Annotated in this window: 105 protein-coding genes, 4 pseudogenes and 1 other annotated feature (1 of these 110 running past the window's edge); of the genes and pseudogenes, 38 read left to right on the top strand and 71 right to left on the bottom strand. The window is 66.4% G+C overall.

Translation table 11 applies throughout. The annotated features are described in order from the left end of the window. The 4 genes from CFB41_RS35145 to CFB41_RS35130 all read right to left on the bottom strand — a co-directional run. Window positions 1-212, bottom strand: partial view of a hypothetical protein gene (locus tag CFB41_RS35145; RefSeq protein ID WP_089443851.1) — the 5' portion only. 46 nt of this gene lie to the left of the window's left edge; 212 of the gene's 258 nt are visible here — the first part of the coding sequence; its start codon is at window positions 210-212; the stop codon falls past the left edge of the window. A 25-nt stretch (window positions 213-237) separates the two neighbouring features. Next, on the bottom strand, window positions 238-549 hold the full coding sequence (locus tag CFB41_RS35140) for a hypothetical protein (protein ID WP_089459856.1): 312 nt from the start codon (window positions 547-549) through the stop codon (window positions 238-240). Further along, window positions 546-773, bottom strand: a complete 228-nt coding sequence (locus tag CFB41_RS35135; RefSeq protein ID WP_089459855.1) for a hypothetical protein — start codon at window positions 771-773, stop codon at window positions 546-548. Before CFB41_RS35135 ends, CFB41_RS35140 begins: the two co-directional genes overlap by 4 nt. A gap of 184 nt (window positions 774-957) precedes the next feature. After that, entirely contained in the window at window positions 958-1,263 is a 306-nt protein-coding gene (locus CFB41_RS35130) for a hypothetical protein (protein WP_089459854.1), read from the bottom strand. A 189-nt stretch (window positions 1,264-1,452) separates the two neighbouring features. On the opposite strand from CFB41_RS35130, the gene CFB41_RS35125 reads away from it, so the two are divergent. The 3 genes from CFB41_RS35125 (at window position 1,453) to CFB41_RS35115 (ending at window position 2,792) form a co-directional block, all read left to right on the top strand. Continuing rightward, entirely contained in the window at window positions 1,453-1,707 is a 255-nt protein-coding gene (locus tag CFB41_RS35125) for a hypothetical protein (RefSeq protein ID WP_089443847.1), read from the top strand. Window positions 1,708-1,786: 79 nt separating this feature from the next. Further along, on the top strand, window positions 1,787-2,218 hold the full coding sequence (locus tag CFB41_RS35120) for a CBS domain-containing protein (RefSeq protein WP_089459853.1): 432 nt from the start codon (window positions 1,787-1,789) through the stop codon (window positions 2,216-2,218). Between the two features lie 91 nt (window positions 2,219-2,309). After that, the gene (locus CFB41_RS35115; RefSeq protein ID WP_089443845.1) at window positions 2,310-2,792 is read left to right on the top strand and encodes a PRC-barrel domain-containing protein; all 483 of its coding nucleotides are present in this window, start codon (window positions 2,310-2,312) and stop codon (window positions 2,790-2,792) included. Between the two features lie 131 nt (window positions 2,793-2,923). Here the strand turns inward: CFB41_RS35115 and CFB41_RS35110 are convergent, their stop codons facing one another. Then, window positions 2,924-3,817 carry a LysR family transcriptional regulator gene (locus tag CFB41_RS35110; RefSeq protein ID WP_089459852.1) on the bottom strand — a complete coding sequence of 298 codons (894 nt, stop codon included), beginning with the start codon at window positions 3,815-3,817 and terminating at the stop codon, window positions 2,924-2,926. A 194-nt stretch (window positions 3,818-4,011) separates the two neighbouring features. Between CFB41_RS35110 and CFB41_RS35105 the strand changes: the two genes are divergently transcribed. After that, the gene (locus CFB41_RS35105) at window positions 4,012-4,281 is read left to right on the top strand and encodes a DUF4148 domain-containing protein (RefSeq protein WP_089459851.1); all 270 of its coding nucleotides are present in this window, start codon (window positions 4,012-4,014) and stop codon (window positions 4,279-4,281) included. A gap of 38 nt (window positions 4,282-4,319) precedes the next feature. After that, on the top strand, window positions 4,320-5,531 hold the full coding sequence (locus CFB41_RS35100; RefSeq protein WP_089459850.1) for an MFS transporter: 1,212 nt from the start codon (window positions 4,320-4,322) through the stop codon (window positions 5,529-5,531). A 30-nt stretch (window positions 5,532-5,561) separates the two neighbouring features. On the opposite strand, the gene CFB41_RS35095 is transcribed toward CFB41_RS35100, so the two are convergent. Continuing rightward, window positions 5,562-6,038, bottom strand: coding sequence for a response regulator (locus CFB41_RS35095; RefSeq protein WP_089459849.1), 477 nt, complete (start codon window positions 6,036-6,038; stop codon window positions 5,562-5,564). A gap of 195 nt (window positions 6,039-6,233) precedes the next feature. On the opposite strand from CFB41_RS35095, the gene CFB41_RS35090 reads away from it, so the two are divergent. Both CFB41_RS35090 and CFB41_RS35085 read left to right on the top strand, forming a co-directional pair. Further along, a complete protein-coding gene (locus tag CFB41_RS35090; protein WP_089459848.1) occupies window positions 6,234-6,908 on the top strand; it encodes a UdgX family uracil-DNA binding protein in 675 nt (224 codons plus the stop codon). Next, the gene (locus CFB41_RS35085) at window positions 6,905-8,185 is read left to right on the top strand and encodes an NRAMP family divalent metal transporter (protein WP_089459847.1); all 1,281 of its coding nucleotides are present in this window, start codon (window positions 6,905-6,907) and stop codon (window positions 8,183-8,185) included. Before CFB41_RS35090 ends, CFB41_RS35085 begins: the two co-directional genes overlap by 4 nt. Window positions 8,186-8,271: 86 nt before the next feature. Here the strand turns inward: CFB41_RS35085 and CFB41_RS35080 are convergent, their stop codons facing one another. The 7 genes from CFB41_RS35080 to CFB41_RS35050 form a co-directional block, all read right to left on the bottom strand. Continuing rightward, complete coding sequence (locus CFB41_RS35080) at window positions 8,272-8,880, bottom strand: DUF892 family protein (RefSeq protein WP_089459846.1); 609 nt, start codon at window positions 8,878-8,880, stop codon at window positions 8,272-8,274. Between the two features lie 57 nt (window positions 8,881-8,937). Further along, on the bottom strand, window positions 8,938-9,543 hold the full coding sequence (locus CFB41_RS35075; RefSeq protein ID WP_089459845.1) for a DUF4142 domain-containing protein: 606 nt from the start codon (window positions 9,541-9,543) through the stop codon (window positions 8,938-8,940). Window positions 9,544-9,577: 34 nt separating this feature from the next. Next, a complete protein-coding gene (locus CFB41_RS35070) occupies window positions 9,578-10,435 on the bottom strand; it encodes an SDR family oxidoreductase (RefSeq protein WP_089459844.1) in 858 nt (285 codons plus the stop codon). A gap of 105 nt (window positions 10,436-10,540) precedes the next feature. Then, a complete protein-coding gene (locus CFB41_RS35065; RefSeq protein WP_089459843.1) occupies window positions 10,541-11,110 on the bottom strand; it encodes a hypothetical protein in 570 nt (189 codons plus the stop codon). A gap of 29 nt (window positions 11,111-11,139) precedes the next feature. After that, window positions 11,140-11,439, bottom strand: a complete 300-nt coding sequence (locus tag CFB41_RS35060; RefSeq protein WP_089459842.1) for a DUF2795 domain-containing protein — start codon at window positions 11,437-11,439, stop codon at window positions 11,140-11,142. A 26-nt stretch (window positions 11,440-11,465) separates the two neighbouring features. Then, window positions 11,466-12,494 carry an SDR family oxidoreductase gene (locus CFB41_RS35055; protein WP_089459841.1) on the bottom strand — a complete coding sequence of 343 codons (1,029 nt, stop codon included), beginning with the start codon at window positions 12,492-12,494 and terminating at the stop codon, window positions 11,466-11,468. Between the two features lie 30 nt (window positions 12,495-12,524). Continuing rightward, complete coding sequence (locus CFB41_RS35050; protein WP_089459840.1) at window positions 12,525-12,935, bottom strand: BON domain-containing protein; 411 nt, start codon at window positions 12,933-12,935, stop codon at window positions 12,525-12,527. Window positions 12,936-13,188: 253 nt separating this feature from the next. Between CFB41_RS35050 and CFB41_RS35045 the strand changes: the two genes are divergently transcribed. Together CFB41_RS35045 and CFB41_RS35040 are read left to right on the top strand one after the other, a co-directional pair. Continuing rightward, window positions 13,189-14,508: a glycosyltransferase family 1 protein gene (locus CFB41_RS35045; protein WP_089459839.1), complete on the top strand. Its 1,320-nt coding sequence runs from the start codon at window positions 13,189-13,191 to the stop codon at window positions 14,506-14,508. Further along, entirely contained in the window at window positions 14,508-15,554 is a 1,047-nt protein-coding gene (locus tag CFB41_RS35040; RefSeq protein WP_089460123.1) for a UDP-glucuronic acid decarboxylase family protein, read from the top strand. The genes CFB41_RS35045 and CFB41_RS35040 overlap by 1 nt, the downstream gene beginning before the upstream one ends. A 31-nt stretch (window positions 15,555-15,585) precedes the next feature. Here CFB41_RS35040 and CFB41_RS35035 read toward each other — a convergent pair whose 3' ends face one another. After that, complete coding sequence (locus CFB41_RS35035; protein ID WP_089459838.1) at window positions 15,586-17,907, bottom strand: ATP-binding protein; 2,322 nt, start codon at window positions 17,905-17,907, stop codon at window positions 15,586-15,588. 101 nt (window positions 17,908-18,008) lie between these two features. On the opposite strand from CFB41_RS35035, the gene CFB41_RS35030 reads away from it, so the two are divergent. Both CFB41_RS35030 and CFB41_RS35025 read left to right on the top strand, forming a co-directional pair. Beyond that, window positions 18,009-18,719, top strand: coding sequence for a PIG-L family deacetylase (locus CFB41_RS35030; protein WP_089459837.1), 711 nt, complete (start codon window positions 18,009-18,011; stop codon window positions 18,717-18,719). After that, window positions 18,698-19,621: a glycosyltransferase family 2 protein gene (locus CFB41_RS35025; RefSeq protein WP_089459836.1), complete on the top strand. Its 924-nt coding sequence runs from the start codon at window positions 18,698-18,700 to the stop codon at window positions 19,619-19,621. Before CFB41_RS35030 ends, CFB41_RS35025 begins: the two co-directional genes overlap by 22 nt. Before the next feature lie 14 nt (window positions 19,622-19,635). On the opposite strand, the gene CFB41_RS35020 is transcribed toward CFB41_RS35025, so the two are convergent. Continuing rightward, window positions 19,636-21,003, bottom strand: coding sequence for a sigma-54 dependent transcriptional regulator (locus CFB41_RS35020; RefSeq protein ID WP_089459835.1), 1,368 nt, complete (start codon window positions 21,001-21,003; stop codon window positions 19,636-19,638). 344 nt (window positions 21,004-21,347) lie between these two features. On the opposite strand from CFB41_RS35020, the gene CFB41_RS35015 reads away from it, so the two are divergent. Next, window positions 21,348-22,370, top strand: a complete 1,023-nt coding sequence (locus tag CFB41_RS35015) for a sigma-54-dependent Fis family transcriptional regulator (RefSeq protein WP_256941412.1) — start codon at window positions 21,348-21,350, stop codon at window positions 22,368-22,370. Between the two features lie 22 nt (window positions 22,371-22,392). Here the strand turns inward: CFB41_RS35015 and CFB41_RS35010 are convergent, their stop codons facing one another. From CFB41_RS35010 to CFB41_RS34965, 11 genes and pseudogenes are all read right to left on the bottom strand, one after another. Further along, complete coding sequence (locus CFB41_RS35010; protein WP_089459834.1) at window positions 22,393-23,343, bottom strand: glycosyltransferase; 951 nt, start codon at window positions 23,341-23,343, stop codon at window positions 22,393-22,395. After that, window positions 23,333-24,418, bottom strand: a complete 1,086-nt coding sequence (locus tag CFB41_RS35005) for a glycosyltransferase family 9 protein (protein ID WP_089459833.1) — start codon at window positions 24,416-24,418, stop codon at window positions 23,333-23,335. Before CFB41_RS35005 ends, CFB41_RS35010 begins: the two co-directional genes overlap by 11 nt. Beyond that, window positions 24,415-25,416 carry a glycosyltransferase family 2 protein gene (locus CFB41_RS35000; protein ID WP_089459832.1) on the bottom strand — a complete coding sequence of 334 codons (1,002 nt, stop codon included), beginning with the start codon at window positions 25,414-25,416 and terminating at the stop codon, window positions 24,415-24,417. Before CFB41_RS35000 ends, CFB41_RS35005 begins: the two co-directional genes overlap by 4 nt. After that, the gene (locus tag CFB41_RS34995) at window positions 25,413-27,149 is read right to left on the bottom strand and encodes a carbamoyltransferase C-terminal domain-containing protein (protein WP_089459831.1); all 1,737 of its coding nucleotides are present in this window, start codon (window positions 27,147-27,149) and stop codon (window positions 25,413-25,415) included. Before CFB41_RS34995 ends, CFB41_RS35000 begins: the two co-directional genes overlap by 4 nt. A 120-nt stretch (window positions 27,150-27,269) precedes the next feature. Beyond that, window positions 27,270-28,309: pseudogene (locus tag CFB41_RS34990) on the bottom strand (glycosyltransferase family 9 protein); the annotation flags it as partial. After that, on the bottom strand, window positions 28,306-28,917 hold the full coding sequence (locus CFB41_RS34985; RefSeq protein ID WP_089459830.1) for an HAD-IIIA family hydrolase: 612 nt from the start codon (window positions 28,915-28,917) through the stop codon (window positions 28,306-28,308). The gene CFB41_RS34985 and the pseudogene CFB41_RS34990, both read right to left, overlap by 4 nt. Further along, window positions 28,908-29,690 (bottom strand): SDR family oxidoreductase, encoded by a 783-nt coding sequence (locus tag CFB41_RS34980; protein ID WP_242808778.1) that lies wholly within the window; start codon window positions 29,688-29,690, stop codon window positions 28,908-28,910. Before CFB41_RS34980 ends, CFB41_RS34985 begins: the two co-directional genes overlap by 10 nt. Window positions 29,691-29,847: 157 nt before the next feature. Beyond that, entirely contained in the window at window positions 29,848-30,363 is a 516-nt protein-coding gene (locus CFB41_RS34975) for a hypothetical protein (RefSeq protein WP_089459829.1), read from the bottom strand. Beyond that, window positions 30,317-30,568, bottom strand: a pseudogene (locus CFB41_RS37955) (response regulator); the annotation flags it as partial. The pseudogene CFB41_RS37955 and the gene CFB41_RS34975, both read right to left, overlap by 47 nt. A gap of 191 nt (window positions 30,569-30,759) precedes the next feature. Then, window positions 30,760-31,638 carry a BON domain-containing protein gene (locus CFB41_RS34970; protein WP_089459828.1) on the bottom strand — a complete coding sequence of 293 codons (879 nt, stop codon included), beginning with the start codon at window positions 31,636-31,638 and terminating at the stop codon, window positions 30,760-30,762. A 185-nt stretch (window positions 31,639-31,823) separates the two neighbouring features. Continuing rightward, the gene (locus CFB41_RS34965; protein WP_089460122.1) at window positions 31,824-32,192 is read right to left on the bottom strand and encodes a chemotaxis protein; all 369 of its coding nucleotides are present in this window, start codon (window positions 32,190-32,192) and stop codon (window positions 31,824-31,826) included. 292 nt (window positions 32,193-32,484) lie between these two features. Between CFB41_RS34965 and CFB41_RS34960 the strand changes: the two genes are divergently transcribed. Beyond that, complete coding sequence (locus CFB41_RS34960) at window positions 32,485-34,077, top strand: ATP-binding protein (protein ID WP_089459827.1); 1,593 nt, start codon at window positions 32,485-32,487, stop codon at window positions 34,075-34,077. Between the two features lie 9 nt (window positions 34,078-34,086). Here the strand turns inward: CFB41_RS34960 and CFB41_RS34955 are convergent, their stop codons facing one another. Next, window positions 34,087-34,437, bottom strand: a complete 351-nt coding sequence (locus CFB41_RS34955; protein ID WP_089444021.1) for a four-helix bundle copper-binding protein — start codon at window positions 34,435-34,437, stop codon at window positions 34,087-34,089. Between the two features lie 2 nt (window positions 34,438-34,439). After that, complete coding sequence (locus CFB41_RS34950; RefSeq protein WP_089459826.1) at window positions 34,440-35,645, bottom strand: zinc-dependent alcohol dehydrogenase; 1,206 nt, start codon at window positions 35,643-35,645, stop codon at window positions 34,440-34,442. Window positions 35,646-35,836: 191 nt separating this feature from the next. Here CFB41_RS34950 and CFB41_RS37950 point away from each other — a divergent pair, with 191 nt between their 5' ends. Further along, on the top strand, window positions 35,837-36,031 hold the full coding sequence (locus CFB41_RS37950) for a hypothetical protein (RefSeq protein WP_144029995.1): 195 nt from the start codon (window positions 35,837-35,839) through the stop codon (window positions 36,029-36,031). Window positions 36,032-36,034: 3 nt separating this feature from the next. Here the strand turns inward: CFB41_RS37950 and CFB41_RS34945 are convergent, their stop codons facing one another. Continuing rightward, a complete protein-coding gene (locus CFB41_RS34945; protein ID WP_089459825.1) occupies window positions 36,035-36,442 on the bottom strand; it encodes a RidA family protein in 408 nt (135 codons plus the stop codon). An 87-nt stretch (window positions 36,443-36,529) separates the two neighbouring features. Beyond that, window positions 36,530-37,399, bottom strand: coding sequence for a LysR family transcriptional regulator (locus CFB41_RS34940; protein ID WP_089459824.1), 870 nt, complete (start codon window positions 37,397-37,399; stop codon window positions 36,530-36,532). Window positions 37,400-37,536: 137 nt separating this feature from the next. Here CFB41_RS34940 and CFB41_RS34935 point away from each other — a divergent pair, with 137 nt between their 5' ends. Then, complete coding sequence (locus tag CFB41_RS34935; protein WP_089459823.1) at window positions 37,537-38,283, top strand: glucose 1-dehydrogenase; 747 nt, start codon at window positions 37,537-37,539, stop codon at window positions 38,281-38,283. A gap of 103 nt (window positions 38,284-38,386) precedes the next feature. Then, window positions 38,387-39,217, top strand: coding sequence for an oxidoreductase (locus CFB41_RS34930; RefSeq protein WP_089459822.1), 831 nt, complete (start codon window positions 38,387-38,389; stop codon window positions 39,215-39,217). 88 nt (window positions 39,218-39,305) lie between these two features. Here CFB41_RS34930 and CFB41_RS34925 read toward each other — a convergent pair whose 3' ends face one another. The 5 genes from CFB41_RS34925 to CFB41_RS38400 form a co-directional block, all read right to left on the bottom strand. After that, complete coding sequence (locus CFB41_RS34925) at window positions 39,306-39,920, bottom strand: hypothetical protein (protein ID WP_089459821.1); 615 nt, start codon at window positions 39,918-39,920, stop codon at window positions 39,306-39,308. Window positions 39,921-39,983: 63 nt separating this feature from the next. Further along, window positions 39,984-40,775 (bottom strand): molybdopterin-dependent oxidoreductase, encoded by a 792-nt coding sequence (locus tag CFB41_RS34920; protein WP_089459820.1) that lies wholly within the window; start codon window positions 40,773-40,775, stop codon window positions 39,984-39,986. A 2-nt stretch (window positions 40,776-40,777) separates the two neighbouring features. Next, entirely contained in the window at window positions 40,778-41,371 is a 594-nt protein-coding gene (locus CFB41_RS34915; RefSeq protein WP_256941375.1) for a cytochrome b/b6 domain-containing protein, read from the bottom strand. A gap of 369 nt (window positions 41,372-41,740) precedes the next feature. Next, a complete protein-coding gene (locus tag CFB41_RS34910; RefSeq protein ID WP_089459818.1) occupies window positions 41,741-42,286 on the bottom strand; it encodes a thioesterase family protein in 546 nt (181 codons plus the stop codon). Window positions 42,287-42,493: 207 nt separating this feature from the next. Continuing rightward, on the bottom strand, window positions 42,494-43,078 hold the full coding sequence (locus CFB41_RS38400; protein WP_256941374.1) for a chorismate mutase: 585 nt from the start codon (window positions 43,076-43,078) through the stop codon (window positions 42,494-42,496). 824 nt (window positions 43,079-43,902) lie between these two features. On the opposite strand from CFB41_RS38400, the gene CFB41_RS34900 reads away from it, so the two are divergent. The 3 genes and pseudogenes from CFB41_RS34900 to CFB41_RS34890 form a co-directional block, all read left to right on the top strand. Continuing rightward, complete coding sequence (locus CFB41_RS34900) at window positions 43,903-45,084, top strand: AAA family ATPase (protein ID WP_089459816.1); 1,182 nt, start codon at window positions 43,903-43,905, stop codon at window positions 45,082-45,084. 217 nt (window positions 45,085-45,301) lie between these two features. Further along, a protein-coding gene (locus tag CFB41_RS34895) for an IS3 family transposase (protein ID WP_256941373.1) occupies window positions 45,302-46,536 on the top strand; the annotation gives its coding sequence in 2 pieces (ribosomal slippage) (window positions 45,302-45,593 and window positions 45,593-46,536; 1,236 coding nt in all). Next, window positions 45,583-45,699, top strand: a sequence feature (AL1L pseudoknot). Its footprint overlaps the gene before it by 117 nt. After that, a pseudogene (locus tag CFB41_RS34890) lies at window positions 46,517-46,750 on the top strand (transposase); the annotation flags it as partial. The gene CFB41_RS34895 and the pseudogene CFB41_RS34890, both read left to right, overlap by 20 nt. Window positions 46,751-46,772: 22 nt before the next feature. On the opposite strand, the gene CFB41_RS37945 reads toward CFB41_RS34890, so the two are convergent. The 17 genes from CFB41_RS37945 to CFB41_RS34810 form a co-directional block, all read right to left on the bottom strand. Next, window positions 46,773-46,991, bottom strand: coding sequence for a hypothetical protein (locus tag CFB41_RS37945; protein WP_144029994.1), 219 nt, complete (start codon window positions 46,989-46,991; stop codon window positions 46,773-46,775). A gap of 9 nt (window positions 46,992-47,000) precedes the next feature. Beyond that, window positions 47,001-48,269, bottom strand: coding sequence for an NHL repeat-containing protein (locus CFB41_RS34885; protein WP_089459814.1), 1,269 nt, complete (start codon window positions 48,267-48,269; stop codon window positions 47,001-47,003). A gap of 80 nt (window positions 48,270-48,349) precedes the next feature. Further along, on the bottom strand, window positions 48,350-48,712 hold the full coding sequence (locus CFB41_RS34880) for a Fis family transcriptional regulator (protein ID WP_226205926.1): 363 nt from the start codon (window positions 48,710-48,712) through the stop codon (window positions 48,350-48,352). A 183-nt stretch (window positions 48,713-48,895) separates the two neighbouring features. After that, complete coding sequence (locus CFB41_RS34875) at window positions 48,896-50,266, bottom strand: metallopeptidase TldD-related protein (RefSeq protein WP_089459812.1); 1,371 nt, start codon at window positions 50,264-50,266, stop codon at window positions 48,896-48,898. A gap of 90 nt (window positions 50,267-50,356) precedes the next feature. Next, window positions 50,357-52,171: an aminopeptidase P family protein gene (locus tag CFB41_RS34870; protein WP_089459811.1), complete on the bottom strand. Its 1,815-nt coding sequence runs from the start codon at window positions 52,169-52,171 to the stop codon at window positions 50,357-50,359. A gap of 53 nt (window positions 52,172-52,224) precedes the next feature. Further along, entirely contained in the window at window positions 52,225-53,991 is a 1,767-nt protein-coding gene (locus CFB41_RS34865) for an ABC transporter ATP-binding protein/permease (protein WP_089459810.1), read from the bottom strand. A gap of 61 nt (window positions 53,992-54,052) precedes the next feature. Continuing rightward, window positions 54,053-55,519, bottom strand: a complete 1,467-nt coding sequence (gene tldD, locus CFB41_RS34860; RefSeq protein WP_089459809.1) for a metalloprotease TldD — start codon at window positions 55,517-55,519, stop codon at window positions 54,053-54,055. 25 nt (window positions 55,520-55,544) lie between these two features. Beyond that, window positions 55,545-56,855 (bottom strand): co-chaperone YbbN, encoded by a 1,311-nt coding sequence (locus CFB41_RS34855; protein ID WP_089459808.1) that lies wholly within the window; start codon window positions 56,853-56,855, stop codon window positions 55,545-55,547. Between the two features lie 17 nt (window positions 56,856-56,872). Further along, window positions 56,873-57,250 (bottom strand): ExbD/TolR family protein, encoded by a 378-nt coding sequence (locus tag CFB41_RS34850; protein ID WP_373558643.1) that lies wholly within the window; start codon window positions 57,248-57,250, stop codon window positions 56,873-56,875. A 34-nt stretch (window positions 57,251-57,284) separates the two neighbouring features. Next, window positions 57,285-58,010: a MotA/TolQ/ExbB proton channel family protein gene (locus CFB41_RS34845; RefSeq protein WP_089459807.1), complete on the bottom strand. Its 726-nt coding sequence runs from the start codon at window positions 58,008-58,010 to the stop codon at window positions 57,285-57,287. Between the two features lie 30 nt (window positions 58,011-58,040). Next, window positions 58,041-58,706, bottom strand: a complete 666-nt coding sequence (locus tag CFB41_RS34840; protein WP_144029993.1) for an energy transducer TonB — start codon at window positions 58,704-58,706, stop codon at window positions 58,041-58,043. 107 nt (window positions 58,707-58,813) lie between these two features. Beyond that, a complete protein-coding gene (locus CFB41_RS34835) occupies window positions 58,814-61,108 on the bottom strand; it encodes a TonB-dependent receptor (protein ID WP_089459805.1) in 2,295 nt (764 codons plus the stop codon). 464 nt (window positions 61,109-61,572) lie between these two features. Then, window positions 61,573-62,547: a FecR family protein gene (locus tag CFB41_RS34830; RefSeq protein ID WP_089459804.1), complete on the bottom strand. Its 975-nt coding sequence runs from the start codon at window positions 62,545-62,547 to the stop codon at window positions 61,573-61,575. Between the two features lie 42 nt (window positions 62,548-62,589). Beyond that, a complete protein-coding gene (locus tag CFB41_RS34825) occupies window positions 62,590-63,081 on the bottom strand; it encodes an RNA polymerase sigma factor (RefSeq protein WP_089459803.1) in 492 nt (163 codons plus the stop codon). Between the two features lie 635 nt (window positions 63,082-63,716). Continuing rightward, the gene (pepN, locus tag CFB41_RS34820) at window positions 63,717-66,410 is read right to left on the bottom strand and encodes an aminopeptidase N (RefSeq protein ID WP_089459802.1); all 2,694 of its coding nucleotides are present in this window, start codon (window positions 66,408-66,410) and stop codon (window positions 63,717-63,719) included. Window positions 66,411-67,112: 702 nt separating this feature from the next. Beyond that, window positions 67,113-67,595 (bottom strand): TetR/AcrR family transcriptional regulator, encoded by a 483-nt coding sequence (locus CFB41_RS34815; protein ID WP_144029992.1) that lies wholly within the window; start codon window positions 67,593-67,595, stop codon window positions 67,113-67,115. Window positions 67,596-67,604: 9 nt separating this feature from the next. Continuing rightward, window positions 67,605-69,065, bottom strand: a complete 1,461-nt coding sequence (locus tag CFB41_RS34810) for an efflux transporter outer membrane subunit (RefSeq protein ID WP_089459800.1) — start codon at window positions 69,063-69,065, stop codon at window positions 67,605-67,607. Window positions 69,066-69,142: 77 nt separating this feature from the next. Between CFB41_RS34810 and CFB41_RS34805 the strand changes: the two genes are divergently transcribed. From CFB41_RS34805 to CFB41_RS34785, 5 genes are all read left to right on the top strand, one after another. Continuing rightward, window positions 69,143-69,760, top strand: a complete 618-nt coding sequence (locus CFB41_RS34805; RefSeq protein ID WP_089443812.1) for a TetR/AcrR family transcriptional regulator — start codon at window positions 69,143-69,145, stop codon at window positions 69,758-69,760. Window positions 69,761-69,842: 82 nt separating this feature from the next. Next, entirely contained in the window at window positions 69,843-70,961 is a 1,119-nt protein-coding gene (locus CFB41_RS34800; protein WP_089459799.1) for an efflux RND transporter periplasmic adaptor subunit, read from the top strand. Further along, complete coding sequence (locus CFB41_RS34795; protein WP_089459798.1) at window positions 70,958-74,095, top strand: efflux RND transporter permease subunit; 3,138 nt, start codon at window positions 70,958-70,960, stop codon at window positions 74,093-74,095. The genes CFB41_RS34800 and CFB41_RS34795 overlap by 4 nt, the downstream gene beginning before the upstream one ends. A 37-nt stretch (window positions 74,096-74,132) precedes the next feature. Further along, window positions 74,133-74,939 (top strand): oxidoreductase, encoded by an 807-nt coding sequence (locus CFB41_RS34790; protein ID WP_089459797.1) that lies wholly within the window; start codon window positions 74,133-74,135, stop codon window positions 74,937-74,939. Window positions 74,940-75,676: 737 nt separating this feature from the next. Further along, window positions 75,677-76,927 (top strand): IS256 family transposase, encoded by a 1,251-nt coding sequence (locus CFB41_RS34785; RefSeq protein ID WP_089455483.1) that lies wholly within the window; start codon window positions 75,677-75,679, stop codon window positions 76,925-76,927. 68 nt (window positions 76,928-76,995) lie between these two features. On the opposite strand, the pseudogene CFB41_RS34780 reads toward CFB41_RS34785, so the two are convergent. From CFB41_RS34780 to CFB41_RS34765, 4 genes and pseudogenes are all read right to left on the bottom strand, one after another. Beyond that, window positions 76,996-77,181: pseudogene (locus CFB41_RS34780) on the bottom strand (IS5/IS1182 family transposase); the annotation flags it as partial. Between the two features lie 132 nt (window positions 77,182-77,313). Next, complete coding sequence (locus CFB41_RS34775; RefSeq protein WP_089459796.1) at window positions 77,314-77,757, bottom strand: hypothetical protein; 444 nt, start codon at window positions 77,755-77,757, stop codon at window positions 77,314-77,316. A gap of 319 nt (window positions 77,758-78,076) precedes the next feature. Continuing rightward, complete coding sequence (locus CFB41_RS34770) at window positions 78,077-79,033, bottom strand: nucleotidyl transferase AbiEii/AbiGii toxin family protein (protein WP_089459795.1); 957 nt, start codon at window positions 79,031-79,033, stop codon at window positions 78,077-78,079. Then, window positions 79,017-79,838, bottom strand: coding sequence for a type IV toxin-antitoxin system AbiEi family antitoxin domain-containing protein (locus CFB41_RS34765; RefSeq protein WP_089459794.1), 822 nt, complete (start codon window positions 79,836-79,838; stop codon window positions 79,017-79,019). The genes CFB41_RS34770 and CFB41_RS34765 overlap by 17 nt, the downstream gene beginning before the upstream one ends. A gap of 525 nt (window positions 79,839-80,363) precedes the next feature. On the opposite strand from CFB41_RS34765, the gene msrB reads away from it, so the two are divergent. The 4 genes from msrB to CFB41_RS34745 all read left to right on the top strand — a co-directional run bounded on the left by msrB (window position 80,364) and on the right by CFB41_RS34745 (window position 85,001). After that, the gene (gene msrB / locus CFB41_RS34760) at window positions 80,364-80,894 is read left to right on the top strand and encodes a peptide-methionine (R)-S-oxide reductase MsrB (protein WP_046547273.1); all 531 of its coding nucleotides are present in this window, start codon (window positions 80,364-80,366) and stop codon (window positions 80,892-80,894) included. 37 nt (window positions 80,895-80,931) lie between these two features. Next, on the top strand, window positions 80,932-82,818 hold the full coding sequence (locus tag CFB41_RS34755) for a cytochrome c biogenesis protein DipZ (RefSeq protein ID WP_089459793.1): 1,887 nt from the start codon (window positions 80,932-80,934) through the stop codon (window positions 82,816-82,818). Window positions 82,819-82,941: 123 nt separating this feature from the next. Then, window positions 82,942-83,637, top strand: a complete 696-nt coding sequence (gene msrA / locus CFB41_RS34750) for a peptide-methionine (S)-S-oxide reductase MsrA (protein WP_089459792.1) — start codon at window positions 82,942-82,944, stop codon at window positions 83,635-83,637. Between the two features lie 248 nt (window positions 83,638-83,885). Next, entirely contained in the window at window positions 83,886-85,001 is a 1,116-nt protein-coding gene (locus tag CFB41_RS34745; protein WP_089460121.1) for an aromatic ring-hydroxylating dioxygenase subunit alpha, read from the top strand. 34 nt (window positions 85,002-85,035) lie between these two features. On the opposite strand, the gene CFB41_RS34740 is transcribed toward CFB41_RS34745, so the two are convergent. The 8 genes from CFB41_RS34740 to CFB41_RS34705 all read right to left on the bottom strand — a co-directional run bounded on the left by CFB41_RS34740 (window position 85,036) and on the right by CFB41_RS34705 (window position 95,744). Then, a complete protein-coding gene (locus tag CFB41_RS34740) occupies window positions 85,036-85,425 on the bottom strand; it encodes a cytidine deaminase (protein ID WP_089459791.1) in 390 nt (129 codons plus the stop codon). Between the two features lie 114 nt (window positions 85,426-85,539). Then, window positions 85,540-86,856, bottom strand: a complete 1,317-nt coding sequence (gene deoA, locus CFB41_RS34735) for a thymidine phosphorylase (RefSeq protein ID WP_089459790.1) — start codon at window positions 86,854-86,856, stop codon at window positions 85,540-85,542. Window positions 86,857-86,894: 38 nt separating this feature from the next. Next, complete coding sequence (locus CFB41_RS34730; protein ID WP_089443802.1) at window positions 86,895-88,169, bottom strand: NupC/NupG family nucleoside CNT transporter; 1,275 nt, start codon at window positions 88,167-88,169, stop codon at window positions 86,895-86,897. Window positions 88,170-88,508: 339 nt separating this feature from the next. After that, complete coding sequence (gene hydA / locus CFB41_RS34725; protein WP_089459789.1) at window positions 88,509-89,966, bottom strand: dihydropyrimidinase; 1,458 nt, start codon at window positions 89,964-89,966, stop codon at window positions 88,509-88,511. A gap of 34 nt (window positions 89,967-90,000) precedes the next feature. After that, entirely contained in the window at window positions 90,001-91,509 is a 1,509-nt protein-coding gene (locus CFB41_RS34720) for an NCS1 family nucleobase:cation symporter-1 (protein WP_089460120.1), read from the bottom strand. Between the two features lie 100 nt (window positions 91,510-91,609). Continuing rightward, a complete protein-coding gene (gene preA / locus CFB41_RS34715) occupies window positions 91,610-92,926 on the bottom strand; it encodes an NAD-dependent dihydropyrimidine dehydrogenase subunit PreA (protein WP_089459788.1) in 1,317 nt (438 codons plus the stop codon). 64 nt (window positions 92,927-92,990) lie between these two features. After that, window positions 92,991-94,328, bottom strand: a complete 1,338-nt coding sequence (locus CFB41_RS34710; RefSeq protein ID WP_089459787.1) for an NAD(P)-dependent oxidoreductase — start codon at window positions 94,326-94,328, stop codon at window positions 92,991-92,993. A gap of 135 nt (window positions 94,329-94,463) precedes the next feature. Further along, a complete protein-coding gene (locus tag CFB41_RS34705) occupies window positions 94,464-95,744 on the bottom strand; it encodes a Zn-dependent hydrolase (RefSeq protein ID WP_089459786.1) in 1,281 nt (426 codons plus the stop codon). Window positions 95,745-96,099: 355 nt separating this feature from the next. Here CFB41_RS34705 and CFB41_RS34700 point away from each other — a divergent pair, with 355 nt between their 5' ends. Beyond that, on the top strand, window positions 96,100-96,792 hold the full coding sequence (locus CFB41_RS34700; RefSeq protein ID WP_089459785.1) for a TetR/AcrR family transcriptional regulator: 693 nt from the start codon (window positions 96,100-96,102) through the stop codon (window positions 96,790-96,792). A gap of 113 nt (window positions 96,793-96,905) precedes the next feature. On the opposite strand, the gene CFB41_RS34695 is transcribed toward CFB41_RS34700, so the two are convergent. From CFB41_RS34695 to CFB41_RS34685, 3 genes are read right to left on the bottom strand one after another with little or no spacing between them, the layout of a single operon-like run. Next, window positions 96,906-98,096: an acetyl-CoA C-acetyltransferase gene (locus CFB41_RS34695; protein ID WP_089443795.1), complete on the bottom strand. Its 1,191-nt coding sequence runs from the start codon at window positions 98,094-98,096 to the stop codon at window positions 96,906-96,908. Window positions 98,097-98,114: 18 nt separating this feature from the next. Further along, window positions 98,115-98,882, bottom strand: a complete 768-nt coding sequence (locus CFB41_RS34690; protein WP_089459784.1) for a 3-hydroxyacyl-CoA dehydrogenase — start codon at window positions 98,880-98,882, stop codon at window positions 98,115-98,117. Between the two features lie 22 nt (window positions 98,883-98,904). After that, window positions 98,905-100,572, bottom strand: coding sequence for an acyl-CoA synthetase (locus tag CFB41_RS34685; RefSeq protein WP_089459783.1), 1,668 nt, complete (start codon window positions 100,570-100,572; stop codon window positions 98,905-98,907). A gap of 144 nt (window positions 100,573-100,716) precedes the next feature. On the opposite strand from CFB41_RS34685, the gene CFB41_RS34675 reads away from it, so the two are divergent. Next, window positions 100,717-101,736 carry an AraC family transcriptional regulator gene (locus tag CFB41_RS34675; protein ID WP_089459782.1) on the top strand — a complete coding sequence of 340 codons (1,020 nt, stop codon included), beginning with the start codon at window positions 100,717-100,719 and terminating at the stop codon, window positions 101,734-101,736. A gap of 48 nt (window positions 101,737-101,784) precedes the next feature. Here CFB41_RS34675 and CFB41_RS34670 read toward each other — a convergent pair whose 3' ends face one another. The 3 genes from CFB41_RS34670 to CFB41_RS34660 all read right to left on the bottom strand — a co-directional run bounded on the left by CFB41_RS34670 (window position 101,785) and on the right by CFB41_RS34660 (window position 106,432). After that, on the bottom strand, window positions 101,785-103,170 hold the full coding sequence (locus CFB41_RS34670) for a cytosine permease (protein WP_089459781.1): 1,386 nt from the start codon (window positions 103,168-103,170) through the stop codon (window positions 101,785-101,787). Between the two features lie 283 nt (window positions 103,171-103,453). Continuing rightward, complete coding sequence (locus CFB41_RS34665) at window positions 103,454-104,845, bottom strand: aspartate aminotransferase family protein (RefSeq protein WP_089443790.1); 1,392 nt, start codon at window positions 104,843-104,845, stop codon at window positions 103,454-103,456. 81 nt (window positions 104,846-104,926) lie between these two features. Continuing rightward, a complete protein-coding gene (locus CFB41_RS34660) occupies window positions 104,927-106,432 on the bottom strand; it encodes an aldehyde dehydrogenase (RefSeq protein ID WP_089459780.1) in 1,506 nt (501 codons plus the stop codon). Between the two features lie 91 nt (window positions 106,433-106,523). Between CFB41_RS34660 and CFB41_RS37940 the strand changes: the two genes are divergently transcribed. The 4 genes from CFB41_RS37940 to CFB41_RS34645 all read left to right on the top strand — a co-directional run bounded on the left by CFB41_RS37940 (window position 106,524) and on the right by CFB41_RS34645 (window position 108,454). Further along, a complete protein-coding gene (locus CFB41_RS37940) occupies window positions 106,524-106,727 on the top strand; it encodes a hypothetical protein (RefSeq protein WP_143330893.1) in 204 nt (67 codons plus the stop codon). A gap of 88 nt (window positions 106,728-106,815) precedes the next feature. Beyond that, window positions 106,816-107,415, top strand: a complete 600-nt coding sequence (locus CFB41_RS34655; protein WP_089459779.1) for a hypothetical protein — start codon at window positions 106,816-106,818, stop codon at window positions 107,413-107,415. 92 nt (window positions 107,416-107,507) lie between these two features. Next, window positions 107,508-107,879 carry a nuclear transport factor 2 family protein gene (locus tag CFB41_RS34650; protein ID WP_089459778.1) on the top strand — a complete coding sequence of 124 codons (372 nt, stop codon included), beginning with the start codon at window positions 107,508-107,510 and terminating at the stop codon, window positions 107,877-107,879. Between the two features lie 110 nt (window positions 107,880-107,989). Continuing rightward, entirely contained in the window at window positions 107,990-108,454 is a 465-nt protein-coding gene (locus CFB41_RS34645; RefSeq protein ID WP_089459777.1) for a GNAT family N-acetyltransferase, read from the top strand. A gap of 49 nt (window positions 108,455-108,503) precedes the next feature. Here the strand turns inward: CFB41_RS34645 and CFB41_RS34640 are convergent, their stop codons facing one another. Then, window positions 108,504-110,333 carry a methyl-accepting chemotaxis protein gene (locus tag CFB41_RS34640; RefSeq protein ID WP_089459776.1) on the bottom strand — a complete coding sequence of 610 codons (1,830 nt, stop codon included), beginning with the start codon at window positions 110,331-110,333 and terminating at the stop codon, window positions 108,504-108,506. Between the two features lie 536 nt (window positions 110,334-110,869). Here CFB41_RS34640 and CFB41_RS34635 point away from each other — a divergent pair. From CFB41_RS34635 to CFB41_RS34620, 4 genes are all read left to right on the top strand, one after another. Then, window positions 110,870-111,454: an RNA polymerase sigma factor gene (locus CFB41_RS34635; protein WP_089459775.1), complete on the top strand. Its 585-nt coding sequence runs from the start codon at window positions 110,870-110,872 to the stop codon at window positions 111,452-111,454. Between the two features lie 12 nt (window positions 111,455-111,466). After that, window positions 111,467-111,775, top strand: a complete 309-nt coding sequence (locus tag CFB41_RS34630) for a hypothetical protein (protein WP_089443783.1) — start codon at window positions 111,467-111,469, stop codon at window positions 111,773-111,775. A gap of 2 nt (window positions 111,776-111,777) precedes the next feature. Next, entirely contained in the window at window positions 111,778-112,074 is a 297-nt protein-coding gene (locus tag CFB41_RS34625; RefSeq protein WP_089459774.1) for a 4Fe-4S dicluster domain-containing protein, read from the top strand. Window positions 112,075-112,179: 105 nt separating this feature from the next. Beyond that, window positions 112,180-112,896, top strand: a complete 717-nt coding sequence (locus CFB41_RS34620) for an O-methyltransferase (protein ID WP_089460119.1) — start codon at window positions 112,180-112,182, stop codon at window positions 112,894-112,896. Window positions 112,897-113,114: the final 218 nt, after the last annotated feature.

Here is a 113,114-nt window from a genome sequence, read left to right as displayed (position 1 = left end):
TGCGCACCGTTCGAGCCGGTCGACGGCCCGTCGGCCGCTTCGCCACCCGCCGCGCCCTGCGGCATCGTCGTGGTCGACTGTGCGCCACGGCTGTCCGGTGGCGCACCACGGGCGCCGTAAGGGCCATTCGCCGGTTGCGTGCATGCGCCCAGCGCACACACGGCGGCGCACGCAACGACGCCCATGCGTATCGTCTTCTGGATCGGGTTCATCGCAATCCTCCCTGTGCCCGGCGTCTCATAGCCGGTTGAAATGGAAATCGCCGGCGTACGCGGTCGGGGCGCGACGCGCCATCATCGCGTCGAATTCCACCGCCACGCGCGTGAGCGCACGGCGCTGCGCATCGATGCCGGCCTGCTCGAGCGCGGCGAACGCGTCGGCATCGAACGCCACGGTCAGCGACGCCGGATGACCGTCGACGCGAAAACCGATATGCAACGCGCCGAGCGGCTTTTCCTCGATATGGAACGGCATCGCGCGCGCCTCGAAATGGCGGCCGAGCGTTTCGGCGATGTCGCGCAACACGCCGGGTTTCACGCGGACGCTCATGGCGATGCCTCGGTGCGCGTTCGCGATACCCCGCCCATCGGCGGCGTATGCGCGGGCGGCTCGCGCTCCGGCGGGGCATGCCCCGGCGGGTCGCCCTCGGGTTGCCGGTACGGCTCGGGCAGGTCGGGGGGCACGTCGTCGGGATCGGGCAGCTCAGGATCCGGCCCGATGTCGGGTAGCGGCGGTTCGGGCCGCTGCAACCACTGCGCTGTGTCAGGTGTCATCGGCACTCCTTCCTTGCGGGGTCGGCGGGTCGGTCGCAAGTGCGACCTTCGCCTGCCCAGGGTGCGCAAACCGCATGCCGTCTTTCTCGTCATCAGCCACTCCGCCGCGACGCGCACGCGGGTGCCGCGAACGGCCTGCCGTGCCTTCGCTACACCGTCCGCTGCAAATCTTGCAAGGGCGCGGCTACGCGTCGAAAGCGGCCATCACGAGCCACAGCTCGCGGCCGTCATCGCGCACCTGCGCGGCGAGCGCATACGAATCGGACGGCTCGCACGCGCGCTGCAGCGCGAACCGCGCCGGCTCGGTCGAGCCGAACGTCTCGCCGCCGAGCGGCCTCACGTCGGCCTTGCCTTCGAACATCCGGCACTCGGGCCGGTAGATCAGCGGTTCTTGCTTCCATTCGTTGAAATGGCTCTTCAACGAATCGAATCCGCCGCCGCATACGTTGACCTCGTAGCGCACGCCCGGTCGTCGTTTCGGAATCGTCATCGTGCCTCCCGCTCGACGTAGATGTAGACACGGCCGGCACCGGTTGCGCCATCCGCCTGCGTCATCGTCATCGCCCTCGCGGCAAGTCGCGTGCCGCGTGCGTCCGGCGCATCGCGGCGCATCCCGGCGCAGACCGGGCACGGCCGTTGCGGAGGAAACACGCCATCGGCATCGACACGGAGGCTTGCGATGAAGGATTCGACCCGGACCGGCCACGACGCGCCGGCACACGAACGCCAACCTGATCCGTCGCCGCCGCTCAAGCACCGCGACCGCGCGCGGACGGGCCATTCGGAACGTCATATCGACAAGCAGCTCGAGGACACGTTTCCGGCGAGCGACCCGCCCGCGACCGGCGGCGTCACGCGCATCGAGCCGGACACGCCGCCCGGCACGCACGACGCGGGGCCGTGGCAGGACAAGCGCGAACGCGGCGACGCATGAGCGCGCCCGGCACGCGGCTTGCTGATTTTGTGCGGCCCATTTCGATCCATTGCACTACCGAACTCGAGAGGAGAAATTCATGCATCGCGTCAACGAAATCATGTCGCAGGACGTCGTGCACATCGCACCGACCGACTCGATCCGCCATGCCGCGCAACTGATGGAGCGCTACGACATCGGCGCGCTGCCGGTGTGCGACAACAACCGGCTGATCGGGATGGTGACGGACCGGGATCTCGCGGTGCGCGCGATTTCGGCCGGCAAGCCGCCGGAGACGCGCATCCACGAAGTCGCATCGGGCCCGATCGAATGGTGTTTCGACGACGATTCGCTGGACGAGATCCAGCATTACATGGCGGACGCACAACTGCGCCGCCTGCCGGTCGTCGATCACGACAAGCGGCTGGTCGGCATGCTGTCGCTCGCGGACATCGCGACCCGCATGGCCGGCCCCGAGCGGGACGATCTCGCGAACACGCTCGAAGGCGTGTCGCAACCGAAGCAGACGTGACGGAGCGCCCCCCGCCCCGTCCCGACCCACCCGCGCGACCCGCAGGGCCCGCCCCGGGCACCGTCGCGCCCCATGCAGCCTGGAGGAAACCATGCAGACTTCCGATCAAGGTCAAACCCGCATCATCGGCAAGGGCGCCGCGACGGCGGCCGGCCCCGGCCCCGACGTGATGGCGGCCGATACGCTGGAAGGCAACAAGGTCTATACGACCGACGGCGACGACGTCGGCAAGATCAAGGACATCATGCTCGACGTGCGCTCGGGCCGTGTCGCCTACGCGGTACTGTCGAGCGGCGGCATCCTCGGCATCGGCGACAAGCTGCACGCGATCCCGTGGAGCGCGCTCACGCTCGACACCGAGCGCAAATGCTTCCTGTTGTCGGTGTCGTCCGAGCGGATCCGCAACGCACCGGGGTTCGACAAGGACCACTGGCCGGCGATGGCCGATCCGCAATGGGCCGCGCCGCTGCACGAGTTCTACGGCAGCACGCCGTACTGGAGCGCCGGCGACGAACTCGGGCTGACCGACCCGACCGAGGAACTGAACGATCCGCGCTCACGCGACCGTCTCTGATCGCGCCGTCACGCTGCGCCGGTTCAGCGGCGCAGCCGCTTCGAACGCCCCGCCCGCGCGGGGCGTTTTTCTTGCCGGCCGTCGCGACGGCGGCCCGGACATGACAGGCGGCAGGTGACAGGCGAGCCGCGCTACGCGCGATGCCGCAGCGCGTCGATCACGACGGTGAACGCGCGCGACGCCGGGCGGCGGCTCGGATAGTACGCGTGGTAGCCGGGAAAGACCGGGCACCAGTCCGGCATCACGATCCGCAGGTTGCCGTTGCGGACATGCTCGAGCACGATGTCCTCGGTGACGAACGCGATGCCGAAGCCGTCGAGCGCCGCCTGCACCATGTGCGGCTGCGTGTTGCAGGTGATCCGGCCGTTCACGCGCGCCAGCACGTCGTTCCTGCCCTTCTTCAGCTCCCACGCATAGATGCCCTTCGCGGTGGCGAGCCGCAACGTGACGCAATCGTGCTCGAGCAGGTCCTGCGGCTTTTTCGGCGGCTTGCGGCCGTCGAGATAGGCCGGCGACGCGACCATCGCCATCCGGACATCCGGGCTGATCCGCACGGCGATCATGTCCTTCGCCACCTGGTCGCCGTAGCGCACGCCGATGTCGTAGCGCTCCTCGACGATGTTCGACAGCCCGTAATCGACCGACAGCTCGATGCGGATATCCGGGTAGTCGGGCAGGACCTGCCTGAGTTTCGGCCAGATGATCGTATCGATCGGATGCTCGGTGGCGGTGATGCGCACCACGCCGGCCGGCTTGTCCCGGAAATCCGACAGCGCGGCCAGTTGCGCGGTGATCTCGTCGATGCGCGGCGCCACCGCCTGGAACAGCGCCTCGCCCGCGTCGGTCGTCGATACGCTGCGCGTCGTGCGCGTCAGCAGCCGCACGCCGACCCGCGCCTCGAGATCGCGAATGGTATGGCTCAGCGCCGACTGCGACACGCCGAGCCGCGTGGCCGCACGCGTGAAGCTGCGCTCGCGGGCCACCGCGAGAAACACGAGCAGGTCGTTCAGGTTTTCGCGCGCCATGTCGAAACACTCCGGTCGGGACGGACGCCCATCGTAGCACCGCGGGCGGCGATTCATCAGTCTGGCTCATGAGTCCAAGCGCGCCGTGCTACTTAATCGATCCGCGACGAATCACTAGACTGCGAAGCCATCGACCCGATGCATCGCGGCAGCGCCCGGATGCTCGGACTACCCGCATCCCGGAGCCCCACCCCATGACTACCCGCTTTCTCACTGCCGTTACCGCCATCGCCGCGCTGGTCGCGTCCGGCTCGCCGTTCGCGCAATCCGCACCGGGCCTGACGCGCGAGCAGGTCCGCCAGGACATGCAGCGCTACGCGGCCGCCGGCTTCAATCCCGCGCGCATGAACCCGCGCAGCTGGGTCGACGACGCCCAGGCCGCCGCGGCCCGGGTGCAGGCCGGGCGCGCCGACGACGCGCGCACGCAACTCGCCGTGCACGGCGCCACGACGCGTTGCGACTGAGCGCGCGCCCCTTCCTTTTTTCCGATCCGGTTTCCGACATGCCATCCGTCTCCACCCCCGATCGCGGCACCGCACCCGACGGTGCGGCCGCATGGGGCGCCGTCCTCGCGATGTCGCTCGGCGCGTTCGCGCTGGTCGCCTCCGAGTTCATGCCGGTCAGCCTGCTCACGCCGATTGCAGGCGACCTGCACGTCAGCGAAGGCCAGGCCGGCCAGGCCATCTCCGTGTCGGGCGCGTTCGCGCTGGTCACGAGCCTGTTCATCGCGTCGCTCGCCGGCCGGCGCGATCGCAAGCCGCTGCTGCTGGTGCTGACCCTGCTGACGATCGTGTCCGGCACGCTCGTCGCCTTCGCGCCGAACTACGCGGCGTTCATCGCCGGCCGCGCGCTGATCGGCGTGGCGATCGGCGGCTTCTGGTCGATGTCGGCCGCCACCGCGATGCGTCTCGTGCCCGCGCCGCACGTGCCGCGCGCGCTGGCGATCGTGAATGGCGGCAATGCGCTGGCAACCGTCGTCGCGGCCCCGCTCGGCAGCTTTCTGGGCGGAATCGTCGGGTGGCGCTGGGCGTTCTTCTGCGTCGTGCCGGTCGCCGCGATCGCATTCGGCTGGAAGCTCGTCAGCCTGCCGTCGATGCAGTCCGCGCCGCGCGGCGCGTCGGCCAACGCGCTCAGGCTGCTGGCCCGGCCGCCGGTCGCGCTCGGCATGGCGGCGGTCAGCGTGTTCTTCATGGGCCAGTTCACGCTGTTCACCTACCTGCGTCCGTTCCTCGAAACCGTCACGCACGCGGGCACCGTCACGCTGTCGCTGCTCCTGCTCGTGATCGGCGTCGCGGGCTTCATGGGCACGGTCCTGATCGGCGGCGTCCTGGAACGCGGGCTCTACCGGACACTCGTGGCCACGCCGGCACTGATGGCCGCGATTGCGGCGGCGCTGCTGTTGTTCGGCGGCTCCACGGCGGCCACCGCCTGCCTGCTCGGCGCGTGGGGGCTGCTCGGCACCGCGGCGCCGGTCGGCTGGTGGACGTGGCTCGCCCGCACGCTGCCGCACGATGCGGAAGCCGGCGGCGGGCTGATGGTGGCGGTCGTGCAACTCGCGATCGGGCTCGGCGCGACGATCGGCGGGATGCTGTTCGACCTGCACGGCTACCGCGCGACCTTCGCGATGAGCGCGGCACTGCTCGCGTTCGCCGCCGGGCTGGCCGTCGTCGCGGGCCGATCCGCCCGGCGCGCCGCCACGCTCACCGGTGGTTGACGCCTGCGCCACGCCGCCCCGGCGGCTTTTTTACAAGCGCCGTGTAACCGCCCCGTCCGGCGCCGCGCGGCCGCTCGCCGCGTCCAGATAGCCCAGCAGCCGGTGCGGCGTCAGCGGCTTCGCGCAGTGCGCGTCGAACCCGGCTTGCTTCGCCGCCTCGCAATCGCGTCGCGACGCGAGCCCGCTGCACGCGACGAGCAGCATGTCGCCGGTGTGCGGATCGTTGCGCAGCCGCGCCGCCAGCTGCAGCCCGTCGAGGCCCGGCATCGCGATATCGAGCACGACCGCGAACGGCTGCCACTCGCGCGCGATCGCGCAGACGGCGAACGGGTCGACGACAATACGGCATTCGAAGCCGCGCGCCTCGAGCAGCAGGCGCAGCGCATCGGCCGCGTCGCGATAGTCGTCGACGATCAGCACGCGACGCGGGCGCCGCGGCACGCTGTCGGGGGCGCGCCACAGCAGCACGTCGTCCGCGGCCGGATCGTCGCCGGGATCGGGAAGCATCGCGTTTCTCCTGTCGTTGATCCCGCCTCCACGCAAACCACGCGCCCGTCCCGGCGGATGCGGAACGGCGGTTGCTGCATCGGTACGAATCGTCGTACCGGAGCCCCTCATGCGCGTGACGCTGCGCTTTCGTTTCCGTTCCACCCCGCCGGCGTGGGCCACCTGCCGCGCCGCGGGCCGCACGGACATTGCCACATGACGCGCCAGACGCCGCCCGCCGCCGACGATGCCGACGATGCCCCGGCGACACTCGGCGCGTGCCGCCGCTGCGCGCTGTGGGAGCATGCGACCCAGCCGGTGCCCGGGGCCGGCCCCGTGGACGCGACGATCATGCTGGTCGGCGAGCAGCCGGGCGACCAGGAGGACCGCAAGGGATTGCCGTTCGTCGGCGCGGCCGGGCGCATGCTGGACCGCGCGCTCGACGAAGCCGGGATCGAGCGCGCGCACTGCTACCTGACGAACGCGGTCAAGCACTTCAAATGGGAGTCGCGCGGCAAGCGGCGGCTGCATAAAACGCCCGCGCAACGCGAGGTGGCCGCGTGCCGCTACTGGCTCGAACGCGAGCTCGATGCGGTACGGCCGCGCGTCATCGTCGCGCTCGGCGGCACCGCGCTGCGTGCGCTGCTGCAAGACAACGATGCGACGCTGGAGGCCGCGCGCACACCGGTTCGCACGGCGCAAGGCCTGCTCGTCGTCGCCACCTATCACCCGTCGTACGTGCTGCGCACGCGCGGCGCCGATTCGCGCGAGCACGCGTACCGGACGCTCGTCGACGCGTTGCGCACCGCCTCGCGCCTGGCCGGCGCACCCGACCGCGACGGCGACCCCGATCGCGACAGCGGGCACGGCGCACGGGGAGGCACCCGGTGAGCGCGCCCGGCGACGACGTGCAGCCGGCCGCGGGCGCCGCGCGGCGCAACCCGACACCGTGGTACCGGCGGCTCGGCCCCGGCCTGCTCGCGGGGGCGTCCGATGCCGATCCGAGCAACATCGCCGTCTACGCGCAGGCCGGCAGCCAGTTCCGCTTCAACATGCTGTGGATCATCGTCGTCACGCTGCCGATGATGGTGGCCGTGCAGCTCGCGTCCGCGTTCATCGGGCGCCGCAACCGCGCGGGCCTCGTCGCGGGCATTCGCGAGCACTACTCCGACCGGCTCGCCAAGGCGCTGATCGTGATGGTCGCGATCGTCAACGTCGTCAACGTCGGCGCCGATCTCGCGGCGATGGGAGACGCGACCGCGCTCGTGATCGGCGGTCACAGCTACTGGTATGCCCCGGTCTACGGGGTCGCGTCGCTCGCGCTGCAGGTCATGCTGTCGTACGAACGCTATGCGCGCTGGCTGAAATGGATGACGCTCGGGCTGGTCGCCTACGTGCTCGAACTCGGCTTCGTGCAGATCGACTGGCACGCCGTGCTGCACGCGATCGTGTTGCCCCGGATCGAATTCACGCATGCGTATGCCACCACGACGGTGGCCGTGCTCGGCACGACGCTGAGCCCGTACCTGTTCGTGTGGCAGGCCGCGCTCGAAGTCGAGGAAACGGCATCCACGGAGCACGACACGCGCAGCGAGACCGAGCGGCGCGTCACGTTCGACACGTGGTTCGGCATGGTCGTCACGAACGCGGTGTCGTTCTGCATCATGGTGATCGGCGCCGCCGTGTTCTTCGAGCACGGCCGGCACGACATCGGCAGCACCGCGCAAGCCGCCGAAGCGCTGCGACCGATCGCCGGCGAAGCCGCGTTTCTCGTGTTCGCGTTCGGCATCGTCGGCTGCGGGCTGCTCGCGATTCCCGCGTTCGCGGGCAGCGCCGCGTACGGCTGCGCGGAAGCGTGGCAGTTCCGCGAAGGGCTGAACGAGCCGGTGCGGCGGGCCCCCACGTTCTATGCGGTGCTGGCCCTGTGCGTGTTCGTCGGCATCGCGATGTGCGTGAGTCCGATCGACCCGATCAAGGCGCTGTACTGGAGCGCGGTGCTCAACGGCGTCGCGGCGGTACCGATGCTCGTGATGGTGATGCTGCTGTCGCAACGGCGTGAGGCGGCCGGGCAACCCGGCAGCGGCATCGTGTCGAAAACCTTCGGCTGGCTCGCCGTCGTGCTGATGGCGGCGTCGGTCGTGACGATGGTCGTCGACCTGCTGACCTGAGCCGCGCATCGACCGTTCACGGCGCACGCCACTTTCGTCGCGCCAGGCCGGGCTGACCGCCTCCCGCCAGGCCCGGCCCGCCGCACTTACATCATCTTGCCGCGCGACTTTTCGGCACGCGCCGCGTCCGCCGCCGATTCGACCTTCTTCACTTCTTCCGGCGGCGGCAGCACCGCCTTGAAGCCCATCGACTGGATCCACATCTCGCGCGCCCAGCCCCGCGTGTGATACAGGTGATGATCCTCGTCGGCCTCGACCTCGTCGTGCGCGTCCTTCAACGTCTTCGCGGCATCGCCCGACAGCTGGTCGGCCGCATAGCCGATCAGCTCCCAGTTCAGGTGATCCTTGGTCTCGGCGAGCACCACGCACTCGGCCGCGACGACCTGCGCGACCGCCGGGTCGGCCTGCTTCCGCGCCTGCTCGATCGTATGCACGAGCGCCTTGCCGATGGCCGCCACCGCGCTGCGGCCGGGCGTCTGCGCGTCGGGATCCATGCCGAGCGTGTCGAACACCTTGCGCAGCACCTCCTGGTGATGCAGCGTCTCGCGGTGGTACTTCTCCCATTCCTTGTGCAGATCCTCGTCGGTCGCGCATTGCAGCGCGGCTTCGTAGATCTTCGCGCCGCCAAGCTCGGTTTCGTATGCCTGGCAGAGCAATTCGCGGATGCCTTCATGCTTCGGTTGCCGATGGGCCATGACTGACTCTCCAAAAAGACGGGCCGCACGCGCGGCCCGGGGTTGAACGGGCGCGCGTCAGTGCGCGCCCACCTTGCGTTCGAGCGCCTGCGCCATGCTCAGGTGATGCCGCAGCGTAGGCAGCGTGGTGCTCGCGAACTCCCTCAATTGCGGATCCCGCCCGTTGCGCGCTTCGCCTTCGAACAGCGCGACGGCCTTGCGGTGCGCATCCGGGCCGACCGCCGCGACGTACGCAGCGTCGAAATCGCGACCGTGCTTGCCGCGCAGCGCCTCGACGTCGGGGTCCTGGATCTGCTCGACCTGCGGCTTCATACCCTGCCGCGCGGCAATCTCGTTCAGGCGCGCATTCGCCTTGCCGTGATCGGCCACCATGCGCTGCGCGAACGCGCGCACGTCCGGCGACTGCGCCTGCCGCAGCGCGAGCTGGCTCGCCTGCACCTCCGCCTTGCCGGCGATGGCCGCCTTGTCGACGAATTCCGCGTCGCCGCCTTGCGGCGCTTTCGCGATCATCGCGTCGCCCGCGCCCGACGACGGGTTGATCACGCCGCCCGGCACCTGTGAATTCGATGCGGGCGGCTCGCTCGGCATCTGCGCGCGGGCGAGGCCGCCGGCGGCGAGCAGGGCCGCGGCGAACGCCGCGCTCGTCCAGTGGGATCGTTTCATGGGCTTCCTCCTTGCATTTGGCGAGAGACGGCGGTCAGCCGCCGACGATCGAGCCGCCGTTCGGGTGCAGCGTCTGCCCGGTCATGTAGCTCGCGCCTTCCGACGCGAGCAGCACGTAGCAGCCGATCAGTTCGTCCGGCTGCCCCGGCCGCTTGAGCGGCACGTTCGCGCCGAACTTCGCGACCTGCTCGGCCGTGAACGTCGATGGAATCAGCGGCGTCCAGATCGGCCCCGGCGCGACCGCGTTGACGCGGATGTCGCGTTCGGCCAGCTCCGCCGACAGCGACCGCGTGAACGCGACGATCGCGCCCTTGGTCGCCGAGTAGTCGGGCAGCGTCGGATTGCCGTGATACGCGGTCACCGACGCGGTGTTGACGATGCGTCCGCCGTGCTTCATGTGCGGCAGCGCCGCCTGCGTGCAGAAGAACATCCCGTACACGTTCGTGCGGAACGTGCGTTCGAGCTGTTCCTCGGTCACGTCCTCGATACCCGGGCGCGGATGCTGTTCGCCCGCGTTGTTCACGAGCACGTCGAGCCGCCCGAGCCGCTCGACCGTGCGCGCCACTGCATCGTGCGCCTGCCGGCGATCGCCGACGTCGCACATGATTGCCTCGCAACGCCGGCCGGCCTGCTCGATCAACTGCTTCGTCTGCGCGGCGTCGTCGGATTCCTTCAGGTAGACGATCGCGACGTCGGCCCCTTCCTTCGCGAAGCCGATTGCAACCGCGCGGCCGATCCCGCTGTCGCCGCCCGTCACGAGCGCGACCTTGCCGGCAAGCTTGCCGCTGCCGACGTAGTCGGCCGCCGAGTCGCGCGGCTGCGGATGCATGTCGCGCTCGGTGCCCGGCTGGTGGTCCTGCTTCTGAGGCGGCGGAGTCTGTGCGGTAGTCATGGGTGCGTTCCTCCCTGAACGGTGTCGTCAATCGCTCGCAAGCGGCGTGCCGCACCGGGCAACGCCATCGTTGCGCGCGCAACGCTACGAGCGGGCGTAAAAAATTCAGCGTGAATGGTCGCTCGATGCAGGCTCGCCGGGCCGGCGTACCGGATCGAAGTCGCGCCATTCGCCGTCCTGCCAGTCGCCCTCGACACGCTCGATCGACGACGCCCCGGTCGCGCGCAACACGTCTTCCGCGGTATTGGCGGTGTCGGGCGCCACGCGCACCGCGAGGATCACGCCGGCTTCGCTCCGCGCGAGCGTGCCCTTGCCCTCGGCCTGCTCGCCGCGCATGCGGCCCAGCGCGCCGCCGAAGGCGCCGAGATACGCGCCGGCCAGCGCGGCGGCGGCCGGCACGAACCAGTAGCGCACGCCGATCGCATAGACGAGGAGCCCCACGACGATGCCGATCAGCACCCCGCGGATCGCGCCGATCATCGCGCCGCGCCCGCCGGGCTTCGCCGCCGTGTCGGCATAGACGTCACCGCCGATCGGAAAGCGCGCATGCTGTCCGGCGGGATTCAGGAAGAAGATCGATACGTCATCCGAACCGAACGCGCGCTCGTAAAGGTGGCGCGCCCCACCTTCCGCTTCGTCGAACGTCGTGAAGCGGCCTGCGACGATCATCGCCATGGTCGTGTTCCTCGTGACGGGGGTGGCGCTCACATCAGCCGCCCGAGTTCCTTCGACACCGACGCCGGCGTGCCGTATTCGCGATCGGGAATGCGGCGGAGCATGTCGATCACGCCGGGGTCCGCGTGCGAGCGTTCCGCACACTCGACGACGGCCGCCTTGCTGGCCGGATAGTCCATGCCCTTCAACGCCTTCTGCACGTCGATCGGGCTCGGCGCCTTGCCGTGGCCGCCCTGATGGCCGCCCTTGTCATGGTCCTGCTGCGTGCGCTCGCCTTCGTGCGCGCGCGAGTGGCTGTATTCGTGGCCCGTATGCTGTCGGGATGTCATGAATCTCTCCTTGGGGATGAACGAAATCACGTCGACGCGCGGCGCGCACGCGCCAGCGCGGCGACCACCAGCGCCGCCGCACCGAGGGCGAGCGCCCCCGCCACCTTCGGCCGCTGAACCACCGTGTTGTAGGCGCACCCGCGCAGCACGGGCCCGTCCATGCCTGCGCGCTCGTGCAGCGCATGGCGCGGCTCGTACAGCGCGTTGTCGTCGCGCGGGCGGGCCGGGCGATCCGTGCGCTGGCTGCGCCAGAAGAGCCGCGCCGCGACGCGATCGAACAGGCGCGGCGCGTGATACGCGCTCGCCGACGTGAACTTCGCCGCGCCGCCCACGAACAGCGTGCGGCGCGGATGCGCGGCCGCGAACAGGATCGCGTCGGCCACCAGTTCCGGGTCGTAGATCGGCGGCGGCAGCTTCGCCTCGACGTTCATGTAGTTTTTCGCGTGCATCACGAACATCGTGTCGATCGCGGCCGGCTTGATCAACGTCACGGACACCGGCAGGTGGTCCCCCTCCATCTCGAGCCGCAGCGAATCAGTAAAGCCCTTCACCGCATGCTTGGAGGCCACATACGCGCTCTGCAACGGCACCGGCGCGTCGGACGCCTCGCTGCCCATGTTGATGATCGCGCCGCCGTGAAAGTCGTTCTTGCGCCGGAAGTGATCGGCCGCCACGAGCGAGCCGTGCACGACGCCCCAGTAGTTGGTGTCGAACAGCTTGCGCTGGTCGTCGAGCGGCACGGCGGAAGCCGGGCCGAAGATCGATACGCCGGCATTGTTGATCCACGTATCGAAGCCGCCGTAGGTCTCGACCGCCTTGGCGACCGCGCGCTGCAGATCCTCGAGATTGCCTACGTCGCCCGCGACCGCCACCGCGAGATCGCCATGCTGGCGCAGCTCCTCGCACAGCGTATTGAGCGCGGCTTCGTTTCGCGCGAACAGCACCAGCTTCGCGCCGCGGCGCGCGGCCTTGCGCGCGGTGACGAGACCGATGCCGCTCGTCGCGCCGGTGATCACGATCGTCTGCTCGCCGACCGGTTTGAGCATGCAGTTCATGTCTGGACTCCTTGTGCGGCGCGGCCGCGGTCACTTGGCCCGGATCGTCAACTGATCGCGCACGTCTTGCACGCCGTCGACCTGCTTCACGACGCCGACGGCCTGCGTACGCTGCTGCTCGTCGGGCACGCTGCCGGTGAGCGTCACGATGCCGCGCCGCGTCTTCACATGGATGTCGCCGGACGACAGCCCGCTCGTCCCGACCAGTTCGGCCTTCGCCTTGGTCGTGATCGTGGCGTCGCGAATTTTCGTGCCGGTCGTCGTATGCGACGACGACGACGACGTCGACGTGGACGCGGCACTGTCGTCGCCGGCGGCGAACGCATTCGGCGCGATCACCGCGCACGTCGTGGTGGCGGCGATCGCGATCGCCATGCCGGCGCGCATCGCGTTGCGACGACGGATCCTCAAGGAACGGACTTGCAGCGGGAATGCCTTCATCGTGACCTCCTTTCGTCGAGCCGGGATAGCCGGCGGGTGAGCGGGACAGCGCAAGTCGCGTGCCTCGGTGCCGGTGCGGTGCCGGTGCGGCGCCGCCGCGGGTTCGCCCGATCAGACGCCCTTTCATCCAACCCGTTGTAATTTTTTCGGTATCCCGACGGGGGGCTTGGCGGGCAATGCACCGGGTACGCCGCTTGCCGAACCCCCGGCAACGGCGGCCCATCCCCGCGGCCCCGATACCGGGAGCAACACCATGCAAAGAATCGCATTGATCAGTGAGCACGCATCGCCGCTGGGGGTGATCGGCGGCGTCGATGCCGGCGGGCAGAACATCTACGTCGCGAACGTCGCGAAGCAACTGGCCGAGCGCGGCCTCGACGTCGACGTCTATACGCGTTGCGACAATCCGCACCTGCCGGAAGTCGTGCCGATCGGCCCGCACATGCGTGTGATCCACGTACCGGCCGGGCCACCGACCGACGTGCCCAAGGAGCGGCTGCTGCCGTACATGGTCGCGTTTGCGGACAGCATGGTCGCGCGCATGCGACGGGAGCCCGACCCGGTCGACGTGATGCATGCGAACTTCTTCATGTCGGGCGACGCGGCATTGCGCGTGAAGCGGCAGCTCGGCATCCCGCTCGTCACGACCTTCCATGCGCTCGGCCGCGTGCGCCGGCTGCATCAGGGCAACGCCGACGGCTTCCCCGATGCGCGCTTCGCGATCGAGGACACGCTCGCGCGCCGTTCGGACCGCGTGATCGCCGAATGCCCGCAGGACGCGCTCGACCTGACGACGCACTATCGCGCCGACGCCGCGCGCATCGAGATCGTGCCGTGCGGCTTCGACGTGCGGGAACTCAGGCCGACGCCGCGCATCGACGCGCGCGCGCAGCTCGGCTGGCCGCAGGATGCGTTCGTCGTGCTGCAGCTCGGCCGCCTCGTGCCGCGCAAAGGCATCGACACGGTGATCGACGCGCTGGCCCGCATGCCGCGCGACCCGCGCCGGCCGACCCACCTTTATATCGTCGGCGGCAGCCAGGCCACGCCCGACCCGGCCCGCGACCCGGAACTCGCCCGCCTCGCGGGGCTCGCGCACGACCTGGGGATCGCCAACCGCGTGACCTTCGTCGGCCGGCGCGACCGCGACACGCTGCACCTGTACTACAGCGCGGCCGACGTGTTCGTCACGACCCCGTGGTACGAGCCGTTCGGCATCACGCCGGTCGAGGCCATGGCCTGCGCGACGCCGGTGATCGGCAGCCGCGTCGGCGGCATCCGCACGACGGTGGAAGACGGCAAGACCGGCTATCTCGTGCCGCCGCGCGATCCCGCTGCGCTGGCCGCACGCCTCGTCGAGCTGCGCGCGCAACCCGATCTGTGCGCGGCGCTGGGACGCGCCGGCTACCTGCGTGCGCACCGGTTCTATACCTGGCAAGGCGTGGCCGACCGGCTCGTCGACATCTATCGCGACGTCGCCCGAGCGCGCAGCGCCGGCGCGTCGGCCGGCACCGGTCACCGCACGCCCGTGTCGATCACATCGGGCGCGCTCGCCCATCGCAAGGAGAACGCATGATGAAGGGCCATGATCGCAAACGCGTGCTCGTCGCCGGCGGCGCCGGCTTCCTCGGCTCGCACCTGTGCGAACGCCTCGTGACGGACGGCCACGACGTGCTGTGCGTCGACAATTTCTACACCGGCGCGAAGGACAACATCGCGCATCTGCTCGACGCGCCGACCTTCGAGCTGATGCGGCACGACGTGACGTTTCCGCTCTATGTCGAGGTCGACGAGATCTACAACCTCGCGTGCCCCGCGTCGCCCGTCCACTACCAGCGCGACCCCGTCCAGACGACCAAGACGAGCGTGCACGGCGCGATCAACCTGCTCGGCCTCGCGAAGCGCGTGAAGGCGCGCATCCTGCAGGCGTCCACGAGCGAGGTGTATGGCGACCCGGACGTCCACCCGCAGCACGAGCAATACTGCGGGCGCGTGAACCCGGTCGGCCTGCGCGCCTGCTACGACGAAGGCAAGCGCTGCGCGGAAACGCTGTTCATGGACTATCACCGCCAGTACGGCGTCGACGTGCGGATCGCGCGCATCTTCAACACGTATGGCCCGCGCATGCATCCGGCCGACGGCCGCGTCGTGTCGAACTTCATCACGCAGGCGCTCGCCGACGCACCGCTGACCGTCTACGGCGACGGCAAGCAGACGCGCTCGTTCTGTTACGTGGACGACATGGTCGATGCGCTGATCCGGCTGATGAATGAGCCGGGCGACGCGAGCGAGCCGGTCAATCTCGGCAGCGATGCCGAAATCGCGATGCTCGACATCGCGCGCGAAGTCGTGCGGATCGTCGGCGCGACGGTCGCGATCGAGTTCCGGCCGCTGCCGTCCGACGATCCGCGCCAGCGGCGGCCGAACCTCGAAGCCGCGCAGCGGCGCCTCGACTGGCGCGCGACCACGCCGCTCGCCACCGGGCTCGCGCGTACCGTGCGGTACTTCATTCACCGGCAGGCCGCGCATCACCCGCCCGGCGATCTCGTACGCAGCACGCAGATCGCGTCGCACCTGCTTGCGCAGGCCGATATGCCGCGCCGCCCGGCACCGGCGCAGTGACGACGCCGGCGCGCCCGGCGCGCGCCGGCCGTCAGTCGTCGCGCTTCGTCACGAGCATGATCTTCTGCGCCAGTTCGCGCACGTCGACCGGCTTGCACAGATAGCCGTCGAAGCCGGCCTCGAGGGCGCGGCGCTCATCCGCCAGCCCCGCGTGCGCGGTGACGGCGAGCACGCGCAGGTTTCGCGTGTCGCCGTTGCCGTCGCCGTCGACATTGCCGGCCCCGCGCCTCAGCGCGTCGAGCAGCCAGAAGCCGTCTCCGTCCGGCATCGCGAGATCGGACAGCACGACGGTGGGCTGCAGCCCGGCGGCCATCGCAAGCGCTTCGCGGCCCGACGACGCGACCGTGACGGCCGCGCCGAACGTCGTCAGCGCGGCCGTCAGGCTCGCGCGCGTCGTCGCATCGTCGTCGACGATCAGGATCCGCTGCGTGGCGAGCCCGAGCGGCGCCTGACGGTCGGCCGCCTGCGCGAGCCCCCACGCCATCGCGCCGGCCGGCTGCCAGCCGGCCGGCAGCCTCACCGTGAACGTCGCGCCGAGATTGCGGCCCGCGCTTTCGGCCGTCACGGTGCCGCCGTGCAGCTCCGCGATATGCCGCACGATCGACAGCCCCAGGCCGAGCCCGCGCCGCGACGACGCGGGCGAATCGTCCGCGCGACGGAACATGTCGAAGACGTACGGCACGAACTCGGGCGCGACCCCCTGCCCCGTATCGGCCACGGTCAACACCGCCTGCGTGCCGTTGCGCACCAGCCCGACATGCACGCTGCCGCCGCCCGGCGTGAACTTGAGCGCGTTCGACACGAGGTTCGACAGCATCTGCCGCAGCCGTTCGGCGTCGCCGGACACGATGAACGTGCTGGACCCGCAAGCGAATTCGAGCATGACGCCGGCCGACGACGCGGCGGTCTGGAACGTGCCGACCGAGTCGGAGAACAGCCGCGCGAGGTCGACCGGCGCCGCATCGAGCCGCAGCTTGCCGGTCGCGAGCGACGACGCGTCGAGAATGTCGCCGACCATCCGCGTGAGCGAGCGCGCGCTGCGGTCGATCGCATCGATCGCCTGACGCTGCAGCGCGTGGTCGACCGAATTGCGCAATACCTCCACCCAACCGTAGATCACGTTCAGCGGCGTGCGCAGTTCGTGCGACACCGTGGCCAGCAACTCGTCCTTCAAGCGGTTCGACGTATCGGCCTGGTCGCGCGCATCGCGCGCCCCCTGCAACGACCGCGTCGCACGCAAATCATTCCGGCGCCGCGCCCCGGTCTCGTGCAGCGTCAACGACAGCGCGAGGGTCGCGCGCGCATCGCCGTGCAACGGGCGCGCCGACACGGTCGCGCGAAACCGCCGGCCGTCGCGCCGGACGCACAGCAGTTCAATGGGCCCGAGCGCGTCGCTCAGGCCGTCGAACGATTCGGCGAGCGGGCTGCGCCGCAGCCAGCGCATCGCGACCAGGGTATCGAGCAAACGGCCGCGTGCGTCGTCTTCGTCGTAGCCGAAAATCCGCTGCGCGGCCGGGTTCCAGCTGACGATGCGGCCGTCGCCGTCGACGCCGACGATCGCGTCGGGCGATGCGTCGACGACCGCTTGCTGAAGACGCGACGCATCGACTCGCGCGCGGTCCGCGCTGGCGTCGCGCACGATCATCACCGCGCCGTCGATGTTGCCGTGCAGGTCGCCGAGCGGCGACGCCACCTCGACGACCGGTACCGGATCGCCGCCCCCCACCGCCTGCAGCCAGTGCCGGTCGGAGGTCGCATGGGCGCCGCCGAGCGCGCGTTCGAGCGGGGTCGTCGGCACGCGGCGGCCCGCGTGGTCGACGATCCGCAGCACGTCTCGCGCGGGCCGCCCCGTCGCGTCTTCCGGCCGGCAGCCGACGAGCGCGGCCGCGGCCGCGTTGAGGTAGGTCAGCCGCCCGTTCGCATCGGCCGCGATCACACCGTGCGGCAGCGCCTGCAACACGGCTTCGAGCTGCTGCCGCGCGGCCGCCTCGCGCCGGTACGCACGATCGTTCGTGAGCCGCGTGTGGCGCAGCATCGCCGCGAGCGCGCACACCAGCACGCCGACCAGCATGAACGTGCCGAGCTGGACGAGCCGAGCGGGCAGCGGCTGCGTATAGGCCGCGGGATCCGACAGGAACAACGTCCACACGAGCATGCCGCTGGCCACGGTCGACACGACGCCGAACAGGAACGACGTCGCCCATGCGGCGGCCGCGAGCAGCGGGTAGTACAGCACGAACGGCAGGTTCACGCCGCCGAAGCGGATCGCGAGCGCCTGCAGCACGGTCGCGATCGCGACCAGCATCACGGCCATCACGTAATTGCCGGCGCGCGGATGGGTCGTTTCAATCATCGGACGCCTTCCTGTCGCGCGCGTCCGTGCGCCCTCGGGCCAACGACGGCCGGGCACGCTGCCTGCTCGCCCGGCTGGCCATCCACCAGGGAGATCATCTCGTGACGCATGCCCCGACACGCTGGCTCGTTGTCTCGCCGCATCTGGACGACGCCGTCTTCAGTTGCGGGCGACTGCTTGCGGCAGCGCCCGGTTCGATCGTCGTCACCGTGTTCGCCGGCATTCCGCCGCGCGATGCGCCGGCGCCGCCGTGGGATCGCCGCGCAGGCTTCCAGCGCGCCGACGAAGCCGTACGCGCGCGCCGCGACGAAGACCGGCGCGCGCTCGCACGGCTCGACGCGCGGCCGGTCTGGCTCGACTTTCTCGACGATCAATACGGCACGCCCGCCGCATCGGCCGCGATTGCCGCGCGCGTGGCACGGGAGATCGACGCCCACGCCGGGTTCGGCGTCCTCGCGCCGGCCGGCCTGTTCCACCGCGATCATCTGCAAGTGCAGCAGGCCGCGTTGTCGCTGCTGGATCGCGCCCGCGCATCGCACGATGCGGCGCGCGTGTGGCGCTTCTACGAGGACGTACCGTACCGCCGGATCGCGGGGCTGATGGCCCGGCGCGTGAGCGGCTGGCGCGAGCGCGGCTGGATCGCCCATCCGGCAAGCGCCCCGGCCGGCGACCGCACGGACGCCATCGCCGCGAAAGCCGACGCGGTCGCCGCGTATGCGAGCCAGATTGCGTTGTTCGATCCTCATATGCGCGCCGATCTCAAGGAACCCGAAACATACTGGCGGCTCGAATGCGACGTCACGTTCGCGTAACCCCCGCGCGCCACGTTGCGCCGCCGCCCGAAGCGCGCGTGACCGCCGTCGTGCTGACGTTCAGACGACCGGCCGAACTCGCGCACACGCTGGCCCGGCTCACGTCGCTGCCCGACCGGCCCGCCATCGTCGTCGTCGACAATGCGGCGCAACCCGAGACCGCCGCGCTGATCCGCCACCGCTTTCCGCACGTCGTCCTCGTGCAGGCACCCGACAATCTCGGCGCGGCCGGCCGCAATCTCGGCGTGGCCGTCGCCCGCACGCGCCACGTCGCGTTCTGCGACGACGACACCTGGTGGGCGCCCGGTTCGATGGAGCAAGCGGCGGACCTGCTCGACGCGTATCCGCACGTCGCGGCCGTCACCGCGCGCGTGCTCGTCGGCGCTGACCAGCGCGAAGACCCGACCTGCCGCCTGATGGCCGACAGCCCACTCGATGCGCCCGTCACGCTGCCCGGCCGCCCGATCCTCGGCTTGCTGGCCGGCGCGACGGCGTTCCGGCGCGACGCGTTCATGCAGGCAGGCGGCTACCATCCGCGCTACTTTCTCGGCGGCGAGGAAGCGCTGCTCGCGCTCGACCTGTACCGCGCCGGTGGGTGGCTCGTCTATGCGTCGCGCCTCACGGTCCATCATCACCCGTCGACGCAGCGCGACTCGCTCACGCGCAGCCGCGTCACGACCCGCAACGCGGTATGGACCGCGTGGCTCAGGTGGCCGGCCCCGGCCGCGCTGCGGCACACCGTGCGGCTGCTGCCGCGCCTGTGGCGCGAGCGCATGCTCGCGCGCACGTTCGCGGGGCTGGCGTGGACCCTGCGCGAGCGCCGTACGATCCCGCCGCACGTGGAACGCCTGCGCCGCCAGCTCGAGCGCGATGCGCGTCGGGATGCGTGCAACGGAGCATGAGCGCGGCGGCACCATCACGAATCCGGTTTTCCCGCATCGTCATCCAGTTGCGCGAGCCGGTTGTAGATCGTCTTCAGGCTGACATCGAGCACCTCGGCCGCCTGCGCCTTCACGCCCCCGCATTGCGCGATCGTGCCGAGGATCAGCTTGCGGTCGACTTCCTCGAGCGGCGTGCCGAACGGCACGGTGACGCGATCGTCATGCGAATCGACCATGCTCGACAGTTCGTCCATGATCGGCGGCGGCAGCGTATCGATCAGGTCCGTATCGCTGAAGATGCTCGCGCGCTGCACGAAGTTGCGCAGCTCGCGCACGTTGCCGGGCCACGCATAAGTCTTCAGCGCGTCGCGCGCGGCCGGCGCGAAGCGCAGGTTCCGGCCGCTGTCGGCGTTGAACTGCTGCAGGAATGCATCGGCGAGCATCGGGATGTCGTCGCCGCGTTCGCGCAGCGACGGCAGCGGAATCGGGAACACGTTGATCCGGTGGAACAGGTCGGGCCGCAGCTTGCCGTCGGCCATCGCGGCCTCCGGGTCGCGGTTGGTCGCCGCGACGATGCGCACGTCCACGTCGATCTCGCGCGTCGAGCCGAGCCGCGTGAGGCGCCCCGTCTCGAGCACGCGCAGCAGCTTGACCTGCGACTCGAGCGGCATCTCGGTGATCTCGTCGAGAAACAGCGTGCCGCCGTCCGCCCGTTCGAAGAAGCCCTTGTGCTGGCGCTCCGCGCCCGTGAAGCTGCCGCGGTCGTGGCCGAACATCTCGCTTTCGACGAGGTTCGCGGCGATCGCGCCGCAGTTCACCGCGAGGAACGGGCCGCGGCGGCGCAAGCTCAAGTCGTGCACCGTCTGCGCGGCCAGCTCCTTGCCGGTGCCCGATTCGCCCGTCAGCAGCACCGATGCCTCGGTGCGCGCCACGCGGCCGATCGCGTCGTAGACGGCCTGCATCGCGGGCGAGCTGCCGAGCATGCGGCCGAAGCGGCCGAGGCGCTGCAGTTCCGAACGCAGTTCGGCAATCTCTTCATGCAACGCGGTGGTGCGCGGCACGCGCGCGAAGATGCTGTTCAGCCGCTGCATGTTCAGCGGCTTCACCAGGTAGTCGGTTGCGCCGCGCCGCAGTGCGTCGATCGCGGTTTCGAGGCTCGCGTGGCCGGTGGTCAGCACCATTTCGCAATGCGAGCGCTTCGGCAACGCATCGAACAGGTCCATCCCGTTGCCGTCCGGCAGCACGAGATCGCACAGAACGAGATCGGGCGTATGCGTCGACACGAGCGTGCGCGCTTCCTCGAGCGTCGCGGCCGTGTCGCAGGCGAGTTGCTGGGTGCGGGCGAGCGTCGCAAGCATGGTGCGCGTATCGGCATCGTCTTCGACGATCAGAACATAGGGCATCGAGGCTCCTCGTGAAGCGGCCCGACCCTGTATGGCCGGAACCGCGACGGACGCGCAGCGCACCGTCTCCGCCTCGTTTCGCGGCGGCACGCGCCGCGCTGCGCATGACTGGATGGGCGAGCGCTCCTGCCCGGGATGCAACGCTTAGCAGTATAGAAGAATGGTGTCGTGCATTCTCCGCCTATCGAATAAATCTATCCGGCCGCGCGGCACGCATTGCAGATTCAATGTCTCACCGCCGGTATAACAGGTATTCTCGGTATAGGAAAACGGTGACGCATGCCACGTCATTTTTTCACCTGGTCTCGACGCATTCGGTCAAACTTCCCACTCGATATCACACCATGTCGAAATCCGTCGATGACGGCATGCGGCTTTTCGGCCGCTCGCGTACGATCCAGACCCTGTTGCTGAAGGTGTCGCGTGTAGCCGTCACGCGCGTCGGCGTGCTGATCGTCGGCGAAAGCGGCGCGGGCAAGGACATCGTCGCGCGGCTCCTGCACGACATGAGCCCACGCCGCCGCGGGCCGTTCGTTCCCGTCAATTGCGGCGCGATTCCGCACGACATTGCGGAATCGCATCTGTTCGGTCACGAGAAAGGCAGTTTCACCGGCGCCGTCGCGCAGCATGTCGGCATGTTCGAGGCTGCGCGCGGCGGCACGCTGTTTCTCGACGAGATCGCCGAAATGCCGGCCGAGCTGCAGGTCAAGCTGCTGCGCACGCTCGAGTCGAACACGATCGTGCGGGTCGGCGGCCACGAATCGATCCCGCTCGACGTGCGGATCGTCGCCGCCACCCATCACGACCCGGTCGAGGCCGTGCGCAGCGGGCGGCTGCGCGAGGACCTGTTCTACCGGATCGCGACGGTCGCGCTGCACGTGCCCGCGCTCAGGCAGCGCGAGGACGACGTCGACGAGATCGCGCTGCAGATCGTCGAGCGGCTGAATGCGCGGCACCGCACGAGAAAGCGGCTGTCCATGCAGGCGATGAAGGCGTTGCGCACCTATACGTGGCCCGGCAACGTGCGCGAGCTGCGCAATACGCTCGAGCGCGCGTTCATCCTCGCCGACGAGCAGATCGAACTGCAGCTGCCGCGCCGTGCGCCGCCGCGCGACGAATATCGTCACAACGCGATCACGCTGCATATCGGCACGACCCTCGCGCACACGCAGCAGCGCTTCATCGTCGCGTCGCTGCGCCATTTCAACGGCGACAAGCCGCGCACCGCAAAAGCGCTCGGCATCAGCCTGAAGACGCTGTACAACCGGCTCGCGCTCCTGCCCGAACAAGAACGGGAGGCGTTTCGCGGAACCGGCACGTCGAACCTGCCGAACGTGCCGAACCCGCCCGACGCGCCGACGCCCTGAGCCCGCGCGGCGCGCGTGCGGCTCAGGTCGCGACGTCGTGCAACGCCGCATCCCAGTCGCGCACGAACCGCTCGATGCCGAAGCGCTCGCATGCGTCGCGTCGCGCGGCGGCGCCCCACTCGCGTGCGAGATCGGGGTCGCGGATCAGCATGCGCATCGCATCGATCAGCACGGCCGGCCGCGTATCGGCCATGCCGTTGCGGCCGCTCCGGATGAGCAGCGCCATCTCGGTCGTCGCGAGCGCGACGATCGGCATCCCGATCATCATCGCCTCGATCACCGCGAGCCCGAGGCTCGTATAGCGGATCGGATTGAAGAAGAACCGGTAGTGCGACAGGAAGTGCGGCAGTGCCGGGTTCGGCACCTCGCCGATCCCGCCCAGCTCGGCCGAACCCATCCCGACCAGTTCGAGCGGCACGCTGTGACGCGCGGCCTCGAACAGGTCGGCGCCCAGCCGACGCCCGCGGCGCGCGAGGTTGTTCACGACCGTCACGCCTTTCGGCAATGTCCCGTGATACGCGACGTTGTCCGGCATCAGCACGCCATGCTCGATCACGCGTGTCGGGGTCACGCCGTTGTCCCACATCAGCGCGTTGAACGGCGTCACGTGCACCAGCAGGACGTTCGGATCCTGCACCGGATGCAGCGTATCGGTCGGATGCGCGCGCGGCGGATCGTGCTCGACGAACAGGGTCGGCAACGCACGCTGGTCATCGCTCAGCAGCATCAGGCGGTCGTGCTCGTAATGCTTCTGGTGCTGGTACAGCACGCAGTCGAATGCGGTGTCGCGCACGCACTCCGCCGGCACCTCGTGCACGTTGTCGCCCCAAGGCAGGTGCCCGACGCGGCCCGCATAGCCGGGCGGATCGTGCGGCTGCGTCACGAGGAAAAAATCGTGCGGCGCCTGCGACAGGTAATACAGGTAGTTGCCATGCACGTGCCAGGTCAGCACGCGCAGCCGCTTACGTGACATGACGCCTCTCCTCCGCCAGCAGTTCGCCCGCCCGCTCGACCACGTCGCCGACACCGATCGCCATCGCGCATTCGTGCCCATACGGGCACGTGTCGAACATGCACGGCCGGCACGCCGGATAGTTCGCGAGGACGCGATGCCGCGCGCTGTCGAGCGGCGCCCAGCGGGCCGTGTCGCTGCCGCACGCGACGACCACGCTCGGCGTGCCGAGCGCCGCCGCGACGTGCGACACGCCCGTGTCGTTGCACAACACCAGCCGTGCGCGTCCGATCAGCGCGGCAAGCGCGCCGAGCGGCGTGCGGCCGCACAGGTTCACGCAGGGCCGCGCGAGGTGCTCGGCGAACGCACCGGCCAGCGCCAGTTCCGCGCGCGTGCCGGTCAACACGATCTGCCAGCCGTCGTCGGCGAGCTGCCGTGCGGCGAGCGCGAAGCGCTCGACCGGCCAGCGCCGCGACGCCATCCGCGCGCCGGGATGCACGATCACGTAGCGCCCCGGATCGAGCGCATGCTCGTCGCACAGCACGTGCCACAACGCGTAATCCAGCCCGCCGAGCGGGAATTCGAGGTAGTCGCCCCATTCCGCATAGCCGAGCGCGCGCATCAGCGCCAGGTATCGCGTGACTTCCGGCTCGTCGTCCCGCCACACGAGCGTGTGGTCGAGCCGGGTCGCGCCACCGTCGGCCGGCACGAAGCCGGCCGTGCGCGTGGCCCCGAGCGACGCGACGATCGCGTTGGTGTGCGTGCCGCTGCCGTGCAGCTGAATCGCGAGGTCGAAATCCCGTGCGCGGCACTCGGCGATGAACGCTTCACGGGCGGCTGCGTCGGGCACCGGTTGTTCGCCGAGCCCCGGCGCACCGGGAAACGCAATGAAACCGTCGAGGTAGTCCGAGAAGCGCGACGCAAACTCGCGCGCCCACGGCAGCCCGATCAGCGTGATCCGCGCGTCGGGTTCTCCGCGCCGCAGCGCGCGCAACGCGGGCACCGCGCACAGCATGTCGCCGAGCTGCAGCGCACGGAACACCGCGATGCGCGTCGGCCGCCGCACGCGCTCGAAATCGGCAGGTTCGGTCGTCATAGGAACAGGACCCGGAAATGAAGCGCGCCGCGCATGCGCCAGTACAGCGACACGGGCGGAATCGCGATGGACGTGACGATCATCTCGGCCACGTGCGACGGCGTGAGCTGCGTGCCGCGCAGGCGCTTCACGCAGAACGCCGCGGTAATCACGGCCCACACCACCGCGCATGCCGCGCCCGGGGCCGGCCACCCGGCCGCGAAGCACACGATCGCGCCGAGCCCGGCGAGCACCGCCGCGTAGTAATGCCACGGCGGCACCGGCCGGATATGGCGGCGGTAGGTCGCACGGTGCTTCTTGTACAGCAGCGCGTCGAAATAGACCTTCGACTGCTGGCCGATGCTCGCGCCCCAGCGCGCCGGGCGCACCGGATGCACGATGCACGCCGCGTCGGCGTCGACGATCGGCCCCGCATGTTCGCGCAACGCGAACATCAGGTCCGCGTCCTCGCGCCAGGCGCGGGTGAAGCGTTCGTCGAAGCCGCCGACACGCTCGAGCGCCCCGCGCCGCACGAAACAGTTCGCGGTCGCGAATTCCGCATGCGCGAGGCCGGCCGCGTCGCGTTCGTAGTCGGTCGGGTGCGGCCGCAACGGCACGTCGATGCGGCCCGCGGCGGCGGATGCGGACGGTTCGGCCAGCAACGCGGCCGTGCCGTGGCGCAGCCACGCCGGATCGGGAATCGTGTCGTCGTCGGTGAACGCGATCAACGCGCCGCACGCGCTGCGCCAGCCGACGTTGCGCGCGCCGGCCGGCCCCTGCGTGGCGGGCGCGGTCATGTAGCGGATCGCCGGCACGTCGGTCACGCGCGCACGGCACCGCTCGACGACGGGCCGCGCGCTGCCGGCGGCGTCGTCGTCGACCACGATGATCTCGTAGGTCGTCGGGTCGAACACCTGCACGCACAGCGCGTCGAGGCAGCGTTCGAGCAGGTCGGGCCGCCGGTAGGTCGGCACGACGACCGACACGACCGGCGGCCGTTGCGTATCGCGCGCGTTCATCTCGGTTTCTCCAGCAGGAACGAACCGATCACGAGTGCGTCGAGCGGCGACGTCCAGAAGCATTCGAGCGCGTCGCGCGGCGAGCAGACGATCGGCTCGCCCCGTGTATTGAACGACGTGTTGACGAGCACCGGTACGCCGGTGAGCGCGTCGAACTCGGTCAGCAACGCGTGCAGCAGCGGATGCTGGGCCTCGTCGACGGTCTGCACGCGCGCGGTGCCGTCGATATGGCGCACGGCCGGAATCGTCGCTTCGACGCCGGGCGCGACGTCGTACACGAACAGCATGAACGGCGCGCGCAGCGGCGTGCGCCGTCCGCCGCGAAACCAGTGATGCGCCTTGCTTTCGAGCACGACCGGCGCGACCGGCCGAAAGTCCTCGCGATCCTTGATCTGGTTGAGCTTGCGCTGCATGTCCGGGTCGGTCGGCGACGCGAGGATCGAGCGTGCGCCGAGCGCGCGCGGGCCGAACTCCATGCGCCCCTGGAACCAGCCGATCACGCGGTTCGCCGCGAGCAGCGCGGCCGTTTGCGCGGCGACGTCGGCCAGCCGCCGGTACGGCAGCTGGGCGTCCTTCAGGAACGCCTCGATCGCATCGTCGCCATACGACGGCCCGAGATACGCATGATCCATCCGCCATGCGCCGCGCATCCGGAAGTCGGTCCACAACGCCGCGCCGAGCGCGGTGCCGGCGTCACCGGCGGCGGGCTGCACCCACACGTCGTCGAACGGGCCGCGATCGCGGATCTTCGCATTCATCACGCAGTTCAGCGCGACGCCGCCCGCCATCGCGAGCTGCCGCTCGCCGGTGCCGGCGGCCAGCCAGTCGACCGCCTGCAATGCCGTTTCTTCCAGCACGAGCTGCAACGCGTGCGCGATGTCGCAGTGATGCGGCTCGATCGGGCCGCCGCGTTCGCGCGGCGGGCCGAACAGCGCGACGAGATCGCCGTCGACGATGGCGTAGCGTCCGTCGCCGTCGTAGCGCACCAGCTGGCGCATCGCGTCGGCGAACACCGGCTTGCCATACGACGCGAGCGCCATCACCTTGTACTCGTCGGACGAATGCAGGAAGCCGAGGTAGCGCGTCACGCGTTCGTACAGCAACCCGAGCGAATGCGGCAGGTTCACCTGGCCGAGCCGCCGGTACGACCGGCCGTCGAACGCGCCGTAGCTGGTCGTCGCACGCTCGCCGCGCCCGTCCATCGTCATCACCGCGCAGCGCTCGAAAGGCGCCGCGAGAAACGCGCTCGCCTCGTGCGCGAGATGGTGCTCGACGAAATGCCAGCGGAACGGCCCGTCGTGCGTGACCCCGCGAAACCGCCGCTGCAGGTGGTGCGGCGCGCCGCCCGCGAGCTGGCGCGGCGCGTTCACGATCGACGACAGGAACAGCGGATGCCAGGGCGACGCCCCGCCGTTGCGCGGCGCGTGCGCCGACGGCGAAAGCGGCAAGGTCAGCGACGGCCCGGCCGTGTCGCGGTCGAGCTCGAACCACGGGTCGTACGAATACGCGACATGGTCGACGTCCGCGAGCGCGATGCCCGCCTCCGCGAGACAGTAGTCGATCGCATGGTAGGGCAGCTCCCAGGTCGAGAACGGTACCGGGCGCTTCGCGTGCTTCACGTGCGTGAAGCGCTCGTCCTCGGCGGCCGCGATCACGACGCCGTCGCGCACGAGGCACGCGGCACTGTCGTGAAAGGCGGCGTTGATGCCGAGCGTATGGATCGGTTCGGGCATGCGTCAGCTCCTCGAGATGGCGGGCGAGAACGGAATCACGTTCGACGGGCTCGCGTCGACCGGTCCGTCACCCTGCATGGCGGCCCGCACCGCCGCGCGCCGCGCATGGCGCATCCGACCGCGCAGCAGCGCGTGCACGGCGGCGACCGCATCGTCGACGCTCACCTCCCGCAGGCACGGATGGCCGGGTTGATCGCACACGCTGCGGTAGCAGTTGCGGCACGGCACGTCGACGTTCAGCACCCGGTGCGGCACCCGCCACGGCGTGTGCTGCGGATTGGTCAGCGCATAGAGATCGACCACCGGCGTGCCGAGCGCGGCCGCGAGATGCACCGGGCCGGAATTGTTCGACAGCAGCAGGTCGGCCGTCTCGACCAGCGCGCCGAGTTCGCCGAGCGACAGCACGCCCGCCAACGGCACCGCGCGCGGGCCCGCGCGGGCGCATACCGTGTCGACCAGCGCGCGCGCGCTCTCGCTACCCGTCACCGCGATCCCGTCGAACAGCGGCGCGACGCCGCGCTCGCGCCCGGATGCACGACGAGCCAGCGCGCCGATGCCGCGCCCGGCCGGCGCGGGCCGCCGATGCGCTGCAACGTGGCCCGCAACCGCGCACCGACCGCACGCCGCGCCGCGTCGCCGGGCTCGAACGCCATCCGCCAGTTCGACGTCGTGGCGCCGATCGCGCGCACGAGCGCGAGCTGCCGCGCCACCTCGTGCCGCACGTGCGACTCCGGTTCGCTTTCCGGTACGCGATCGGTCAGCAGTTCGTACGGGTTCTCGCGGCAATGCGCGAGCCGCAGCGGAATGCCCGCCAGCCAGCACATCATCGCGGCGGGCAGCGGGTTCTGGCTGTAGACGGTAAAGACCACGGCCGCATCGAAACGGCCGGCCAGCAGCCGATCGATCATGTCGAGATCGGCGACCGGATCGCCGCGCACGTCGGGGTGCTTGACCCACGGCGCATCGTAGGTCCACACGTCGTCGACCATCGGCAGGTGCGTCGCCAGCGCGGCGCCCGTGCGCGACGTCAGCAGCGTGAGCCGGCGCCCCTCGCCGCTTTCCTGCAGCGCGCGCAACGCGGGCGTCGTCATCAGCACGTCGCCGACGCTGTCGAGCCGCACGCACAGGACGCGTCGTGCGCGACGCCACGCGGCGTTCATCGCCGGCCCCAGGTGCCGTGCCGCCGCACGGCTTCGCGCGCGACGATGTCGGCCGCGCGGTCGACGCGATCGACGACGTGGTGCGGCGTACGCGCGGCGCCGGTGCGCCATTCGGTCTCGTGCCCGCAGTCGACGAGGATCGTGCGGCAACGCGCGGCGCGCCCGGCCTCGACGTCGTCGAGGATGTCGCCGATCATCCAGCTCCATTCGGGGACTGCGCCCAGCGTGGCCAGCGCGCGACGCAACATGCCGGGGCGCGGCTTGCGGCAGACGCAGTCAATCGTATAAGCGGGCACGCTGCCGCGCGGGTGATGCGGGCAGTAAAAAAAATCCGCCAGTGTCGCGCCGTTTGCTTCGAACAGTTCGGCGAGACACCGGCGGACCGCGCCAAGCTCGTTTTCGGTAAAGCGGCCGAGCGCGACGCCCGGCTGGTTCGAGACGACCACGATCGGCATGCCGGTCGCGCCGAGCGTGCGCAGCGCGCGCGCCGCGCCCGGTGCGAGGCGCATCCGCGCCGGATCGACGTTGTAGGGCACGTCGTCGAGCAACGTGCCGTCCTTGTCGATCAGCACGGCCCCGGGCAGCCCCCTTTCGCGCGTCAAGGCCATGACGTCTCCTTCATCGGCAGCACCATCACTTCCGGCACCACGGTGCCGGGCGGCTGCATCAGCACGAAACGCACGGCGGCCGCGACGTTCTCGGCCGGCTGCAGCGTGTCCGCGTCGATGTCCGGGAAGCGGTCGAGCAGGAACGGCGTGCGCATCCCGCCCGCGACGATCGCCGACACGCTCACGCCGGCCGGCCGCAATTCGGCATGCAGCGCATGCGACAGGCCGAGCAGCCCCCACTTCGTCGCGTGATAGGCGGACGCATTCGGCCACGCGCGCTTCGATGCGGTCGACGCGATGTTGACGATGTGCCCGGTGCCGCGCGCCTTCATCATCGGCACGGCGGCGTGGCACATCAGGTACGGGCCGAGCAGGTTCGTCATCAGCACCTGCCGCCACGCGTCGACGCTCACGTCGTCGATCGGCGCGGTCACGTCGATCGCCGCGTTGTTGACGATCACGTCGAGATCGCCGAGCGCTTCCCGCGCGTCGTGCACGACCTGCAGCACGGACGCCTCGTCGCGCACGTCGAGCGGCCGGCCGACCGCCTGCCCGCCGTGCCGTTCGAGCCGCTGCGCGACGGCGGCCGCACGGTCGCCGTCGAGATCGGCGACGATCACGTGCGCGCCGTGCCGCGCCAGGTCTTCGCAAATGGCCTCGCCGAGCCCGCGGCCGCCGCCGGTCACCAGCGCGACGCGGCCGGCGAGCGGCGTTTGGGCGGAATCGTGTTTGACGTCGTTCACCTGCACCTCCTTGCGAACGTCCGGACGCATCCGGACTGGCTGGGTGACGCTTGTCGCGACAAACGTCGATGCAGGAGATACAGCGAGAACCGTGCCGACTGGCCGGCGCCCGTGCCGCGCCGCGCGCCGGCACGCCATCGCTGGCTTTTTTATAAGCTGCTGTAAAAACCGCCCCGCACGGCCGCGCTCAGATCGCCAGCGCGTCCGGCGTCGCCTGCGCGCGGCGCTTCGCGAGCGCACGCAGGCAGTGCGCGATGCAGCCGGCGAACGCCTCGTCGAACCACGGCTGCGCGCCCGACACGCCGACCACGATCCCGCCGAGCGCGACGCCGCCCCACAGGTTCGTATCGCCCGCGCGCAGCCGGTATGGCTCGAGCGCCTGCACGACGTGGCCGTCGCGGCCCGTTTCCCACGACAGCCGCGCCTTCGCGCGCGCATACGCCCGGTAGTCGGCGTCCCAGTCCTTCGGGTCGGGCAACGAGAACTCGTACAGGATCGCGTCCTCGAACGGCGCGTCGTGCGGTCCGAGCGCGGGATCCATGATCACGATGTGCAGGCAGCCGCTGTCGCCGACGAAGTCGCTCTGCAGCGCGGCCGACAGGCTCGGCAGCAGCAGTTCGACCGCGGCGACCGCGGTCGGGCGGTCGACGAACGCGCTACCGGCGCGGCGGCCGGTCAGCGCTTCGAGTGGCGGGTGGGGCATGGGTTTCTCCAGAGGAAAATGCGAGGGCGCGCAACGGCGCGATCCGGTCGGCCGTTGCCGCGGGGTGGGTCAGGTGTAAGCGTGGAAACCGGCCTCGAGCGGCGCGCGTGCGGTCGCGGTCGCGCTCGCGCGCGTGGCCGGACAGCGCCCGGCTCTCGGGCAGCGCGCAGCCTTCTCGATCGTGCGCGGTGTCGATCTGGCGAACGACGCGCCGCTGGCAACGCGTCCGCCGGCGCGCAAACACGGCCGTGCATCTCGCATCGATCGCGAACGTGACGAAGCCGCCGCCGTACTTGCCGGTGACGATCACGAGCACTGCCCGCGCGGCATATCGTCGGTTCCCGTCGCCATGCGTGCGCGAGGCGATTCGGAGCGCGCCGGTTCGTGCACGAGGGCTCAGTGGTGCGGTTTGCGCTCGCGGTCGCGCTCGACGGTGCCCGGCTCAGGATCGAGCACGGCAGGCTGCGTCGGCGTCACGGTCCGCTGGTCGGGATGCAGCACCATCCGCGAATCGTGCTCGTCCTCGTCACGACGCACCCGCACGCGATTCTCGACGTCGCGCACGCCCATGCAGCGGTCGGCGAGATCCTCGATGCCATGCTTCATCCATCGCGCCGGCACCGTGCCGTCCAGTTCGACGCGGCCGTCCTGCACCTGCACCGTAACGTCGCTCACGTCGATCTCGAGGGCATGCGCGAGCCGCTCGCACACATCTTCGCGGATCCGCTCGTCCGATCGCGTATAGCCTTTCGGCCCGCGACGATGGCGCAGCGCGTCGCGTTCGGCGTCGCTGCCCAACCGCGACAAGTCCCGGGCGTCGCCGCCGTAGCGCGGATCGTCGCGCGGATCGCCATAGGCACGGTCGCGGTCGTACCCGCCCATCCGGTGATGCCCGCGAAACTCCGGGGGAACGCCGCGATACGGGCTTTCCCGCCAGTCGCGGCCCTGCGCGTGATAGTCGCGTTCGCCGTAGCCGGAATCGGGTTCGCGCGCCGGCCGGCGCGGGAAGTCGCCCTGCCAGCCCGCATCGGCCCCGCCGCGCCGCTGGCCGACCGGCCGCGCCGCGCGTTCGCTCCATTCGCTGCCCCAGTCTTCCGGACCGACGTCCTCGCTCGCGAAGCGGCGGTACGCCGGCTCGTCGCCCGCGTCGGGCCATCGCGACGGATCGTCCGGGCTGCCGCGCTCGCCGGCGCCTCGGGGTGCGCGTTCGTGGCGCTCCTGCCAGTCGGGCGGCCCGCCGCGTCCGCCGTGCCGTCCGGGATATCGTCGTTGCATCGTGCCCCTCCTTGATCGCGCCTGCGCCGCGCACGGCCCCATGCCGTGTCACGGCGCGCGTCGGTCAGGTCGAATGCAAGTCGCGTGCCGAGGTCGTGGCCGATGGGAGACCGACGCGCATCGCAACGGCATTCCGCTGCAGGGCACCTTATCTGCAATGCGATTGCAGTTTTTGCGTGCCGGGGTCACGGCGTGCCGTCATCGTCCGCCTCGTCCCCGTCATCGGCTTGCGTCGTGCCGCCGGGCTCGCTCAGCCGCTCGGTGCGGTCCGGCTTGATGTCCATGCTTTCATCGAGGGTCGAATCGCCGTCCGCCGACGCGCGCTCACCGGTGCCCGCACGGTCCGTATCGCTGTCGAGCGACGCATCGCCGCGTTCGAGCGCGTGATCGTCGAGCGGCGAATCGACGTCGAACGGATGACGCCGCGCGCCGGCCGTGTCGCTGCCGCTGTCTGACGAATCGCTCGGACCCAGCGCGCGGCCGTCGCGGCCGCGGCTGGCATTGTCGTCGTCCGGTTCGGCCGGTTCGTTGTCGGGGTTCAGCGTGCTGTTCATGGCGTTCTCCTTGCAAGGCTCGCGGCCGCGGGCAGCCCCGGCACGGCCGGCGGAATGCACGCGCATGCAATCGGCATGCCGCGCCGCACACCGGAACCGCTCACGTGCGGCCGGAACGGCGATCGGCACGACCGATGCGCACCCATTGATCAGCCGAATTGAGTTCCCTTATGCTTCCGAGGTGCCAATCCCCTAAGCTTTCGGGGTGCCAATCCGATTCGTACCGCCGCCGCCGGCCCGCCCGACGGCGACCGGGCGGCGCTCGCCCGCCCGTCTTCGACAAGCCGCTCCGATGATGAAAGACGACATCAATCCTCGCTCGCCTCCGCCGCCGCTCGGGCAATCCGACGCGCGCGACCTGTTGCACCGCTTCGCCGAGTTCCGGTTCCAGACGGTCGTCGAGTCGATCACCGACTACGCGGTGTTCATGCTCGACCCGTACGGCAACGTCGCGACCTGGAACGCGGGGGCCGCGCGCATCAAGGGCTATCGCGCCGCGGAGATCGTCGGTCACCACTTCTCGCGCTTCTATCCGCCCGACGCGATCGCGGCCGGCCGGCCGTCGCTCGGGCTCGCCGAAGCGGCCGCCAACGGCCACTTCGAGGACGAAGGCTGGCGCGTGCGCAAGGACGGCTCGCAGTTCTGGGCGAGCGTGACGATCACGCCCGTGCACGATCACTCGAACCAGCTCTGCGGCTTCATCAAGATCACGCGCGACATGACCGAGCGCAAGCGCCTCGAGGAGCTCGAAGCGTCGACGCACCGGCTCAGCGTGTTCATCGCGATGCTCGCGCACGAACTGCGCAACCATCTCGCGCCGTTGCGCCACTCGGTCGGCGTGCTGCAGAGCCTGGCCAACCCGGCCCCTGCGCTCGCGCAGTGCCGCGACGCCGTGCATCGTCAGGTCACGCAACTGACACGGCTCGTCGACGACCTGCTCGACGTCGGGCGCATCACCGCCGGCAAGCTCGAGCTGAACGACCGCCCCATTACCGTGCGCGACATCGTGTGCCGCGGCGTCGAAAGCATCCAGCCGAAGCTGGCCGCGCGCGGGCAGCACATCCACGTCGATCTGCCGGCCGATGCCGTGCCGCTGCACGGCGACGACGCGCGGCTCATCCAGGTGCTGCACAACCTGCTCGACAATGCGTCGAAGTTCTCGCCGCTCGGCGGACGCATCGACGTCGGCGCCACGATCGAGGGGCCGGTCGTCGCGATCCGCGTGACCGATCGCGGCGTCGGCATCGCGCGCGACGCGCTCGAAACCATCTTCGACCTGTTCGAGCAGGAAAGCGGGGCGGGCCGGCGGCCGGCCGAAGGGTTCGGGCTGGGGCTCGCCATCTGCCGGACGTTCGTCGAACTGCACGGCGGGCGCATCTCGGCCGAAAGTGCCGGGCCCGGTCACGGTGCGACGTTTACGGTGCGGCTGCCGATCGACCGCATGGCGCGCGCGACCCGCGTCGAGGTGCGCGGGCCGATCACGTCCGTGCAGACGGACACGACGCCGCTCCGCATCGTCATCGTCGACGACAATCGCGATTCGGCCGACACACTCGCCGTGCTGCTGCAGGTGAAAGGGCACGCGCCGCGCGTCGCCTACAACGCGCACGACGCCCTGGCGCTCGCCCGCGACTACGCTCCGCAGTTGATGATCCTCGACCTCACGATGCCCGAGGTCGACGGCTTCACGCTCCTGCACGAGCTGCGCGCGATCGACGCGCTGCGCGACACGACCTGCGTCGCGCTGTCGGGACATGCCAGCGCGGCGGACCTGCAGCGCACCGCACGCGCAGGCTTCGACGAGCATCTGGTGAAGCCCGTCGAAATAGCCGTGCTCGACGCACTGCTGCAGCGCGTCGAGCACCGGGTTCGCCGCACACCGTGACCGCCGGGCTCAAGCCACCGCGCGACACATCGCCGCGCATGCTTCACACGCGAGCGCGCAGCGGCGGCAATGATCGTGGGCATGCCGCAGGCACTCGGCCGCACACAAGTCGCAGGCCTGCGCGCACAGCGCGCAGACGCTGGGCGTGAGCACACTGCGGCGCGCCATCGCGCCCGACGCGAAGCGGCACAGCTGCGCGCATTCGATGTCGAGCGCGATGCAGTCGGCCAGCGCCTGCGCGTCGCGTTCGGTGAGGCACGCGGCCGTACACGCATCGCACGCGTGTGCGCACGCGTCGCAGGCGGCCATGCAGTTGTCGTATGGAGCGTTCATCGCCGTCCTCCCGGTTTCGGTTGACATCGTCATGGCGTCAGCTTCACCTTCATCCAGCCCGGCTCGCGCGTGTCGAACGCGCGGTAGGCATCGATCGCATTCGTCAGCGGCTCGCAACGCGTGAGCACCGACAGCGGGTCGAATGCGCCGCTGCGCACGAGCTCGACGAGCGGCGGCGTCACCGTGCGGTGATTGCAGTTGCCCATCTTGATCGTCAGGTTGCGGTTCATGGCGTCGCCGACCGGAAACACGCGCGCCGCCGGCGGGTACACGCCGATCACCGCCACCGTGCCGGCTTTCGCGACCGCGCGCACCGCCCATTGCAGCACCTGCGACGGCCCGTCGCCCGGCACCCAGTTGCGGCCATCCGGCTTGCGGTGCGGCGCGATCGCATCGACTTCCGCATCGAATGCACGCGCCGCGTCGCGATCGGCCGCGGCCGGCCCGTGCGTCGCGCGCATCGCGTCGACGCCCACCGCGTCGATCACGCGATCGACGCCGATTCCGCCCGTCAGCCGCAGCACCGTCTCAACGGGATCGTCCTCCGCGAAATCGACGATCTCCGCGCCTTGCGCGCACGCCATCTCGAGGCGCGACGCCACGCGGTCGATGGCGATCACGCGTCCGGCGCCCATCAGCTTCGCGCTCGCGATCGCGAACTGGCCGACCGGCCCCGCGCCGAACACGGCGACCGTATCGCCCGCACTCACTTCCGCGAGCTGCGCGCCGAAATAGCCGGTGGGGAAAATGTCCGACATCAGGATCGCGCGATCGTCGTCGATCGCATCCGGCAGCCGAATCAGGCTCGCATGCGCAAGCGGCGTGCGCGCGTATTCGGCCTGCAGCCCGTCGAACGCACCGGTGTCGGCCGGCCCGCCGAAGAACGCGGTACCCGCGCGTGGGCCGCCCGGGTTCGCGACGTCGCATTGCGCGGTGTAGCCCGCGCGGCAGTACGCGCAACTGCCGCATGCGATCGTCGACGGAATCAGCACACGGTCGCCGCGCCGCAGGTTGCGCACGTCGCGCCCGACCGCCTCGACGATGCCGACCCCCTCGTGGCCGAGGATCGTGCCCGGTTTCATCCCGCCGAGGGTGCCGCGCACCATGTGCAGGTCGGTGCCGCAGATCGCGCTGGCCGTCAGGCGCACGACCGCGTCGGTCGCGTCGGTGACTTCGGGATCGGGCACCGTGTCGATGCGAATGTCGCCGATGCCGTGGAATACGACTGCTTTCATGTCAGGCCCTCCTTGTTCGAACGTTCTCGGAACTGCCGAGAAAACAATCGAGCAAGGAATGAGCCCTGATGTGTATCACCTGAAATCCTCTCCGCGATGCGGAGAGCATTCATCGGTCACGAACCACGAATTCGACATCGTCGCGCGGATTCGATGCCGGGATCCGACCGGGACAATTCATCGAGAAGGACATGATCGCCATGCCGCTGGGCGGCGGGCCACGCGAACGCTCGGCGGCCGCGCCCGGTTACATCGAAAGACGCGGCGCGCCCGGCCACCCCGACGAGTTCGTCCGGCACCGCCGTATCGGCTGGCGGCTGTCGCCAGCGCGGGCGCCCTACCGCCGGGAATTCGTGGAAAACGGCCGCCCTTCAGCTATTGGCTGACGCTCACACCGCAGCGTCATCTCGCTTGACCGCCACGCACTTGATCTCGACCAGCAAGCCGGGATGCGCGAGTTCGGTCACGCCGATCGAAGTCCATGCGCACGTGCCGCGTGGGAAAACCCGATTCTTCACGTCGCGAAAGACGGGCATATGCGTGCCCATCTGCACGTGGTATGTCGTCATGTCGACGACATCTTCAAAAGTGCACCCAGCCGCTTCCAGAACCACGCGCAAATTTTCCCAGCATGCCAGGAATTGCGCTTCGGGATCGGCGATGACTTCGAGGTCAACGGTACGCCCGACCTGTCCGGCGCAAAAAACAAGGGACCCAACCTTCACGGCCGGTACATAACCGGCGCGCTCCACGATACGTTGCATCGTCGGCGGGATGATCAATTCAGGAATGGTCATGTGTCTTACCCGTTAAGGATTGAAGCGGTCATTCACCGCGGCGCGGATGATGACCGTATCTGGCCGAGAGCACCCACGAAGTTCAATTCAGCGCGCGGCAATCGGTGATTCGGTCAGCATCGTATCGGCGATATCGAGCATCGCGCGCAAGCGATCCATATGCCGAAGGTCATGGTGGTAACCCACCCAGATGTCTCGGGATGGAGGCGGTTCCGGCGTTTCGATGCGCCGCACTGCCGGTATCGCGTCGCCCAGCGGTCGCGGCAGCACCGCCATGCCCATGCCTGCCGCGCACATCCGGCCCTGAACGGCTCGGCTCGTGCTGGTGAACACGCGGCGCGACCGCGGGAACCTCTCGAGCAGCCACGCGACGTCGGGGAAGTGAGACTGCGCCGTATTCATCACGATCAATCCCACTGAGGCAGGATCGCGCCGCAACGCACGTGCGGTTTCCGCCGTGCCGTAAAGACCGTATGGAACGCTCATCATGCGGCGCTGGACAATGTCCGGTTCGGTGAAAGGAACGATCCGGAAGGCCAGGTCGGCCTCGCGACGCGACAGGCTCAGCAATCGGTAGCTCGCGATCACTTCCGGCACCACGGCCGGATGACGGCGCACCAGTTCCGCGAGAACCGGCGCGAGAACGTAGCCGGCGAACCACTCTGCGCACGATATCCGCAAGATGCCTTCGAGACGGTCGTGATGACCGGCCAGACGCCGCTCCATGGCCAGCGCGGCGTTTTCCATGGCTTCGGCGAGGCTCAGCACGGTATCGCCGGCGTCGGTGAGCACGAGCCCATCCGCAGTCCTGCGGAACAGCGCCTGCCCGGATTCATCCTCCAGCGCCTTGATTCGGCGGCCGATCGTTGGATGGCTCACGCCCAGGCTTCGAGCTGCCGCACCGAAAGATCCGCCCCGCTTGACCGCCAGAAACACCCGGACATCACTCCATTCCATGCGATGAACCTTCGTTCAAAAATGTACATTCAATATACAAGAACGACCATTCACAAACAATTGTGTGGGCCTCACGATGGTGACTTGCATCAATCGAACCGCCCCGCTCGGGGCCAACCTCTGCGGAGTGTGAAGACATGAACAAGTTGAAGGGCAAGGTCGCGATCGTGACGGGGGCATCGAAAGGCATCGGCGCAGGCATCGCGCGCCAGCTTGCGGCCGACGGCGCACAGGTCGTCGTCAGCTACGCATCCAGCGCGAGCGGTGCCGAACAGGTCGTCGGGGACATTCAGGCCGCCGGCGGGAAGGCATTGGCGGTGCGCGCCGACGTGACGAACAAGGCGGAGGTCGACGCACTCGTCAACGCAGCCATCGACCATTTCGGGCGGTTGGACATCGTGGTGAACAACGCCGGCGTCTACCAGTTCGCCAGGATCGAGGAAACGACCGAGGCGCGCTACCGCGAGCAATTCGACATCAACGTTCTCGGTCCGCTGCTGGTCGCCGGCGCCGCCGCGCCGCACCTCGGCAACGGCGGCAGCATCGTCAACATCGGCTCCAATGTCACGCGCGTCCTTCCGGCCGAGAGTGCGATCTATAGCGGCACGAAAGGCGCAATCGACGCCATCACCGGGGTGCTCGCGCGGGAGCTGGGCCCGCGCGGCATCCGGGTCAATGCCGTGAACCCCGGCTTGGTGGAAACCGAGGGCACCCATGCCGCCGGAGTCATCGGTTCGGACTTCGAGACGTGGAACGCGGACCAGACACCGCTCGGCCGCATCGGCCAGGTGCGGGACATCGCGCCGATCGTTTCGTTTCTCGCGTCGGACGACTCGGGATGGATGACGGGCGAAATCATTCTCGCGTCGGGCGGCATGCGCTGACGCGCCATGCTCGCGGGAGCGTGCGCCGATCCCGCATCGGCGCGCATATTGACGTGCTCCGTCGAGCGTATTGAAAAGCAGAATCGAGCGGAAGGAGAAACGCATGAACAAAACCTGGTTGATCACCGGCTGCTCCGGCGGCTTCGGCCTGCATCTCGCACGCGCGGCGGCCGCGCGCGGCGACCACGTGGTGGCAACGGCGCGCGCGCCGGAAACGCTACGCGATCTGGCACGGCGTTATCCGGACACGCTGCGTGTTGCAGCGCTGGACGTGACGAAGCCGGAGACGATACACGCGGCCATTGCGTTGACGATCGAAGCGTTCGGCAGGTTGGACGTGCTGGTCAACAACGCCGGGCATGGATTCATGGGCGCAATCGAAGAAGGCACGCCGGAGGAATACCGGCCGTTATTCGATGTGAACGTCTTCGGGCTCATCGAGACGACGCGTGCGGCGTTGCCGCTGATGCGACGTACCGGCGGTGGCAGGATCGTGAACCTGTCGTCCGGTGCCGGTATCGCCGGCTCCGGAGGCCGCGGCTATTACAACGCGACGAAGTTTGCCGTCGAAGGCCTGTCGGAGGCCCTCGCGCAGGAAGTCGAACCGATGGGCATTCGCGTGGTCATCGTGGAGCCCGGTCCGTTTCGAACCGAATTCCTGGGGCGCTCGATCGCGGTCGCCAAGCAGCAAATCGGCGACTATTCGGCAACCGCCGGCTCCGCGCGCAACTACCGCGACAGCAACGACGGACATCAGGCGGGCGATCCCGCCAAAGCCGCCGCGGTGATCATCCAGGCGATCGACTCGGACGATCCACCGTTGCACCTGCCGATCGGACCGAGCGCCCATGCCATTGCGGAGCGCAAGCTGAAGGCGTTCCGCCGGGACATCGACGCATGGCGCGCGCGCTCCATCGCGACCGACTTCGATTGACGGTCTCGGGCCGACGCAACGGTCGGCCCGAAAGAAAATGCATCGCGGACACGCCGGCGAACGACAAGTCGCCCGCCGCACGGCCGGCTTACATCGGAGGCGCCACCCCATCCTTCTCGACCACGATCTGGCGTCCGTCGTATCCCCCGTCCTTGCCCGGCGTAGCCACGACGAAAATCTTCTTGCCCGCCGACAAATCGGCGCGCGTCGCCTGGATGAGCGTCACGACCGGCGCGTCGGGCGGCACGTTGATCGTGTTGCTGCCGCCCTTGTACGAAAGCTTGAGATCGCGCCCGCTCGTGCCTTGAACGATGGTATCCACGTTCGCGTTCGTCATCGAGCTGTTCGCCGCGAGATCCCACGCATAGTGGCCTTCACCCATGCCGCGCGCGGCTTCGGGGAATACGAGCACTTCCTTCGCGATCAACTTGCCGTTCTCGCCCGGCGTGGCCGCTGCGCCGACATAGGAACCCGGTTTGATATCGGAAAGCTGAATCGCTTTCACCGCGTTCACGTTGGTCGACGCCGCGACATTGATGAGCACGGTATCGCCGCTGCGGCGATGTACCTTCAGGCTGTCTCCGGAAAACGAGACGATGTCGCCACGAATGCGCTCGGGCTTGCCCGCGGCGGATTGCGCGAACGCGGTGCCGGCCAGCGTCGCCGCGACGACGGAGGCGGCGAGTTTGAGTCGAATGGACATGAATGCTCCTTTGATGAGGTTGCGATCGAGAACGTGACCGGCGAGGTGTCCAGGGCCAAGGGCTCAGGAGCCGCCAAACCAGTTGTATCCCTGGTTTTCCCAATAACCGCCCGGGAATGCGTTGGTCACCGTGATGGCGACGATGTGTTTGGGATTCTTGTATCCGAGCTTGGTCGGCATGCGCAGCTTCATCGGGAAGCCGTACTTCGCCGGCAAGACGCGGCCGTCATAGGTGAGCGTCAGCAGCGTTTGCGGATGGAGCGCGGTCGGCATGTCGATGCTCGTCCAGTAGTTGTCGGCGCAATGCAGCGCGACGTACTTCGCGGTGGTGTCGGCGCCGGCGCGCAACAGGAAATCGGAAAATCGCACGCCGCCCCACTTGCCTATCGCGCTCCACCCTTCGATGCAGATATGCCGCGTAACCTGGCTTTCCTGCGGCAGCGCATGGAGCTCGTCGAGCGTCCACGCACGCTTGCCCTTGACCAGCCCGCCGAGCTGGAGCCGATATCTCGCCGCATCCACGTCCGGCACCTGGTCGATGTCGTAGTACGCGTTGAATGGAAAGGGCCGCGCGATCATCGACTCCGGATACGTCGGCGCAAGCCTGCGCGGATCGAAGAGCGACGCCTGCACGTCGTCGTTGAACGACGACACGCGGCGCAGCATCGTGTTGACCGATTGGTCGTCGGTCAGGTCGCAGCCGGAAAGCAGCATCAGGCCGCCGAGCGTGAGGATCCGCTTGCCGAACAGGCGGCGTCGCGTCGACTGGAGTGCGTTGCGCGCATCCTTGACGATCGCATGCGAATCGAGCCGCGAGACGCGGTCGGCCCGCGACGAACGTTTGGGTTCATTCATGATCAGCGCCCTCGAATCATCGTGAGCAACGAGCGCGGAACCAGCGCGACCATTGCGACGTGAACGGCAAGGAAACCGACGAGCACGCTCATCGCGACGAAATGAACGATGCGCGCGTTGTCGAATCCGCCCATCCATGTCCTCAGGAAAGCAAACTGCACCGGTTTCCAGATGGCGAGCCCCGACAGAACGAGCAGCACGATATCGGCGAGCGCGCCGAGATACGCGAACTTCTGCAGGGCGTTGTATTGCGCGGGATCATCGTGGACCAGCGTTCCGCGCAGCGCGGCGGCGAGGTCGGAAAGAAGCGCACGCATGCCGAGGGGCAACAGCTTCCTGCGCAACCGCCCTGTTGCCATGCCGAGCACGAGATAGGCGAACAAGTTGCCGACCAGGATCCACATCGCCGCGAAGTGCCAGAGGAGCGCACCGCCCAGCCAGCCTCCAAGCGTGATGGAAGGCGGAAACGTGACCGCCCTGAAAATCGGCGACGCGTTGTAGACCTGCCAGCCGCTCAGGCACATGGCGATGACTGCGGCGGCATTGATCCAGTGGAGAAGACGGACCCACAGCGGATGAATCGTCGAACGTCTCACAGCGAACTTCCTCGTAATCTTGCGGATGGTGCACGCGTCATGCCGTGGTGACATGGGCGTGACGAGAAGGATCGCAATTGCCGCGACGCAGCGGTATCGGTCGAACGACCGACCCCCGTCGGACGCCTGTCGAGCCGATGGTCAGGCGGCTGGCCGGAACGATGGCGGTCGTCCGCCGCGCGACGCGTCAGCGCGGGCCGGCCAGTCGAAGGATCGCTTCGACGTCGACCACGTCCCGCCCGTCGCGCGCGTTGAAGGGGGCGGATTTATCCCGCCACGCGCCGTCACCGCGCCGGAAAACTTCCGGCGCCGACGAAGGCCACGGCGACCGCTGACGGCCTGTCCGTGAGCGGCTGCCATCGCGGTGCGTCAAGTCTGCGGAACAGATTCCACATGTACCGCCATCCCACCCTCGGCTCGGCTCCATTGCACGACCCATTCGGGCAGCTCGGGCGCTGGCTGCGTCACGCCGATCCACGCCAGCAGTTCGTCGGTCGGCACGGTACCCCCGCCGCGCTTCAGGAACCGGGTTCGCACGACGCCGACCGCGACCTGCGTCCCGCCGCGGCTGAACCCCTGCTCCAGGAACACATGCTTTTCGTCCCAACCGATCACACGCGTCGTGACGTCGTAGCGCTCCCACAGATGCAGCGATCGATGAAATCGTATCGTCTCGAGCGTGACGACGGGATACCACGTTTGCGCATTGACGCGTTGCCAGACGCGCGAACGCAGCAGCAGATCGACCCGCCCCAGGTCGAGAATGCCAAAGTAGCGGCCATTGGTCATGTGGCGCAGCACATCAAGGTCGTTTGGCCACACGCGAAACGGCGTGACACACGTGTCGAGAATGTGCAGTCGCTGACGACGCAGGCTCAGCAGAAACGTCAGACACAAACGCAGCAGTAGATTCATGAATCGCGGGCTTTGACGGTGCCGGCGCGGAGCGCGCGCGTCACGGCATCCATACCGGACGGGAGGCAGGCGACGGCTTGCCGGCCACGCTTTTCGAGTGCAGCGACCACTTCTGCTGCGCGTTCCGCGGACATTTCACAGGCAATGGCGGTGACGACACAAAACGAAACAGATAAGTGATTCGCAGTGCGTTTGTTAGGGACGTTGCTAATCACGCTCGCAAACCCGAGCAAGCGCGCGATCCATAGCGAGTGCATAGAGCGAATTCAGAGCGTGCGTCGCGACGTACTCGCGAGTTGCGCGAGAAATGCGCTCGCCGCAGTCAGTACGGTCCCGAAATTCACCGGATCGTGCGAGTACATGGATGAACCCGCCTTTGAGACGGTCGAGTTCGGGACGTATTTCTTTCTCGAGATCCGCACGCGCATCATCCGGGGCGTGATCAGAGCGCCGCCATTCAGCCAGCAGCGCATACTGGACAAGCTTGTTGGCTTCAATTTGATCCGTGAAGAAATGGACCGCCAACTTGGCCGGTACGCCGTTGGCTCGCGCTTCCGTTACCGCGGCAGCGATCACCGCAGACTCTCTCGAAAGATCCTCCACGGGCTTTCCGGAGTCCCACTTGCTCAGTGCGACCTGCCTCGCAATTCGCAGCCGTGCCGCCGTCAGATCCAACAGCGCGCTTAACGTCGACGCGTTGCCTGGCGGTACCGCTGCCGACGGCGATGTAGACAACATGACAGTGGCGAGCGAACTTATCAAAAGACATGATCTCCAGGATCTGAACTTCATTCTGCGGGCAATTCCATCTGGTACAGGAGTCGAAACGCTCGACCTTCGATTTATATGCCGCCCTTCGTCAGGGCGTGGCTCCCTTGGCGCCCATTCCTGGGTGGCAGTCGCGGCCACGCCGCTTTTCCCTCCCGGCACGCTATCAGTCATCGTGTCTACGCCATCCTCTCGGTCATTGAAGAATCGCAAAACATTTGACCGGTGCACATCGGTCGAATGACCGACCCGACGTGCAAGGGATTTCCGATTCGTGAGGGCCGCCGTTCGATGCCTCCGCGCAGGCAAAAAGATATAACCGTCTTGCTGTAAGTGGCGTCGAGGCAGATTCCTGAATGGTCTGGCGTGCGGCATCGCCCTCGATGCTTACGCCGATTGGATGATTCACTACACCGCGGCACATCGCCTTGCCAAGGGGCTTCCGATTTAGCGCGGATGCAAGCGGTTTCTCGTCAGCACATCAACGATCTATATTTTCTATTTAAACAACCATGCCTATATATAAAATATATAAAAAAGAGACGGTACTCAATCCTTCGCTCGTTCGTCTTTAGTGTCATACGAATCCTTTGTTCCGTATGCGGGTCGGGGAAGCGCTGGCCGTCACCAGCCGTGAAACTTCCCCTCACATCAGCGAAGAGCAACCGACGATCTGCGATAGAGAAATAATTTAGAGACCTCGAGATCGATTTGTTTTGCAAGCGCACCTGTGACCGAAGACGCCTCAACTCGCTCAGGCCTGCACGCGACACGCCGTCAATTTCAAATGCGTTCGAGGCGTCATGCCCCATCCCGCATTCGACCCAAACCGGATACTGCACTCGACCATGCTGGAGACCCTGGCAATCAACAACTACCGCTCGATCAAGGAACTCGTCATCCCGTTGTCGAGGCTCAACTTGATCACTGGAGCGAATGGCAGCGGCAAATCGAATCTTTATCGTGCATTGCGGTTGCTCGCCAGCACAGCGCAGGATGGAATCGTGGCGCCGTTGGCCTCCGAGGGCGGCTTGCAGTCGGTCGTATGGGCAGGGCCGGAGGACCGCTCGGGGGCCATGCGACGTGGTGAGATCCCGCTGCAAAGACCGGCCAAAGGAACGCCCGCGCCGCGCCTGAAGCTGGGCTTCGGCGGCAAGACATTCGGCTACGCGGTGTCCATGGGTCTTGCCCAGGAATCATCCGAATCGCCTTCGGCGTTCAAGCTGGACCCCGAATTCAAGCGCGAAGCGATTTGGAGTGGTGCATTCCTTCGGTCTTCGAACATGCTGATTGATCGGGACGGTAATGTCGTGCGCCGCCGGTCGGACGACGGTTGGGATACCGTAACACACAGCTTGCCCCGTTACGAGAGCCTCTTCTCGCAAATCGGCAACGATCGGAGCAGTCCGGAGGTATTCGAAGTCAGGGAAGTGATGCGCCGCTGGCGCTTCTACGATCATTTTCGAATTGATGTCGATGCGCCGGCACGGCGGTCGCATGTGGAAACCCGTACTCCCGTTCTCCATCATGACGGGCGCGATCTCGCTGCGGCGTGGCAGACGATTCTCGAAGTCGGTGATCATCAGGCGCTCGACGATGCAGTGTCCGATGCCTTTCCCGGTGCGCATGTCGAAATTGAAACGGAGCGGGACGGATTGTTTTCGCTCGTGTTTCGACAGGACGGCCTGTTCCGCCCGCTCAAGGCTGCCGAGCTTTCCGATGGCACGCTGCGATATCTGCTGTTGTGTGCAGCCTTGCTGACTGCGCGGCCGCCCGAGTTGATGGTCCTCAATGAACCCGAGGCGAGCCTTCATCCCGATCTCATTCCCGCGCTGGGCCGACTCATTCGGCAGGCGGCGACGTATTCTCAAATCTGGGTCGTTTCCCATTCGACACGGCTGACGTCAGCGCTTGAAGAGGACACGGAGTTCAGCCAGGTCACCCTGGAAAAGGCATTCTCTGAGACGACGGTTCTCGGGCAGCACAAGCTCGACCGACCCGTATGGCGATGGCCGGATTCGGGCAAGTAACAGACACCCGTCGATGCGCTCGTCGGTCGGATCTGTTGCACCGATTCGGATGTTGGCCAAACTGAACCGCGCCGGTGATCTGCTTTAGAAAACATCACGGGAAGTCCATCGTTTCATGAAACCGGCGCGACTTTCAAGGCGGGCGTGCTGAGCGAAAACCTCCTGTCTGAACCGCCCCGGATTTTGTGGAGGCTCCAACTCTTGAGAGAATGGAGCCATGAACAAGAAGCCAAGTAAGTTTTCCCCGGAAGTCCGAGAGCGCGCGTTGCGCCTGGAACGCGAGCAGCGTAGCGAACATCCGTCGATGTGGGCGGCGATCGGATCGATTGCGCCGATGATCGGCTGCACACCGCAGACGCTGCACGAGTGGGTCAAGCGTGACCAGGTCGACCACGGTGAGCGCGATGGCGTGACCACAGACGAGCTCGAGCGCCTCAAGGCCTTGGAGCGCGAAGTCAAGGAGTTGCGTCGTGCCAACGAGATTCCCAAGGTCGCGAGCGCGTTTTTCGCCCAGGCGGAGCTCGACCGCCGTTTCAAGTCCTGAAGGCATTCATCGATCAGCATCGCGACCCCTTCGGGGTCGAGCCGATCTGCAAGGTCTTGCGGATTGCCCCGTCGGGTTACCGACGCCATGCCGCGCAGCTTCGTGATCCGTCGCGGCGCTCTGTTCGCGCAATCCGCAATGAACGTCTGCGGCCGGATATCAAGCGTGTGTGGCAGGCCAACATGCAGGTCTACGGTGCGGATAAAGTCTGGAAGCAGATGAACCGGGAGCGTATCGCGGTGGCGCGCTGCACGGTCGAACGGTTGATGAAGCAACTGGGTTTGCGCGGCGTGATGCGAGGCAAGCGTGTTCGCACGACTGTTCCTGATGCCATAGCCCTGCGCCCGCTGGATCGGGTCAATCGCCAGTTCAAGGCGGCACGGCCGAACCCGCTCTGTGTTTCGGCTTTCACCTACGTTTCGACGTGGCAGGGCTGGCTGTATATGGCTTTCGTGATCGATGTGTTCGCTCGCCGTATCGTCGGCTGGCGCATCAGAAGTTCGATGACCACGGACTTCGTCCTGGATGCACTTGAACAGGCGCTTTACGCGCGGCGCCCGGGCGACGACGGAACCTTGATACGCCATTCGGATAGAGGGTCCCAATACGTCAGCACTCGCTACAGCGAACGGCTGGCCGAAGCGGGCATCGAACCGTCGGTCGGCAGCCGGGGCGACAGCTATGACAACGCCCTGGCTGAAACGATCAACGGCCTGTACAAGGCTGAACTGATTCATCGCCGCACCTGGAAAACGCGAGAATCCGTTGAACTGGCAACGCTGCAGTGGGTGGCGTGGTTCAATCGTCATCGGTTGATGGAACCCCTCGGCTATATCCCGCCCGTCGAAGCTGAGGCAAACGACTATCGGCAACTTGAAACAGCTACCACTGAACCCGCATCAACTTAAACCAACCAGCCTCCATGATTCCCGGGGCGGTTCAGATGAGTTCAAGATCGAAGCAGTCCAGCAAGTCACCGAGCGTGGTCATTCGGTTGCAGATGTGGCCCAGCGTTTGGGCATTACGACGCACAGCCTATATGCCTGGCGAGCGAAGTTCGATAAGCCAGATGTCGTGCGGCAGGTGGAACTAGACCAGAGTGCCGAGGCGCGGCGATTGAAGGACGTTGTGTATAACGACATGCCTATAATAACCCTTTTGGCTTGAGGGTTGGGTGATCGATATAAATTTGCGCCATTATGTCGTACAAGCCACTCATGACATTACCAATCATCAGCTTGTATTTCTTAGCATCATCATCCGAGCAGTTATCAACAACAAGAAATACTGATTCATTCAACGATGCCCCCATCGAAAGCATCAACTCGTTTATCTTTCTGGCAGTTTCAAGATCGGCAATCATTGTTCACCCCTAGCAATCAACCCCATACAAAAATCCTTTCTCATCCATACAGCTTGTCATGCAATTCCAAAACGCAAATCCATAATCCGGAGTCGGCAAAGCTGTTTCGCTGCATTGAGCTATGCAGCTTTGCTTGACCTGCTGGCAATCAATCTGGAATGAATTAAATCTCTTGGAATTGATTTTGGCGCGCCCCCTTCCAAGATTAACCGAGTAGATTATATTTTCATCAGATTCAGTAATATAGACAATCCCAGATGAATTAATCGCAATACCCATGGGATGATTGAACGAAGCATTCGCTCCGAGACCATCTGTCGAGCCTGACTGCCCAGACTCGGTAAGCGTCGTCACAAGACCTGCTGCCGTAATCCTGCGGATCAGGTTGCTTTCCGTGTCCGCTACATACAGTATATCGGCTGCGTCGGCGGCGATACCCATGGGATGATTGAACGACGCATTCCGCCCGAGGCCATCGGCTGAGCCTGTGTGCCCAGATCCGACAAGCGTCGTCACAAGACCTGCTGCCGTAATCTTGCGGATCAGGCTGTTTTCCGTGTCCGCCACGTAAATTGAACCCGCTCCGTCGACGACGATACCCATGGGATGGTTGAATAACGCATTCCCACTGAGACCATCGGTCGAACCTCTTTGCCCGGATCCGGCAAGAGTCGTCACAAGACCTGTTGCAGTAATCTTGCGGATCAAGTTGTTTTCCGTGTCCGCTACGTAGAGTGAACCGGCTCCATCGACAGCGATTCCCGTCGGATGATTGAACGACGCATTCCCTCCAAGACCATCGGTCGAACCTGATTGCCCAGATCCTGCAAGCGTTGTCACGAGACCTGCTGGAGAAATCTTCCGAATCTTATTGCTGGCTGTGTCCGCAACGTACAGAGCACCTCCTGCATCGACGGCGACACCGGATGGATGGTCAAAGGTCGCCCCCATACCCGCACCATCGGTCGAACCGGGTTGCCCTGATCCGGCGACCGTCGTTACAACGCCACTCGCCGCAACCTTCCGGATTTTATTGTTGCCGGCATCGGCGACGTAGAGACTTCCCATTGTATCGACGGCCAAATTGACCGGGCTATTAAATGACGCCGCGACTCCAGAACTGTCAACCGAACCATATTGTTTAGATCCCGCAAATACAGTAGCTGCCTTATTTGAAGTCGACAATGTGGAATTTTCAGCTGCCGGACCATCTCCATTGCAACCGACCAAAAACAAAGAACATAAAATAGCAAAAAGCCAATGATTTATATTTGCCATCGCGAGATCCCCAATATAAATTTATTTCTTATTGAAAATGTCTTCTGCATGGTCAACTTCCAAAAGACGGCCGTGCAGTGTCACGCCCGGCTACAGGCCGACTCCAGTCGATTCGCGACGGCCTCGATCGCGCTCACGGGAGCGCGAGCCAGTTGGTCATCATGGCTCGTCACCAGCTCGGCGAATAACCGATAGCTGTCCTCATCGAACTGGATCTCACCATCCCGCCCAGCCTGAAGCGCATTCCATGCAGCGGCCTCGTACTCATGGAACCCCCGCGTTTCCGCTGCGCCATACCCCAACGATCGCAGCATCTCGGCAGCCAGTGCCACCCTTGTCAGCAATTGCAGCGACGTCAACGTCCCGACGCCCGCCTTCAGTGCTTCGAGTTGCAGATGATATTCGAGCGCCAGACTATCCCTGACATGCCGGGGAAGCGGCATGCAATCGATCTTTCGAGCGCGTTTCCTCAGACTGGATTGGCGAGCTCGGCTATGGAAATCACGCATCGATCACCGTCCAGGAAATTGCCGGACGAAGGCTCCCCCTTCCACGCAGCTCGGAAAGGCCATTCGGCAATCGTCCATGCAACGCCCTGCGAGCCGCCGCGATCTCGACGAAACCGCTCATCGTCCGGCCACGGTCATTTCTTCGATCAACACCGAGCCTGACTTCAACGCGCCAGCCGTGAACGTATCGCTTCCCACCGCAACGATGTTCCTGAACATCTGCTGCAGCGTGCTGGCGACCGTAATGCCTTCCACCGGGTACTGGATCTTGCCGTTCTCGACCCAGAACCCGGCAGCGCCTCGCGAATAGTCTCCGGTCACCAAATTGATGCCTTGTCCGATCATCGACGTGAGCAGCAGCCCCGTCCCGAGTCGCTCGAGCATGCCGTCGAGATCGTCGCCCGGCAGGGTTGCCGTGCTGCGCAACGACAGACCGTGCGGGCCGTGCGCGTTGCCGGTCGTTTGCATGCCGAGCTTTCTTGCCGCGTAAGACGACAAGAAGTAGCCTTCGATCACACCGTCGTGCACGACGCGACGCTTCCGCGTTCTCACGCCCTCGCCATCGAACGGCGCACTGCCCATCGCGGCGGGTACATGCGGATCCTCGTCGATACGGATGTGCGGCGCGAAGATCTCCTTCCCGAGACTGTCGACCAGGAAAGACGCTTTCGCGAACAGCGCGCTGCCGCTGGCCGCCTGGACGAAATTCATCAGCAATCCCGCCGCCAACCGCGCCTCCACCAGAACGGGCACCTTTCTGGTCTCGAAGGGGCGCGGCTGCACACGCGCGATGGCGCGCTCGGCTGCGTAACGACCCACGAATTCGGGCGACGCCAGATCCTGGGGCCGCCGCTGCGACGTGTGCCAGGATTCCACCTGCATATGGCTGCCGCTTCCCGCCAGCGGTCTGCAAGAGATCGCGTGATTCGACGACGCGTAGCCGCCCTGAAACCCGTTCGACGCGGCGAGCACGAAGTGTGCGTTCATCGTGTCGACGCTCGCCCCTTCCGAATTCTGGATCTGCGGGCTGACCGAAAACGCCGCATCCTCGGCGCGGCGCGCGATTTCCAGCGCTCCGTCGATCGACAGCGGCCACGGGTGGTAGAGGTCGAGATCGCGCGGCGCATGTTCGAGCTGGTCGTCGTCGGCAAGCCCGGTTGCCGCATCCTCGGCCGTGGCGCAGGCAATATGGTAGGCGGCAGCGACCGCATCTTTCAGGGCAGCCGGGGATAAATCGGACGTGGTCGCCGTACCCTGCCTGTTGCCGACATAGACGATGACGCTGGCGCCCTTGCTATGCTTGTGTTCGATGGTATTGGTCGCGCCACGCCGGACCGATACGGAAAAGCCGCTGCCTTCCGTGATCCTCGTCATCGCACTGGTCGCACCGATGGCCTTCGCGTGCGCCAGGATGTCAGCCGCATATTGGTTGAATTCGTCTTGCGTATGCAGAAATTCATTCGATTGCATGTTCAGGTTGGCTTCCATGTTCCACTGTCTCGTATTGATTGCGACGCGTCGTCACACGTCACCGTCGGTGACGTGACGCTCCCTCTTGTGTTGAACCGGCTGGCTTCGTCAGACAGGCTGCGTGCGCGCGTCCAGCCACGCCTTCGCGTCGCCGCTCACGTGTCCGCCGACGCACTCGCGCACCGTCGCGTGATACGCGTTCAGCCACGCGCGCTCGTCGTCATGCAGCAGGTCGATCAGCACGCAGCGCGTGTCGATCGGGCACAGCGTCAGCGTCTCGAATGCGAGGAATTCGCCGAATTCCGTCTGCTCGCTCTCGCGGTTCACGACCAGGTTCTCGATCCGGATGCCCCATTTGCCGGGCCGGTACACGCCCGGCTCGATCGACGTGATCATCCCTTCCTCCATCGCCGTATGCGGCTCGGCCGCCGCGGAGTGCGAGATGACCTGCGGCCCCTCATGCACGTTCAGGAAATAGCCGACGCCGTGACCCGTACCATGACCGTAGTCGAGCCCGGCCGCCCACATCGGCGCTCGCGCGATCGCGTCGAGCATCGGCGAGCGGATCCCGCGCGGAAAACGGGCACGCGACAGCGCAATCATCGACTTCAGCACGATCGTGAAATCGCGGCGCTGCAGGTAGCTGATCGTGCCGACGGGCACGACGCGCGTGATATCGGTCGTGCCGGTCGTGTACTGGCCGCCCGAATCGACGAGCAGCAAGCCGTCGCCGGCGATCGTCGCGTGCGACTCGGGCGTCGCGCGGTAGTGCGGCATCGCGCCGTTCGCATTGAAGCCGGCGATCGTCGCGAAACTCGGCGATACGTAGCCGGGGCGCCGTGCACGTGCGGCCGTGAGCTGCTCGTCGATCGTCAGCTCGGTGATCGTCTCGCGGTTCACCGCCTGCTCGAACCATGCGAAGAATTCGGCGAGCGCGGCGCCGTCGTGTTCCATCGTCACGCGCACGTGCTCGATCTCGGCGGCCGTCTTGCGCGACTTCGCCAAGGTCGACGGGTTCACGGCCTCGATCAGCTTCACGCCGGCCGGCACCGCCCCGAGCGCGCCGACCGTCATGCGGCGCGGATCGATCAGCAGCGTCGCGCCGTCGGGCAGCGCCGCGAGCGCGGTGCGCGCGGCATCGTACGCGCGAACCTCGACGCCGTCCTGCGCGAGCGCCGCGACCAGTGCCGGCGAGATCTTGCCGTCGGCGACGAACAACGTCGCGCGATCGCTGCCGATCATCGCGTGCGCGACGAACACGGGGTTGAAGTCGACGTCGGTGCCGCGCAGGTTGAACAGCCACGCAAGATCGTCGAGCGTCGATACGAAATGCCATTGCGCGCCCTGCATGTGCATCGCGCGACGCACCTCGGCGAGCTTGCTCGCGCGGCTCGTGTCGGCCTGCGGCGCGACGTGCTCGAATACCGCGTCGTCGGGCAGCCCGGGACGATCGGGCCAGATCGCGTCGAGCAGGTCGAGATCGGTGCGCAGCGCGATGCCGCGCGCGTTCAACGCCCCCGCCAGCGCGCGGGCCGCCGCGACCCCGAGCACGGCGCCGTCGACGCCGACCGTCGCACCGGCCGCCACGTTCTGCGCGAGCCACTCGACATGCGGCGCGCTTTGCTGACCGCCCGTCATCTTCATCAGCTGTACACCGGTGCCGGCCAGTTCGGCCTCGGCCTGCACCCAGTAGCGGCTGTCGACCCACAGGCCCGCGAAATCCGCGGTGACGACCAGCGTGCCGACCGAGCCCGTGAAGCCGGACAGCCAGCGGCGCGCCTGCCAGCGTTCGGGCAGGTACTCGGACAGGTGAGGGTCGGCGGACGGCACGAGATACGCGGCGGTATTCTCGCGGGCCATCGCGTCGCGCAGTTGCGCAATACGGGCCGCCGCCGGCGTCATGTCAGGTAGAGGTAGATTCATGAACGTTCGTTTGTGTTTGGAATGGCGCCCGCGACGGGTTGCCGAATCGCCCGTCACGCGGCGTCTTCATTCTTCACGCGATCGGTTTCTCGTAGCATCTGCTCCGCCGTCAGCAATTGCCACGCGCCCTCCGCCTGAAGCCGGAGTACGTTCTGGTGGTACGCCAGCAGCGAATCGCGGTGGCCGACGCTGACGTACGTTGCACCGGCCAGCGCGAGTGCCCGATACAGCGATTGCTCGGTGGCCAGGTCCACAGCGCTCGTTGCCTCGTCGAGAAACACGTAACGGGCGCGCGCAGCCAGTGCGCGTGCGAAGCCGATCCGCTGCTGCTCTCCCAACGACAGCACTCTCGACCAATCGATCACCGTATTGAATCCCCCATGCCTGCGCGCGAGGTCCGGCAGATTGACCTGCTCCAGCAAGGCCTGGAGCTGTTGATCGGTATGCGTGCTTTCCGTCTCCGGGTACAGGATCTGCTCGCGCAGGCTTCCCAGCAGCATGTACGGACGCTGCGGCAGGAACAACACATCCCGCGGCGGCGGCATCGTGATCGTTCCGCTGCCCGTTCGCCACAGTCCCGCCACGGCACGCAGCAACGAACTCTTGCCGACGCCGGTTTGCCCCATGATCAGCAAGTGCTCGCCCCAGCCGATTGCCAGGCTCAATCCTCGCAACAGCGTGCGCTCGCGGCCAGGCGTCTGGAGCGTAAGACGCGTCAGTTGAATCGCGTTGCCTTCCTGATACGCGATGGTTTCCGCACGATCGGCATGGGCTGCGTTCACCGCATCGGCCTTTTCGACGATCTGGGCAAGCCGCACCACATGGGGCGCGGCGGACGCGAATATCGGCATGAACGTCGTCACGCGCTGGATGCCCTGAAGCAGCAGCGTTGCCGACGCCGTTCCTTGCGTCACCACGCCGAAACTGATCTTGCCGCTGAAGTAGAGCGGCACGAGGATGACGACCGGCAACAGCGTCCAGACGACACCGACCAGCGACTCGGTCGACCGCATGATGAAGGCGTAGCGCGCGGTGCCCATCGCGATGTCCACGACCTTGTCCAGCCGTCGCGCCACGCTGCGCGCCTCGGCGGATTCGCCGCGGTAAAGCGCGACCGTCTCGCCATTGCTCCGGACATGCAGGATGCCGAAGCGAAGCTCGGCCTCTGAAACGGTCAGGTCGAAATTCAGGCGAATGAGCGGCCGGTACAGCAGCCACGTCACCACGGCGGAAATGATGCCGTAAGCAATGACGCCGTAGAACAAGAGCGGGGAAATCTGACGAAGCAGCAAGCCCTGGATGCCCAACGTGCCGGCCGAATAGATGGCGATGCGCGGCAACATCGCCGCCATGTTGCAGAACGGCCCCGCTTCCTGCTGAATGCGCTGATCGACGTTGTCGACGTCGCCATCCTGTTCGATCCGGTAGTACGTCCGGCCCCCCAGATACCGGGACATCAGGTCATTCGTCATCCATGCGCGCCAATGGATCGCGAGCCGGGTATAGACGAAATCGAAGAACTGACTGAGGATGCCGTTGTTGATGACCAGGCCGATCGATGTCACGAGCAAGAACAGGCGCCAGTAAGACAGCTCGTGGCGCCCCACCAGGGCATCACTCATCTGCCGGGTCAGGATCGAGACCTTGCCGCCAAGCAGGATCTCGAACAGCGAGAACGCGATGAAGATGCCGAGCGCCAGCCACGAGCGCGATGCGCCGGCTCTCGTCCAGTAGGGGCGGGATATGTCGATGAAACGTCGAAAGAAGCGGCCGTTGAGACTGTAGTCCTTCGGGTCCGCTTGCGTGGTGGCAGTGAACATGTCTTTATTCGTACATTGATCGGGCGCGAAAGTCGTCGAAGCGAGCCGTATCGATCCTGGCTTAATGCGTTCCGCCGACCGTCACCTCGTCCAGCCGCAGTGTGGGCTGGCCGACGCCGACCGGCACGCCCTGGCCTTCCTTGCTGCACGTGCCGACACCCTTGTCGAGCGACAAGTCATTGCCGATCATGCTCACGTACTTCAGCGATTCCGGGCCGCTGCCGAGCAGCGTCGCGCCCTTCACCGGGTAGGTGATCTTGCCGTTTTCGATCATGTACGCCTCGGACGCCGAGAACACGAACTTGCCGTTCGTGATGTCGACCTGGCCGCCGGAGAAATTGACCGCATACAAGCCGTTTTTCACCGACGCGATGATTTCCTGCGGATCCTTGTCGCCGTTCAGCATGTACGTGTTGGTCATGCGCGGCATCGGCAGCGCCGCGTACGACTCGCGCCGCGCGTTGCCGGTAACCGGCATCTTCATCAGGCGCGCGTTCAGCGTGTCCTGGATGTAGCCCGTCAGGATGCCGTCCTCGATCAGCGTCGTGCGCTGCGTCGGGTTGCCTTCGTCGTCGACGTTCAGCGAGCCGCGGCGGTTCGGCACCGTACCGTCATCGACCACCGTCACGCCCTTCGCTGCAACCCGCTCGCCGATGCGGCCGGCGAACGCCGACGAGCCCTTGCGGTTGAAGTCGCCCTCGAGGCCGTGGCCGATCGCTTCGTGCAACAGAATCCCGGGCCAGCCGGCCCCGAGCACGACGGTCATCGTGCCGGCGGGCGCCGGGCGCGCGTCGAGGTTCACGAGCGCCGCGTGCACCGCGTCATCGACGTAGCGCGACAGCACGTCGTCGGTGAAGTAACCGTAGTCGAAGCGGCCGCCGCCGCCGCCGGAGCCGCTCTCGCGGCGGCCGTTCTGCTCGGCGATCACGGTGACCGACACGCGCACGAGCGGGCGGATGTCGGCCGCGAGCGCGCCGTCGCTGCGCGCGACCAGCACGACGTCATATTCGCCGGTGAGGCCCGCCATCACCTGCGTGATGCGCGGGTCGCGCCCGCGCGCCATCTGCTCGATGCGCTCGAGCAGTTTGACCTTGGCCGTCGCGTCGAGCGACGCGAGCGGATCGGACGGCAGGTACAGGTCGTGGCCCGTCACGCTCTTCAGCGAAGCGTCCGCCGTGACTTTCTGCATGCCGCCGCCGGCCGCCGCGATCGCCTTGGTGGCCGCGGCGGCTTGCGCGATCGCCGCAGGCGAGAGGTCATCGGAAAACGCGAACGCGGTGCGGTCATCCGCGACCGCGCGCACGCCCACGCCCTGGTCGATGCTGAAGCTGCCCGATTTCACGATGCCTTCCTCGAGGCGCCATGCTTCGCTGCGGCGTGCCTGGAAGTACAGGTCCGCGTAGTCGACGCGATGCGTGAAGATGTCGGCGATCGTGCGCGTGAGCAGGCTCTCGTCGACGCCGTAGGGCGTGAGCAGAATGTCCTTTGCGACGATCAGATTGCGCAAGGAGGGATCAACGGAGATCATGAATAATCGAAGGAAGGAAAGAGGTTCAAACGGAACGGGGCGCGTTCGCGCTCAGCCACGTCAACAGGGATTCCGCGACATCGGCACAGACGATTGCGGCTTGCCGCGCGCTATCCATGCTGACGACGTCGTATCGCTTCCAGAGGTCCGGGTCCTGCTCCCTGCACTGTTGAATGAATGCCCCGCGGCGCTCGATGAAGGCCGACACCCATGCCGCCCGCGCTGCGGCGTCGTCGCGCGGCGCACTTCCGATCTCGCTGTGCACCTGTTCGGTAGCGCGTTCGATCATCGCGGTGATTTTCTGCTCTTCGTCGTCACGCCAATCGGCCTTGCGGCGAAGCTCCCGATTCACGTACTTCAGGATCATGTGGAGTTTCCCATTGCCCGACCAGTCCGACATGGGACCGGCCAAGCCCTCGAGCATCTGGCTTGCCTCGAGGTCGGCCGACCCGTCACCCACGCCCAGCATCACGGCCGCGCGCTGCAACGCCTCCCATTCCTTTGCCGCGATCTTCTCGCCGGCGAGCTCGCGCGCGTGCGCTGCCTTGATGCGCAACACGATGCCGCGCTCGGTTTCACCCGTGAAGTACTGCGTGATCTCCCAGCGCGAGTGGTAAACGAGTTCATGGAGAACGTCGGTCGCGGCGCGCGCGAGATTCGCGCCCACCGGAATTGCGTGGAAGATCTTCAGCGCCGTCGCATCGGCTTCTTCCGCACCCTCCTTGACTCGGCTCAGGAACATCCAGATCGAATCGACGAGGTCCCCGAACTGCCGTGGTACCCCGACAACCTCCTCGAACTGACCCCGGGCGCCTGCCAGCCGCGTCGAGGGTTCCTGGGCGCGCTCACTGCCGCGCTGCGCATCCGAAAGCTCGTGATAGCGGCTGATGCATCTATCCTTGTGCGCTTCATCGCCGCCGAAGCTGCACCATTCCACGGCCGGTGCATCGACCGCGGCGGCCTCCGGCTCGTTGTTTCCGGCTTCGCTCGCGGCCGATTCCGGCGTCTCCAGCCCGCATTGCGCGAACCATTTCTCCATCGTCATGCGCATCCGTATGGTCGACGGTCCGGTCAGCCTGTCGTGCTCCTTGCCGTTCGCATAAAAGATCAGCGTCGGAATCGCCCTCACACCGAACTTCTTTCCGCCGTCCGGCTCGGAGTCGATGTTCAGCTTCAGGATCTTCAGTCGCCCCGCATAGTCCTTCGCAAGCCGATCCAGATGAGGTGCGAGCGCGCGGCAAGGTCCGCACCACGGTGCCCAGAAATCCACGAGTACGGCTGTTTCGCCCGACACGTCGTCGAGCAGCGTCGCGGCGGTCGTATCAAGAATTGACATCGTTCATATTCCTAAATTTATTTTGATTTCGGCTGCGTGACGAAATCGATTTTCACGAGGCCTGCGCGCTGGGCCGCCGAAAGCAGGTTGGCCACCGATTCATAACGCGCGGCCCGGTCGGCATACAGCTCGATCTCCGGCTGCGGTTGCTGGGCCGCCGCCTGATTCAGCCTGGCATCCAGTGCATCGGCTTCAACGGGCTTCTCGTCCCACATCACCGTGCCGCTCGCGTCGACCGATAAACTCACGTGCGCGGGCCGCGTATCGTTCGGACTGCTGTTCGCACTCGGCAAGTCGAGCTTGACCGCGTGATTGATCACCGGCAACGTCACCATGAACACAATCAGCAATACGAGCATCACGTCGATGAGCGGCGTCATGTTGATGTCGCTCATGACGTCGTCGTGGCTGTCGTCAAAGAACGCCATGTCAGCTCTCCTCGACCGTCGCGACGCGTTTCTGCTCGATCTTCACGCGCACGGAAGCCGTGCGATGGCGGTCCGAGTTCATCAGATACGCGTGCAACTCGTGGCGGAAGCGCGCGAGCTTGTGGACGATCATGCGATTGCCGCGGGACACCGCGTTGTAGCCGAGCACGGCCGGGATCGCGACAAACAGGCCGAACGCGGTCATGACCAGCGATTCGCCGACGGGCCCGGCCACTTGCGCGAGACTGCTCTGCCCCGCCTCGCTGATGCCGAGCAGCGCGTGATAGATCCCCCACACGGTGCCGAACAGGCCGACAAACGGCGCCGTGCTGCCGACCGATGCAAGCGCCCCAAGGCCGCTCGCCATTCGGGCAACCTGCTCTTCGAGCGCCACGCTCAGGCAGCGCTGCAGCCAGTCGTCCGGCGAGAGCACTTCCTTCAGGTGCGTATCGTTATGTCGCTCCGATGCTTCACGCGCGGCCTCCGCGAGATTCTGGTACGGGTTGCTGTGGTCGAAGCGACCCAGTGCCGCACACCCTTCCTCGATCGAACCCGCCTGCCAGAATTTTCGCTCGGCGGCTTTACTCTGCCTTCTCATGCGGATCAGTTGCGCGCCCTTGTAGAGCATGACCGCCCACGACGTCAGCGACATGACGACCAGGACCAGCGCGATGGCGTGACTGATCGTGTCGCCACGATTTACGATGTCTGCGATTCCGTAGTTCATTGCTGTACTCCTCGACGAGCTGCTTGCAGCTCAGTTGTCCAATCTGAATTCAAGTGGTTGAAGCGCACGAACGACGATCGGCGTCCCGTTCTCCAGGTACGGCTTGCAATGCCCGGCGAGCATCGCGGCACGCGCGGCCGCATCGAGTTCTTCGAAACCGCTCGATCCGGTGGTCGTCGCCTCCGTGATGCGGCCGTCGATGCCGATCGTCACGCGAAGCACCACCTTGCCTTCGTGACCCAGCCGGCGTGCAAGCGCGGGATACGGCGGACGCTCGATGTCGCATGAAACGTGCGCCACGCTCTTGGCGTCCTGCCCGCCGGCGAGCGCCATCATCTGCGCGGCTGCCGGCTGCGCCGACGGGGCGCTCGTCGCGCTTGTCTCGACGGGTTGGACGGCGGGCGGCGTAGGCACCGGCGGGTCCGGTTCATGCACTTGCGGGGTCGCCGCCTGGGCCGCACGGGGTGCGTCGTGATGCGTGGCGAGCACGGGCGCGCGGTGCGGCACGGGCGGCTTGCGCGTCACCGGCTTGACGGGTGGCCGCGGCGGAACGGGCGTCGGGGTCGGTTGCGGTGCGTTCACCAGCGTCACGCTGATCGACGATCCGGCCGACGCGAGCTTCCCGGCATGCAGGTCGAGATGGACGTCGGCCTTCCAGAACGCGACCAGCAGCAACGCATGCAGCGCCACTGCCACGCCGATTGCGACAGGCCGTCCATAACCGATACGAACCTTCCGGCCCGCTGCTGCAGGGCCGGATGCTTCCCTTGACGGCAATACGATCGAACTATCCACGACATGCCTCAGAAGTTGTAGCGTCCGGTCAGATAAATCAGTCGGCCTGGCTGCAGGCCGACGATCGCTGAAGTCATCTGGTTCTGATAGAGGGTGCGGTTGAACAGGTTCTTGACGCCCAGGGTCGCCGTCCATTGCTTCGCGTGGTAATACACGCTCGCATCGGTCTGCGCTTGCCCCGGAGCCTTGAATACCCCGAGGCGCGAGTTCGACACTTGATAGCCGCTGCGCGCCTCGACGCCCGCGCCCACCCCCCATCCATGCATACGCTCGCCCTGGAGGTCGTAAGTCATCCAGATCGTGCCGCTATGACGCGGCACTTCGCTCACACCGTCCGTGATTTGCTGCTGATTGCTGAAGGTGTAGTTCGCGAAAACGTTCAATCCTGGGAACAGACGGCCGGTGAGGCTGAGCTCTGCCCCGCGTACCACCATCCCCCCGCCTAGCGTGGCGAAGTTCGTGCCGGGAATGCCAACCAGGACGTTGCTTTGCGCCGTTCTGAATACGTCGGCCGTTGCGCTCAGGCGATCGTCGAAGAAGTTGAACTTGAAGCCTGCCTCGACCGATCGCCCGATTTGTGGAGGCGGCACACTGCCATCCAGCAGGAGCGTTCCATATTGCGGATAGAAACTGCGCAACGCGTTTGCATAAACGGCGACGTTATCCGTGAGCTGGTAAAGGATGCCGAGGTTCGGCGACCATTGCGATTGAGAGGCCGTATTGGTGCCCCATACCGTCCCGCGGGCGATGCTCGCGAGGATATGCAACCTGTCCCAGGTAATCTGATCCTGGAAGTAGACCGTGCTGGAGTACGATTTGACGGGGCTGCCGTAATATTTCGGCGTCCCGGGAATGGGCGGTGCCGAAGCCAGCGGGAATGGGGCAACGAGAAACTTCATGGGCAAACTGGTGAAATCTGTCCAATAGTCGCTGTTGCTCACGCCCACGAGAACGGTTTGCTTGACCGGGCCCAAAGAAAACTTCGCCTGTAGATGATTGTCCAGGTCGAAGCCGTAGGAACGCGAGTGGTCATTGAAGCCCAAAAAAACGGTCTTCCCGGATCCGATGCCGATCGGATCATAGAAATCACGCTGGGCAAAAGTCGATGCCTGATATTGCGCCTTGCTTTCAAACTTGAAGATCGATCCGAGTTGCTGTGTGAAATCGACCGACAGCGTGTCCATCTGGCTCAGTGAATTCTGGGATGGCGTGCTGCGCGAATGAACCGGCAGCGGGTCGTCGCCGACCCGAGGCTGTGTCAGCTGTATCGGCGGTCGGTTGACGACCTGATGCTGGTAGCCGAGAACGATGTCCGTGTTACCCGATTTCCATTCGATCGACGGCGCGACGTAGAAGTTTCTCTGGCCGTCGTAACCGCCGAAAGACTCACCGGCACGCTCGGCGGACAAGACGAACCGATAGCGGAGCGACTTGTCGCTCGTCAGTGCGCCACCCAGATCGATCGAGCTCATCCAGTCGCCATAGGAGCCCGTTTGCAGTGTCAGCTGCCGAACGGTTTCGGTGGTCGGTCTTTTGATCACGATGTTGACCACGCCACCCGGAACCATGGCCCCCGAAAGAATGGAGTCGGCACCTTTGAGCACTTCGATTCTTTCCACGCCGGCCACCGGAATATCCAGCGAATTGCTGGACCCCGTATCGTTGTGGCCATTGCTCATCGTGGCCGCTGTGAAGCCCCGGACACTGACTTGAGCACCGTTACCCCAGTCCTGCACCGTGACACCGCTCACGTTGGCGAGTGCCTCGGACACCGTTTGAGTCTGCTTGCTATTGAGCAGGTCCTTCGTGACGACCTGAATCGACTGCGCGGTCTGCGAAATCGGCGTATCGGTGCGCGTCGCCGTGCTGGTCGAGTCGGCCACGAATCCCTTATCGAGGCTGGCACTGCCGGTGCTTTCACTGACCGTAATCGTCGGGAGTACTGAATCCTGTCCCGACTTCGACGCGCCCGGCGAAGGCGGTGGGTCGGACCGCTTGATGACGTAAGTCTTTGCGTCCACTTGCTCGACGCGCAGGCCAGTACCGTTCAACAGGCGCGCCAACGCGTCATTCACGGTCAGCATGCCCGACACCGCCGGCGCGGCGCGGCCCGCAACGATGTTATCGGGCGCGAGGATATTGACGCCGGCCTCGCGAGCGAGCTGCGACAACGTCGTGGAAAGCGACTGCGCGGGCAAATTGATCGACGTTTGCGCGTACAACGAAATGCTCGCCATGCCGACGACACTGGCCGCCACATGCCTTGCCAACACCCTAGCCACAGGCTGCTTGAATTGCTTCATTGTCCCCTCTCTGTCAGTGCAAAGATGTGAGTGAGCCTTGACGTTGCTATCGGTCAGGCTTCACCACTAAAGACGATGCGGGGAGCAAAAGAGACCAGCCGCGTGCTATTGAAATTTTTCATCGCGACGATAGCCAAATGCTTTTGAATCGCACTGCCTGCGCGAGCCCGAAAGAACGGCTTGTCGGTTGCGTGTCGCCATCGCGAAATCGCTCGGCGGCAGCAAGGTGTGAGGACTGGGGGGGAGCGCCGCTGGAAGTGATCGTGCGTCGATGACGAGCGCGCGTCCGTGCTCGGGCGCACCGGGCGGTGCGACGACCGCGGACCAGGGCCGCCCGATGGAGAGCTGGCCCCTTGCCAGCGCGAAAGCATTCTTCGGCGTTTTCGTTATGCGAGGACGTGTAACGCCGGCGTCGCCTCGGCAGGCGTGAACATTGACGGCAGCGGCAACACGCGGAAGCGACGCTATCGACGCGATGCGATCACGGCGGTCCCGTCCGGCTGAAACTTCACCGTCACGGGGGCGACCATGGGCAACGATCTCAGCAAAACATCTGGATCCGAAATTGAAAACCCGCCCGTCACGCGAAACCGCGCCGCGACGTTATCCGCCAGCACGATGCGGGCGACCCGGTAGCGCTGCAATTCGCGTACGACGCCGGACAGCGGCGTGCCGTCGAATTGCAGGCGCCGATCTTTCCAGCTCACCATCGCGTCGAATTCCTGACTGTCGGATACTTCGACGATCTGCGTTCCGGTTGCCCTCGCCGCTTCGTTGGCGTCGAGATCGACGACAGGGCCGCCCGCGCGGAGCGACAGCTCGACGCGCCCTTCCAGTACCGCGACATCCACATCGGCGGGACGAACGCGTACGGAAAAGCGCGTGCCGACATCGCGGATATCGGTCGCGCCGGCAATCACATGAAAAGGACGCAGGGAATCATGCTTGACGGCATAGAGCGCCTCGCCTTCGAGCATCGTCACTTCGCGGGACCGGAGCCGATTGACGAACTGTATCGACGTCGCGGTGTTGAGGCGCACATGGCTGCCGTCATCCAGAGCGGCGTCGACCTGCTCACCGACAGCCGACGAAAAACGCTGCTCCGACAGTACTGGATTGACCGCCCATGCGGCCACGGCGAATGCACACGCACTGAAACCGACTGCACTCGCGATTGCGGGCCATCTCGGCGCGCGTCGCGCAACTGCTTCCCGGGAAGGTGAAAGATGACGCCTGTAGCGACCGCGCAGTTCGTGCACGAAAGTGTCAACCTCTCGGTCGACGCTCATATGCTCGGCGATATACGCCAGACGTTTCGGATCGTCTCCAGCCCAGCGCTGGAGCGCAGCACGCGCAAGGGTTCGCTCCTCGCCCCGACCAAAATGGATCGTGACGAGGAGTTCGTCAGCTTCGTCCTTTTGCGACTCGGTCCATGTCATCGTTGAAAATGGCACAATCCGTAGCGAATCGAATGATTCATTCTACAGCAAGGCGATTCGGCATTCTTTCATCGCCTGGACCAGGTACTTGCGCACGACGGTCGTGCTGATTCCCATCTCCTGCGCGGTCTCGTCATACGAAAGACCGTGCAACTTGCACAACACGAATGCCTCCCTGCAACGGGGTGGCAACGCATCCAGCGCCTTGCCGAGAATCTCCATCCGCTGACGCGCGGCATAGCGTCGCTCCGGCGTCAGTTCGGACACGGGCAACTGGTCGACGAGTCCGTCGACGTCGTCGAGCGACTGGTGCGGGACACGCTTCCTGCGTCGAGCGGAATCGATCTGCTGATTGCGCGAGATGGCGAACAGCAGGCCGGCCGGCGACTCAACCGGGCGCTGCCCCGCATAGCGGAGCACCTGCTCGAAGGACGACTGCGCGATATCGGCGGCATCGTCGGCGCTCAACTCCCGGGTGAGAACACGGCGGAGGTCGGCGTAGCCCCGCAAGAGATCATCGATAAAGCTAGCCATTTGCGTTGCTCCGTCCCACATCCAGCGATACATGGAGATCGTAAGAATTGACCGGCTGCCGCGCCGTGATCTGACCAAATCAATTTCAAGCGTTCGCCCCTAAGATGACGTCATCATAGCGACGCCAATTTAGAATGAATTTCTTTTTTTGGGCGCTTTTCACTTTTGTCGCGACATAATTTCCTACCGCCTTCCCGATATATTACGTTTCACTTGATATGACGAATCAGGAACGCATAACTCCCGGCGCAAGGGCTTCTGACACACGTTCAAAGAACCCCCTCGATAAGCGGCACGATCTCGTGAAAGAAATATGGAAAGTATTTTTATTCTGAATCACGTCGTCGTTATATCGATAAATTCGACATACGAATTGAAATCTTCCGAATTAAAATTAGTATGACCACGTGATTGCGTCGGCAATACAGAGCGGAGCTGTCCGACATTGCGTCACGTCTGTCGCGAGCGATGCGGGGCGCCGGCGTCTTCCGTCATGGAGAAGTCCATTCGGTGACAAATGCTCCGCACATGATGGGCAGATACGTGACCGCCGCCTTCGGCATCGGCCATCGATCTGCAAGACACATGGAATCCCGCACCACCGGATCAACTGAAATCGCCGACGCGTCCAGCCGTCAAGCCAACGCCTTCTCGACGATCTCGCGCACGTCACGCGATTTCGCACCGGCGGCGACTTGCTCGAGCGCTTCGCGCATCCGGTCGCGTAGCGCCGGCGTGAAGCGGCGCCACAGTTCCAGCGAGCGCGCGAGGCGTGCGGCGACCTGCGGGTTGATCGCGTCGAGCGCGAGCACCTGTTCGGCCCAGAACGCGTAGCCCGAACCGTCCGCCGCGTGGAATTGCGCGGGGTTGGCCGCGCAGAAGCTGAAGATCAGCGAGCGCGCGCGGTTCGGATTCTTCAGGTTGAACGCCGGATGCGCGAGCAGCTTGCGAACCTTTGCGAGCGTCGGCTGCGCGGGCGTGCCGCGTTGCGCGGCCTGCATCGCGAACCACTTGTCGATCACGAGCGCTTCCTTCTCGAAGCGACGATAGAAATCGTCGAGCGCGTGCTCGGCCGGTTCGGTCGCGCCGGCGGCCGCGGCGGACAGCAGCGCGCCGAGCGCGGCCGCGCGATCGGTCATGTTGTTCGCCGCATCGTATTGCGCGCTCGCGAGGCGCACCGCATCGGCCGGATCCTCGAGTTCGGCGAGATAGGCGAGCGCGAGGTTCTTCAGCGCGCGGCGGCCCGAGGCTTCCGGCGTCGGTTCGTAGGCGCCGGGCGTCTGGTGCTGCTCGTAGGCGGCGAGCCATTCCGCGCGCAGCGCGGTCGCGAGCCGGCGGCGCACGAACTGGCGTGCGCGATGCACGGCGGCCGGATCGGCTTCGGCCATCTGGTCGGCGAGGTAGGTTTCCGACGGCAGCGTCAGCGCGAGTTCGCGGAATGCCGGCGACAGGCTTTCATCAGTCAGCACGCGGCGGAATGCGGCGACGAAGTTCTCGCCGAGCGTGAGCGGCTCGTTCGCGGCCGCACGCGCGGCGAGCGTCAGCAGCGCGCGCGTCGCGAGGCGCTGGCCGGCCTCCCAGCGGTTGAACGGATCGCTGTCGTGCGCGAGCAGGAACGCGAGGTCATCGTCGCTGTAGTCGTATTCGACGATCACCGGCGACGAGAAATTGCGCAGCAGCGACGGCAGCGGCTGTTCCGGCACGTCGACGAACGTGAAGGTCTGCTCGGTGTCGGTGAAGTCGAGCACGCGCGTCGTGCCTGCGGCGGCAGCTTCGCCATCGAGACGCAACGGCAGGTCGCGGCCGTCGCGCCCGATCAGGCCGATCGCGAACGGGATCAGCAGCGGCCCTTGCTGCGTGTCGCGCGCGGCCGGAGACGCGTCGCCGTAGCCCTGCGCGAGCGTCACCGTGTAGCGGCGTGCGGCCGCGTCGTATGCGGTGCGCACCGACACGCGCGGCGTGCCGGCCTGGCTGTACCAGCGCTCGAACTGCGCGAGGTCGCGCCCGTTCGCGTCGGCCATCGCGTGACGGAAGTCGTCGCAGGTCACCGCGTGCCCGTCGTGGCGCTTGAAGTACAGGTCCATCCCCTTGCGGAAGCCGTCGCGGCCGAACAGCGTCTGGTACATCCGCACGACTTCCGAGCCTTTCTCGTAGACGGTCATCGTGTAGAAGTTGTTGATCTCGACGTAGCTCTCCGGGCGCACCGGGTGCGCCATCGGGCCCGCATCCTCGGCGAACTGCAGCTGGCGCAGCACGCGCACGTCCTCGATGCGCTTGACCGCGCGGGCCGCCGATTCGAGATCGTCGCCCGCGGCCATGTCGGCCGAGAATTCCTGGTCGCGGAACACCGTCAGGCCTTCTTTCAGGCTCAGCTGGAACCAGTCGCGGCAGGTCACGCGGTTGCCGGTCCAGTTGTGGAAGTACTCGTGGCCGACCACCGATTCGATGTTCGCGAAGTCGGTGTCGGTCGCGGTCTCGGGGTTCGCCAGCACGTACTTCGTGTTGAAGATGTTGAGCCCCTTGTTCTCCATCGCGCCCATGTTGAAGTCGCCCACCGCGACGATCATGAAGCGGTCGAGATCGAGCTCGAGACCGAAGCGCCGCTCGTCCCAGCGGATCGAGTGGATCAGCGAATCCATCGCGTGACGCGTCTTGTCGAGATCGGCCGGCTCGACCCACACCTGCAGCAGCTTTTCCTTGCCCGAGCCGGACGTGATCTTCTCCTCGATCGCGACGAGCTTGCCCGCGACCAGCGCGAACAGGTAGCTCGGCTTGCGGAACGGGTCTTCCCATTTCGCGAAGTGGCGGCCGTCGGGCAGGTCGCCCGAATCGACGAGGTTGCCGTTCGACAGCAGCACCGGGTACGCGGCCTTGTCGGCGCGCAGCGTCACCGTGTACGACGCCATCACGTCGGGGCGATCGAGGAAGTAGGTGATGCGGCGGAAACCTTCGGCTTCGCACTGCGTGAAGAAGTTGCCGCTCGACACATAGAGGCCCGACAGCGTCGTATTCTGGTCGGGTGCGCAGGCGCTTTCGAGCGTCAGCTCGAACGCTTCGGGCACGTTCTCGACCGTCAGCCCGTGTTCGTGCGCACGCACGGCGCCATGCGGCGCGCCGTCCAGCCAGGCGCCAACGAATTCGAGCGCTTCGCCCATCAGCTCCAGGTGCGGCGCGGGCGCGGCGTCCGGATTGCGACGCACGCGCATCGTATTCCTGACGATCGTACGGGCCGGCGCGAGATCGAATTCGAGCGCGACGGAATCGATGAGGAAGGCCGGCGGCGTGTAGTCGGCGCGGCGGATCACGGTTTGGGCGATGTTTTCAGCCATGGTCATGCTTCAGGAAAGGGGTTCTCGCTCTGACATTGCTCGCATCGGCTTGGGCTGATGCGCCAGGAACGATCAAGCGGTCAACGCGAAATCGCGACGCCTGATCGGACCTTCACGCACCTGAGCATCGCGCCGTGCGCGAAACGCACTCGCGCCGCGCTCGCACGTTCGATGCGTGCTCCGAATCGCTTAAGACGATTCAGAACGGCCATTGGACCAGTCGCACTCAATTGTAAATTTGGATTAAAACAGATATTTCATTTATTTTGGCTATTACGTGCCGCAGACCACCCCTTCACAACCACTAACGCCCCTGCAGCCGTGCGCAATTACCCCGAGCTGCCGCCAGACACAAAAAGACCGGCTCGGAAGCCGGGTCATAGTGTCGTCGGGCGCCCTCATGCCCGCGGCACGATCCGCATGCTTTGGAGCCAGGTTTCGTACGGCACGATGTATCGATGGTGGGCCTGGATGTCCGCCGCACGCGCCGAGCGGTGCTCAGCGCGCGTCATTCACAACACCCTACTTTGGCCTGGCCAGCACCCCGTTAGATCGCTCTAACCGAAAACATGCATGGAAATTACGATCTCCCCAAGTACCGCAGGCCATCCATGATCGCGATCAGGATAAGCGCACGATCGGCGGAAGGGGCCGCTGCTTTTGCGCTGCGATGCTCGCCTCCGTGATCCAAGAAGCGCGCAATCATGTCGCATCGATCAACACACATGGCCTCCACATGCTCGCGCCAGTACACATCGCGTCCTGCCTGCAGGCGGGCCTCGGCCCAAACGACTGAGTCGACGTTGCTCGAATGGCAGCGCGCATACAGCAAAGCGAGCTGCTGTTGAACAGCTCGGACGATACCGCGGCATCCTGCATTGACGTCTCCAGATTGTCTTGAATGTCGCGATGCTTGACGCGAAGCAGTTCGACGAAAAGCTCGCTCGTACTCCTGAAGTTCGAGTAGAACGCGCCGCACGTGTACCCGGCGCGCGCCACGATGTCCACGACGCTCGATGCCGCCGTTCCCTTCTCGGCGATGCGCGGCGCGGCAGCATCGAGCAGATCCCGACGGGTGAGTGAGCGGCTTTCCGCGCATGTCATTCGCTTGGGCCGCATGGTCCAGAGCACGCATCGCACAAAGAACAGCGACGACGACGTCACGCCCCGCCAACGCGTCGGCACGTACGGCCGTTATCGACTGGCGACGGCCTCGGACGCCGGCCCTTGCCATCCTCCGCCGAGCGCCTTGAACGCAGCCACCGACGCCCGGGCCGCTTCCGTTTTCGCCTGCACGCGCTCGTCCGACGCGCGCAGCAGGCTTTCATCGGCCTGCAACACCTCGATCAGGCTGACGACGCCTTTCTGGTACGCCGCGAACGACGCGGCCCTCGCGCGGCCGAGCGATTCGACGCCGTCGGCGAGCACGGCCGCCTGTTCGTCGCGTTTGACGAGTGCCGAGAACGCGTTCTCGACGTCCTCGGTCGCATGCAGCGCGGCGAGCCGATACGCGGCCAGCATTTCGGCATCCTTCCCTTTGGCGTCGGCAATCTGCGCATTGATGCGCCCGAAGTCGAACAAACGCCAGCGCAGGCCGAGCACGCCGGCAGCCTGGTTGGCGCCGCCGGCAAACAGGTTGCCCGCGCCCATCGTCGTCGCGCTGCCGATCAACCCGCTCAGCGAGAACTTCGGGTAATACTCGGCAATGGCCACGCCGATGCGCGCGTTCGACGCCGCGAGGCGCCGCTCGGCGACGATCAGGTCGGGCCGCCGCCTGAGGAGTTCGCCCGGCGCGCCCGTCGCCGCGATCCGAGGGGCAACCGGCACGTCGCCGCCGTCGAGCAATTCCGCGCGATACGTACCGGGTTGCGCGCCGAGCATCACGTCGAGCGCATTCATCGCCGTGTCCAGCGCCGCTTCGAGTACCGGCACCGTTGCGCGAACCTGAGCGAGCGCACCTTCGGCCTGCCTGACCTGAAGCTCCGCCGCGAGCCCCTTTCCATACAGCAGATTGATGGTCGACAACAGATCCTGTTCGGTCTGCACCTGATGCCGCGCGACCTTCAGCCGGCCCTGCAACCCGCGGATCGTGATGTAGATGTCCGCCGTCTGCGCGGCGACAGCCAGGCGCGTGGCGACCGCCGCCGCTTCGGAGGCCTGATAGTCGGCGAGCGCGGCTTCCCGCCCGCGGCGCAACCCGCCGAACACGTCCACCTCCCAGCTCGCGCTGAAGTCGGCCTCGTAGTCGCTGCCGTGACGGTCGAAACCGGGCGTCGAGTTCAGCACGCGCCCCAACGGCGTTTCGACCGACTGGTAGACGCGCGCGGCTTGACCCGTCACGTTGCCCGACGGCAGCAGCGCCGCATTGGCCGCACCGAGCCCGGCACGCGCTTGCGTGACGCGTGCCGCGACCTGCGCGAGATCGAGGTTCTGCGCGAGCGCGAGCGTGACGAACCGGGTCAACTGCGGATCGCCGAAGCCCGTCCACCACGTCGCGAGCTCGGCGTCGGCCGCCGCGCGCCGCTGCTCCACGGCGCCCTGGCCCTGGAAGCGCTGCGGCATCGCGAGCTCCGGCCGCACGTAGTCGGGGCCGACGGCGCATCCCGCCGACAAGAGCGCGGCAAGCACCGCGGCAACGATGGGTTTCGGTAGCATGACGGTTTCAGCCAAGATCAGGTTGTGACTATAATACCAAATAGTCACTCGTTGTCTATCCCTGCCAGCCGCAATCCATGAAAGAAAACACCGCTTCCCCCGCGCCCGCGCGCGGCCCGGCCGATCACGACGTGCGCGATCAGATCGTGGCCGCCGCCACCGAGCACTTCAGCCGGTATGGCTACGAGAAGACGACCGTGTCCGACCTCGCGAAGTCCATCGGTTTCTCGAAGGCCTATATCTACAAGTTCTTCGAGTCGAAACAGGCGATCGGCGAGATGATCTGCGCGAACTGCCTGCACGAAATCGAAACCGACGTGCGCACCGCCGTCGCCGAAGCGGAACGGCCCACCGAAAAGCTGCGGCGCATGTTCAAGGTCTTTACGGAAGCGAGCCTGCGGCTGTTCTTCCGCGACCGCAAGCTGTACGACATCGCCGCGTCGGCCGCCACCGGCAACTGGCAGTCGGTACAGGCCTACGAGGCGCGCGTGCAGCAACTGCTGCAGGAGGTGCTGCAGGCGGGCCGGCAAAGCGGCGAGTTCGAGCGCAAGACGCCGCTGGACGAAACCGCGACGGCGATCTACCTCGTGATGCGGCCATACCTGAATCCGCTGCTGCTGCAGTACAACCTCGACACGACCGACGCCGCGCCCGCGCAGCTGTCGAGCCTGGTGCTCCGCAGCCTCGCCCCTTGAACCGACGTCGATTGTGACCATTTACTATATTGGTCACTAGATACACAATGAAAGCCCCGATCACTTCGTCAGTGGGTCTTTCATGGTTCGGCGTCGCCTCGCTCTCCTCGCAGTCGCTTCCGCACTGCCCCTCGCGCTAGCCGCCTGCAGCGGAAAAGCGCCGTCCGATCCGCGCACGGAGGCGCCGCTCGTGCGCACCGCCATCGTCCAGGCAGCCGCGCCCGCGTTCCGCTCCTTTACCGGCACCGTCGCCGCCCGGGTGCAGAGCGACCTCGGGTTCCGGGTGTCCGGCAAGGTGCTGGAGCGGCTCGTCGATACCGGGCAAACCGTCCGGCGCGGCCAGTTGCTGATGCGGATCGATCCCGTCGACCTGAAGCTCGCGGCGCGCGCACGCGACGAAGCCGTGACCGCGGCACGGGCACGCGCGCGGCAGACCGCCGAGGACGAAGCGCGCTACCGCGACCTGCGCGGCACCGGCGCGATATCGGCCTCCGCTTATGACCAGGTCAAGGCAGCGGCCGATGCCGCGCAAGCCCAGCTGAGCGCCGCCGAGGCCGACGCCGGCGTCGCGCGCAATGCGACCGGCTATGCGGAACTCGTCGCGGACGGCGACGGCGTCGTGATGGACACGCTCGCGGAGCCCGGCCAGGTCGTGAGCGCCGGCCAGCCGGTCGTGCGGCTCGCGCACGCCGGCAGCCGGGAAGCCGTGATCCAGTTGCCGGAAACGCTGCGCCCCGCGGCCGGCTCCGTCGCGCAGGCCGAGCTGTTCGGCAAGCCGGGCTCGAGTGTCCCCGCGACGCTGCGCCAGCTCTCCGATACCGCGGATGCGCGAACGCGCACGTTCGAAGCGCGCTACGTGCTGCAAGGCCCGCTGGCCGCCGCGCCGCTGGGCGCGACCGTCACGATCCGCCTGCCGGACGACACACGCGCGACGCCGCAGGCCGGCCTGCAGGTGCCAATCGGCGCGCTGCTGGACGGGGGTAAAGGGCCCGGCGTGTGGGTCGTCGCAGGCGAGCCGGCCAAGGTGGGATGGCGGCCGGTCACGGTCGAGCATGTGGATGACGACAGCGCACGCGTGTCCGGCGCACTCAGGCAAGGCGAGCGGGTCGTCGCGCTCGGCGCGCAGCTGCTGCATGACGGCGAAGCGGTCCGCGTGTCGGCACCGGCCGCCACGCTCGCGAGCGAAGGAGGACGGCCGTGAGCGAACGCCGCTTCAACCTGTCGGCGCTCGCGGTGCGCGAGCGCGCGGTCACGCTGTTCCTGATCTGCCTGATTTCGCTCGCGGGGCTCGTGTCGTTCTTCAAGCTCGGCCGCGCGGAGGATCCGGCCTTCACCGTCAAGGTGATGACCATCGTCACCGCATGGCCGGGCGCGACCGCGCAGGAAATGCACGACCAGGTAGCCGAAAAGATCGAAAAACGCATGCAGGAGCTGCGCTGGTACGACCGCAGCGAAACCTACACGCGCCCCGGCCTCGCGTTCACGACGCTGACGTTGCTCGACAGCACGCCGCCGTCCGAGGTGCAGGAGCAGTTCTATCAGGCGCGCAAGAAGATCGGCGACGTGGCGAACGATCTGCCGGCCGGCGTGATCGGACCGCTGGTCAACGACGAATACGCTGACGTCACGTTCGCGCTGTTCGCGCTGAAGGCCAAGGGCGAACCGCAGCGCCTGCTGGTGCGCGATGCGGAGACGCAGCGCCAGCGCCTGCTGCATGTGCCGGGCGTGAAGAAGGTCGACATCATCGGCGAACAGGCGGAACGCATCTACGTGCAGCTGTCGCACGACCGGCTCGCGACGCTCGGCGTGAGCCCGCAGGACGTGTTCGCCGCGCTCAACGGCCAGAACCTGCTGACGCCGGCCGGCTCCGTCGAGACGCGCGGGCCGGAGATCTTCATTCGCGTGGACGGCGCGTTCGACACGCTGCAGAAGATACGCGACACGCCGATCGTCGCGCAGGGCCGGACGCTGAAACTGTCCGACATCGCGACCGTCGAGCGCGGCTACGAAGATCCGTCCACGTTCCTGATCCGCAACAACGGCGAACCCGCGCTGCTGCTCGGGGTCGTGATGCGCGACGGCTGGAACGGGCTCGAGCTCGGCCGCGCGCTGGACCGGGAAGTCGGCGCGATCAACGCGGCGCTGCCGCTCGGCATGAGCCTGACCAAGGTCACCGACCAGTCCGTGAACATCAGCTCGGCCGTCGATGAGTTCATGGTGAAGTTCTTCGCCGCTCTGCTCGTCGTGATGCTGGTGAGCTTCGTCAGCATGGGCTGGCGCGTGGGGCTCGTCGTCGCCGCGGCCGTGCCGCTGACGCTGGCCGTGGTGTTCGTCGTGATGGCCGCCACCGGCAAGAACTTCGACCGCATCACGCTCGGCTCGCTGATCCTCGCGCTCGGGCTGCTGGTCGACGACGCGATCATCGCGATCGAAATGATGGTCGTGAAGATGGAGGAAGGCTACGACCGCGTGGCTGCTTCAGCCTACGCGTGGAGCCATACGGCCTCGCCGATGCTGGCCGGCACGCTGGTCACCGCGGTCGGCTTCATGCCGAACGGCTTCGCGCGGTCCACCGCCGGCGAATACACGAGCAACATGTTCTGGATCGTCGGGATCGCGCTGATCGCATCGTGGGTCGTCGCCGTCGCGTTCACGCCGTACCTCGGCGTGAAGATGCTGCCGAACTTCAGGAAGTTCGAAGGCGGCCACGATGCGATCTACGACACGCCCCGCTACAACCGCTTCCGGCAACTGCTGACGCGCGTGATCGCCCGCAAATGGCTCGTCGCCGGTTCGGTCGTCGCCCTCTTCGTGCTCGCGATTCTCGGCATGGCGATCGTGAAGAAGCAGTTTTTCCCGATCTCCGATCGCCCCGAGGTGCTGATCGAGGTGCAGATGCCGTACGGCACGTCGATTTCGCAAACGAGCGCCGCCACGTCGAAGGTCGAGGCGTGGCTCGCGAAGCAGAAGGAAGCGAGGATCGTCACCGCGTATGTCGGCCAGGGCGCGCCGCGCTTCTATCTGGCGATGGGGCCGGAGTTGCCCGATCCGTCGTTCGCGAAGATCGTGATCCGCACGGACAGCCAGGACGAGCGCGAAGCGCTGAAGGCGCGGCTGCGACGCGCCATCGCCGACGGCCTCGCGCCCGACGCGCGCGTGCGCGTGACGCAGCTCGTGTTCGGTCCGTATTCGCCGTTCCCGGTGGCCTACCGGATCACGGGCCCCGATCCGGACACGCTGCGCGGCATCGCAACCGACGTCGAGCGTGTGATGAACGGCAGCCCGATGATGCGCACCGTCAATGCCGACTGGGGCACGCGCGCGCCGACGCTGCACTTCACGTTGCAGCAGGACCGCCTGCAGGCAGTCGGGTTGACCTCCAGTGCGGTCGCGCAGCAGCTGCAGTTCCTGCTGACCGGGGTGCCCGTTACCGCGGTGCGCGAGGATATCCGGACCGTGCAGGTGATCGCACGCTCGGGCGGCGATGCGCGGCTCGACCCGGCGCGGCTCGACGACTTCACGCTCGCCGGCGCGAACGGGCAGCGCATCCCGCTGTCGCAGGTCGGCAAGGTCGACGTGCGGATGGAGGAGCCGATCATGCGCTGGCGCGACCGCGTGCCGACGCTCACGGTGCGCGGCGACATCGCCGACGGCCTGCAGCCGCCGGACGTGTCGGCTGCGATCACGAAGCAGCTTCAGCCGATCGTCGCCGCGCTGCCGAGCGGCTATCGAATCGAGGAGGCCGGCTCCATCGAGGAATCCGGCAAGGCCACGAAGGCGATGCTGCCGCTCTTCCCGATCATGCTGGCGGTCACGCTCGTCATCATCATCTTCCAGGTGCGCTCGATCTCCGCGATGGTGATGGTGTTCATGACGAGCCCGCTCGGGCTGATCGGCGTGGTGCCGACGCTGATCCTGTTCGGGCAGCCGTTCGGCATCAATGCGCTGGTCGGACTCATCGCGCTGTCGGGGATCCTGATGCGCAACACGTTGATCCTGATCGGCCAGATTCACCAGAACGAACAGGCGGGGCTGGATCCGTTCCACGCGGTCGTCGAAGCGACCGTGCAGCGAGCGCGTCCGGTGATTCTCACCGCGATGGCGGCCGTGCTCGCGTTCATTCCGCTCACGCATTCGGTGTTCTGGGGCACGCTTGCGTACACGCTGATCGGCGGCACGTTCGCCGGGACGGTCCTCACGCTCGTGTTCCTGCCGGCGATGTATGCGATCTGGTTCAGGATCCGGCCCGACCATGCCTCCGCGGCCCGCCACGGCCGTGAACCGGCAACGCCCGGCGAGACCGCACTTCAGCCCGCGCTGGACGCGCGCGATTGATTACTCCGCCCCATTCACCGTATCGAAGGAAACAGCCATGTCGAATTCCACCGTTGTCGTCGTGACCGGCGTTTCGTCGGGCATCGGGCGCGTCGCCGCAGAACAATTCGCCAAACGCGGGTGCCGCGTGTTCGGCACCGTGCGCAGCATCACGCGAACGGCGCCGGTTGCCGGCGTCGAGTTGATCGAGATGGACGTGCGTGACAACGCATCCGTTCGATCCGGAGTCCAGACGATCATCGACCGCGCCGCACGTATCGACGTGCTCGTGAACAATGCGGGCACGAGCCTGATCGGCGCGGTGGAGGAAACGTCGGTGGACGAGGCAGCGGCCCTGTTCGACACCAACGTATTCAGCATCATGCGTACGACCCATGCGGTGCTTCCGCACATGCGGGCGCAACGGCGCGGCCGGATCGTCAATGTCAGCTCGGTGCTCGGCTTCCTGCCGGCACCGTACATGGGGCTTTATTCGGCATCCAAACATGCGGTGGAAGGTTTGACCGAATCGCTCGATCACGAGCTGCGCCAGTTCGGCATTCGCGCGACGCTGGTCGAGCCGTCGTTTACGCGGACCAACCTGGACGTCAATGCGCCGCAGGCCGGCGCGCCGATTGCCGATTACGACCGCGAGCGCACGCTTGCGTCGCGCGCCGTCGTCGACAGCGTGAAATCCGCGCCGCACCCCGAGGGCGTGGCCGCCACCATCGTCGACGCGGCGCTCGGCGCGTGGCGGATGCGGCATACGCCCAACGGCGAGGCGTCGCTGCTGCGCAAGTTGCGGCGCTTCATGCCGGCCGGCCCGGTCGATGCGAGCCTCCGGAAGAAATTCCATCTCGCGTGACACGGCGGGCCGACGGAACATGCTTGAACGCGGTATCCACCATGGAAATCGGCATCATTGGAACCGGCGTATGCTGCGGCGCAAGCGCGCGCGCTCGGCGGACCAGCGGTTCGGATATGCCCACGCCTAGCGCTGCCTCGGAATCGTGCTTGCGCGATAACAAGGCGGTTGTGCGAAACCTGAGTTTGAGCGGGCAATCGGAGCATCGTGATAAGGTTCCTTCTATCATCCGCACCGTTCTCCCCGATTTGTTCGCGTGTGTGGGACGCGTTCTCGTTACTACCTTAAATGACTGAAACGGTCTCGACACGTCCCAGCTAGAGACTTGAGCGGCCGGGCCAGTGGATCAGTCTGCCAATCGCAAAGTCTCGTATCGCCTATCAAGCTGAAGGGTCGCTCTGGCTCTTGTTGCACTCGTCAACTTGGACGATTGCCGCTCGAGGAAAGTAGCCACATCGTGAGCGGTGAAGTGGGACGTGCATCGGCAGAGCGACGCAAAGATGCCCGCACCTGCCTCCCTTAATGCAGATCAGGGCGATACGAAGTGGACACCGAAGTGCTCCGCCAGGCGCGCGAGCCGTCGATCACGCATCCAGCTCCGGGGGCTCGGGTTCAAGAGCACCGACTTGTCATGTTGGCGTGCAACTGCGGTAATTGTGCAGTGCGCTGCTGCACAAATTCCGGGGGCCTGTCAGTAATTTCGTGTTCAAGGCATATGATGCTCCGAAGGAGGATGTATGCCTCGCAAACCGAAAGCCAAGCCGGTAGACCTGCCGGCCATTCCCGCCGAGTTACTTGAGCAATTCGGCAACGGCCCGATGACCGCAGACGCGATCAATGCCGCGACGCTGGCCCTCAAGAAGGCGCTGATCGAGCGGGCGCTGGGCGGCGAGATGAGTCACCATCTCGGCTACCCGCCAGGCGCTGCCAAGCCGAGCGCCGTGACCAACCAGCGCAATGGCACGGGCGCCAAGACAGTCCTGACCGAGGACGGCCCGATCCGTATCGAGGTGCCTCGCGACCGCGACGGCAGCTTTGAACCGCTGCTGATTCCCAAACATGATAGACGCTTCACGGGCTTCGACGACAAGATCGTCGCCATGTACGCCCGGGGCATGACCGTGCGCGAGATCCAGGGATTATTGCAGGAGCAATACGGCACCGAGGTTTCGCCCGATTTCATCAGCTCGGTCACCGACGAGGTCATGGCCGAAGTGACCGCCTGGCAAGCACGGCCGCTCGAACCGATGTATCCGGTGGTGTTCTTCGATGCGCTGCGGGTCAAGATTCGCGAAGACGCCGTGGTCCGCAACAAGGCGATCTACCTTGCACTGGGCGTTCTGCCCGACGGCACGCGCGATATTCTGGGTTTGTGGATCGAAGGCACCGAAGGCGCCAAGTTCTGGATGAAGGTGTTCAACGACCTCAAAACGCGTGGCGTCCACGACATCCTGATCGCCGTGACCGATGGCCTCAAAGGCATGCCCGAGGCGCTGGCCGCCGTATTTCCGGCGACCACGCTGCAAACCTGCATCGTTCACCTGATCCGCAACAGTCTCGATTACGCCAGTTGGAAAGACCGTCGAGGATTAGCCGCCGTGATTCGCCCGATCTACACCGCGCCGAGCGCCGAAGCGGCTCAGGCAGAACTCGATGCCTTTGCCAACGGGCCATGGGGCCAGAGATTCCCGACGGTCAGCGCGGCGTGGCGCAACGCCTGGGATCGTGTGATTCCATTCTTCGCGTTTCCGCCGGCGGTTCGCAAGGTTATCTACACTACGAACGCCATCGAGAACATCAACTCGCAGCTGCGCAAGATCATCAAGACCCGAGGACACTTCCCGACCGACGAGGCTGCCACCAAGCTCATCTGGCTGGCACTGCGCAACATCACTGCCGATTGGGGGCGTGCGGCTCATGATTGGAAGACGGCGATGAACCAGTTCGCTATCCTCTACGAGGATCGATTCGTTCGACCATCCGTATGAATCTCAACCCGCCTTGAACACGGAAATTCTGACACTCCCAATTCCGGCCGTAAAAAGACGGCTGCGCCAGGCGCGATACTCGGTCGGCCTCCCTTCACGTCGACTTCGTACGTCGCCGAGAATTTCGCGTCCATCTTCGACAGTGCTTCGTTCAGCCACGTCCGGACCTGGCGCAGCGGATACGTCTGCCGAACAAATACCTCTAGCCTCACCGTGCTAAATAACGATTCGTTGTAACCGTCCGCGCCTCGCATCTGCCTGCCCCTCCTTGATCTCAGGAACCTATATCCTGCTGGACGGATTTAGGTATTTCAACGGCCTGTTAGCAGAAACTTCGAACGGCAACATCCATCGACAACAACTCAGCACATTGCAACTTCGCTGGCTCATCGACTGGAAAGCAACAAACCGATACCAGCCTTGACGGCTTCGGCGGCCGTCGTCTTGAAGACATCCTTGCCCAGAGAAACAAACAACTCGCCGACCGACAGGGCATTCTTCTTGTCCTGAATAGACTTCGGAACCCTCTGGAGCTTGGCCAGCCCCTTGGATGTCAACACACAATCGTCAATGACGGTGTGCGTCGTTGAACGCGTCCCCCTGATAAAACCCTCGTCCAAAAGAAAGAGTGCTGTGTGGAAGTAAGTGATATAAAGCCCATACCCCTCCTTCACTTTTCGATGATGGTCCTCCTCCGAATCGTGTTCCGCAAAATCCTCGAAGGTCGGAAATTCGTTGGCACTGAGCCGGATTTGCTTCGGGAAGATTTCATAGAGCTTCCCCATGATGTTCGCGACACAGCTATTGAAGTCGTCGATATTTTTCGGCATGTCACATGTCCTCTCGCCAAAACGCTGGCACCGTACGACCCGCCCGGCGGCATCACCTGTCAACCAGCCAAAACTTCCACGACCGCAAGCCCCGCATGCGGTTGAGCCTGTACAAGTCGGCTGAGGGGGATCGGCTGCAGCCGATCCGTATGAGCCGACCTTTCAACCTATCGAGCCAGCCAATCACCGCATACCACGTCAGGCGATGCCCGGCGCTTCGATTCACCGACATCAGCTCGCTTGCCCCAGTTCTTTAGTTCTCGAGTTCCGACGGAAAGTCCAAGAGAAGAAAGTCTTAAGTGGTCGCGTCGTTTTGGTCTCAACGTGACGATCTAGCGCCGACGATCCGCGTCAGCGCTTCTTCCAACAGACCCCGATCCGCCGCACGTTTGGCGTCGCTGCGCTGGGCCAGGTTGAGCAATTTGCGTCGCACGGCTGGCAACCCGGCCGCGTGCGGGAGTCCGATCAGATCGAAGTCCGGCCGTTCACCCTCCACCGATCGCAGAAATGCGCACGATGGCTCATCCAGCCAACCGGCAACACGCGCCAGCAGGCGCTCATGGATGTCCAGCAGGACCTGGGCTTCGACAGGCTCTGCCGTCATCCCCCTGAAGTGCGCTTCAAAGGTCGCGGCGAAATCCGCAGGCACGCGGGGCGCCAGCATTTCCCACGCAGGCTTGGGGCTGCAGGTTAGGTAGACAAGAAAGGTTCGCCAGAGCGCCTGATCCGCCCGCTCGTCTTCCAGCAACAAGCCGACATCGAAAAGATCGCGCGGATGCTGTCTCGACAATGCCGCAGCCAGCTTGCCGGCATAAAGGTCGGCGAAGTGCAGCACCTGCACCGAAGCAAAGCCAAATGCCTCCTCGACCCTCGGGCGCACCACCATGTTCCGCGCAGGATGCACCGTGCCGCGCATCACCGGCGTCGTCTCGATCTGCACGCGTGCACGACCGCGACTGGCCACCAGTCGCGTGACGCCTGCGCCCTCGCCTGCAGACAATTGCACCTGCAGTTGCAGAGGCCGGGCGCGCAGCACATCAGCCAGGCGCCCAAGCGCTTCAGCGATCAGCCTTGCGTCCTCGGCATAGTCATGCACCGGCAACCAGGCCAGATCGATGTCCACAGACAACCGGGGCAGGTCGTGCTCGAATAGGTTGATCGCCGTACCGCCTTTGAGCGCGAAGCGCGGCTCTTGCGCCAGCGCCGGCAAAATCTCGACCAGCAGCCGTACGCGGTCGGTATAGCGCCGATCCCAGTGATCAAGCCAGGTGTTCATCGAGGTCTCCCGGCAAGGTGATCTGGTAGACAGGATGCAAGCGGCCGCCAGGCACCAGCGCGCGCTTTCCCCGACCCAGATCGATACCATCCCGCGGCACGTGCGGTAGCCATGCATGCCGATGGCGCTCGGCCAACGCCAGGAACAGCCGCTTGGCTTTGATGCTTCGGCAATGGCGCAGTAATACGCCGACCCGCTGCGGCCGCAGTGTGGTCATAGCCTGCATCAGCGCATCCACCTCGTAGATCAAGGCAGCGTCTGAGGCGTCAGCGCACAGCTCCAGCATGGCCCGCTCCGGCATGGAACAAACCAAGGCATCGGCACCGGGTGCGGCCTGATGCCACGCCAGGCCCTGTTCGGACAGCATTGTCGCGGACGTCTCCGCCTCGAACGGCATGGGCGGCCAATCGAACGGCCCCTTCCCCAGATACTCGAAACACTGCGTCAGAGGCAGTTTGCCAATCCAAGCGGGTGGCCGCTCCGCCCCATACAGGGTGATCGTGCCGGCATCGCCCAGACGTAGATAGTGCTCGTGCCCCTGCAGGCTGAGTGCAAAACGACCTCCGACATGCAGCGGCATGCCCTCCCCAATCTGCAGGCTGCGAACCACGCCCTCCCACTGTAGGCGCCCACTCTTGCGCATGTAGACGCCGCGCGCCGGCGACACCAGCCAACCGCTGCTCACGTAGCGTGCGACGAGGCTATTGGAGTAGCCGTGAACCCGCAGCCAGCGGCTCGACACCAAGCTCGTGTCACCCAGCCCAGCTAGCAGCCGGTTTAATTTTCCATGATTTTGTTCACTCATAGTGAACAAAATACACCTTCTTGGAACTTCTGCCAAGGCACGGTAGTTTGAATTTTAGTAAAAAAGATTACTCTTAGTGATCTTTTTCTACAATAGGCAAACCTGAATCGGCCGAGGCATGCCCGGTACAAGGAAATCCGGAAGGCCCCTCTTCTGACCTTTGCAGCGTCGAGATCGACGACAAATCGATATGTGGGTGGCTTACCCACCACCGAGCGCTCAAGCCCTTAATTCTCTCCGCACCGCGGAGAGAATTAAACAATCTGTCTGGCAAGGCGCTCGCCTTTCGCCACCGCTAAATGTAGGTGCTTGCAATTGAGATTCAGGACCGTTTGAGACAAAGCTGCCTCTACGGCGGTACCACCCGCTCAAAGGCCCTTGCCGATTGGAGCTTCGACGGATTCCAGCACACTCCGACGGAACACCTGAGACATCACAATTCATTTAACTTTCCGTGAGGACTTCGACACCGGCCGCTGACTACGATGGGCGCATATTTTCAGGACCTGCCGCCAGGAGCCCATCATGCCCACCCGCAGACATCTGCTGTTCGCCGGCGCCACCGGCCTCGCCGTGCTCGCGACGCTGTCGTCCGTCGGCCGCCGCGCGCTGGTCGGCCGTGCGTTCGCCGCATCGCCGGCCGCCCCGCAGACTGCCGCCCCTTTTGAAGTCACGCTCAGCGACGCCGAATGGCATCGCCGGCTCACGCCCGCCCAGTACTCGGTCCTGCGCGAAGCCGGCACCGAGCGGCCATACACCAGCCCGCTGAACGACGAGCACCGGCAAGGCACGTTCGCGTGCGCCGGCTGCAACCTCGCGCTGTTCTCGTCGGCCGCCAAGTTCGACAGCCATACGGGCTGGCCGAGCTTCTGGAAGCCGCTCGACCACGCGGTCGCCACGAACACCGACGCGTCGTTCGGGATGATCCGCACCGAAGTGCACTGCCGCCGCTGCGGCGGCCATCTCGGCCACGTGTTCGACGACGGCCCGCAACCGACCGGCCTGCGCTACTGCATGAACGGCCTCGCGCTCACCTTCCATCCCGCCGCCGCCTGATCCGGCCCCGAACTCCCGACCGACTGGAGAACGCACCATGCTGCTCATCGTCCTTGCCTACCTCGGCGGCGTGCTCACGATCCTGAGCCCGTGCATCCTGCCCGTGCTGCCGTTCGTGTTCGCGCGCGCCGACCAGCCGTTCGTCCGCAGCGGCCTGCCGCTGCTGGTCGGCATGGCGCTCACGTTCGCCGTCGTCGCGACGCTCGCCGCCGTCGGCGGCGGCTGGGTCGCGCAGGCCAACCAGGCCGGCCGCTGGGTCGCGATCGTGCTGCTCGCGATCTTCGGCCTGACCCTGCTGATGCCGCGCCTCGCGGAGCACCTGACGCGTCCGCTCGTCGCTGCCGGCAACCGGCTCACCGGCTTCGCGCAACGCGACGGCCGCCCCGCCGGCCCCGCGTCGTCGCTGCTCCTCGGCGTCGCGACCGGCCTGCTGTGGGCGCCGTGCGCGGGCCCGATCCTCGGGCTCGTGCTGACCGGGGCCGCGCTGCGCGGCGCCAGCGTCGGCACGACGCTGCTGCTGGTCGCGTATGCGGCCGGCGCGGCGACGTCGCTCGGCGTCGCGCTCGTGATCGGCGGCAAGGTGTTCGCCGCGATGAAGCGCTCGCTCGGCGCCGGCGAATGGATCAAGCGCGGGATCGGCGTGGCGCTGCTGGCCGGCGTCGGCGCGATCGCGCTCGGCCTCGATACGGGTGCGCTCGCGCAGCTGTCGACCGTCACGACGGGCGGGCTCGAGACGAAGCTCGTCGACCGGCTCGGCGGGCGTTCGAATGGCGCACCGGGCGCACCGGCGGCGATGGCCGCCACCGGCAATGCCGCCGACAACACGAACGGCGGCGCGATGATGGCCGCGGCGGCCGATAGCGCGCACGTCGACGGCGGCGCCATGGCCGGCGGCGCGATGATCCGCACGGCGGATCCGGTATCCGCAATGCACGCACCCGCCGCACTGCCCGTCGAAGGCACGCTGCCGTCGCTCGACGGCGCGGTGCAGTGGCTGAACTCGCCGCCGCTGACGGCGGCCAGCCTGCGCGGCAAGGTCGTGCTGGTCGATTTCTGGACGTATTCGTGCATCAACTGCCTGCGCACACTGCCGTATACGACTGCCTGGGCGCGCAAGTACGCGCCGTACGGGCTCGTCGTGATCGGTGTGCACGCACCCGAGTTCGCGTTCGAGCGCGACATCGGCAACGTGAAGAAAGCCGTGCACGACCTCGGCATCGACTTCCCGGTCGCGATCGACAACCGCTTCACGATCTGGCGCGCGTTCAACAACGAATACTGGCCCGCACACTACTTCGTCGACGCGCAGGGGCGCGTGCGCCGCCACCACTTCGGCGAAGGCGAATACGCGGAATCGGAGCGCGCGATCCAGTCGCTGCTCGCCGAGGCCGGCCATCCGGAAGCACTGAACGTGCCGATCGGGCTCGCCGGTGCGCCCGCGAAGGGGGCGCTCGCCGCGGCCGACAGCGCGGACGTCCGCTCGCCCGAGACCTACGTCGGCTACGCACGCGCCGAGGCTTTCATGTCGCCGGGCGGGGTGGTGCGCGACGCGGCGTACCACTACGCCGAACCGGCCCGTCCCGACCTCAACGACTGGGGCCTCGCCGGCATGTGGCAGGTCGGCGCCGAACGCGCGACGCTCGCGGCGCCGGCCGGCCGCATCGTCTACCGCTTCCATGCCCGCGACCTGCACCTGGTGCTCGGCCCCGGCGAGGACGGCAAGCCGGTGCGCTTTCGCGTGACGCTCGACGGCGCGGCGCCCGGTGCCGCGCACGGCAGCGACGTCGATGCGCAAGGCTACGGCACCGTGACCGGGCAGCGCCTGTACCAGCTGGTCCGGCAGCCCGGCGCGATCGCCGACCGCACGTTCTCAATCGAGTTTCTCGATCCCGGCGTGAATGCGTATGCGTTCACGTTCGGCTGATCCCGGCAGGACGCGGCGCACCGGCGCCGCGTCCGGGCCACCCGCTTCCCACACCGCCTTTCGAAGGAGCACACCGTGAACATCCCCTCCTCCCGCAGCCCGGCACCGCAACGGCGCACGGCGATGCTGCGCCGCATCGGCGCCATCGCCGTCGCGGCCGCCGCCGTGTTCGGCTACCAGCGCATCGTCAATTCCGCCGAACCGATGCGCACCGTGCCCGCGCCGACGCTCGACGAAACACCCGGCGCCTCGCACGACGAGACGGCCGTGCTCGCCGGCGGCTGCTTCTGGGGCGTGCAGGGCGTGTTCGAGCACGTGAAGGGCGTGAAGCAGGTCACGGCCGGCTATGCGGGCGGCGCGTCCGAAACCGCGCACTACGCACTCGTCGGCTCGGGGCTGACCGGGCACGCGGAATCGGTTCGCATCGTCTACGACCCGACCCAGATCACGTACGGCCGGCTGCTGCAGGTGTTCTTCTCGGTCGCGCACGATCCGACCGAGCTCAACCGGCAGGGCCCCGACGAAGGGTCGCAGTACCGGTCGGCGATCTTTCCGACCACCGCGCAGCAACGCGCGGTCGCGACCGCGTACATCGCGCAGCTCGGCACCGCGCACGTGTTTCCGGCGCCCGTCGCCACGCGCGTCGAGGACTACAAGGGGTTCTATCCGGCCGAGGCGTATCACCAGAACTACCTCGAACTGCACCCCGACGCGCCGTACATCGCGTACAACGACATGCCGAAGATCACCGGGCTGAAGCAGCACTTCCCGGCGCTGTACCGCACAGACGCGGTGCTGTGGCGCGATGCGCGCTCGTGACCGGCAAGCGGCCGCGTGACGGGGTGACGGCGTGGTGCCTGCCGCGCGGCCCGGGCTCGTGCGGCCACCCCAACCCACGCACGCGCCGCCTTCGACCCGGTTTGCGCTGCATCAACGACACCGCGACCGCCGTGCCGGGGCAAACCCGCATCGCGTCCGCCGCGACCGGCAACTTCGCGTAGACTTCTCCAGATCCCCGCCGCATCATGCGGCGCCCGGAATCCCTGTTCAGCCTGGAGACGTCACGCATGCGCGCAGTGCCCATTCCTGACAGCGGCATCCTTGGAGAACCCTCTTCCGGCGCGGCCGTGCGCGACCTGCGCCGCGTGCCGATTCATCCCGATCACTGGTATCCGCTCGCGTGGTCGCGCGAGCTGAAACGCGGCAAGACGCTCGGCGTGCGCTTCGCCGGCGATCCGATCGTGCTCGTGCGCACCGAATCCGGCGCCGTGTATGCGCTCGAGGATCGTTGCGCGCACCGCCAGGTGCCGCTGCACGCGGGCGTCGTGAGCGGCGAGACACTGCGCTGCTGCTATCACGGCTGGACCTACGCGTGCGACAGCGGCCGCTGCGTCGACGTGCCGTACCTCGGCCGCGAGCGGCTGCCCAACGGCGTGCGCGCGTATCCGTGCCGCGAAGCGCACGGGCTGATCTTCGTGTTCCCGGGCGATGTGACGCTCGCCGATACCCGGTCGTTCCCCGCGCTCGAATCGGCGGACAACCGCGCATACAAGACGCGCCGCTTCGGCCGCGAGGTCAAGTGCCACTACTCGTTCATGCACGAGAACCTGATGGACATGAACCATCAGTTCCTGCATCGCAAGCAGATGGGGCAGATGCGCGCGCGCTCGGTGGGCCGGCGCCGCGGCGACGACTGGGTCGAGGTCGACTACACGTTCGCGCGGATGGAAGGCAAGCAGCCGGTGGGCGAAGCGCTCGTGTTCGGCGCCAGCAAGAAGCCCGCCGACCAGTCCGACAAGAGCGTGATGACGGTGCGCACCGGCTACCCGTACCAGACACTGCAGATCCGCTCGAGCGAAGGCACGCTCGTGATGGACCTGTGGATCGTCTACGTGCCGCTCGACGCCGAGCAGCGCACCAACCGCACGTTCGGACTGCTGTCGATCCACAAGCCCGGCATCCCGTTCGCGCTCGATCTCGCGTGGCCGCTGCTCGTCTGGTTCACCGAGCGCATCTTCCGCGAGGATCGCTGGATCGTCGAGCGCGAGCAGGAAGCGCACGACGCCCAGGGCGCCGACTGGAACCACGAGGTGTTTCCGGTCATCAACGAGCTGCGCGACCTGCTGCGCCAGTGCGGCGCACGCACGGTGATCCCGATCCGCGACGCGCGCGACGGTGCGTGATGCGGGCGGCGCGTGACTCGAGAAGTGCGCGCCGTTACAACCGGAACGCGCCCGGCAGCAATGCATGGGCCGTCGTGACCTCGACGGCCCCTTTCAGGTTGGCCAGGATCACTTCGATGTCGGGCGTGCCGATCTCGATGATCACCTGACGGCATGCGCCGCACGGCGCGATCGGGCCGTCCGTGTCGCCCACCACCGCGAGCCGCGTGAAATCCCCCGGACGATAACCGGCGGCGATGGCCGAAAACATCGCCGTGCGTTCCGCACAATTGCAGAGTCCGTAGGACGCGTTCTCGACATTGCAGCCGTGAAAAACCGTCCCGTCGCGCGCCTGCAGCGCCGCGCCGACCTTGAAGCGCGAATACGGCGCATACGCGCGTTCGCGCGCCGCCGTCGCCGCGTCGATCAGTTCGTTTCGTTCCATCTCGTCATACCCTCGATTGTGTGCGGGGAGGTATCGGCGCGACCAAGCCACGACCGTCGCGATACACCCGTGACGTGAAGTGAAGTGATCGCCTGTGCCCGTACCTGCGATTGGTCAGCCGATCTGCTGATAAATGGTCGGCGGCGCATCACCGGTTTCGCCCAGCACGTAGCTGCGCTGGAGCGCGTCCACCGCGTGCGCGGCGGCTGCGGCGTCGCGGGCATGCACGTAGCCGAGCGGCTCGCCGGCCTCGACACGCTGCCCGATCTCCGCGAGCGCCGTCAGGCCGACACTGTAGTCGATCGCGTCCGCCGCGCGCGTGCGGCCGCCGCCGAGCGCGACGACCGCGAGCCCGAGCGCGCGGCAATCGACGCGCTGCACCACGCCGCTCGTGCGCGCCGGAACCGGCACGATCGCCTCCGCCCGCGCGAGATGACGGGCGGGCGCATCGATCAGATCCGCAGGGCCGCCGAGCGCCGTGACCATCCTCGCGAAGCGTTCCGCTGCCGCACCTGAATCGAGCGCCTGCTGCAACTTCGCGCGCGCTTCTGCGACGTCGCGTGCCAGCCCGCCGGTGACGAGCAGCTCAGCGGAAAGCGCCATCGTGACCTCATGCAGGCGCGCCGGGCGCGACTTGCCCGTCAAATAGTCGATCGCGCACACCACTTCGAGTGCATTGCCCGCGCACGGCGCGAGCGACTGGTTCATGTCGGTGAGGATCGCGGTCGTCTTCATCCCGGCGCCGTTGCCGACGTCGACGATGCTGCGCGCCAGCTCCGCCGATTTCTCGGCGGTCGGCATGAAGGCGCCGGAGCCGACCTTGACGTCCATCACGAGCCCGTCGAGCCCGGCCGCGAGCTTCTTCGACAGGATCGACGCGGTGATCATCGCGACCGACTCGACGGTCGCCGTCACGTCGCGAATCGCATAGATGCGCATGTCGGCCGGCGCGAGCCGCGCGGTCTGCCCGATGATCGCGACGCCGACGTCGCGCACCGTGCGGCGAAACGCGTCCGTGTCGGGCGCCACGTTGTAGCCGGGAATCGCGCTCAGCTTGTCGAGCGTGCCGCCGGTGTGGCCGAGCCCGCGCCCCGAGATCATCGGCACGTAGCCGCCGCACGCGGCCACCATCGGCCCGAGCATCAGCGACACGACATCGCCGACGCCGCCGGTCGAATGCTTGTCGATCACCGGCCCGTCGAGATCCAGCGCGCGCCAGTCGAGCACGTCGCCCGAGTCGCGCTGCGCGAGCGTCAGCGCGACGCGCTCGTCGGTGCTCAGGTCGTTGAAATACACGGCCATCGCGAACGCGGCCACCTGGCCCTCGGTCACGCTGCCGTCGGTCACGCCGCGCACGAACGCCGCGATCCCATCACGATCGAGCGGTTGCCCGTCGCGCTTCCGGCGAATGAATTCCTGCGGTAAGAACATCGTTGCCTCTCCTCGATCAATCGATGGCCGCTGCGGGCTCAATGCAGGGAAAAGAACAGGCCCGCGATCGCGGCGCTCATCAGGTTCGACAGCGTCGCGGCCGTCAATGCGCGCAGGCCGTGCCGCGCGACTTCCGAGCGGCGCTCGGGCGCGACCGCGCTGAAGCCGCCCGCGAGAATCGCGATCGACGAGAAGTTCGCGAAACCGCACAGCGCGAACGACACGATCGCCAGCGTCTTCGGGTCGAGCACCTGCAGGCCGGCGGCCGCGACGTGCTCGCCGCCTTTCAGGTACGGCGACAGGTCGCCATACGCGACGAACTCGTTGAAGATCAGTTTCTCGCCGATGAAGTTGCCGGCCAGCGCCGCGTCGTGCCACGGCACGCCGATGATCCACGCGAGCGGCGCGAACAGGTGGCCGATGATACCCACCAGCGTGATCTGCGGAAAGCCCACGAACGCGGCCACGCCGCCGACGATCAGGTTCATCAGCGCGATGAGGCCGACGAACGCGATCAGCATCGCGCCGACGTTGATCGCGATCCGCAGCCCGACCGACGCGCCGGACGCCGCCGCCTCGATCACGTTGGCGGCCCGCTTGTCGTCGAAGTCGAGCCCGTCGACCACGACGCGGCTCGGCTCGACCGTCGGATACAGCAGCTTGCCGAACAGCAGCCCGCCCGGCACCGCCATGAACGACGCGGCGAGCAGGTATTCCATCCGCACGCCGAGGCCGGCGTAGCCGACCAGCACCGAACCCGCGACCGACGCCATGCCGCTCGCCATCACCGTGAAGATCTCGGCGCTCGTCATGTTCCGCACGAACGGCTTCACGAGCGCAGGCATCTCGCTTTGCCCGAGAAAGATCGTCGCCACCGCCGAGCACGCCTCGATGCGGCTCACGCCGAGCACTTTCGCGAGCGCCGCGCCGAGGATCGCGACGATCCACTTCATCACGCCGATGTAGTACAGCACCGCGATCAGCGCGGTCACGAAGATGATCATCGGCAGCACGCGCAGGCCGAACACGAACCCGCCGTCGCCGAACAGCTGGAACATCCGGCTGTCGACGAGCCCACCGAACACGAATGCGATGCCGTGATTGCCCATGTCGAGCACGCGATTGACGCCGTTCGCGGCGCCCGCCAGCACCGCACGGCCCACCGGCACGAACAGCACCAGTGCACCGATCGCCAGCTGCGTGCACAGCGCCGCGATCAGGGTCCGGCCGCTCACCGCGCGCCGGTTGTTCGACAGCAGATAGGCCACCAGCAGCAGGAACAGCATACCCAGGAGACTGCGCAGAATATCCACCTCGTACTCCTTGCTCTCAATGTTGTTGGATTGTTCGGCGGGCGGCCCGGCACGCCTGCGCAACGCCGTCGGTGGATATTACTCGCGGGCATGCACGTCGACAACGCAAACAAAATGGTCGCATTTGCGCCACGTCGCGTGTTGCATCGACTTGCTCAGTTGTTCTATGTACCTGGAGATCGGAAAGGCGCGATCAACGCTCCATTCGTCCCAAATATTGAGCGCATTGGCGTGATACGGGGAGGCGGCATGAGCGGTGCCGTCACGAACGGAGACGCACGCTCAAACTTGCGCGGGGCGTGTCGTTCCAACCGACACGCCCCGCGCGACACGCAACGCTCAGCCGGCGCGCTCGACCGGATGCGGCTCGCGCAACCGGTTCGCGATCCGCGCGGCCTCGTAGTAACTGGCCGCCGGCGGGCGCTTCAGGTAGCGGCCCGCGCCTCGCACGGCACGCAGATCGCCGTCGGCCCACGCGAGCGCGCCGCGCGTGAGCGTGTGCGTCGCAACGCCCTGCACCGTCATCCCCTCGAACACGTTGAAGTCGACCTGCTGATGATGGGTCTTCACCGAGATCGTCTTCGTCGCGGCCGGGTCCCATACGACGAGATCGGCATCGGCGCCCACCTGCACCGCGCCCTTGCGCGGATACAGGTTGAAGATCTGCGCGGCGTTCGTCGACGTGATCCGCACGAACTCGTTCGGCGTGATGCGGCCATGATTCACGCCGTGATGCCACAGCACCGACATGCGATCCTCGACACCGCCGCAGCCGTTCGGGATCTTCGTGAAATCGTCGCGGCCCATCGCCTTCTGCGATGCGCAGAACACGCAATGGTCGGTTGCGGTCGTATGCAGCTGCCCCGCCTGCAGCCCACGCCACAATGCCTCGCGATGCTCGGCCGAGCGGAACGGCGGGCTCATCACGTGCGCGGCCGCACGCGTCCAGTCCGGATCGCGATAGACGGCCTCGTCGATCACCAGGTGGCCCGGCAGCACCTCGCCGAACACGCGCAGCCCTTCGCTGCGCGCTTTGGTGATCGCATCGACCGCGTCCTTCGCGGACACATGCACGATATACACCGGCACGCCCAGCACCTGCGCGATGCGGATCGCGCGGTTCGCGGCTTCGCCCTCGACCTCCGGCGGCCGCGACAACGGATGCGCCTCCGGCCCCGTCATCCCGCGTGCGAGCAGCGCCTTCTGCAACTGGAACACGAGCTCGCCGTTTTCCGCGTGCACGGTCGGCAACGCGCCGAGTTCGAGCGCACGCGAGAAGCTGTTCACGAGCACCTCGTCGTCGGCCATGATCGCGTTCTTGTACGCCATGAAGTGCTTGAAGCTCGACACGCCGTGCTCGCGCACGAGCGTGCCCATGTCGCGATGCACACTCTCGTCCCACCACGTCACGGCCACGTGGAAGCCGTAGTCGGCCGCCGCCTTCTCGGCCCAGCCGCGCCAGGCATGGAACGCATCCATCAGCGGCTGCTTCGGGCTCGGGATCACGAAGTCGATGATGCTCGTCGTGCCGCCCGCGAGCCCGGCGGCCGTGCCCGAGTAGAAATCGTCGCTCGCGGTCGTGCCCATGAACGGCAGTTCCATGTGCGTATGCGGATCGATGCCGCCCGGCATCACGTACTGGCCGTGCGCATCGACGACGGTCGCGCCGGCCGGTGCGTCGATCTGCTCGGCGATCTGCAGGATCGTGCCGCCGTCCACCGGGGCTGCGCAGAGCAGGTCTGCGCGGTAGGAACGGTCCGCATCGACCACGGTGCCGCCACGAATCAGGATTGCCATGGGTTTGCCTCCTCGTTGACTGTCGGGTGCCGCATCAGGCGCGCGCGATCTGCGCGTGCTGTCCGGCGCGCCATTTCATCCAGGTGCCGTACACGCACGACGCCAGCACGAGGCCGACGAACCACGCGTACGTGTAAAGCGTGTTGAAGAAAGCCGGCACGTTCGGAAACGACGCCGGAAAGGCCGTATGCAGGAAGCCGGGCAGGTTCGGCAGCACGCCGACCGCGAGCGCGGCCAGCGCGGCCGGGTTCCAGCCGCGCGCGTAGCTGAAGCCGCCGCGCTCGTCGAACAGTTCGCGCGTGTCGAGCCGCGTGCCGCGAATCAGGAAGTAGTCGACCATCAAAATCCCCGCCACCGGCCCGAGCAGCGCCGAATAGCCGACGAGCCAGGTGAAGATGTAGCCGTCCGTCGTCGCGAGGATCTTCCACGGCATCATCACGATCGCGATCGTCGCGGTGATCATCCCGCCCGTGCGGTACGAGATCGCCTTCGGCCACAGGCTCGAGAAGTCGTAGGCCGGGCCGACGAGATTCGCGGCGAGGTTGCAGCACATCGTGTCGAGCGTGAGGATCACGAGCGCGATGCCCACGCCGATGCCCGTCATCCGGCTCGTCAGGTCGATCGGATCCCAGATCGCGTTGCCGTAGATCACGACGGTCGCCGACGTCACGACGACCGACACCACCGACAGCAGTGCCATCGGCAACGGCAGCCCGATCGACTGCCCGATCATCTGGTCGCGCTGCGAATGCGCGAAGCGCGTGAAGTCGGGAATGTTCAGCGCGAGTGTCGCCCAGAAGCCGACCATCGCGGTCAGCCCCGGCCAGAAGGTCGCCCAGAACAGCCCGGCCTTCTTGCCGCCCGCCGCGAACTGCGACGGCGCCGACAGCATCGTGCCGAAGCCGCCCGCCTTCGACGTCGCCCACCACACGAGCGCCACGCACATCACGACCTTGATCGGCGCGGACCAGCTCTCGAGCCAGCGGATCGAATCGGTGCCGTGCCAGATGAAGTAGAGCTGCAGCGCCCAGAACACGAGGAAGCACGCGAGCTGCCCGAACCCGATGCCGATGACCGGCAGCGCCGTGCCGTGCAGTGCATTGCCGGTCAGGATGTTCAGCAGCGTATAGATCGCGCTGCCGCCGAGCCAGGTCTGGATCCCGTACCAGCCGCACGCGACGATCGCCCGCAGCAGCGCCGGCAGCTTCGCGCCCTGCGTGCCGAACGACGCGCGCACGAGCACCGCGTAAGGAATCCCGTGCTTCGCGCCCGCATGGCCGATCAGCAGCATCGGCACGAGCACGATCAGGTTGCCGAGCAGCACGGTCATCACCGCCTGCCACGGCGACATGCCTTCCTGGATCAACCCGGCCGCCAGCATGTACGACGCGATGTTCATCACCATCCCGACCCACAGCGCCGCGAAGTGATACCACTTCCACGTGCGCTGCGCCGGCGTCGTCGGCGCGAGGTCGTCGTTGTACAGGCTGCCGCCCTGCGCCGCGGCGCTGTCGGGATCGGCGGGATTCGCTGCGTGATTCATCGAACGCACTCCACTAAAACATCAGCGCCGGCATCGTCCGATGCCGGCCCGGGTGGAACGAAAGGCGGCGATGCAGGATGACCTGCGTCGCCGGACGCCGTCAAGCAGCCTTCTTCGCGTGCTTCTCGGGGGCCGACGCGCCTGCACTCGCCCCCGCGTCCGCGCTCGCCGGATTGTTCGGATGCGTGGTCCAGTTCGCGTAGTCACCCGAATCGACCCGCTCCATCGTGATGCATTGCTCGACCGGACACACATGCATGCAAAGATTGCACCCGACGCATTCCGAATCGACCACTTCGAAGTGGCGCACGCCATCCTTCGTCGCGGTGATCGCCTGGTGCGACGTGTCCTCGCACGCGATATGGCACAGCCCGCACTGGATGCAGCGGTCCTGGTCGATGCGCGCCTTGATGTCATACTTCAGGTTCAGGTATTTCCAGTCGGTCACGTTCGGCACCGCGCGGCCGCGGATGTCGTCGAGCGTCGCGTAGCCCTTCTCGTCCATCCAGTTCGACAATCCGTCGGCCAGGTCCGACACGATCCGGAATCCGTAATGCATCGCGGCGGTGCACACCTGCACGCTGCCGGCGCCGAGCACCATGAACTCCGCCGCGTCGCGCCATGACGAGATGCCGCCGATGCCCGAGATCGGCAGGTTCGGCGTTTCCGGGTCGCGCGCGATCTCCGCGACCATGTTCAATGCGATCGGCTTGACCGCCGGGCCGCAATAGCCGCCGTGCGTGCCCTTGCCGTCGACCGTCGGCATCGGCGCCATATGGTCGAGATCGACCGCGACGATCGAGTTGATCGTGTTGATCAGCGACACGCCGTCCGCGCCGCCCTTGTACGCGGCGCGCGATCCCATCCGGATGTCGCTGATGTTCGGCGTGAGCTTCACGAGGCACGGCAGCTTCGTGCCCTCCTTCACCCAGCGCGTGACCATCTCCACATATTCGGGGACCTGCCCGACCGCCGCGCCCATCCCGCGCTCGCTCATCCCGTGCGGACAGCCGAAGTTCAGCTCGACCGCGTCGGCGCCCGTGTCCTCGACGAGCGGCAGGATCCATTTCCAGTCGCGCTCGTTGCACGGCACCATCAGCGACACGATCAGCGCGCGGTCCGGCCAGTCGCGCTTCACCTGCGCGATCTCTCTCAGGTTCACGTCGAGCGGACGGTCGGTGATCAGCTCGATGTTGTTCAGCCCCGCGATGCGCTGGCCGTTCCACTGCACCGCGCCATAGCGCGAACTGACGTTGACGACGTGCGGATCGAGCCCGAGCGTCTTCCACACGACGCCGCCCCAGCCCGCCTCGAACGCGCGGTTCACGTTGTAGGCCTTGTCGGTCGGCGGCGCGGACGCCAGCCAGAAGGGGTTCGGCGAAGTGATGCCCGCGATGGTGCAGCGAAGGTCGGCCATGGTCGGCTCCGTGAGAGTGGGGTCGTGTTGGTTGTGCTCGTGGTGGGTAACGCGCGTGGTGCGCTCACGCGGCCTTCGCGTCGCGCTGCGCGAGCGTCGCGTCGATCGACGCCGCCGCGCGCTTGCCGTCCTGCACGGCCTGCACCGTGAGGTCGACGCCGCCCGTCGCCGCGCAATCGCCGCCGGCCCACACGTCGGGCCATGCGGTGCGCCCGTCGGCGTCCACCGCGATGCGCGCGCCGTCCGCCGTCAGCAGCGCGGCGTCGATGGCGTCCGGCACCAGCGTCTGGCCGATCGCCTTCAGCACCATGTCCGCCTCGACGGTGAAGCGCTCGCCCGATGCCGCCTCGAACTCGACACCCGTCACCTGCCCGTTCTCCCCCGCCATGCGCACCGGCTTCGCGTGCGTGACGAGCGTGACGCCGCTCTTCTGCGCGAACTCGCGCTCGGCCCACGTCGCGCTCATCGCCTCCACGCCGCGCCGGTACACCATCGTCACGCGCTCGGCGCCGAGCTTGCGGCTCTGCACCGCCGCATCGATGGCCGTATTGCCGCCACCGATCACGACCACGCGCCGCCCGACCGGCACGTTCTCCAGCGCATCGGCCTGCCGCACCTGCTCGATGAAATCGACCGCGTTCATCACGCCGTTCAGTTGCTCGCCGTCGATCGACAGCGCACGCACGCCGCCGAGCCCCATCGCGAGAAACACCGCGTCGTGCTGCTCGCGCAGCGCGTCGAGCGTGATGTCGCGGCCCAGCGCGACGCCGGTTTGCAACGTGATGCCGCCCACCGACAGCAGCCACTCGACTTCACGCTGCGCGAAATCGTCGACGGTCTTGTACGCGGCGATCCCGTATTCGTTGAGGCCGCCGGCCTTCGGGCGCGCGTCGAACAGCGTGACACGGTGCCCGGCAATCGCGAGCCGGTGCGCACACGCGAGTCCGGCCGGCCCCGCGCCGACCACCGCGACCTGGCGGCCCGTGTCCGGTGCGCGCGTGAAGCGCACCGCGCCGGTCTCCATCGCCCAGTCGGTGGCATGCCGCTGCAGCGCGCCGATCGCGACGGGCTGCGCATCCTGATGGTTGCGCACGCATGCGCCTTCGCACAGGATCTCGGTCGGACACACGCGCGCGCACATCCCGCCGAGCGGATTCGCCGACAGGATGTCGGTCGCAGCGCCCTTCAGGTTGCCGTTGCCGATCTTGCGGATGAAGCTCGGGATGTCGATCTGCGTCGGGCAGGCTTGCACGCACGGCGCGTCGTAGCAGTAGTGGCAGCGGCTGGCGGCGGCCGCCGCGGCAGTCGGATCGAGCAGCGGCGCGATGTCGGCGAATTCGCACGAGAGTTGCGTGGACGACAGGCGATGCGCGGCGATATCGCCGGTTGGCTGGGTGGTCATACGCGTTCCTTCGACTGGGTGGAGACAAAGCCGTCCCCGCCGGCTGCGAATGCACAGTCGGGGCGGTCGTTGTTAGGAATGCTACGGTCAGGCTGTCAGGCGTCGAGCAGCCTGCCGGTTGCTACGGCCCTGGCGTCATGAAACCGGCTCGCATGCGCGCGACAACATCGCGTGCAGCAGCACGTTCGCGCCGGCCTCGATCCAGGCAGGCGTCGCGTCCTCGATCTCGTTGTGGCTGATGCCGTCGACACACGGCACGAACACCATCGACGTCGGCGCGACCTGCGCGAGGTAGCACGCGTCGTGGCCCGCACCCGACACGATGTCGCGATGCGAGAAGCCGAAGCGGTCGGCCGCACTGCGCACCGCTTCCACGCAGGCCGCGTCGAACGCGACCGGCTTGTAATAGAAGATCTGCTCAAGCTGGGTTTCGAGCCCGATCTCGCCCGCGATGCGCGCCACACCTTCGCGCAGTGCAGCATCCATCTTCGCGAGCACCGCGTCGTCCGGATGTCGGAAATCGACGGTGAAGAACACGCGGCCCGGAATCACGTTGCGCGAGTTCGGGTAGACCTGCATCATGCCGACCGTCGCGCAGCCGAACGGCGCATGATCGAGGCCGATCCGGTTGACGAGATCGACCACGCGCGACGCGCCGAGCAGCGCATCGCGGCGGCGCGGCATCGGCGTCGGCCCCGCATGCGCCTCCTGGCCGGTGAACGTGATCTCGTACCAGCGCTGCCCCTGCGCGTCGGTCACGACGCCGATCGTCTTGCATTCCGCTTCGAGAATCGGCCCCTGCTCGATATGCAGTTCGAACGCCGCGTGCAGCTTGCGTCCGCCGCACGGCACGTCGCCCGCGTAGCCGATCCGCGCCAGTTCCTCGCCGATCGTCTTGCCGTCCACGTCCTTGCGCGACAGCCCGTATTCGAGCGAAAACACCCCCGCGAACACGCCCGACGCCACCATCGCCGGCGCGAAGCGCGAGCCTTCCTCGTTGGTCCAGATCACGACCTCGACCGGATGCTCGGTCTCGATGCCATGATCGTTGAGACTGCGAATCACCTCGAGGCCGCCGAGCACGCCGTAGATGCCGTCGAAGCGGCCGCCGGTCGGCTGCGAATCCGCGTGCGAGCCCGTGACGACCGGTGCCGCATCGGCCACGCGGCCCGCGCGGCGCATGAACACGTTGCCCATCGTATCGACCGTCACCGTGCAGCCGGCCGCCTTCGCCCAGCCGACGATCAGGTCGCGGCCGGCCTTGTCGAGATCGGTCAGCGCGAGGCGGCACACGCCGCCCTTCGGCGTCGCTCCGATCTTCGCGACTTCCATCAGGCTGTCCCACAACCGCTTGCCGTCGACCTTGATCGACGTGTCGAAAGCTGCCCGCTTCACTGTTTCCGATACCGCGTTCATTCGTATCGCTCCTGTGGGGTCGGTGATGTCGTCAGCCCGGTCTGTGCCGGTGCGTGTCATGCCTGTTTCGGGGCAACGCCGCCCAAGCGCGGTGCATGCCCCGGTCTTCGCGAAGATCGTCCGACGAATCGGGCCGAACGGTTTCTGCCGCTCGTCGAATCCTGTCCGATTGGACAGGTTTTAGACGATCAAAATGACCAAATCAATCTCTTTCTTGCGTGAATGAATGGAGCGAGAAACGTGCCACCGCAACGCAGCATGGCGATGACTACGCGAGATCGGTACGCGTGCGTTCGATGCGAATCAGCGGCTAGAATGAAGCCCAACGCGGCACCCCCGCCGCGCGAGGGCAACGATGAGACATGACGAGGCGGCAACCGCAGCCACCGACAGCGACGAAACGCCCGCGCCTTTGCGGCGACGCAAGGCGCACATCCGCGAGTCCAACGAAGCGCATCTGCTGGCCTGCGCGGAGGCCGTGTTCGCGGAGCGCGGGCTCGACGGCGCGAGCACCGCGATGATCGCGGAGCGCGCCGGCCTGCCGAAAGCCAACCTGCATTACTACTTCCCGACGAAGCTTGCGCTGTACCGCCGCGTGCTCGACGACCTGTTCGAGGACTGGCATCGCGCGGCCGGGACGTTCGAGGCCGACGACGATCCGGTGGTAGCGATCAGCGGCTACGTGCGCGCGAAGATGGCGCTGTCGCGGCGGCGCCCGCTCGGCTCGAAGGTCTGGGCCAACGAGATCATCCACGGTGCGGAGCACATGCAGGACATCCTGTCGGAACGCGTGAAGCCGTGGTTCGATACGCGCGTGAAGGTCATCGACGGCTGGATCGCGCGCGGGCTGCTCGCGCCGATCGACGCGCATGCGCTGATGTACCTGATCTGGGCCACCACGCAGCACTACGCCGATTTCGATGCGCAGATCCGCGCGCTGAGCGGCAAGCGCACGTTCACGCAGAAGGCGTACGACGAGAAGACCGAACAGGTCGTGCAGCTCGTGATTCGCGCATGCGGAGCGGTGTCGCCGGAGGCGAAGGCGTAGCGCGGCAACGCGATCCGCCGAAAACAAAACGGGTATCGCACAGGTGTTTCCCGTGCGATACCCGTCGGCCGTGTCGCCGCATGCGGACGACGCGTGGTGCGCTGCGCGATACGTTACACGACGCGCTCGATCGCGATCGCCGTCGCCTCGCCGCCGCCGATGCACAGCGACGCGACGCCGCGCTTCATCCCGTACGTTTCAAGCGCGGCCAGCAGCGTCACCATCACGCGCGCGCCCGATGCCCCGATCGGATGCCCGAGCGCACACGCGCCGCCGTGCACGTTGACCTTCTCGTGCGGCAGGTCGAGGTCGCGCATCGCGGCCATCGGCACCACTGCGAACGCTTCGTTGATCTCGAACAGGTCGACGTCGCGCAGGTTCCAGCCGGTTTTCTCCGACAGCTTGCGCAGCGCGCCGATCGGCGCGGTCGCGAACAGGCCCGGCTTGTCCGCGTAGGTCGAATGCCCGACGATCACGGCCTTCGGCGTGAGGCCGAGGCGCTCGGCTTCCGAGCGGCGCATCATCACGAGCGCGGCCGCGCCGTCCGAGATCGACGACGCATTCGCGGCCGTCACCGTGCCGCCATCGCGGAACGCCGGCTTCAGCGTCGGGATCTTGTCGAGCTTCGCCTTGCCCGGCTGTTCGTCGATCGACACGACCGTTTCGGTCTTGCCGGCCTTCACGGTCACCGGCGTGATTTCCGACACGAAGTGCCCGTCGGCGATCGCCCGTTGCGCGCGCGTCAGCGATGCGATCGCGAACGCATCCTGCGCCTCGCGCGTGAACTGGTACGCCTGCGCGCAATCCTCGGCGAACGTGCCCATCAGGCGGCCCTTCTCGTACGCGTCCTCGAGCCCGTCGAGGAACATGTGATCGAGTACCTGCCCGTGACCCATGCGCATCCCCGCGCGCGCCTTCGGCAGCAGGTACGGCGCATTCGTCATGCTCTCCATCCCGCCCGCGACGGCCACGGCTGCCGAGCCCGCCAGCAGCAGGTCATGCGCGAACATCGCGGCCTTCATCCCCGAGCCGCACATCTTGTTGACCGTGGTCGCACCCGCCGCGAGCGGCAGCCCGGCCTTCAGCGCGGCCTGCCGCGCCGGCGCCTGGCCCTGGCCCGCCGGCAACACGCAGCCGAACACGATTTCATCGATGCGCTCGGCCGGCACGTTCGCGCGCTCGAGCGCCGCGCGAATCGCTACCGCGCCAAGGTCGCTCGCGCTGGCGGCCGCCAGGTCGCCCTGGAAACCACCCATCGGCGTACGCGCCATACCCACGATTACGATCGGATCCTGAGTCGTCATGATTCGCTTCCTCCAGTGTCAGCGCGGTGCCATGCGCAACGCGCCATCGAGACGGATGACTTCGCCGTTCAGCATCGTGTTCTCGGCGATGTGGCGCACCAGCGCCGCAAATTCTTCCGGGCGGCCAAGCCGCGGCGGGAACGGTACGCTCTTGCCGAGCGCATCCTGCACGTCCTGCGGCATGCCGGCCATCATCGGCGTCGCGAAGATGCCCGGCGCGACCGTCACGACGCGAATGCCGAACTGCGCGAGTTCGCGCGCGATCGGCAGCGTCATGCCGACCACACCGCTCTTCGACGCCGCATACGCGGCCTGCCCGATCTGCCCGTCGAACGCCGCGACCGACGCGGTGTTGACGATCACGCCGCGTTCGCCTTCGGCATTGGGCTCCTGCTTCGACATCGCGTCGGCGGCCAGCCGGATCATGTTGAACGTGCCGACCAGATTGATCGACACCGCGCGTGCGAAGCGGTCGAGCGAATGCGGACCCTCGCGGCCCACCACCTTCTCGCCCGGTGCGACGCCCGCGCAGTTGACGAGCGCGTCGATGCGGCCGAACGCATCACGCGCGGCGGCGACGGCCGCCTGGCCGTCGGCTTCGCTCGTCACGTCGGTCTTCACGAAGCGTGCGGCCGCGCCAAGCTCGTGCGCGAGACCCGCGCCGGCCTCTTCGTTGACATCCAGCAGCACGGCCTTGCCGCCTTCCGCGACCACCATGCGCGCCACCGCGGCGCCGAGACCGGAACCGGCGCCCGTGATCAGAAAAACGCGATCCTTGATATCCATTCGCAGTCCGTACAGGTTGTGTTCAGGGTTGAGCGGCTTTCTCGGCTTCCATCTTGCGCAATACGAAGCGCTGGATCTTGCCGCTCGGGGTTTTAGGCAGCGCGTCGACGAAGTCGATCGCGCGCGGATAGGCGTGAGCGGACAGCCGCCGCTTCACGTGCAGGCTCAGTTCGTCGGCCAGCGCCGGCGTGCCGTCATAGCCTTTCGACAGCACGACGAACGCCTTGACGATCTCCGTGCGCTCCGCGTCGGGCACGCCGATGACGGCGGCCTCGCTCACGGCCGGATGCTCGATCAGCGCGCTTTCCACGTCGAACGGGCCGATCCGGTAGCCGGACGACGTGATCACGTCGTCCGCGCGGCCGATGAAGCTCACGGTGCCATCCGGCTCCAGCTCGAGGTTGTCGCCGGTCCGGTAATAGCCGCCCGCGATCGCCGGCGTGTCCTGCTGCCAGTAGCCGTGGAACCACAGCAGCGGCGAGCGTGCGATGTCGATCGCGAGGTTGCCCGGCTCGCCGGGGCCGAGCTCGCGGCTCGCGTCGTCGAGCACCGCGACGCGGTAGCCGGGCATCGCCAAGCCGGCCGACCCGGCGTGGACCGCATGCGCGAGGCCGTGGTGGTTGTTCACGACCATCCCGAGTTCGGTCTGGCCGTAGTGATCGTAGATCGGCGCGCCGAGCGCCGCGTCGAACCAGCGCACGACTTCCGGATTCAACGGTTCGCCCGCGCTGCTGACCACGCGCAGCTTGCCCTTCAGCCGCGCCGCCGCGTCCGTGCCGGCCGCCATCAGCATCCGGTAGGCCGTCGGCGAGCCGGCGAGGCTTGTAATCCCGAGCCGTTCGATCAGGTCGTACGTGCTGTCGACCGTGAAGCTGCCTTCGTAGAGCGTCGTCGCGTGGCCCAGCAGCAGCGGGCCCGTGATCGCGTAATAGAGGCCGTATGCCCAGCCCGGATCGGCGATGTTCCAGAACCGGTCGCCGGCACGCAGGTCCACCGCGTCGCGCATGTATGCGCCGAACGCGAGCAGCGCACGCAGCGGCACCGGCACGCCCTTCGGCAAGCCCGTCGTGCCCGACGTCGACATCATCATGAACAGGTCCGTGCCCTTGCGCAGCACCGGCTCGAACGCGTCGGACTGCGCATCGAGCGCCGCGCGGAAATCGATGTCGCTTTCCGCCAGCGCTTCACCCGGCTCGCGCACCGTCGCAATGGGCGGGCAACCGGCGATCTCGTCGAGCTTCGCGCGATTCGCGACGTTGGTCACGACCAGGCGTGCATCGCTCATGCGCAGCCGGTGGTCGATCGCTTTCGGGCCGAATGCGGTGAACAGCGGCTGGTAGACGGCGCCCGCGCGCCACGTGCCGAGGATCGTCGCGACGAGTTCGGGCGTGCGCGGCAACAGTCCCGCCACCACGTCGCCCGGCTTCACGCCCTGCGCGACCAGCAGGTTCGCGACGCGGGCCGACAGCGCCTTCATCTGCGCAAACGTGTAGCGATGGTGCTGGCCGCCGGCGTCGATCCAGTCGAGCGCGATCGCGTCCGCCGATGCGTGCCGGTCGCAGCATTCCACGCACGCGTTCAGGCCGCGCTCCAGGTCGCCGTGCAGTTGCTGCGCGGCGGTCTCGATACTGAACCGGGCCACGGCGTCGGCGTAGGCCGGCACCGCGCGGGCGGTAGCTCCATCAGACATGCGTGTCTCCTGTGCGTTATGGCCGCCGGCGAGCCAGAGGCGCGTCGGGGATAGTTCGATAGTAGACAGCCCGTACATTGCAATCAATGACAAACCGAATCTAGAATCGTGATCGCTTTTGCCATGTCGGGAGAATGTAGGAAAATGGGGCCGCAGATGATTTCGCCGGATTTCGTCGACGACGCGCTCGCATGCCTGCGCCGGCAAGGCCTTCCGACGGAGGCCGTGCTACGCGCCGCCGGCCTGCCGGCCGCCGTGCGCGAGCCCGTCACGCCGCAGCAGTACGGCCGGCTGTGGCTCGCGATCGCCGCTGCGCTCGACGACGAATTCTTCGGGCTCGCCGCGCGCCCGATGCGGCGCGGCAGCTTCACGCTGCTGTGCCATGCGGTGCTGCATGCCGGCACGCTCGACAAGGCGCTGCGTCGCGCGCTGCAGTTCCTACGCGTCGTACTGGACGAGCCGCATGGCGAGCTCACCGTGGCCGACGGGCAGGCGCAGATCGTGCTGACGCAGACGGGCGCGCCCTACCCGGCGTTCGCATACCGGACGTTCTGGCTGATCCTGCTCGGCGTCGCGTGCTGGCTGATCGGCCGGCGCATCCCGCTGCAGCGCATCGACTTCGCATGCCCGAGCCCCGACCAGCGCAGCGACTATCACCAGTTCTTCGGCGTGCCCGTGCATTTCGACCGGCCCGACAGCCGGCTCGCATTCAATGCCGCGTACCTCGCGCTGCCGACGATCCGCTCCGAGCAGGCGCTGAAGACGTTCCTGCGCGGTGCGCCCGGCAACCTGCTCGTCCGCTACCGGCACGATACGGGCTGGGTCGCGAAGACGCGTGCGCAGTTGAAGACGCTACCGGCCGCGGAGTGGCCCGACTTCGATACGCTGGCCGTGCGCCTCGGCACGACGCCCGCGACGCTGCGGCGGCGGCTGCGCAGCGAAGGGCAAAGCTTCGCGGCAATCAAGGACGAGCTGCGCGGCGCGCTGGCCCAGTCGCTGCTGCGCGGGCATGCGCTCAGCGTCGCGGAGATCGCGGCCGAGCTCGGCTTCACCGAGCCGAGCGCGTTTCATCGCGCATTCCGCAAGTGGACGGGCACGAGCCCCGGTGCGTTCCGGCGGGACGTCCATGCGGCGGAGGGAGAGCCGGGCGTGGCGAACGGATGATGCGGCACGTAGCCGTCGACACTGCATGCCCGGCCGACCCGGAAACGCTCACGCGACGCGCTGCAGCGGCCGCGAGAACAGCTTGCATCCCGCGTAGTAGACGAGCGACGTCAGCGACAAACCGACGATCCACGACACGTCCGCGCCACCGAGCCGGCTCGCCAGTTCTCCCGTATAGAGATCAGTCGCCATGAACGGCGCCTGCGCGACGATGCCGATGACATACGAGCCAACGGCGATCGTATTGAAGCGTCCGTAGATGCCACCGTCCTGCCGGAAGAACGAATCGACGTCGTAGTCGCCGTGACACACGAGGTAATAGTCGACGAGGTTGATCGCGGTCCACGGTACGAGCACGTACAGCAGCAGCAGGATGAAGTTCGTGTAACCGGCGAGGAAATTGTCCTGCCCGAACAGCGCGATCGCGAGCGCGATGCCGCACAGCACGATCGCGGTCATCGCCCGCGCACGCGCCTTGCCCGACCACGACGGAAAGAGCGTCTGCAGCACGGTGATGGCCGATAGCGCGCCGCAATACAGTTCCATCGCATTGCTGGCCGCGATGCCGAACGACAGCACGACGATCACGAGCACGCTGATCCCTTGCGTGAGGCCCGTGAGGCCGCTCACGACATTGCCGTCGGGCGTCGCGAGCCCCACCAGGCAACCGAGCAGCATCGGGAAGAACGAACCGAGTACGCAGCCCCAGTAACTCGACCAGAATGCCGTGCGCGGTCCGGTATCGGGCGGCAGGTAGCGCGAATAGTCCGATACGTAAGGCGCATAGGCAATCTGCCACAGCGCGGCGACCGACATCGCGCCCAGGAAGCCCGACAGGTTCAGCGAATGCTTCGAGAACGTATCGGCGGGCAGTCCGTGCACGAAGATGATCCACACGAACGCCAGCACGAGCACGCTGCCCGAGCACCAGCTCAACAACCGCGCATACGCGTGGATCAGCTTGTAGCCGTAGATCGATCCGAGCAGGCTGATCAGGCCGATCACCACGACGCCCGCGTCGAGCGGGATGTCGGCGCTCAGGCTGTGCAGCGCCTGCCCGCCGAACACGCAGTTCGATGCGAAGAAGCCCACATACATCACGACCACCAGCCCGACCACGAGCAGCGCGCCGAACGACCCGAACTGCCCGCGGGTCTGGATCATCTGCGGCACGCCGAGCTGCGGCCCCTGCGCGGAATGCAACGCCATGAACACCGCGCCGATCAGGCTGCCGACCAGCGTGGCCAGCGCCGCCCACCAGAACGGCTGCTTGAACACCGTGGTCGCGAGCGATCCGGTGACGATCGTCAGCATCATGATGTTCGACCCGAACCAGATCGTGAACAGATCCTTCGCGCTGCCGTGCCGCTCGGTCAGCGGAATCGGCTGGATGGTGCTTTCCTCGAGATGAGCAATGGACTCGCCGTGACTCATTTCGTCTCCTTGTTTCTGTTGTGATGTTCGTGGATTTGGGGGCTGAAGGCTGACCGGGAATACGTGGCCGGCTCAAAGCCGTGCGGACTTCAACACACGAGCCGTACCATTTGCATTCCTTACCAATACGCAGTCGGCGGCACATCGACTTATCGCGACCACCGACCACGACGCCCAGTCTTCAACTTGTCGGATAGCCGCCGCGGTGGCTGCACGCGGCGGTCCCCATGATTCGATCCGCTCCCGCCCGACTCTCATCGGACGGAAGCGCGTCGCTCGACGATCAGCAGTCGATCCCGAGCACTTCGCGCGCGGTGGCATCCACGGCCTTGCGCATCGTGTCGACCAGTTCATCGATTTGCGCGTGATCGATCACCAGCGGCGGCGCAACGATCAGTCGGCCGTTCGTCGAACGCACGATCGCGCCGAGTTCGAACCCGACCGTCCGGCTGTGCCAGGTCAGGTCGGCCTCGTTCGCAAAGCGCTCGCGCGTCGCCTTGTTCTTCGCGAACTGGATCGCGCCGACCGCACCCACCCCCTGGATCTCGCCGACGAGCGGATGATTGCCGAACGCATCGCGCAGCGCCTTCTGCAGGTACGGCCCGGTATCCGTCTTCGTGCGCTCGACGAGGCCTTCGCGCTCGAGCACGTCGAGGTTGGCCAGCGCAACGGCGGCCGCGACCGGGTGCCCCGAATAAGTCAACCCGTGCGCGTAGACACCCCCCTTGTCGACCAGCGCATCACCGACGCGTCGGCTCATGATCAGCCCGCCCATCGGCACGTAGCCCGAGGTCAGCCCCTTGGCCATGCAGATCAGGTCCGGTTCGAAGCCGAAGTGACGATGCGCGAACCACTCACCGGTGCGGCCGAAGCCGCCGATCACTTCATCCGCGCACAGCAGCACGTCGTACTGACGGCAGATGCGCTCGATTTCCTGCCAGTAGCCGTCCGGCGGAAAAATCATCCCGCCCGCGCCCTGGAACGGCTCCGCGACGAACGCGGCAACGCGCTCCGCGCCGATCTCGAGGATCTTGCGCTCGAGCGACAGCGCCGCCTGCTTGCCGAATGCCTCGGGGCTCAGGTCGCCGCCATTCGCGTACCAGTACGGTTCGTCCACGTGCGTGATGTTCGGAATCGGCAGGTCGCCCATTTCATGCATGAACGCCATGCCGCCCAGCGATGCGCTGCCGACCGTCGACCCGTGATAGCCGTTCACGCGGCCGATCAGCACCTTCTTCTGCGGCTTGCCCATCACGTCCCAGAACCGCCGCACGGTGCGAATCAGCACTTCATTCGATTCGGATCCCGAATTGGTATACACCACATGACTGAAGCGATTGCCGAGCAGCGCGAACAGCCGCTCCGACAGTTCAATCACCGACGGGTGCGTCGTATGAAAGAACATGTTGTAGTAGGACAGTTCCTTCATCTGCCGCGCGGCGGCGTCGACCAGCTCCGGCCGCCCATAGCCGACGTTGGTGCACCACAGCCCGGACATGCCGTCCAGGTAGCGGTTGCCGTCGTTGTCCCATAGATGGATACCTTCGCCGCGCACCATCACGCGCGCGCCTTCCTCGTTCAGCGCCTTCTGGTCGACGAACGCATGCAGGTGATGGGCGGCGTCGCTGCGTTGATAGTCCTGCGTCGTACGATGCGGAAAGTTGGGCGCGTTCATGGGCGAGTCTCCGGTTCGTTGTGGGGATAAAAAGCGTTGTCGTGTTGCGCGGCGCAACCGCGTACGGCCTGCCGCGTCGAATCAGTAACTGATCCAGGTTGTCTTGAGGCCCGTGTACTTGTCGATCGCATGCAGCGAAAGATCGCGGCCGAAGCCCGACTGGCGAAACCCGCCGAACGGCGTCTGCGCGCTCAGCGCATCGACCGTGTTGACGGACACCGTGCCGGCACGCAGCCGGCCCGATACACGGTGCGCACGCGACAGGCTGCCGGTCCAGAGCGATGCGGCCAGCCCATAGATCGAATCGTTCGCGAGCCGGACGGCCTCGTCCTCGGTGTCGAACGCCATCACCGACAGCACCGGCCCGAAGATCTCCTCGCGCGCGATGGCGTCGTCGTGCTTCACGTCGATGAAGATCGTCGGCTCGATGAAGTAGCCCTTGCCGTCGACACGCGGCGCGCCACCGCCGATCGCGAGCGTCGCGCTATCGCGGCCGCGTGCGATCCACTCGCGCACGCGCCGATGCTGCTGCTCGTCGACGATGGCGCCCATCCCGCTCGCCGGATCGAGCGGATCGCCCGGCATGAACGCGGCGGCATGCGCAATCAGCCGGTCGACGAACGCATCGTGAATCGAACGCTGGACCAGCAGCCGCGAGTTGGCGGAACACACCTCGCCCTGGTTGAAGAAGATGCCGAAGCACGCCTTGCGTGCGGCCAGGTCGAGATCGTCCGTATCGTCGAAGACCAGGTTCGGGCTCTTGCCGCCGCACTCGAGCCACACCTGCTTCATGTTCGACTGCGCGGCGTATTCGAGGAATTTCTTGCCGACGGCCGTCGATCCGGTGAAGGCGAGCACGTCCACGTCGGGATGCAGCCCGAGCGCACGCCCCGCGGTTTCGCCGTAGCCCGGCACGACGTTCAGCACGCCCGGCGGCAGGCCGGCCTCGAGCGCCAGTTCCGCGAGCCGCAATGCCGACAGCGGCGATTGTTCCGCCGGCTTCAGCACGACGCTGTTGCCGGCCGCCAGCGCCGGCGCCACCTTCCACGCGACCATGTCGAGCGGAAAATTCCACGGCACCACGGCGCCGACCACGCCCAACGGTTCACGCGTGACGACCGCGAGGTTGCCGGGGTCGGTCGACGCGACTTCGCCATGCAGCTTGTCGACGGCTTCGCCGTACCAGCTGAACAGGCCGCCGGCGGCCGGCACGTCGATGCTGAACGCGTCGGCCACGCGCTTGCCCATGTTGAGCGAGTCGAGCAGCGCGAGCTCCGCACCGTGCGCTGCGATGAGTTCGCCGAGCCGGCAAAGCACGCGCTTGCGCTCGGCCGGCGCGCAACGCGACCAGGCGCCGGATTCGAACGCGTGACGCGCGGCACGCACCGCGTCGTCGACGTCCGGTGCATCGCACGACGCGACTTCCGCGATGACGGCCTCCGTCGCCGGATTGATCGCGGCGAACGTCCGGCCGCTTCGAGCCGCCACGCCGCGCCCGCCGATATGCGCGAGCGTTCTCGGGACCACTTGCGCCGCGAGACGTCTCCAGTCCGCGTGCTGATGAGTTTCTGCTGAAGTTGGGTTCATTCGAGACTCCGTTTTGACGACCAGGCTTTTATGCGTTGTTCTGCGCCTGAACTCGACCCGACGAAAGCGCCCGCGGGCACGACCGATGCCCATGACCGCCGCGCATCGCCGCAGTCGTCCGGTTGGCAAACTGTCGGTCGTCAAAAAGAGATTTGAAAGAACAGTTTTTCTTCTCATTGAAGAGGTTATTTCTATTCATTCTGCGATCGTGCAGTGGGCTTTCCTGCCACGTCGCAATCCCGGTGCCGTTTGTTTGCGAGTGCTCGCATCGGCTTTCCAGTGCGATGCGATGTGACACCCGCTGCGACATCTGGCCGGCACGACATTGCGCGCCGGCCCATCCGACCACATACTGGTCGGCCTGCGCGAACGAGGATGCGTCGATGATCAGTGTCGATCAGGGCACCGCTTCAATCTTTGGCGTGATCGGAACGGCCGTGTCTTTGCTGGCGGCGATTCCGTATGCGCTCGCCATCTACCGGCGCACGGTTCGCCCGCATCTGTTCACCTGGCTCGTGTGGTCGGTCGTCACGGCGATCGCGGCGGCCGGCCAGTTCGTCGCGGGTGCCGGGCCGTCCGCGTGGTGCACGGCGGCCATTGCCGTCACCTGCTTTCTGACGCTGGTGGCGAGCATCTTTCGGGGCGAACGCGGCTGGACACGTGTCGACTGGTTTTTCCTGGTCGCGGCCCTGTCGGCCATTCCGCTGTGGATGCTGACCGACGACCCGACGATCTCGATCTGTCTGGTCACGCTGATCGAGCTGGCCGGACTCGGCCCGACCGTCCGCAAGACGATCCGCGATCCGTGGAGCGAGAGCCTCGCATATTTCGCGCTGTGCGTGCTCAAGTACGCGCTGGCGTTGCTGGCATTGAGCACGTGGAGCGTCGCGGTCGCGTTCTATCCGGCCGTCAACGTCATCGCGTCGATCGGCATCTGCGTGGTGATGCTCGTCCGGCGTCAATCGCTGTCGAACGCGCGGTAGACGGTATTCGTCGGTGCGGCATGTTCGTTGCTGCTGTTGCTCGCCGGAATGCGCTGAACCCCAAAACTTCAGAGACGATGCGAGGCCCTGAAATGGATGCAATCCGTACAGCGATCGAACCCAGTGAAATCGCCCTTCGTGCCGCGATGCTGGCCAGCGATGTCGAAGCGCTCGATGCGTTGCTGGACGACGACCTGGTGTTTACCGTTCCGACCGGCCAGGTCATCTCGAAGGAGGACGACCTGGCCGCGCATCGCGCGAAGCTGCTGCGCCTCGACAGGCTCGATGTGCAGGAAACACACGCATACGCGATCGGCGAAATGATCCTGACCACGACGAAGGCAAGACTCGCCGGCCATTTCGACGGCACGGCGTTCGACGGCATGTTTGCCTATACTCGGCTCTGGCGCCGATCATCTGCCGGCTGGCGCGTCGCCGCCGGGCATGCATCGCAGGTCGCGTAGCCGCGCCGAGCCCGGCCTTCGTTCGAGTCGGCAAGCTGCGAATCCGGCGTTGGGTCGATGCATGCCGGGCGATACCTCCAACCAAGGGGGCGGCCATCACAGGAGACGAGATGCACCAGGCATTCACCGTACGCGCTGCCCGTGCCGCGGACGCGGACGCCCTCACGCGGCTGGCTCGCATATCGAAGGCACACTGGGGCTATCCGCAGGACTGGCTCGACTTGTGGCAGAGCGATCTCACGATTGCGCCGGAGACGATTGACGGGTCAATCGGATACGTTGCGGAATCCGGCGCGGCAATCATCGGGTTCTGGGTCCGGGCGTCATCGGAATCGGATCGCCCGACGCCCGGATGGCTGTTCGTCCATCCCGACCACATGGGCCGCGGTGTCGCCCGGGCATTGTGGGAAGAGGTCCGCAGGGAAAGCGCCGCGAGAGGGATCAGAAGCTTCGTGATCGAAGCGGACCCCAATGCGGTTCCGTTCTATCTGGCGCTCGGCGCCGAGAAAATCGGCGAAAAGGAATCAAGCGTCGTCCCGGGCAGGTTCTTCCCGATCTTGAGGATCACGATCTGATTGCAGCGTCCGTCGGCACCGCCGCCGGACGTACCCGGTATCGCCCTTCTCACGCTGGCTGCGACGTCATCGCACGGCGGTCCTCGAGCTTGAACTCGCCGACCGTCTGCGCGAGCCGGGCAGCCTGCTCGCGCAGCAACGTCGCGGCCGCCGCGGACTGCTCGACGAGCGCCGCGTTCTGCTGCGTCGCATTGTCGAGATGCGACACCGCCTGATTCACCTGCTCGATCCCCGTGCTCTGCTCCTTGGCGGCAACGGTAATTTCCGCAATCACGCTCGTGATGCTGCGCACGCCCTCGACGATTTCGTTCATCGTCGTGCCGGCCGTCTGGACGAGTCCCGAGCCTCCCTCGATCTTCTCGACCGACGAGTGAATCAACTGCTTGATTTCCTTGGCCGCCTGCGCGCTGCGCTGCGCGAGCGCACGCACCTCGCCCGCGACGACCGCAAAGCCCCGGCCGTGCTCGTTCGCACGTGCGGCTTCGACGGCAGCGTTCAACGCAAGAATGTTGGTCTGGAACGCGATACCGTCGATCACGCCGACGATGTTGGCGATCTCGCTCGACGCCTGCGTGATCTCGTTCATCGTCGACACGACTTCGCTGACGACCGTGCCGCCGCGCACCGCGACGTCCGACGCCGATTCCGCCAGACGGCTCACCTGGCTCGCGGCATCGGCGGAATTGCGGGCCGTGCCGGCGATTTCCTCGAGCGCGGCGGCGGTTTCCTGCAAGCTCGATGCAGCATGCTCGGTGCGGCCGGACAGATCCTGGTTGCCCTGCGCGATCTCGGCGCTCGCGAGGTTGACGGATTCGCTGAACTCGCGAATCTGCAGCAGGATCGTACTGATCTTTTCGGCGAACAGGTTGAACGCATGCGCGATCTGCGCGGCTTCGTCCGCGCCGTCGGCCGGCAGGCGTTTCGTCAGGTCGCCGCTACCGGTCGACACATCCGTCAGCGCGTCGCGCACCAGCAGGATCCGCTTGAAGGCCGCGTTCGTCATCGCACCGACGAGTGCGGCCGCGATCACGGCCACGATCAGGATCGCCGCCAGCGTCGTCGTCGCGACCGCGCGCATGCCGGCCGTCACGTCGGCCTTGTCGAGCGCGAGCACGAGCGACCAGTCGGTACCGGCGATCGGCTGGGCCCGCAGCAGCTTGGTGGCGCCGTCGATGTCGACCGCGACGGGCTCGGACGCGGTTTGCAGCGCGCCGAGGTGGTCGGCGTCGAGTGCCGGCGAAAGACCGGTTGCCGGCTTCATGATCAGGTCGGTCTTGGCCGACGCAATCACGCGCCCGCTCTTGTCCACCAGAAATGCGAAGCTCGCGGGCGTCGGGTGTACCGAGGTCACGATCGAGCTCACGCTCTCCATGAACAGGCTGGCGGCCAGCACGCCCTTGACCGTGCCGTCGCGCACCACGGGTACCGCGAACGCAACCGCCGGCTTGCCGGTCGTTGCGTCACGATAGAGTGCCGTCACGACCAGGCTGCCGGCGCTGACGGCCTGCTTGTACCACGGGCGTGCTGTCGGGTCGTAGCCGGGCGCGAGCGGCACATTCGAGAACGCGGTCTTGTCCGGCAGGCCGAGCGTCAACACCTCGAAGCCGCCCGACTTCCCAAGCAGCTTCAGCGCGGGCAGCGGATCACCCTCGCCGATTGCGATCGTGTCCGCGAGTGCCTGGGTTTCCCGGCCTCTGCTGGCCACCCATTCGTTGATCGCCAGCGCGTGCCCGGCGAGGATCGACTTGTGATTCTGGTCGATTGTCTCGTCGTTGTGTTGCTTGACGACGTAATAGACCAGGCCGCCTGTCACGGCCAACGCCGTTACCACGATGGCGACGCAGGTCGCGAGTATCCGTGCACGAATCGAGGACAACATGATGACTTCGATCTCCGTTACCGCGTTATATGAATGGGGTCGCCGAAAGCGGGCAACGTCCTGTTTAACGACAGCGGCTGCGGGAACTTAAGGCCTGACTGGCCAGACCAGTGTGGGCAAAGGGATCGGCAGCACCGTGGATGGGAAGACGGACGGGCCGATCCGACAAGATCGGATACCGTGTGGACTGACCGGGGCGTGTAGCAGGGAGCCCTGAAGAGCTGGCAACGCTCGTCCGGATACGCGGAAGGTTGCCGAGTTCCGGTTCGCCGAAGGGTTGACGGTCTATCTGCATCGCGATCCGGTCGACTGCCTCACGGGCAACTGCGGGCGCGCACCGGGTTCTGCGTATCGAAGCAAGAGGACGAGACGAGGTATCCGTTCCTTTCTGGCAAGCGTGCTGGATGGGTCGCCTACGATGGCTATCCCCTTGGCGCGTGGCCGGCGGTAATGGGTATTTCGCAACGCCGACGCGTTCAGCAGCAGATTTTTTTCTCTGGCCACAATATTCGCGCGCCTGAAACGTCTTCAGGCACATGGAATCGCCACTCACTTCGCACACGATGACCGACCCAGACCGCGACATCACAGCGACAGTGATGCGTGAACGATCGAGGCTAGTGAATTTCATCCGGCGTCGGATTCGCGACCCGGACGATGCCGAGGATATCCTGCAGGATGTGTTTCACGAATTCGTACAGGCGTATCGACTTCCTGCGCCAATCGAGCAGGCGAGTGCATGGCTTTTCCGTGCCGCGCGCAACCGCATCGTCGACCGCTTTCGCAAAAAGAGGGAACAGCCGCTGACCGATCTGTCCGAGGTCGACGATGACACAAACGGTGAGTATCGCCTGGACCTCGCGCTACCGGCGCATGATGCCGGCCCCGAAGCACGCTACGTGCGCACGCTGGTGCTCAAGGCCTTGCAGGATGCGCTCGACGAGTTGCCGACGAATCAGCGGGAGGTCTTCATCGCACACGAGCTGGAGGGCCAGTCTTTCAAGGAAATGGCCGCACAAAGCGGTGTCGCGCTCAATACGCTGCTCGCTCGCAAACGCTATGCGGTCTTGCATTTGCGTGCCCGACTGCAGCCCATTTATGACGAACTGGATAACACCTAGAGGAATCGACAGATGAATTTTCGAATCAGATGTGCGGGCAAGGCGCTTCTCGTGTTGATCGCGATAGGCGTGCTCGGATGGGTCGTCATGATGTTATGGAACTGGGTCATGCCGGCGCTATTCGTCGGCGCCCGTACGATCGACTTCGCGCACGCGCTGGGCCTGCTCGTGTTGAGCCGCATCCTGTTCGGCGGATTCCGCGGTCATCGCGGCTGGCGCGGTCGACGCCACTGGCGCAAGTGGGAGTCCATGACACCCGAGGAACGCGAGCAGTTCCGAACCGCGTGGCGATCCGGCAGCAACCGGCCCACGGGAGAATGACCATGCCCGACAAATCAACGGGCGACTGCAAACAGAAGCCGGGGGTGATTGCACCGGTCGTCGATCTGAAGCGCTGCGAAGGCAAAGGGGATTGTGTCGCTGTGTGCCCCGAGCATGTGTTCGAGATCCGGCGCATCGACAAAGTCGATTACCTCGGCCTGGATCTGATGCATCGCCTGAAGCAGCGCGTGCATGGAATGAAGGTCGCCTATACGCCGAATGCGGATGCGTGCCGGTCATGCGGACTGTGTGTGACGGCGTGCCCCGAACGCGCAATCACGCTCGCCCGAACGGTATAGCAACTCCGTGTATCGCCGATATCGAGCGACGGCGCGGCATCTCTGATGAGAGATGCCGCCACTGAATACGTCGTCGACCGAATCAATCTCTTCAAGGAAACGCACATGGCGTCACCCACCATCGCTCTTCTGCAGCGGCTCCACGAAGAAAGCCGGACCGAAATCGTCGCCCGCGCCCGCGCGCAGTTCCAGGGATCGAACGAGGATTTTCTGTCGCTAACCGAGGAATACGAAGCGATCGCGCCCCGTCTGCGAGGGCGATTTCTCGAAACGCTCGGGCTGTCCAGCGACGACTTCGATTCCCCCGAAGGTAGTCCGCTATCGTTGGCCGTGTCGCCGGAAACGGGCGGATTCTTGCGCAACATGGTGCTCTCGCAACGACCGGCCAGAATCCTTGAACTCGGCAGTTCATGCGGCGTATCCACGCTGTATTTCGCCGAGGCACTGCGCACGTTGGGCCGTGGCGTGGTCGTCGCGACCGAACGCGATGCGCTCAAGTTCACGCGCTTGCGCGATCACGTCAGGACGGCGGGCCTGAATGCCTATGTCGACATGCGGGAGGGCGATGTATTCGAGACGGTTGCCAAACTGGACGGTACGTTCGACATGGTGTTTATCGACGTATGGGCCGACGCCTATCTGAGGCTCTTCAAGCAGGTTGAGCGCCTGCTGCGCCCGGGATCGGTCGTACTGGCCGACAACATGTACACAGCCGAAGACGCCGTTCGACCGTACAAGCACTACCTCGACAACGACCCGCGGTTTTCGACCACGACCCTGAACTTTGAATCGGGGGTTGAATTTACGGTCGTCGTTTCTTGAATGGGGAGTCTGTCGAAGCGTTTCTTCCGTGTGGTCTCGGGCTAAAGAACACCGCCACCCGCTTCGATTTCTTGTGCATTTCTGCAGCGCCAATGCAAAAACCCCCGCCTTTCGGGCGGGGGTTCTTGGCTTAGGGAGCCTGACGATTACCTACTTTCACACGGGAATCCGCACTATCATCGGCGTAGAGTCGTTTCACGGTCCTGTTCGGGATGGGA

It is taken from the genome of Burkholderia sp. AU33803, from assembly GCF_002223095.1.
Lineage (GTDB): Bacteria > Pseudomonadota > Gammaproteobacteria > Burkholderiales > Burkholderiaceae > Burkholderia.
The sequence above is the reverse complement of the archived record's forward strand: the minus strand, read 5'-3'. Positions and strand labels throughout refer to the sequence as shown.

Bases quoted from the DNA above. Each gene is read 5' to 3' on its own strand.
- CFB41_RS35140 (WP_089459856.1), bottom strand. From the start codon at position 549: ATGAGCGTCCGCGTGAAACCCGGCGTGTTGCGCGACATCGCCGAAACG.
- CFB41_RS35135 (WP_089459855.1), bottom strand. From the start codon at position 773: ATGACACCTGACACAGCGCAGTGGTTGCAGCGGCCCGAACCGCCGCTA.
- CFB41_RS35130 (WP_089459854.1), bottom strand. From the start codon at position 1,263: ATGACGATTCCGAAACGACGACCGGGCGTGCGCTACGAGGTCAACGTA.
- CFB41_RS35125 (WP_089443847.1), top strand. From the start codon at position 1,453: ATGAAGGATTCGACCCGGACCGGCCACGACGCGCCGGCACACGAACGC.
- CFB41_RS35120 (WP_089459853.1), top strand. From the start codon at position 1,787: ATGCATCGCGTCAACGAAATCATGTCGCAGGACGTCGTGCACATCGCA.
- CFB41_RS35115 (WP_089443845.1), top strand. From the start codon at position 2,310: ATGCAGACTTCCGATCAAGGTCAAACCCGCATCATCGGCAAGGGCGCC.
- CFB41_RS35110 (WP_089459852.1), bottom strand. From the start codon at position 3,817: ATGGCGCGCGAAAACCTGAACGACCTGCTCGTGTTTCTCGCGGTGGCC.
- CFB41_RS35105 (WP_089459851.1), top strand. From the start codon at position 4,012: ATGACTACCCGCTTTCTCACTGCCGTTACCGCCATCGCCGCGCTGGTC.
- CFB41_RS35100 (WP_089459850.1), top strand. From the start codon at position 4,320: ATGCCATCCGTCTCCACCCCCGATCGCGGCACCGCACCCGACGGTGCG.
- CFB41_RS35095 (WP_089459849.1), bottom strand. From the start codon at position 6,038: ATGCTTCCCGATCCCGGCGACGATCCGGCCGCGGACGACGTGCTGCTG.
- CFB41_RS35090 (WP_089459848.1), top strand. From the start codon at position 6,234: ATGACGCGCCAGACGCCGCCCGCCGCCGACGATGCCGACGATGCCCCG.
- CFB41_RS35080 (WP_089459846.1), bottom strand. From the start codon at position 8,880: ATGGCCCATCGGCAACCGAAGCATGAAGGCATCCGCGAATTGCTCTGC.
- CFB41_RS35075 (WP_089459845.1), bottom strand. From the start codon at position 9,543: ATGAAACGATCCCACTGGACGAGCGCGGCGTTCGCCGCGGCCCTGCTC.
- CFB41_RS35070 (WP_089459844.1), bottom strand. From the start codon at position 10,435: ATGACTACCGCACAGACTCCGCCGCCTCAGAAGCAGGACCACCAGCCG.
- CFB41_RS35065 (WP_089459843.1), bottom strand. From the start codon at position 11,110: ATGGCGATGATCGTCGCAGGCCGCTTCACGACGTTCGACGAAGCGGAA.
- CFB41_RS35060 (WP_089459842.1), bottom strand. From the start codon at position 11,439: ATGACATCCCGACAGCATACGGGCCACGAATACAGCCACTCGCGCGCG.
- CFB41_RS35055 (WP_089459841.1), bottom strand. From the start codon at position 12,494: ATGAACTGCATGCTCAAACCGGTCGGCGAGCAGACGATCGTGATCACC.
- CFB41_RS35050 (WP_089459840.1), bottom strand. From the start codon at position 12,935: ATGAAGGCATTCCCGCTGCAAGTCCGTTCCTTGAGGATCCGTCGTCGC.
- CFB41_RS35045 (WP_089459839.1), top strand. From the start codon at position 13,189: ATGCAAAGAATCGCATTGATCAGTGAGCACGCATCGCCGCTGGGGGTG.
- CFB41_RS35040 (WP_089460123.1), top strand. From the start codon at position 14,508: ATGAAGGGCCATGATCGCAAACGCGTGCTCGTCGCCGGCGGCGCCGGC.
- CFB41_RS35035 (WP_089459838.1), bottom strand. From the start codon at position 17,907: ATGATTGAAACGACCCATCCGCGCGCCGGCAATTACGTGATGGCCGTG.
- CFB41_RS35025 (WP_089459836.1), top strand. From the start codon at position 18,698: ATGCGACGTCACGTTCGCGTAACCCCCGCGCGCCACGTTGCGCCGCCG.
- CFB41_RS35020 (WP_089459835.1), bottom strand. From the start codon at position 21,003: ATGCCCTATGTTCTGATCGTCGAAGACGATGCCGATACGCGCACCATG.
- CFB41_RS35015 (WP_256941412.1), top strand. From the start codon at position 21,348: ATGTCGAAATCCGTCGATGACGGCATGCGGCTTTTCGGCCGCTCGCGT.
- CFB41_RS35010 (WP_089459834.1), bottom strand. From the start codon at position 23,343: ATGTCACGTAAGCGGCTGCGCGTGCTGACCTGGCACGTGCATGGCAAC.
- CFB41_RS35005 (WP_089459833.1), bottom strand. From the start codon at position 24,418: ATGACGACCGAACCTGCCGATTTCGAGCGCGTGCGGCGGCCGACGCGC.
- CFB41_RS35000 (WP_089459832.1), bottom strand. From the start codon at position 25,416: ATGAACGCGCGCGATACGCAACGGCCGCCGGTCGTGTCGGTCGTCGTG.
- CFB41_RS34995 (WP_089459831.1), bottom strand. From the start codon at position 27,149: ATGCCCGAACCGATCCATACGCTCGGCATCAACGCCGCCTTTCACGAC.
- CFB41_RS34985 (WP_089459830.1), bottom strand. From the start codon at position 28,917: ATGGCCTTGACGCGCGAAAGGGGGCTGCCCGGGGCCGTGCTGATCGAC.
- CFB41_RS34980 (WP_242808778.1), bottom strand. From the start codon at position 29,690: ATGCGTCCGGACGTTCGCAAGGAGGTGCAGGTGAACGACGTCAAACAC.
- CFB41_RS34975 (WP_089459829.1), bottom strand. From the start codon at position 30,363: ATGCCCCACCCGCCACTCGAAGCGCTGACCGGCCGCCGCGCCGGTAGC.
- CFB41_RS34970 (WP_089459828.1), bottom strand. From the start codon at position 31,638: ATGCAACGACGATATCCCGGACGGCACGGCGGACGCGGCGGGCCGCCC.
- CFB41_RS34965 (WP_089460122.1), bottom strand. From the start codon at position 32,192: ATGAACAGCACGCTGAACCCCGACAACGAACCGGCCGAACCGGACGAC.
- CFB41_RS34960 (WP_089459827.1), top strand. From the start codon at position 32,485: ATGATGAAAGACGACATCAATCCTCGCTCGCCTCCGCCGCCGCTCGGG.
- CFB41_RS34955 (WP_089444021.1), bottom strand. From the start codon at position 34,437: ATGTCAACCGAAACCGGGAGGACGGCGATGAACGCTCCATACGACAAC.
- CFB41_RS34950 (WP_089459826.1), bottom strand. From the start codon at position 35,645: ATGAAAGCAGTCGTATTCCACGGCATCGGCGACATTCGCATCGACACG.
- CFB41_RS37950 (WP_144029995.1), top strand. From the start codon at position 35,837: ATGATCGCCATGCCGCTGGGCGGCGGGCCACGCGAACGCTCGGCGGCC.
- CFB41_RS34945 (WP_089459825.1), bottom strand. From the start codon at position 36,442: ATGACCATTCCTGAATTGATCATCCCGCCGACGATGCAACGTATCGTG.
- CFB41_RS34940 (WP_089459824.1), bottom strand. From the start codon at position 37,399: ATGGAATGGAGTGATGTCCGGGTGTTTCTGGCGGTCAAGCGGGGCGGA.
- CFB41_RS34935 (WP_089459823.1), top strand. From the start codon at position 37,537: ATGAACAAGTTGAAGGGCAAGGTCGCGATCGTGACGGGGGCATCGAAA.
- CFB41_RS34930 (WP_089459822.1), top strand. From the start codon at position 38,387: ATGAACAAAACCTGGTTGATCACCGGCTGCTCCGGCGGCTTCGGCCTG.
- CFB41_RS34925 (WP_089459821.1), bottom strand. From the start codon at position 39,920: ATGTCCATTCGACTCAAACTCGCCGCCTCCGTCGTCGCGGCGACGCTG.
- CFB41_RS34920 (WP_089459820.1), bottom strand. From the start codon at position 40,775: ATGAATGAACCCAAACGTTCGTCGCGGGCCGACCGCGTCTCGCGGCTC.
- CFB41_RS34910 (WP_089459818.1), bottom strand. From the start codon at position 42,286: ATGAATCTACTGCTGCGTTTGTGTCTGACGTTTCTGCTGAGCCTGCGT.
- CFB41_RS38400 (WP_256941374.1), bottom strand. From the start codon at position 43,078: ATGAAGTTCAGATCCTGGAGATCATGTCTTTTGATAAGTTCGCTCGCC.
- CFB41_RS34900 (WP_089459816.1), top strand. From the start codon at position 43,903: ATGCTGGAGACCCTGGCAATCAACAACTACCGCTCGATCAAGGAACTC.
- CFB41_RS37945 (WP_144029994.1), bottom strand. From the start codon at position 46,991: ATGATTGCCGATCTTGAAACTGCCAGAAAGATAAACGAGTTGATGCTT.
- CFB41_RS34885 (WP_089459814.1), bottom strand. From the start codon at position 48,269: ATGGCAAATATAAATCATTGGCTTTTTGCTATTTTATGTTCTTTGTTT.
- CFB41_RS34880 (WP_226205926.1), bottom strand. From the start codon at position 48,712: ATGCCGCTTCCCCGGCATGTCAGGGATAGTCTGGCGCTCGAATATCAT.
- CFB41_RS34875 (WP_089459812.1), bottom strand. From the start codon at position 50,266: ATGGAAGCCAACCTGAACATGCAATCGAATGAATTTCTGCATACGCAA.
- CFB41_RS34870 (WP_089459811.1), bottom strand. From the start codon at position 52,171: ATGAATCTACCTCTACCTGACATGACGCCGGCGGCGGCCCGTATTGCG.
- CFB41_RS34865 (WP_089459810.1), bottom strand. From the start codon at position 53,991: ATGTTCACTGCCACCACGCAAGCGGACCCGAAGGACTACAGTCTCAAC.
- tldD (WP_089459809.1), bottom strand. From the start codon at position 55,519: ATGATCTCCGTTGATCCCTCCTTGCGCAATCTGATCGTCGCAAAGGAC.
- CFB41_RS34855 (WP_089459808.1), bottom strand. From the start codon at position 56,855: ATGTCAATTCTTGATACGACCGCCGCGACGCTGCTCGACGACGTGTCG.
- CFB41_RS34850 (WP_373558643.1), bottom strand. From the start codon at position 57,250: ATGAGCGACATCAACATGACGCCGCTCATCGACGTGATGCTCGTATTG.
- CFB41_RS34845 (WP_089459807.1), bottom strand. From the start codon at position 58,010: ATGAACTACGGAATCGCAGACATCGTAAATCGTGGCGACACGATCAGT.
- CFB41_RS34835 (WP_089459805.1), bottom strand. From the start codon at position 61,108: ATGAAGCAATTCAAGCAGCCTGTGGCTAGGGTGTTGGCAAGGCATGTG.
- CFB41_RS34830 (WP_089459804.1), bottom strand. From the start codon at position 62,547: ATGACATGGACCGAGTCGCAAAAGGACGAAGCTGACGAACTCCTCGTC.
- CFB41_RS34825 (WP_089459803.1), bottom strand. From the start codon at position 63,081: ATGGCTAGCTTTATCGATGATCTCTTGCGGGGCTACGCCGACCTCCGC.
- pepN (WP_089459802.1), bottom strand. From the start codon at position 66,410: ATGGCTGAAAACATCGCCCAAACCGTGATCCGCCGCGCCGACTACACG.
- CFB41_RS34810 (WP_089459800.1), bottom strand. From the start codon at position 69,065: ATGCTACCGAAACCCATCGTTGCCGCGGTGCTTGCCGCGCTCTTGTCG.
- CFB41_RS34805 (WP_089443812.1), top strand. From the start codon at position 69,143: ATGAAAGAAAACACCGCTTCCCCCGCGCCCGCGCGCGGCCCGGCCGAT.
- CFB41_RS34800 (WP_089459799.1), top strand. From the start codon at position 69,843: ATGGTTCGGCGTCGCCTCGCTCTCCTCGCAGTCGCTTCCGCACTGCCC.
- CFB41_RS34790 (WP_089459797.1), top strand. From the start codon at position 74,133: ATGTCGAATTCCACCGTTGTCGTCGTGACCGGCGTTTCGTCGGGCATC.
- CFB41_RS34785 (WP_089455483.1), top strand. From the start codon at position 75,677: ATGCCTCGCAAACCGAAAGCCAAGCCGGTAGACCTGCCGGCCATTCCC.
- CFB41_RS34775 (WP_089459796.1), bottom strand. From the start codon at position 77,757: ATGCCGAAAAATATCGACGACTTCAATAGCTGTGTCGCGAACATCATG.
- CFB41_RS34770 (WP_089459795.1), bottom strand. From the start codon at position 79,033: ATGAACACCTGGCTTGATCACTGGGATCGGCGCTATACCGACCGCGTA.
- CFB41_RS34765 (WP_089459794.1), bottom strand. From the start codon at position 79,838: ATGAGTGAACAAAATCATGGAAAATTAAACCGGCTGCTAGCTGGGCTG.
- msrB (WP_046547273.1), top strand. From the start codon at position 80,364: ATGCCCACCCGCAGACATCTGCTGTTCGCCGGCGCCACCGGCCTCGCC.
- CFB41_RS34755 (WP_089459793.1), top strand. From the start codon at position 80,932: ATGCTGCTCATCGTCCTTGCCTACCTCGGCGGCGTGCTCACGATCCTG.
- msrA (WP_089459792.1), top strand. From the start codon at position 82,942: ATGCTGCGCCGCATCGGCGCCATCGCCGTCGCGGCCGCCGCCGTGTTC.
- CFB41_RS34745 (WP_089460121.1), top strand. From the start codon at position 83,886: ATGCGCGCAGTGCCCATTCCTGACAGCGGCATCCTTGGAGAACCCTCT.
- CFB41_RS34740 (WP_089459791.1), bottom strand. From the start codon at position 85,425: ATGGAACGAAACGAACTGATCGACGCGGCGACGGCGGCGCGCGAACGC.
- deoA (WP_089459790.1), bottom strand. From the start codon at position 86,856: ATGTTCTTACCGCAGGAATTCATTCGCCGGAAGCGCGACGGGCAACCG.
- hydA (WP_089459789.1), bottom strand. From the start codon at position 89,966: ATGGCAATCCTGATTCGTGGCGGCACCGTGGTCGATGCGGACCGTTCC.
- CFB41_RS34720 (WP_089460120.1), bottom strand. From the start codon at position 91,509: ATGAATCACGCAGCGAATCCCGCCGATCCCGACAGCGCCGCGGCGCAG.
- preA (WP_089459788.1), bottom strand. From the start codon at position 92,926: ATGGCCGACCTTCGCTGCACCATCGCGGGCATCACTTCGCCGAACCCC.
- CFB41_RS34710 (WP_089459787.1), bottom strand. From the start codon at position 94,328: ATGACCACCCAGCCAACCGGCGATATCGCCGCGCATCGCCTGTCGTCC.
- CFB41_RS34705 (WP_089459786.1), bottom strand. From the start codon at position 95,744: ATGAACGCGGTATCGGAAACAGTGAAGCGGGCAGCTTTCGACACGTCG.
- CFB41_RS34700 (WP_089459785.1), top strand. From the start codon at position 96,100: ATGAGACATGACGAGGCGGCAACCGCAGCCACCGACAGCGACGAAACG.
- CFB41_RS34695 (WP_089443795.1), bottom strand. From the start codon at position 98,096: ATGACGACTCAGGATCCGATCGTAATCGTGGGTATGGCGCGTACGCCG.
- CFB41_RS34690 (WP_089459784.1), bottom strand. From the start codon at position 98,882: ATGGATATCAAGGATCGCGTTTTTCTGATCACGGGCGCCGGTTCCGGT.
- CFB41_RS34685 (WP_089459783.1), bottom strand. From the start codon at position 100,572: ATGTCTGATGGAGCTACCGCCCGCGCGGTGCCGGCCTACGCCGACGCC.
- CFB41_RS34675 (WP_089459782.1), top strand. From the start codon at position 100,717: ATGGGGCCGCAGATGATTTCGCCGGATTTCGTCGACGACGCGCTCGCA.
- CFB41_RS34670 (WP_089459781.1), bottom strand. From the start codon at position 103,170: ATGAGTCACGGCGAGTCCATTGCTCATCTCGAGGAAAGCACCATCCAG.
- CFB41_RS34665 (WP_089443790.1), bottom strand. From the start codon at position 104,845: ATGAACGCGCCCAACTTTCCGCATCGTACGACGCAGGACTATCAACGC.
- CFB41_RS34660 (WP_089459780.1), bottom strand. From the start codon at position 106,432: ATGAACCCAACTTCAGCAGAAACTCATCAGCACGCGGACTGGAGACGT.
- CFB41_RS37940 (WP_143330893.1), top strand. From the start codon at position 106,524: ATGACCGCCGCGCATCGCCGCAGTCGTCCGGTTGGCAAACTGTCGGTC.
- CFB41_RS34655 (WP_089459779.1), top strand. From the start codon at position 106,816: ATGATCAGTGTCGATCAGGGCACCGCTTCAATCTTTGGCGTGATCGGA.
- CFB41_RS34650 (WP_089459778.1), top strand. From the start codon at position 107,508: ATGGATGCAATCCGTACAGCGATCGAACCCAGTGAAATCGCCCTTCGT.
- CFB41_RS34645 (WP_089459777.1), top strand. From the start codon at position 107,990: ATGCACCAGGCATTCACCGTACGCGCTGCCCGTGCCGCGGACGCGGAC.
- CFB41_RS34640 (WP_089459776.1), bottom strand. From the start codon at position 110,333: ATGTTGTCCTCGATTCGTGCACGGATACTCGCGACCTGCGTCGCCATC.
- CFB41_RS34635 (WP_089459775.1), top strand. From the start codon at position 110,870: ATGGAATCGCCACTCACTTCGCACACGATGACCGACCCAGACCGCGAC.
- CFB41_RS34630 (WP_089443783.1), top strand. From the start codon at position 111,467: ATGAATTTTCGAATCAGATGTGCGGGCAAGGCGCTTCTCGTGTTGATC.
- CFB41_RS34625 (WP_089459774.1), top strand. From the start codon at position 111,778: ATGCCCGACAAATCAACGGGCGACTGCAAACAGAAGCCGGGGGTGATT.
- CFB41_RS34620 (WP_089460119.1), top strand. From the start codon at position 112,180: ATGGCGTCACCCACCATCGCTCTTCTGCAGCGGCTCCACGAAGAAAGC.